This is a genomic window from Pseudarthrobacter adonitolis, from assembly GCF_055412845.1.
This window is the reverse complement of the sequence record NZ_JBVAYW010000008.1, coordinates 57672-155318: the sequence shown is the minus strand read 5'-3', so window position 1 is coordinate 155318 and position 97647 is coordinate 57672. Positions and strand designations below refer to the sequence as shown.

Genomic DNA, 97647 nt, shown 5'->3' with positions numbered 1-97647 from the left:
CCTAGGCCGAGGCCCAGGTCGATGTCGGCTTCGATGTCGGCGGTGGTGCTGTTGCCGTTGGTGTTGTCGAGGATGCCATCACCTAGGCCGAGGCCCAGGTCGATGTCGGCTTCGATGTCGGCGGTGGTGCTGTTGCCGTTGGTGTTGCCGAGGAGGTTGACTCCTGAGTTGACGTCGACTACTGCAGCGACGTCCGCAGTATCCGACTGCGTTGGGCCACCCAGCAGACCCAACGACGTCGTGTCCACGGATGCCGCCGCTGAGACCAGGGCGGACGCGGAAAGGTCCGGTCCGCTGTTTGTGTCCGCGGCGCTGGCTGCGGTGGCGCCGAAGGCCAGTAGCCCGCCGGCAAAGAGGGTGCTGAGCAGCCCCCTGCGAAGGTTGCAATTCATGATGATGTCTCCTGAGAAGTTGATTTGGGGCGCTGGTCAGCGCCTTGAGGCCGTGTTCTGCCCAAAAGGGCAGGAGGGCTCAACTAGTCAGGAGAGGAACCGGGGTCGAATGACACCGGGGAAGGGGCGTGTTCAGATGATCCGCTGATGGGGAAGGACCCCGTATGCGGCAGGTTGAAACCGAACTCGTCCAGCCAGGCAGCAGAGCCTGAGGGGCCGGAGGGCGAAGCGCCGCTCCCTGCCCCCGAAGCAGGTCCTGCCGGAGCCGGAGGCGTGGAAGGATCGGCTGTCCAGGGGCTTTCTGCCGGGGCTGCGCGCATTTCTGTGCTGGCCGGAACCGGAAGCGGCGACATTTCATTGACTGTAAGCAAGTTCTCGGAAATGCCGGGGGAGTGTGCGGTCGCGTGGGCTGTGAAGTGCCCTTCCGCAGCGGTTGCTGCAGCTGGGGCGTCCATGACGGTCGAGGTCTTGCCGACAGCGGCAATCTCGTCAAGCGGCAGCAGCCCGGGCCGTGTGATCGGTGAGGACGGAACAGTCGCATCTACCAGGTCCACTACGGGCTTCAGAACAGGCGCAAGTACTGGTGCGGCATCGGAGAGTGGCTGGGCAATGGTCTCAACCAGGTCATCTGCAGCGGTATCCACCACTGCGGCAACCGGGACAGCCACGGCCGTGACGGTGCCCGCCGGAATCACACTCTTCACCACAGGGACGGCGGCGATCAGCTGATCCGCCGTGCCGGCCACACTGCCCACCACGGGCTGCAGGAGTCCGGTAGGCGAAGGAGCCGGCGGCGCGGCCTCAAGAACGGGAGAGACAGGGACGGTCAACGGTGCTGTCAGGGATGAGTCCGATGAAGTGAGGCCGCCCAGAAGGGATCCTGAATCTCTTGAAGAGTCTGCCGTTGCGGCGGAAGCGGAGAGTGTCAGCCAAGTAGCGGTCACCGCACCTGCGAGCAGAAGCGGCCGGAGCGCACCCCACGGCGATCGAACTTTAGCCATGCGTACCACCCCCAAGTACCGTTGAGATCTACGATTTCATCAGCGTAAGACTCTCGCGTGGCGCAAGTCTAGGGAAATGGAAAATAGATCCAGCAAATTTACTAATTTGTCAATCACCCATCGATATCCGAAAGTGGAGTGTGAAGCCTGTTTACAAAAAAGTCACAGACCTGAATGGAAGAATTCTGCCCTTCAGTGGGCATCATTGGGGTAGCTGACGCCCAGCTGCCCGCGTACTCCGTCAAAGAGCCGCATGGTCTTAATGGAATCCTCCAGCGGCATGACGGGACTCTCGGTGAGACCCTGCTGGATGCAGCGGGTCACCTCGCGCAGTTCGTAGGTGTAGCCGATCCCGACGACGTCGAACGTCTCCGTGCGCGCCCCTTCCCGGCCGACGCCGATCACCAATTCCCGCGGATTGTTGATGGAACCCACACTCTGGAGGTAGCCCAGGCTGCCCGCCACGGTGGCAGTCCGTGGACCGTACGCCAGGAGCGAGGACGTCAGCTGGGCCTGGGCACCATGGTTGTAGCCGAGCGTCAGAGCATTCTGGGCGTCCACGCCGTCGTCATTAATGAAGCCCGTGGCACTGACGGTCTGCGGGAACCCCAGCGTTCCCACCGCCCACAGCAGCGGGTAGACCGAGATGTCCAGGAGTGCCCCGCCACCGTCCTGCCTGGCCCACAGCCTGGACGTCGGGGAATACGGCGCAGGAAAACCCAAGTCAGCGGTCACCCAGTGCACGTCCCCGAGCTCCCCGGACGCGGCAATCTCGAACGCCCGCTGCATGCCCGGGAGGAAGCGGCTCCACACAGCCTCCATGAGGAAGAGCTTCCGTTCCCGGGCAAGCGCGACGAGCTCGCTAGCTTCCCTAGCATTGATGGTGAACGCCTTTTCGCACAGGACGTGCTTGCCCGCATTGAGCGCAGCGAGCACAATCTGGTGGTGCTGTGCGTGCGGCGTGGCGACGTAGACAACGTCCACCGACTCATCGGCGAGCAGCCGCTGGTAGCCGGGCACGCCGTCGTCGTCCCCGTACGCCTTGGCGAAACCGTAGTCCGCCGCGAAAGTCTCCGCGGTGCCCTGCGCGCGGGAACTGACGGCGTAGAGCTCGGCGTCTGGAAGCAGTGCCAGATCCTGCGACACCGATCGCGCGATCCCGCCGGTGGCTATGACGCCCCACCGCAGCCGTTTACCGGTGGCAGACCGGGGATTCTGATCGGACTGACTGGACAGCCACGGCGTGGCAATGGGCGCACTCATGGTGCCCATCCTCTCACTCAGACCAGTGCGGACGGCAGACCAAGGCGCGCCGGTTCTTCCGGCAGTCTGCCCTGCTGAGCCTGAAGCGGCGGCCCGTCTTGTTGGCCAACGCCTTATCGTGCGTGACCACGAGGATGGTGGTGTTGTGGTCACGGCTGAGCGAGCTTAGCAGTTCGAAGATGTGATCGCCCGTCTGCTCATCAAGGTTGCCCGCTGCCGACGCTCCGCCCTGCGCACTCCACGGGCAGCATGACGTTGTCCAACGCGGAAAGGTTGGGGATCAGGTTGAACTGCTGGAAACCGACCCGATATCCCGCCGCCGGTACCCGGTCAGCTTGCCGGCCGGCATCCCGGCCAGGCTCACGCCGTTGACGACGACGTCTCCGCTGGTGGGTTTGTCCAGCGCACCCAGGAGGGACAACAGTGTGCTCTAGCCCCTGCCGCAGTTGCCGACGATGGAGGCCAGCGTGCCCTGTTCGAGAACGAAACTGACGTCGTTGACCGGCTTGATGGTGCGGTCACCGGAGTTGAAGTGCGGACGAGGTTCTTGACTTCAATCATGGCTATTCTCCTCGTAGGACTTCGATGGGACGGATGCGCTCCGTGAGCAGCGCAGGGACCAGGGCGCCGATGATGGCCGCGCCGACACCGCTGCAATGCCGGCGGCGATGACACAGGGGGAGGCGCTGGCGGTGACCGATGTCAGCAGCTGGGAAGCGCCGCCAAGGGGCCCTCCCTGGCCGCAGGGTAAGCCAGCACCGCCGCCCGGCATTCCGGCGGCGCCGGCAGCGCCGGCCATGGCGGCCCCGCGACCGGCGGTGGTGGCCGCCGTCGTACTCGTGTTGGTGCTGATCAGCGCGGAAGCGATGCAAGTCCAATCGCGACGGCCAGGACTGCCACCACCGCAGCTGTTCGGACCTTGTTTCTGAAGGCATTGCCAACACTACGGGCAAAGACGCTCACTGTACTCCTAGGATCTGGGGCCGGCGGAAGGCCAGCATCTGCTCCTACCCTCGCGGCCGGGCCTGTGCAGGAAGACGGCCGAAGCTGTGTTTGGGCTGTGAAACGCGGAATGCCCCGGCTCCCTGTGGGGAGCCGGGGCATTCTATGTAAACGGTGGTGTCCGGTGGACCGCGTTACTTAGACCGTGTTACTTGGTCAGCGGGCCCAGTACCGGATCGTCCACGTAGGCCGTCTTCACGTTGGCGGCGGTCACGATGACCGGCGGCAGGAGGAAGGCGGGTACGGTCTTCACCGTGTTGTTGTAGGACTTGTCGTCGTTGACCTCAGGTGTCTTGCCTGCCTGGAGATCCTTGACCATCACGATCGCGTGCTCAACGAGCTTGCGGGTGTCCTTGTTGATGGTTGAGTACTGCTCGCCGGCAAGGATGGACTTGACCGATTGCTCCTCCGAGTCCTGGCCGGTGATGACCGGAAGCGGCTTGCCGGCCGCCTTGACGGAGGTGATGACTGCACGGGCGAGGGTGTCGTTCGGTGACAGGACACCGTCCAGCGACGCCGTGCCGTAGGAGCCGGTCAGGAGGGTATCCATCCGGCGCTGGGCGTTCTCAGCCTTCCAGTCCTGCGTAACAGCCTTTTCAAACGTCGTCTGGCCGGAGAGCACCTTCAGGGTGCCGTCGTCGATCTTCGGCTTGAGGACCTTCATGGCGCCGTCGAAGAATACCTTCGCGTTGGCATCATCCGGTGAACCCGCCAGCAGTTCGATGTTGTACGGTCCGGAGGGCTTCTTGGCTTTCATGCCGTCCAGGAGGGCCTGGCCCTGGAGCTCGCCCACCTTGAAGTTGTCGTAAGCCACGTAGTAGTCCACGTTTGCCGTGTTCAGGAGGAGGCGGTCGTAGGCGATGATCGTGGCGCCTGCATCTTTGGCCTGCTGGAGCTGGGTCCCCAGCTGGGAGCCGTCGAGGGCACCCACGATGATCACCTTGGCACCCTTGGCGATCATGGCGCTGATCTGGTTCTGCTGCTCAGCCACGCCGTTGTTGGCGAACTGGACAGTCGGCTTGAAACCGGCGCTGTTGAGTCCGTCGTTGAACAGCTTCTCTGCCAGCACCCAGTTTTCGCTGGTCTTTTTGGGAAGCGCGACGCCGATGGCGGAGTCCTGTGCGAAGCCTCCGGTTGCACCAGTGGTGCCGCTGGAGGTGCCGGGTTCGGCCCGTCCGCAGGCCGTCAGCGCCAGTGCGGCGATCGCAGCTATCGCTGCTGCCTTTCCTGCTTTACCAATCATTCGCATTTCTTGGTCCACTTTCTTTTTGGGGTTTGGTTCCGGAACCTGAATTGCTCAGGCTTCCCTGGAAATGGTTTCTTTGGTGGAGGTGACTTCATCCGGCTGCAGCGGTGTGCCAGGTGCGCCGGACGGGCGGTTGAAGTTCTTCATCATGAGCCCGATGATCGATGCCCGGCCCTGTGACTTGTTGTAGACGTCGATGGCCACGGCCACCAGCAGCACCAGACCCTTGATCATGGACTGCCAGTCGGCACCGACACTGAGGAGCTGCAGGCCGTTGTTCAGGACAGCCATGACCAGGCCACCGATGATTGATCCGATGACGGTACCCACACCGCCCGTCACGGCGGCGCCGCCGATGAAGACAGCCGCGATGGCGTCCAACTCCCAGCCGGTACCGTCCGACGGTCCGGCAGAGGTTGAGCGGGCCACAAAGATCATTCCGGCGAGCCCGGCGATGATGGACATGTTCATCATGACCAGGAAGTTGATCTTCTTTGACTTCACACCGGACAGCTCGGCTGCGTGGCGGTTGCCGCCCACTGCGTAGACGTGGCGCCCCACCACCGTCTTGGAAGAGACGAAGCCGTAGATCAGAACCATCACGGCGAGGATCAGGCCGGGGATCGGGAAGGACGTGCCTGGGCGGCCGGTGGCAAACAGGTAGGTGGCGTAGAGAATCGCGCCGCAGATTAGGACGAGCCTGAGGACACTGACCCAGGTTTCCGAAACCTCGGCTCCGAGCGCCTTGGCGGAGCGGCGGCGCCGTACTTCGCTGTAGACCACGAACGCAACGGCGGCGAGTCCGAGGAGCAGCGTGAGATTGTTGAATCCGGTATTCGGTCCAATTTCGGGGAGATAGCCGGCACCGATGTACTGGAACTCCCGGGGGACAGGAATCGAGTTGGACTGGCCAACGAACTGCTGCGCCCCGCGGAAGATCAGCATGCCCGCCAGGGTCACGATGAACGCCGGAATTCCGACGTATGCCGTCCACCAGCCATGCCATGCGCCGATCAGGGCACCCAGACCCAGGCCGAGCAGGATCGCCAGGAACCAGGGGATGTTCCAGTCCCGCATGGCGATGGCCACCACCATGCCGACGAACGCCGCCACGGAACCCACCGACAGGTCAATGTGTCCGGCGATGATGACCAGCACCATGCCGATGGCGAGGATGAGGATGTAGGAGTTGCCGTTGAAGAGGTTGATGACGTTGCCCGGAGTGAGCGTGATGCCGCCTGTGAGCCACTGGAAGAGAACTATCAGAGCCACCAAGGCAAAGATCATGCCGAACTGGCGGGTGTCGCCACCGAAGAGTTTCTTAAGCGCGTTCATTGTTTTTCAGTCCTTGTATCTGGAAGGTTCTGGAAGGCTGCAGCGGATCAGGCGGCTTTTCGGGCGGAGGTCATCAGCTTCATCAGGCTTTCCTGGCTGGCTTCCTCCTTATCGAGAACCCCGGTGATGGCGCCCTCGAAGATCGTGTAGATGCGGTCAGAGAGCCCCAGCAGTTCAGGGAGCTCGGAAGAAATCACAATGACACCCTTTCCTTGGTTGGCGAGCTGCTGGATGATGCCGTAAATCTCGTACTTGGCTCCGACGTCGATACCGCGGGTGGGTTCATCCAGGATCAGCAGTTCAGGATCCGTGAACATCCACTTGGCCAGGACCACCTTCTGCTGGTTGCCGCCGGAGAGCTTGGCAACCCCTTCCTCAACCGACGGGGCCTTGGTCCGCAGGGACTTCCGGTACTGCTCGGCGACCGTGAACTCCTTGTTGGTGTCCACCACGCTGCGCTTGCTGATCTTCTCGAGGTTGGCCGAGACCGTGGTGGTCTTGATGTCGTCGAGGAGGTTCAGTCCCAGCGACTTCCGGTCCTCCGTTACGTAGCCGAGGCCGGCGTCGATGGCCTGGTGGACACTCTTGAGTGTCACTTCCCTGCCGTCCACGTAGACCTGGCCCGAGACGAAGTGGCCGTAGGACCGCCCGAAGACGGAACGGGCCAGTTCGGTGCGGCCGGCTCCCATGAGTCCGGCGAATCCCACAATCTCCCCGCGCCGCACAAAGAAGTTCGAGTTCTTGCAGACCATCCGGTCCTGGATCTGCGGGTGGGCCACGTTCCAGTTCTTGACCTCGAAGAACACGTCACCGATCTTGGGGGTGTGGTCGGGGAAGCGGGACTCCAGGGCCCGGCCCACCATGCCCTTGATGATGCGGTCCTCGTCGACGCCGTCGGCTTTGACATCGAGCGTTTCGATCGACTTGCCGTCCCGGATGATGGTGATGGAATCGGCGATCTGTTCGATCTCGTTGAGCTTATGGGAAATGATGATCGAGGTGATGCCTTTGCCCTTGAGGCCCAGCATCAGGTCCAGGAGGTGCTGGGAATCGGATTCGTTCAGCGCCGCGGTTGGCTCGTCCAGAATGAGGATCTTGACCGCCTTGTTCAGCGCCTTGGCGATTTCCACCAGCTGCTGCTTGCCGACGCCGATCTCCTTGATGGGGGTGTCCGGGTCTTCCCTGAGTCCCACCCGGGCCAGCAGTTCGGTGGACCGGAGGCGCGCCTCTGCCCAGTTGATGACGCCTCGCTTGGTCGGTTCGTTGCCTAGGAAGATGTTCTCCATGATGGAGAGCTCCGGGATCAGTGCCAGCTCCTGGTGGATGATCACGATGCCGGCCGCCTCGCTGGCCCGGATGTCCTTGAACTGCTGGACCTCGTGCTGGTACACAATGTCGCCGTCGTAGCTGCCGAACGGGTAAACGCCAGAGAGCACCTTCATCAGTGTGGATTTGCCGGCGCCGTTTTCGCCGCAAATCGCGTGGATCTCGCCGGCCTTGACCCGCAGGCTTACTTCCGACAATGCCTTGACGCCGGGAAATTCCTTGGTGATGGAGCGCATCTCCAGGATGACCGGGTCAGTGTGCGTGATGTGGGACGTCATTTGCCCTTACGCCTCCAATGCATGACTTCTTTGTCCGCCCAGCAAAGCGCAGGGTCGTCTGATGAAAAAGTAAACTGGATCACACCGGTTGTCGTCAAGTCTTTAACGCAATTTCCAAGATAACGAAATGGCTACGTACGCCGGATCCCGGCATGCTGGAACACCAGTGCGGCTGCTCCCAAAGCCTCCGCGCGGTCCCCCAGGGAGGACATCGTCAGTGTGGTGGTCTCGCCGATCACCGGCACTGCATGCCGGATAAGCCCCCGCCGAATGGGATCGAGCAGCAGGTCGCCCAGTCCCGCGAGGGGACCGCCCACCACGATGACTTCAGGGTTGATCAGGTTCGCTACGTTGCCCAGGGCACGCCCAACTGCCAGACCCGCATCGTCCACCACCCTGAGCGTTGCGGAGTCGCGCGCCAGGGCTTTGCACACTATGTCCGCAGGTGTCAAGGGCGGGTCTTCTCCGCGGCCCAGCAGCTCCATCATGGTGGTGGTGGAGGCAATGGTTTCCAGGCAGCCACGGTTGCCGCAGCGGCATACGAGTCCGTGCTCGTGGATAGTTGCATGGCCGATTTCACCGGTAATGCCAACGGTGCCGTAGTAGGGCGCACCGTTGAGGATGAGGCCCGCACCGATACCCGATCCGATTTTGAGGAACATCAGGTTGCTCACACCCGAATGCGGCCCCCAGGTAACCTCGGACCAAGCGCCCAGATTAGCGTCGTTGTCAACGAACACGGGAATTTTGAGCGTTTCCTCCAGATGGTGAAGGATGCTGATGCCCACCCATTCCGGTAGGATGGCGCCCTGCGCTACGGTGCCGGTCCGGCGGTCGATGGGGCCGGGAATTCCGACGCCGGCGCCCACCACCAGGGTCCGGTCCACGCCGCTTTGCTGCAGTAGTTTATCCAGCAGTGCGACGGCAGCCCGGATGCCTTCTTCCGCCTGATGGCCTAGGGGCAGCAGGACGGATTCCTCGGCGATCACGTGGTAGCTCAGGGATGCCAGGACCACGCGCAGGTGCCGTCGGCCGAAGTCGATTCCCACCGCCACTGCGCCGTTGCTGTTGAGTCTCACGTTGAGCGCCCGGCGTCCGGAACTGGTGATCGGTTCTGTGGACGCCAGGCCCGCGTCCTGCATGATTTTGACGATGTTGGACACCGTGGCAGTGGAGAGTCCGGTTTGGCGCGCAAGCTCGGCCTGGGTGGACGGGCCGCTCATGAGTGTCTCGATAATCCGTTGCTGGTTCAGTTGCCGGAGGGCGGACTGGGATCCCGGATTCTTTGGCTTGCTCTTCGTCGAGCGCGGTATGGCGGACATGAAAAGAAGACTGCCCTACTTTGACTATTGTAGTCAAGAAGTTAACGCAGGGAGTCTGCCGGATGAGACAAAATGATGGGATGATCCGTCCATCTTGAGGCCTTGACCGGTGCAATTGGCCCGGGATGCCGTTCGGGGCCGGTGGCTAGGCTGGAAAAAGCGGACGCATACTTCCTGCGGCCGTCCCGATCATGTGAGGTGGTAACGGTGCTGCTGGCCCTAATGCAGGCAAACGCCCGCGTACTGGACGTCGACGCAAACTGCGCTGCCCTGGATGCGGCTGCCCGGACGGCCGCCGCGGCGGGCGCCGCAGTCCTGGTCACCCCGGAGCTGTTTCCCGTGGGCTACGCGCCGCTGCGGCTCCGCGCGGAGCTGGACCCCACCGGTCTTCCCGCCATCAGGGAGACACTGTCGGGCATCGCGCGCCGCCACGGGATCGGACTGGTCTATAGCCTGCCGTCAGTCACGGACGGGGGCAGCTGGCACATCACCTCCACGCTGGTCGACGCCGCGGGGGCCGAGCTTCTCAGCTACGCAAAGGTGCACCTCTTTGGTGATGACGAACGCGCGGCGTTCAGCCCCGCGGAGGCGGGTCCCGCCGTCGTCGATTTCAACGGCCTGCGGACGTCAATGGTGATCTGCTACGACGTGGAATTTCCGGAAACGGTCAGGGCCGCCGCGCTGGGCGGAGCCGAGCTGCTCCTGGTGCCCACCGCACTGGCGCACGGCTTCGAGACCGTTCCCCAGGTCCTGCTCCGGGCCCGCGCGCTGGAAAGCCAACTGACCATCGCCTATGCCAACCACTCCGGAACCGAGGACGGCTGCGAATTCCTCGGCGGCAGTGTCATTGCCGGACCGGATGGTTCGCTGCTGGCCACGGCGGGACCGGGAGCCGAGCTCCTGTACGCCGAGGTGGATCCGAACGCCGCCCGAAAAGCCCGTGACGTGGTGCCCTACCTGCGGGAACGCCGCCCGGAGCTCTACCGGTCCTGGGGTATCTGAACGATCCCGTCCTCCTGGCCGTCCACGTACTGCAGGGCAATCCAAAGTTCCGCCCGCACCTGGGCGGAACCAAGGTCCATGGCCAGCAGCTCGGCCAGTGCATTGATCTGGCGCCGCACGCTGTTCCGGTGCATGCCCAGGACTTTGGCGGTGGCGTCCCAGTTGCCGTTTTCGCCCAGCCACGACTTCAGGACACTGAGCTGGGAGCTGATTCGGTCGGGCTCCTGCGCCAGGACCGGTTCCAGCAGTCGGGCGGCAAGCATGGTGCCGGCGCCGCGGCCCAACAGCCCCGTGACCGACCACGTCACGTCATCCACGCGCACGCTTTCTCCGCTGGCCTGGACGCGGGCCCGCAGCGACGCCGCGCGCTGGTACGCGGCAGGAAGTCCGGCCATTTCGGTCGGATCGCCCACCACCAGGCGCCAGCCCAGCTCCTCCACCTCATGCAGCAGTGCGTCGTCCACTTTCAGCCGGGTGACGGCGGCAAATCCGTAGTCCGTCAGCTCCACCATCTTCGTGTCGAACAGCCTGCGCCACTGCAGCAGTTCCCTGACAGGGCCATCAGCCGACGCAGGCGCCGAAGCGTCCGCCCGCACGCCCTGAACCACCCGGAGTGCACCGGACCGCGTTCCGGACACGCTTTGCGCCAGAAGGTCCCTGAGGACGTTCAGCTGCCGGGTTGAGCCGGCGGCCAGGCTCTCCGGATGCAGCAGCAGTGCCGTTGCCAGCTGGCTGGGGGCGAGCGAGCCGCTGGTGCGTTGTCGCACCAGCAGTTCCAGCAGCCCCACCACCGAGGACACCACACTGTTCTGCGCCGGGGTCAGCGCCCTGTCTGTGCCCAGGATCAGTGCCCCAAGGGTGGCGTCCTTGGTGCTTCGGAGCGGATGGCCAAAAACCAGGGCCGAACCGTTCGTCGGAAACGAGTCCGTCTCCACCCGCGGGCCGTTGCCAGCCAGCAGCCGCTTGAACATGGGCTGCAGGGCGGAAGGCTCGACGGCGGCGGCAGGGCCGGTCCCGCCGGTTCCGGCCGCTGCCGCCCGGGCGCGCACGCGGCCGTCCGCCCCGAAAAGCTGGGCCCACACCGGGACGCGCTGCGCCAGGGCGGAGAGGAGTTCGTGCTCGGGCCTGGCCGACAGCACCGCCCGCATCAGGTGTCGGTTGGTATCCGCCAGTTGACGGAAGACCCGGGCGTTGCCGGATTCCAGGAGCTGGGAGAACTCCAGGCCGATGGCGGCGAAGGGGACGCTGCTGGGGATCTGCACCAGCGTGAGTTGATGCGTTTGGCACGCCGACAGCACGTGGTCCGGGACGGCGTCGAAATACGGCTCCAGGCCAAATCCCAAGGCCGCGACGCTGGCGCCGACCAGCCGCCGGACGTAACCTTCCGCCCGCTCCTTCGTTCCGCCGTCGTCCAGGAACGGCAGTCCCGCCGTGAGGACGAACTCCCTGTCCAGCAGGTAGGGCGTGGGATCCTCCAGTTCGCTGGGCTCCACCCAGCGCAGTGGTGCGCCGGCGTTGCCGGCGTCGTGCAGGACGGTGAGGTCCCGGGGGAGTGCCGCCAGAAACTGGCCCAGGGTTACGGCATCGAGTTGCTCCGCGGCGTCAGGTTGCACGGAGGACCCCCGGTCGGCGTGTTCAGCACTGCCCGCGCTTGGTGCATTACGTCTCATGATTGACAACTATAGGGCACTTTGCACATCCCTGAGATGCGGCTCACAGGCCTACGCTGGGTGGGGGAAAACGACAACTACTCATGAACGGACGTCAACGATGACTGTGCCAACACTCTCCGGACCTGCCACGGGCCGGACTGCCGGCCGTCCCGGGCTGGGCGCGCAACTGCTGCGCCGCAAGCCGATCGGCCAGCTCGTCAACGAGGCCGAAACCGGCCACGGCGGCACCAAGCTGGTCCGCAGCTTCGGCGTGCTCCAGCTGACCATGATCAGCGTCGGTGCCACCCTCGGCACCGGAATCCTCGTGATTCTCGGCGAATCCGTGCCGCTGGCCGGGCCGGCAATCTGGATCTCCTTTGCGATCGCCGGATTCGCTGCCCTGCTTTCCGCCGTCTCCTACGCCGAAATGGCCGGCCTGGTGCCCGCTGCCGGTTCGAGCTACTCCTACACCTACGCGACCATGGGTGAGGGCATGGCCTGGATCTGCGGCTGGTGCCTGGTGCTGGAGTATGCGGTCTCGGTCGCGGCCGTTGCCGTCGGGGCGGGCCAGTACGTCAATGAAACCCTGGCCGTCTTCGGCCAGGTCCTGCCGGACGCTATTTCCCAGCCGCCAGGCGACGGCGGCGTGATGAACATTCCCGCCATGATCATCGTTGTGCTGGCCACCATCCTGCTCGTACGCGGCGCCAAGGAAAGCGCCTGGATCAACACCGCCATCGTGGTCGTAAAGGTCGGAATCCTGGTCTTCTTCTGCGCCGTCGCCTTCACCGCGTTCAACGCCGGCAACTTCGAGCCGCTCCTGCCCATGGGTGCCGCCGGTGTCTCCGCCGCCGCTTCCAGCGTTTTCTTCTCCTACATCGGCTTCGACGCCGCATCCACTGCCGGCGAGGAAGCCCGCAACCCCAAGCGGGACCTGCCCCGGGCCATCATGCTCTCCATGCTGATCGTCACCACCATCTACGTCCTGGTTGCCGTGGCCGCCGTCGGAGCCCGGCCCTGGGGCTGGTTCGATGGCAACGAAGCTGCACTCGTCAAAATCCTCGAAGAAACCACCGGGCAGCCCTGGGTGGCCCTGGTCTTCGCCGTGGGCGCCGTCCTTGCCATCGCTAGCATCGTGCTTACCGTCCTCTACGGACAAACCCGCATCCTGCTCTCCATGGCCCGGGACGGAATGATTCCCAAGATCTTCGGCCGCGTCTCCAAGCGGACCGGCACTCCGGTCGCCGGCACCCTGATCGTCGGCATCCTCGTCGCCGTCACCGCCGGCCTGGTGCCGCTCGGTTCCCTGGCCGACGCCACCAGCATCGGCACCCTTTTCGCTTTCGCCCTGGTCAACGTCGCCGTCATCTACCTGCGGCGCACCCGGCCGGAACTGAAGCGCAGTTTCCGCGTTCCGCTGTTCCCGCTCACCCCGATCCTCGGCGCCCTGATGTGCGCCTACCTGATGGTCAACCTCGGCGCCGAAACCTGGGCGGTCTTCGGAATCTGGATGCTGGTGGGCGTCGCTGCCTACTTCGGCTACAGCCGCAGGAACTCCAGGGTAGCGGCGCTCAGCTCCGAGGAATACCGTGAACTAACCGCTGGCGAAGCTACCGGCACCGCCAGCTCCAACCCCGAGCCGACGAAAGCAAGCCACTCATGACCACCGCCACCGAGCTCCCCGCCCCCCGGCCGGACACACCGCGCCGGGCCGCCGAGGCACCGATCACCATGCTGAACCCGGACTTCCCGTTCAGCTACGACCACTACCTGGCACACCCGGACGGGCTAGGCGCTGTTCCCGCGGAGCTGTACGGGACCGAGGTCGCCGTGGTGGGCGCGGGTCTCTCCGGGCTTGTCACGGCCTACGAGCTCATGAAGCTGGGCCTGCGCCCCGTGGTGTACGAGGCGGACCAGATCGGCGGCCGCCTGCGCACCGCCAGCTTCCCCGCAGCTCCTGGTGTGGTGGCGGACCTGGGCGGCATGCGCTTCCCCGTGTCCGGCAAGGCGTTCTACCACTACGTGGACCTTCTGGGCCTGGACACGCAGGACTTCCCCAACCCGCTGGCCCCCGTCACGTCCAGCACGGTGATCGAACTGGCCGGCCAGAAGCACTACGCCGAAACCCCCGGCGACCTGCCGCCGTTCTTCCGCGAAGTGGCGGAGGCGTGGAAGGCCGCCGTGAACGACGGCGCGAAGTTCCTTGAGATGCAGGAAGCCATCCGGGCCAGGGACACCGCCCGGATCAAGGAACTGTGGAACGAATTGCTGCCCCTCATGGACGAACAGACCTTCTATGGGTTCATCGCCGGAAGCGAGTCGTTCAAGGAAGCCGGCTTCGCCCATCGTGAAGCCTTCGGCCAGGTGGGCTTCGGCACCGGCGGCTGGGACACCGACTTCCCCAACTCGATCCTGGAAATCCTCCGGGTGGTGTACACCGACGCTGATGACCAGCACCGGCTCATCAGCGGCGGAGCCCAGCGGCTGCCCGAGGCACTCTGGCAGCACGCGCCGTCGGGCATGGCCCACTGGCCGGACGGCACGTCGCTCGCCTCCCTGCACTCCGGCTCACCCCGCGGCGCGGTGGGCAAGATCAGCCGCGATCCCGACGGCGACCTCCGGATCCGGGAGCGCTGGGGCCGCGAGGCCACCTACCCGGCCGTGGTGACCACGTGCCAGTCCTGGCTGCTGTCCACCCGCATCCACACCGAGGAAGCGCTGTTCCCAGCCGAGCTCTGGACCGCGATTGAGCGATCGCACTACATGCAGTCCTCCAAGACCTTTGTCATGGTGGACCGGCCGTTCTGGAAGGACATCGACCCCGCCACGGGGCGCGAGGCGATGTCCATGACGCTGACGGACCGGCTGAACCGAGCCACCTACCTGCTGGATAACGGCCCGGACGCACCCGCGGTGATCCTGCTGTCCTACACCTGGAACGACGACGCCCTCAAGTGGCTGGCCCTGGACGCGGACGAGCGCGTTGAGCTGATGCTGCACTCGCTGGAACAGATCTATCCGACCGTGGATATCGCGAGCCACATCGTGGGCCAGCCCATCACGGTCTCCTGGGAAGCGGACCCGAACTTCATGGGCGCCTTCAAGGCCAACCTGCCCGGGCACTACCGCTACCAGCAGCGGCTGTTCACGCACTTCAAGCAGGACAAGCTGCCGGAATACCAGCGCGGAATCTTCCTCGCCGGAGACGACGTGTCCTTCACCGCGGGCTGGGCCGAAGGCGCCGTGACCACGGGCCTGAACGCCGTGTGGGGCGTGGTGAACCACCTTGGCGGTTCGTCGGCGCCGGGCAACCCCGGTCCGGGCGAACTCCTGGACGCAATAGGCCCGATCAGCCTCGACTAGCCGTGCAGCTCCCGGTGCGCCCGGGCAAGTTCCACGTAGCGGACGGCGTTCTGCTTCACGCCGTCGAACTCCTCATCGGTGAGTTCCCGCCGTACCTTGGCGGGGACCCCGGCCACGAGTGACCGGGGCGGCACTACCGTGCCTTCCAGGACCACGGCACCGGCGGCCACGAGCGAGCCGGTGCCTATCACGGCGCCGTTGAGGACGGTGGCTCCCATGCCGATCAGGCAATCGTCCTCCACCGTGCAGCCATGAACGACCGCGGCATGCCCCACGCTGACCCCGGCGCCGACCGTGCAGGGAAAGCCCGGGTCCGCGTGCAGGACCACGTTGTCCTGCAGGTTGCTGCCGGCGCCGACGCTGATGGCCGCCGTGTCCGCCCGGACGGAGACGCCGTAGAACGCACTGGAGTCTTCGGCCAGGGATGCGTTGCCGATGATCGACGCCGTCGGGGCGATGAAGGCGGATGCGTGGACAGTCGGACTGTTGCCGGCGAAAGTGTGAAGAGGAACCATGGGCCAAGCCTAGGACATCCGCCCACCTATCTAACTCGCAATTAACGTCGTCATTCACGCGTTGGACGACGTTTTAATGCCAGCTACTTGGGGGAGGAGGGGGTGCGGAGGATCAGGAACTGGTAGTGCTGTGTCCAGTTCCCGGCGCCCGGACCGGATTCCTCGCCGGTGCCTTCCGGCCAGGTGACGAAGTCCTCGATGGCACCATGCCGACCAAAGACCTGCCGCACCGTCGCGTCGCTGCGCCGGCTGAAGAACCGGCGGGGCTCGACGTCGTCCTCGGGGTTCAGGACCTCTACATCCTCACCGGACCAGAGGCCGACGGCGATGGGCGCGTTGGGTGCCGTGACGCGCGCCAGTTCGCGCAGGACGCCGTCGATATCAGTGGCGGAGACGTGCAGCAGCGTGCTCATGGTCCAGACGGCCGGAAAGGTTCCGTCCGCGAAGGGCAGGTGCCGGGCGCTGGCCACGGAGACGTCGAGGCCCTTCGCCCGGGACCTGTGGACGTGCTCCTCAGAGAGGTCAACGCCTGTGTAGTGAATGCCGGCCCGGAGGAACTGCAGGCCATCGAGCCCCATGCCCGAGCCGATCTCCAGGACGTTGTGGCGGCGCTCGAACTTAAGCAGCGAAATGAACCGCTGACACTGTTCCACTCGCCGGGCCGCCAGCGGATGGTCCCAGCCGGACGCGGCGCGACGGTTGTAGAACTCGGCGAGATGCTGCTCGCTGCCGTGTTCCTCCATCCCAGCCTCAGCTGCGTCCATGGCCAACGTCCCTTACCAAAGACCGCTTAGTTAAAGACAACGGTCCGGTTGCCATCCAGCAGCACACGGTGTTCGGCATGCCATTGGACGGCCTGCGTCAAAGTGCGGCCTTCCACGTCCCGGCCCATTTGCACGAACTGCTCCGGAGTGCGGGCGTGGTCCACGCGGATGACTTCCTGCTCGATGATGGGGCCCTCGTCCAGGGCAGCGGTGACGTAGTGGGCAGTGGCGCCGATCAGCTTGACGCCGCGGGCGTGGGCCTGGTGGTAAGGTTTGGCGCCCTTGAAGGACGGTAGGAACGAGTGGTGGATGTTGATGGCCTTGCCGGTGAGCTCCGCGCACAGGTCATCCGAAATGATCTGCATGTAGCGGGCCAGGACGGTCAGCTCGATATCGTGCTCCGCCATGAGGGCACGCAGCTTGTCCTCGGCCTGGGCCTTGGTGTCAGGGGTGACGGGGATGTGGTGGAACGGGATGCCGTAGAACCCGGCCAGCCCGGCAAGGTCACGGTGGTTGGAGACGATGGCGGGGATCTCGATGGGCAGGGTGCCGGAGCGCTGCTGGAACAGGATGTCATTGAGGCAGTGCGCGGACGTGCTGGCCATCAGCAGGGTGCGCACCTTCTGGCCCACGGGGTTGAGGCTCCACTGCATTCCGAAGGAGTGGACCACCGGCTCAAGGGCGGCCTGGACCTCGGCCCGGGAGGCCGTCGTTGTTGCTTCCACCCGCATAAAGAAATTCCCTGTTGCGGGGCTGCCGTACTGCTGCGAGTCCAAAATATTACAGCCCGCCACCAGCAGTGCTCCAGCCACGGCGTGGACAATTCCCGGGCGATCCGGGCAGGACAAGGTCAATACGTAAGCTCGGTTCAGCTGCTCTTCAGTCACGACTACAAGCCTACCCGCGCGCCGCGCCCGCGTTTGGTAGTCTGGTGGGGTCGCAACTGGCGTTGGGTGGCTAACCACCAGGGAGCGGCAATCACGAAGACCACGGATCGTACGCCTGGGCCGAGGGTCATGTCTTACCGGAGGTGCGCCCTTTCAGGATGCGGCTCACATTCACACCCTGTCATCAAGGGGCGGTGATGTGCGCCAGCCGGTAGCCTGACCTTAGCAGTGCCCGTATCCCTAGCCAGGAGTTTTTCGTGACTACTACCGCCACCACAACAGCCGCCGTCAGCAACCAGTCGCTGGCCGAGCTCGACCCCGAAATCGCCGCAGTCCTCAACCAGGAACTTGGCCGCCAGCGCGGCACCCTGGAAATGATCGCCTCCGAAAACTTCGCCCCGCGCGCCGTGATGGAAGCTCAGGGCTCGGTCCTGACCAACAAGTACGCCGAGGGTTACCCGGGCCGCCGCTACTACGGTGGCTGCGAATACGTGGATATCGCCGAGCAACTGGCCATCGACCGCGTCAAGGCACTCTTCGGTGCCGAGTACGCCAACGTGCAGCCGCACTCCGGTGCACAGGCCAACGCCGCAGCACTGTCCGCCATGATCACCCCCGGTGACAAAATCCTGGGCCTGTCCCTGGCCCACGGCGGCCACCTGACCCACGGCATGAAGCTCAACTTTTCCGGCAAGCTCTACAACGTGGCTGCCTACCAGGTGGAGCCGGACAACTTCCGCGTTGACATGGACAAGCTCCGCGAGCAGGCCATCGCCCAGAAGCCCCAGGTCATCATCGCCGGCTGGTCCGCCTACCCGCGCCACCTGGACTTCGCGGCGTTCCGCTCCATCGCCGATGAAGTGGGCGCGCTGCTCTGGACCGACATGGCACACTTCGCCGGACTGGTGGCAGCCGGCCTGCACCCGAGCCCGGTGCCGTACTCCGACGTCGTCACCTCCACCGTGCACAAGACCCTCGCCGGCCCGCGTTCCGGTGTGATCCTGGCCAAGCAGGAGTGGGCCAAGAAGATCAACTCCAACGTCTTCCCGGGCCAGCAGGGCGGCCCGCTCATGCACGTCATCGCGGCCAAGGCCGTGGCCTTCAAGATCGCCGGCACCGAGGAATTCAAGGAGCGCCAGGAGCGCGTTCTTGAAGGCGCCAAGATCATTGCAGACCGCCTCAACCAGGCCGACGTCGCCGAAGCCGGCGTTTCTGTCCTGACCGGCGGCACCGACGTGCACCTGGTTTTGGTGGACCTGCGCAACTCCCAGCTGGACGGCCAGCAGGCCGAGGACCTCCTGCACTCGGTGGGCATCACCGTGAACCGCAACGCGGTTCCGTTCGATCCCCGCCCGCCGATGGTCACCTCCGGCCTGCGCATCGGTACCCCGGCCCTGGCCACCCGCGGCTTCGGCGCCGAGGAGTTCACCGAGGTGGCAGAGATCATCGCCACCGCGCTGAAGGCCGGCTCTGCCACGGACCTCGAGGCACTGCAGTCCCGCGTGGACAAGCTCGCCGCCGATTTCCCGCTGTACCCGCAGCACGAGCAGTGGTAATCCATGACCACTGAAACTGGAACTGCACAGATTCTTGACGGCAAGGCTACCGCCGCTGCAATCAAGGCCGAGCTGACCGAACGCGTGGCCGCACTGAAGGCCAATGGCATCACCCCCGGGCTGGGCACCGTTTTGGTGGGCTCGGACCCCGGGAGCACCTGGTATGTGGGCGGCAAGCACAAGGACTGCGCCGAGGTAGGCATCACGTCCATCCGCAGAGACCTCCCCGAGGAAACCACGCAGGACGAACTCTTGGCAGTGGTCCGCGAGCTGAACGGGAACCCGGAATGCACCGGCTACATAGTGCAGCTTCCCTTGCCCAAGCACATCAACCAGGACGTCATCCTGGAGGCCATGGATCCGGTTAAGGACGCCGACGGCCTGCACCCGATGAACCTGGGCCGCCTGGTGGCCAACGTCGGCGGACCCATGACCTCGCCGCTGCCGTGCACGCCCAAGGGCTGCGTGGAGCTGCTCACGCGGCACGGCATCAACCTCAAGGGCAAGCGCGTCCTTGTGGTGGGCCGCGGGGTCACCATCGGGCGTCCTGTCGGTCTGCTGCTGACCCGCAAGGACGTCAACGCCACGGTCATCCTGGCGCACACCGGGACCGTGGACCTGGCCGCCGAACTCCGCCAGGCCGACGTCGTGATCGCCGCTGCCGGGCAGCCGCACATGATCAAGGCGGCGGACCTCAAGCCGGGCGCAATAGTGCTCGACGTCGGCGTGAGCCGTGTGGACGACGGCAACGGCAAGGCAGTGGTCACCGGAGACGTGGACCCCGCTGCTGCCGATGTCGCCGCGTGGATCTCCCCGAACCCGGGCGGCGTGGGGCCGATGACCCGCGCCATGCTGCTCGCCAACGTGGTGGAAACCGCTGAGCGCCAGGCGGGAATCGCCTAGTCCCACCGAAGTACCAGGAACGCCCGACGGCGGCCCGCACCCTCAGTGAAAAGGTGCGGGCCGCCGTCGGGCGTTTTGCAGAGAAACCACAACCTACTTCAGCTGGCCGCGGATCTCCCCTGCAGGGAAGTCAGCGTTGTGCACATTGACGTAATAAGCGCCTGGGTTGGCTTCAATGGCGGCCAGTAGGTCCGAGTCAGCCGTAGTGCAGGAATCAACCGTCCAGTCGGTTCCGCTGACTACTTCCAGCAGAACGACTACCGGGCCGGCCACATTGCGTGCAGCGACGTGGATGTGGGCCGCCGTGGCAGGAACGGACAGATCGCGGGCCGTCAGCGTATAGCAGAGCTCGTCATCGTCGATGGTGTAACTGAAGGATCCACCTGCCCCGGTGTGGACTGCTCCGGCTTCCTGGCCGGTGTTAAGCGGAACGGCGGGAGCGCCGCCCGGTTTTGCCTCAGCAGGGGCGGTGATTCCCAAGAGGGAGACGATGGCCGTGGCCACCGCGGCTGTCCTGAACCCGTGACTTTTCATGTTGTGTCCTCAGATAGAAGATGAATTTCCACCCCTAGCTCGATTCACGCTACGCCGCGGCCTGATCAGGCACAATGGCTTCAAGGCACCTGTTCGCCGGGGGTGGAAGGTGCCATCGGGTGCCGCGGCGTTTGAGACAATGGACCCATGCGATCTCTGGGTAGTCCTCAATCTCCGTCCGGCCGGTCCAAGGGCGGTTTCTCCATGCTCCGGATAAGTGGCCCGGGAATGGTGGTCTTTGTCATCGCCTTCCTCGTTGCCGTGATCTTTGCCGCCAACCAGAACGACGTCGTGGGCTGGGTTGTGGCGATCATCGCCGCCTTCTGGCTGGCGCTCGCAGCGTTCGTGGTGTTCAGCATCCAGAAGGCCGCCAAAAAAGCCGGCGCCAAGCTGACGGAAGCCCAGAACGCCTTCAACAGCGCAGCCGGCCGCGCGCCGTCGTCGCCCTCGGCCGACCACGGCGGCACTCGGGTGGTGTACGAGCGGACCGAGGCGGACGAAGTCCGCGACCTCAAGCTGGACCACTCCTTCAAGATCGTCCAGGTCCAGATCCAGGTGGTGGAGAAGGAACGCGCCAAGGGTGATGCAGCGGACCAGGATACGATCCGCCGCGCGCTGGAGACCATCGAGATCACCGCCACGAACGCCCGCGACATGATCCGTGCCGGCGGCAGCACCGGGGACCCGGTCAGCGGAACCATCATCGACTAGAGTAGAGCGGGTGAGCTCGGCATTGAAGAAGGACCACCTTCGCATCGCATCAGTCAACGTTAACGGCCTCCGGGCTGCCTACAAGAACGGTATGGCGGCATGGCTGGAGCCCCGCGAGGTGGACATTCTCTGCCTCCAGGAAGTCAGGGCGCCTGACGCGATCGTGCGCCAGCTGCTCGGTGATGGCTGGCACATCCTGCACGCCGAAGCTGAGGCCAAAGGCCGCGCCGGCGTCGCCATTGCGTCCCGTGAAGAGCCGCTGGACACCCGAAACGGCATCGGCGACGACTACTTCGCCACCGCCGGCCGCTGGGTTGAGGCTGATTTCAGGGTGGCCGACGCCGGGGGCAACCCCGCGCAGCTGACCGTTGCCAGCGCCTACGTGCACTCGGGCGAGGTCGGAACCCCGAAGCAGGTGGACAAGTACCGTTTCCTGGATGTCATGACCACCAGGCTGCCGGAATTGACCAAGCACAGCGATCACGCACTCGTGGTGGGCGACCTGAACGTGGGCCACACTGAGCGGGACATCAGGAACTGGAAGGGCAACGTTAAGAAGGCCGGCTTCCTGCCCGAGGAGCGTGCCTATTTTGACCGCTTCTTCGGCGAGGAATTGGGTTGGAAGGATGTCCACAGGGGCCTGGCGGGTGACGTCGACGGACCCTACACGTGGTGGTCCCAGCGTGGCCAGGCTTTCGATAACGACACCGGTTGGCGCATCGACTACCACATGGCCACCCCGTCCCTCGCCGCAGCCGCGTTCTCGGCAGTGGTGGACCGGGCTCCCTCGTGGGACACCCGATTCTCTGATCATGCCCCGCTGGTAGTGGACTACCGGCTCTAGATTTAAGGCCACAACGAATGACCACCTCTTCAACAGTCACCGGCCCCGCTGCGTCCCCGGCAACTGACGCCGTGACCGCCCAGGCAAAAGCGGACCAGCCCGCCACCGGCGTCCGGCACCGCATCCTGTCCGGCATGCAGCCGTCGGCCGATTCGCTGCACCTCGGCAACTACCTGGGCGCCCTGGTGAACTGGGTCCGGATGCAGGATGAGTACGACGCCGTCTTCTTCATCCCTGACCTGCACGCGATCACCGTCCCCCAGGATCCCGCGGAGCTGGCCCGGCGCACACGGGTGACCGCAGCCCAGTACATCGCCGGCGGCGTGGACGTGCACAAGTGCACACTGTTCGTCCAATCCCAGGTGCCAGAGCACGCACAGCTCGCGTGGGTCCTGAACTGCATTACGGGCTTTGGTGAAGCGTCCCGCATGACCCAGTTCAAGGACAAGGCGCAGAAGCAGGGCACGGATTTCGCCAGTGTGGGCCTCTTTACCTACCCCATCCTGCAGGCGGCCGACATCCTCCTGTACCAGCCGCAGGGCGTCCCGGTGGGGGAGGACCAGCGCCAGCACGTGGAGCTGAGCCGCGACCTCGCCACCCGCTTCAACTCTCGCTTCGGCGAAACGTTCACGGTCCCGCAGCCCTTCATCCAGAAGGAATCCGCGAAAATCTACGACCTGCAGAACCCCACGGCGAAGATGTCCAAATCGGCAGAATCGCCGGCCGGTCTGATCAACCTCCTCGACGAACCCAAGGTCACGGCCAAGCGGATCAAGTCCGCTGTAACCGACACGGAAACGGAAATCCGCTTCGACCGCGAAACCAAGCCCGGTGTCTCCAACCTGCTCACCATCTTCTCCGGAGTGACCGGCCAGAGCGTGGAGCAGTTGGTGGAGGCTTACCAGGGCAAGATGTACGGGCACCTCAAGGTGGACCTGGCGGAGGCTGTGGTGGGCCATCTGACTCCCATCCGCGACCGCGCCAACGAGCTTTTGTCGGACCCTGCCGAGCTGGACAGGCTCCTGGCCCATGGGGCTGACAAGGCCCGGGAGATCGCGGCGGCCACACTCAGCGACGTCTATGCCAAGGTGGGGTTCCTTCCCTATGGCGGCGCCCCGGGAGCCCGCTAAGCCGATGTCGGTCTCGAGCAATGTCAGTGAAGGAATGAGCGTAGGCGTCATTCTGGGATTCCCCCCTGCCATCGCGGAAGAACTTCAACGGTGGCGCGCATCGTTCGGTGATCCCATGGCGGGCGCGATCCCTGCCCACATCACCCTGGTCACCACTACTCCCACCCTGGACTGGGACGCAACGTGGCAGCACGTCCGTGAAGTGGCCCGGCGTCAGGCGCCGTTTATGGTGACCATTGCGGGGACCGGCACCTTCCGGCCTGTTTCCCCAGTGGTGTACATCAACGTGGAGGACGGTTTCGACTCCTGCGTGGACCTGCACGAAAAGCTCCAGACCGGCCCGCTCCAGCGTGACCTGCCGTTCTCGTATCACCCGCACGTGACGATCGCCCACGATGTTGCTCCCGAAAGCCTCGACGAAGCCGAAACGGCGCTTAAGGACTATAGGGCGACGTTCCCTGTGGTTAGCATGGGACTTTACGAGCACGATGCTGACGGCATCTGGCAGCTACGGGAAGAGCTGGACTTTGGGACCGAAACTGACAACAACGCCGGGGCTTGGGCCGCGGACGCAGCCGCCAACTCCGGCGGACCCACCTCTTCCCGCTGAACACGGGCGGCTGAAGCTGGCCGTCATCCAGAAGCGGACGGAGTGGGGCAAAGCCAAGAGGTCCGACGGCGGCCCGGTGGCCAGCCTGCTGGCGATGTTCCAGTTGCTCCTCGCGCGGCTGAATGCCTTCCGGCCTATGCGTGCCTGGCATCACTACAACCTCCAGCACGGTCCGCTGATGAGCGCCGGCATCGGCTTCCGGATGTTCTTCTCCATCACCGGCCTGTTGGCTACGGGTTTTTCCATCGCCGGGTTGGTGCTGCGGGGCCAGCCCGTCCTGCTGGACACCATTATCGGCAGCGTGGCGCAGAGTGCTCCCGGGCTGCTGAAAGTGGATGGCGGGGAGGGCCTGGTGGATCCCCGGGACCTGCTCAACCCTGACGGTCTCGGCTGGACGGCAGTGATTGCGGCAGTAGTCACGATCGTAACGTCGCTGGGCTGGATCGCTGCCCTGCGGGACGGCCTTCGTGGCGTGATGCAGCTCCCGCCCCGGAAGATCAATCCGATTGTCCTGAAACTGCGCGACGCCGGCACACTCCTCCTCTTGGCCGTTGCTTTGGTGATCAGCGCCGGAGCCTCCCTCGTGTTTGGAACCGCCGCAGGCTGGGTCAAGGATTTTTTGCAGTTGGAAGAGTCAGTTGCAGGGCCGCTGACCACTGTCATCAAAATCGGTGTCCCCTTGACGCTCAACTGGGTTACGGCGTTCATCATGTTCCGCCTGGCCGGGGGCCTGAAGCTGTCCAGACAGGCGCTCCTGGAAGGCACCATCCTCGCCGGAGTCGGGACGGCTGCGCTGCAGGTCTTCAGTGCCGAACTGCTCGTCGGGGCGGGCCGGAATCCCATCCTGGCACCGTTTGCCATCATCATCGGCTTGCTGATTTGGTTCAACCTGGTCAGCCAGGTCTACCTCGTGTGCGCCAGCTGGTCCGCGATCCGTGAAGGGGACCTGCGCAGCGTTCCTGGGGGGCACGAGAAGGCCGGGTGGGGCTCACGCCAGATCCAGCCGGGCAAGGTACCGATGGAGGGGCGCGGCGACAAGGACCGGGCAGGCGCCGCGGCTACTGCCCGGCGTCGAGGTATTGGTCGGCCCAGGCAGAAATAATCCTGGCGGCCCGGGCTGCCTGGCCCTTGCCGGTCAGCAGGTGGTCGCTGCCTTCGAGTGAGACGAAGTTCCGCGGATGGCGGGCCGTCTGGAAGATGCTGCTGGCGTTCTCAATGCCCACAGTGTTGTCCGTGGGGGAGTGGAGCACTATCAGCGGCTTGTGCAGCTGCCGGATGCAGTCCGTGAGGTCCGCGTTCTGCAGGTCCTCCACAAAGTGTTTCCGGATCTCCACGCGTTTCCCGCCGAGGTCCACTTCCGCGCTGCCCTCGCTGAGGATCTTGTCCAGTGCAGTGTCGAAGACGTGGGCCACGTGTTTAGGTGAGAACGGGGCACCTACTGTTGCGACGGCGTCGAGCTCCGGGATCTGGCGGGCCGCGGACAGTACGGCGGCCCCGCCGAAGGAGTGGCCCACCAGCAGGGAGATGGGTTTGCCCTGGGCGCGCATGAACTCGGCGGCCTTCACGGTGTCGGCCACCTTGTGGCTGAAGGAGCCCTCCGACCAATAGCCCGCGGAGTCGCCGAGCCCCAGGTTGTCGAAGCGGAGCATGCCGATCCCGGTGTCAGCCAGAGCCTTGCACATCCGGGAGGCCGAGGGGCTGTCCTTGCCCAGGGTGAAGCCGTGGGAGAACACTCCCCAGCCACGTACCGGCCCCTCCGGGACGTCGATGATGCCTGACAGGAGCTCGCCGGTGGAACCTTCGAAGCTGACTTTTTCGGAGCGGGACATCGCGTGCTGCTTTCGTTGGTGCCGTCAGGTGTTAAACAACGACGGCGCCCATCCCACCTAAGGTGGGTGACGCCGTCGTAAGCAAGAACCTGAATTAGATCTTACGGGAGAGAATTGCCTGCTTGACTTCGGCAATTGCCTGGGTCACCTGGATGCCGCGGGGGCATGCTTCGGAGCAGTTGAAGGTAGTGCGGCAACGCCACACGCCTTCCTTGTCGTTCAGGATTTCCAGGCGCATGTCGCCGGCATCATCACGGGAATCGAAGATGAAGCGGTGCGCGTTGACGATCGCCGCCGGGCCGAAGTACTGGCCATCGGTCCAGAACACCGGGCAGGAGGACGTGCACGCCGCGCAGAGGATGCACTTGGTGGTGTCGTCGAAACGCTCACGGTCCTCGGCAGACTGCAGGCGTTCCTTGGTGGGCTCGTGGCCCTTGTTGATCAGGAACGGCATGACTTCGCGGAAGGACTGGAAGAACGGCTCCATGTCCACGATCAGGTCCTTCTCCACCGGCAGGCCCTTGATGGGCTCAACGGTGATGGGCTTGGTGGTGTCCAAGTCCTTCAGGAGCGTCTTGCAGGCAAGGCGGTTACGGCCGTTAATGCGCATGGCATCGGAACCGCAGACACCGTGGGCGCAGGAACGGCGGAACGAAACGCTGCCGTCAATTTCCCACTTGACCTTGTGCAGGGCGTCCAGCACGCGGTCGGTGCCGTACATGGTCACCTTGAAGTCGTCCCACGTGGCGTCCTCGGACACCTCAGGGTTGTAACGGCGGACGCGCAGGGTGACGTCGAACGTGGGGATCTCTCCGCCGCCTCCGATGTGTGCGGGCAGTTCGATCTTGGAGGCTGGCTCAGCAAGTTCAGCGGTCATCTTAGTACTTCCTCACCATCGGCTCGTAGCGAGTAAAGACAACCGGTTTGGTGCCCAGACGGATTCCGGCTGTTGTTTCCGCGGTCCCCGCGGTGCCGTCGGCCGGGGCGTGGTCATCCTTGTACGCCATGGAGTGCTTCATGAATTTTTCGTCGTCGCGTTCCGGGAAGTCCTCGCGGAAATGTCCGCCGCGGGATTCCTCACGGTGCAGGGCGGCCACGGTCATGACCTTGGCCAGTTCCAGCAGGAAGCCCAGCTCAACGGCCTCGAGCAGGTCCAGGTTGAAGCGCTTGCCCTTGTCCTGGACGCTGATGCGCTTGTACCGCTCCTCGAAGGACTCGATGTCCTTCAGGACCTGGTTCAGCGTGTCAGCGGTGCGGAAAACCTGCATGTTGGCGTCCATGGTGTCCTGGAGTTCCTTGCGGATCACAGCCACCTTCTCGTCGCCGTTGCCGTTGCGGGCAATGTCCAGCAGCTCGATGGTATAAGCCTCCGGGTCCTCCGGAAGGTCCACGAAGTCAGCAGACTTGGCGTACTCCGCGGCGGCGATGCCGGCGCGCTTGCCGAACACGTTGATGTCCAGCAGTGAGTTGGTGCCCAGGCGGTTGGAGCCGTGGACAGAAACGCAGGCGACCTCGCCGGCGGCGTAAAGGCCCGGGATGACGGTGTCGTTGTCCTGCAGGACTTCGGTGGTGATGTTGGTGGGGATGCCGCCCATGGCGTAGTGCGCCGTGGGGAACACCGGAACCGGTTCCGTGTACGGTTCCACACCCAGGTAGGTGCGGGCGAACTCGGTGATGTCCGGGAGCTTGGCATCGATGTGCGCCGGCTCCAGGTGGGTCAGGTCCAGGAGGACGTAGTCCTTATTCGGGCCGCAGCCGCGGCCTTCACGGACTTCGTTGGCCATGGAGCGGGCCACGATGTCACGCGGTGCGAGGTCCTTGATGGTGGGGGCGTAGCGCTCCATGAAGCGCTCACCCTCGGAGTTACGCAGGATGGCGCCCTCGCCGCGTGCGGCTTCGGAAAGCAGGATGCCCAGGCCGGCGAGGCCTGTTGGGTGGAACTGGAAGAACTCCATGTCTTCCAGTGGGATGCCACGGCGGAACGCGATGCCCATTCCGTCACCTGTCAGGGTGTGGGCGTTGGAGGTGGTCTTGAAGACCTTGCCGGCGCCGCCCGAAGCGAAGATCACGGACTTGGCCTGGAACACGTGCAGCTCACCGGAGGCGAGGTCATAGGACACGACGCCGGCAACACGCTTCTGCTTGTACGGCGTGCCGTCCTCGCGGACAGCGTCTTCCTCGACCGTCAGGAGGTCCAGGACGTAGTACTCGTTGTAGAACTCCACGTTGTGCTTTACGCAGTTTTGGTACAGGGTCTGCAGGATCATGTGGCCGGTGCGGTCTGCTGCGTAGCAGGCACGGCGGACGGGTGCCTTGCCGTGGTCGCGGGTGTGGCCACCGAAGCGTCGCTGGTCGATCCGGCCCTCGGGCGTGCGGTTGAACGGCAGGCCCATCTTCTCCAGGTCAAGCACGGCGTCGATGGCTTCCTTCGCCATGACCTCGGCGGCGTCCTGGTCAACCAGGTAGTCGCCGCCCTTGATGGTGTCGAACGTGTGCCATTCCCAGTTGTCTTCTTCGACATTGGCAAGGGCCGCACACATACCACCCTGCGCCGCACCGGTGTGCGAGCGGGTGGGGTAGAGCTTGGTCAGTACTGCTGTGCGCGCGCGCTGACCGGACTCGATCGCGGCGCGCATGCCAGCGCCACCGGCACCGACGATGACGACGTCGTACTTATGGACCTGCATACTTGGGCGCTCTTTCTCTCAAAATTCGCTATAAAACAAGGGGCGGGCGTTGCCTGCACCGCCAAATACAGCCTGCGGCTCACCGCGGGCAGCGGATGAACGGGCTACGCGGGGCAGAAGCCGCCGGGCAGCGGAACACCGTCAATCACGGGGCACGGGTTGAAGGTGAAGATCACCAGGGTGCCAAGGACGATGATCACGGTGGTGGCCGCGTAGAGGACGATCTTGAGCCAGAGACGGGTGGAATCCTTCTCGGCGTAGTCGTTGATGATGGTGCGTACGCCGTTGGTGCCGTGCAGCATGGCCAGCCACAGCATGGCGAGGTCCCAGATCTGCCAGAACGGGTCAGCCCACTTGCCGGCGACGAAGCCGAAGTCGATGGCGTGGATGCCTTCGCCCACCAGGAGGTTTACGAAGAGGTGCCCGAAGATGAGCACCACCAGCACTACGCCGGACAGGCGCATGAACAGCCAGGCGAGCATTTCGAAGTTGCCCCGGCTTGCGCCCGTGCGGCGGTACTGGGGGGAGATCTTGCCGCTACTGTTTTTCCCACTGCGTGGGCTTTCGATCGTTGCAGTCATGGCTTAGTGACCTCCAAAGGCGAGGGAAAGGTGGCGGATGGAGAAGCCGACCATAACAATTACCCACAGGGCCAGGACGGTCCACAGCATCTGGCGCTGGTACTTGGCGCCCTTCTTCCAGAAGTCGACGGCGATGATCCGCAGCCCGTTAAAGGCGTGGAAGACGATCGCGGCAACCAGGCCCGTTTCACCCAGGGCCATGAGGGGGTTCTTGTAGGCACCGATAACAGCCGTGTAGGCCTCGGGGGACACACGCACCAATGAGGTGTCCAGCACATGGACCAACAAGAAGAAAAAGATCACTACACCGGTAATCCGGTGTCCTACCCAGGACCACATGCCTTCACGGCCGCGGTACAAGGTGCCAGCTGGTTTTGTCGGCACTGATAAACCTCCCTGCAACACAGCGGCGCTGGCATGAGATCCACGCGGGGGGAACGCCTGCTGCGAGAGCAACTCGTAGCTCAGGCCTAAATCTAGGCTTCGCTCACAGCTTATTCAATTTAGGAACTCCTTGGTGACCCCGCAATGCCTGCGTTTTGCCTGCATATGAGACGAACACCACATCATGGCGCGCCCGCGGGAGTTGGCGGAGGGTTCCGAAAGGGCAGTTTACGGCTCGTCAGCTAAAGTAGCCGTGATGAGTACAGACAAAGTGACAAGCCCGGATTCACCCCTGAACCGCTTTATTGCGGTGATTCCGGCAGGCGGAGTGGGGACCCGCCTCTGGCCCCTGTCGCGCGCAGCAGCTCCCAAATTCCTTCATGACCTCACGGGGTCCGGCAGCACTTTGCTGCGCGCCACCTACGACCGCCTGGAGCCGCTGGCAGGCAGGCGGGTCCTTGTGGTGACCGGCACTGCACATCGGGCCGCCGTCTGCCGTCAGCTGCCCGAGGTCCAGGAGGCTGACTTGGTCCTGGAGAGCGAGCCCAAGGATTCCGGCGCCGCCATCGGCCTGGCTGCCGCCATCCTCTACGAGCGCGACCCGGACACCATCATGGGATCCTTCGCCGCTGACCAGGTCATCAGTCCGGACCATCTCTTCCAACAGGCTGTCCGCGAGGCCATCCACACGGCCGCCGCCGGCAAGATCGTGACCATCGGCATCAAGCCGACCCACCCGTCCACCGGCTTCGGCTACATCCGCGCCGGCGCGGAACTCCACATCGACGGTGCGCCCAGCGCCCAGGCCGTGGTGGAGTTCGTGGAGAAGCCGGACGAGGAAGTTGCCCAGCAGTATGTGGACAGCGGTGAGTATGTCTGGAACGCGGGAATGTTCGTGGCTCCCGTTGCCTTGATGCTGAGGCACCTTGAGGCCAACCAGCCGGAGCTGTTCAAGGGCCTGCGGGAGATCGCCCAGGCCTGGGACACTCCCGAACGCGATGCCGTCACAGCCCGCATCTGGCCCACACTGCCCAAGATCGCCATTGACTATGCGGTGGCCGAGCCTGCCGCCGCCGCTGGCGACGTGGCCGTTGTGCCAGGCACTTTCGGCTGGGACGACGTCGGGGACTTCGCTTCCGTGGGCCGGCTCAACAGTGCGCGGGAAGTCGATGACGTCACCGTTATCGGTGAAGGCGCCCGGGTTTTCACCGAAAACGCCAGCGGTGTGGTGGTTTCGGACACGAAGCGCGTTATCGCCCTGATCGGCATCAAGGACGTGGTAATCGTTGATACGGGCGATGCCCTGCTAGTGACCACCAAGCAGCATGCGCAGCGGGTCAAGGGAGCCGTTGACGCGCTCAAGGCCAGTGGCGACACTGACGTTCTGTAGCTCGTGGCGCGGCACACTCTGTAACGCGCCCGCCGTGATGACGCTATTCCGTGGACGCTCGCTAGAGTAAATGAGTGCGTAATTACACTACTGAAGCCGAGCCCACCGCATTAGTGCGGCCATGGTTGGAACCACTCCTGCCGGAGCTGATCGACTTCCGCCGGGATCTGCACGCGCACCCCGAGCTTTCCTTCAAGGAATTCCGCACCACGGACAAGCTGGTGGAGCGGCTCGAAGCCGCCGGGCTGACCCCTCGGCGGCTTGAAGGCACCGGCCTCACCGTCGATATCGGCGCCGGCCCGATCGCCTCTGCGCTCCGCGGCGATATTGACGCCCTGCCCATCATTGAGGAAACCGGCTTGCCGTTTGCCTCAAAGAACCATGGCGTCACGCATGCGTGCGGCCACGATGTCCATACCGCCACCATGCTCGGCGTTGCCCTGGTCCTGCAGGGCATGCACCAGGAGTCACCGCTGGGCGGGTCCGTCCGGATTATCTTCCAGCCGGCTGAGGAAACCATGCCCGGGGGCGCGCTTTCCTGCATCGAGCAGGGCGTCCTGGAGGGTGTGCCGCGCATCTTTGCGCTGCATTGTGACCCGAGGATCGACGTCGGACGCATCGGTACGCGCATCGGCGCAATTACGTCCGCTTCGGACACGATCAAGATCGAACTGAGCGGCCGCGGCGGCCACACGTCCCGGCCGCACCTCACTGAGGACCTGGTGTTCGCGCTGGCGCAGATCGCTGTCAACGTCCCCGCCGTGCTGTCCCGCAGGGTGGATGTCCGTAGCGGGGTATCCGTGGTTTGGGGACAGATCAATGCCGGATCGGCACCCAACGCCATTCCCGGCACGGGTTACATGGCCGGCACGATGCGCTGTCTTGACCGCGACGCCTGGCATGATGCCGGCGAGCTTTTGGACGAGGTGGTGCAGCAGGTGGCCGCGCCTTATGGTGTGGACGTCCATCTGGAACACACCAGGGGAGTGCCGCCGGTGGTCAACTCGGAGCACGAGACTGCGCTCATTGAGGCCGCAGCCCGCGCCGAAATTGGTGAGGGCGCCGTAGTGCTGACGCCGCAGTCCATGGGCGGCGAGGACTTCGCCTGGTTCCTGGCTGAGCGTCCCGGCGCGATGATGCGCCTGGGCACCAAGACCCCGGGCGGCGAAGAGTATGACCTGCACCGCGGTGACTACATCCTGGACGAACGCGCCCTTGGCCTGGGCATCCAGGTCCTCACGGCAGCAGCCCTGCGGACAATCCGCGACCTCTAGCACCCGCACCCCCGCGCGAACTGGCAGCTAATACCTTCAAATCCCGGTTTTGTGGGTATTAGCTGCCCGTTCGCGCGTCTCTTTGACCAGATAAGTTGTGGACAATTGAATTGTGGACTAGCGTATAAGGCATGACTGAAGCCCCCCGCCTCGACCGACAGGTGTGTTTTGCCCTGTACTCCGCCTCCCGCGCGGCAACGGCGGTCTACCGCCCCGTGTTGGACGACCTCGGCCTGACGTACCCGCAGTATCTGGTGATGCTGGTCCTCTGGGAATCCGAGCCGAAGGGAGTCAAGGAGCTCGGCGAGGAGCTGGGCCTTGACTCCGGCACGCTGTCGCCGCTGCTCAAGCGCCTTGAAGCCATGGGGCTCGTGGAGCGCCGCCGGTCCGGTGAGGATGAGCGCCGTGTTGCAGTCCACCTGACGCCGGCCGGACGCTCGCTCAGCAGCAAGGCCAGCGGGATTCCACGGCACCTTGCGGACGCCGCAGGGTTGTCAGCCGATGAGCTGGACCAGCTTCGCACCACTCTGGAAAGGCTCACCGAAGCACTTCACCGCGCGCACTGAGCCACCAAGATTTTCCGTTATCCACATCCAACAGGACGGACCACATATGAAGACTCTCTACACTGCCGAGGCCCTGGCTTCCGGCGAAGGCCGGGACGGCAACGCCCGCACCAACGACGGCAAGCTGGATGTCAGCCTGGCCAGCCCCGTGGAGCTGGGCGGTGATGGCCAGGGCACCAACCCGGAGCAGCTTTTTGCCGCCGGCTACGCGGCCTGCTTCCACTCGGCGCTCCGCCTCGTGGGGCGCAAGGAGCGTGCAGACCTGACCGATTCAGCCGTGGCGGCCAAGATCCACTTTGGCGCGCTGAACGACGGCGTGGGCTACGGCCTCGCGGCTGAACTGGAGGTCGCGGTTCCGGCCCTGGATTTCGCCACGGCCGAGTCCCTGGTGGCCAAAGCGCACCAGATCTGCCCCTATTCCAACGCCACCCGCGGAAACATGACCGTGGACATCAAGATCCTGGAGTTCGCAGCGTGAGCCTGACGACGGCGCTTCCAACATCCACCCGGGAAATCCGCCTGGTCTCACGTCCGGTAGGGCGTCCCGTTCCCGAAAACTTCCGGCTGGCAGAGTCACCGCTGCCGGAGCTTCAGGACGGCCAGATCCTCGTCCGCAACCTCTACATCTCCGTAGACCCCTACATGCGCGGCCGCATGAACGACGTCAAGTCGTACTCGGCGCCGTTCGCTCTGGATGCAGCGCTCGACGGCGGCGCTATCGGTGAGGTTATCGCGTCCAGGGCCGAGGGGCGGAAGGTGGGGGACGCCGTCGTCCATCAACTGGGCTGGCGGGAATATGCCGTACTGGACGCAGACGCAACCCGGGTTGCCCGCACGGACCTTGCGCCGGCGTCGGCGTTCCTTGGCGCATTGGGCATGACCGGCCTGACGGCCTACGCCGGCCTGCTGAAGGTTGCGGAATTCAAGCGCGGCGATGCCGTGTTCGTTTCCGGTGCCGCGGGCGCTGTGGGTTCACTTGTTGGCCAAGTCGCGAAGGCCATGGGCGCCTCCCGTGTCATCGGCAGCGCGGGGACCCCGGAGAAGGTAAAGCGGCTCCTGGAACTGGGCTTTGATGCCGCCTTCAACTACCGGGACGCTCCCGTCCGTGAACAGCTCAAGCAGGCCGCAGGACCCGCGGGTATTGACGTGTATTTCGATAACGTGGGCGGCGATCACCTGGAGGCCGCCCTGGCCGAACTCAACGTGGGCGGCCGCGTGGCCATGTGCGGCGCGATCGCCCAGTACAACTCCACGGAACCTACACCCGCTCCGCGTAACCTGGCACTCGCCATCGGTAAGCAGCTAACGCTCCGCGGGTTCCTGGTGAGCGGGCAGCGCCAGCACAACGCTGAATTCTTCGGGAAGATGTCAGCCTGGCTTGGGGACGGTTCGGTCCGGTATGACGAGACCGTGGTGGACGGGCTGGAAAATGCGCCCCAGGCCTTCATGGATCTGCTCGAAGGCGCGAACACCGGCAAGATGCTGGTGCACCTCTAACCGCTCCTTCCGGCGCGAACGGACACTTGAGAGCCCCCCGCCCGGCGGCCTCACGTGTCCGTTCGCGCTTAAGGGGAGGGCGGCCGCCTGTCGCCATCTACTGGTTGGTAACAAATTCTCAACAATCTTCAGGATCCGGCTCCAATGTGGTAGCCGATGTGCTGCAGGCCACTAATGTTGGTTCTATCAGCGCGCTTCGGCGCAGTGCTGCGGACCGTCAGTGAAAACAGAATTTCAGGGTTGAAACAGACACTCATTGCATTCACGTCGTAGCGCATCTCTCTTCATCCTGGAGGAATCTTGAAGACATCACTGCGTGCACACCTCAAGCGCGGTTCAGTTGCAAGCGTGGCCACCATGGGTGCTACTGCACTCCTGTTGACCAGTTGCGGTGCGCCTCCCGAAGCCGGCAGCCCCAGCGCGACGGCCACCGACTACACGGGCTGCATCGTCTCCGACTCCGGCGGATTCGATGACCAGTCGTTCAACCAGTCCTCGTACGAGGGCCTGAAGAAGGCCGAAGCTGACCTGGGCATCAAGGTCAACCAGGTCGAGTCCAAGACCAACAACGACTTCGAGCCGAACCTCCGTGCCATGGTTGCCGCCAACTGCGACCTCACCCTGACCATCGGCTTCCTGCTTGGTGACGCTACCAAGACCCAGGCCGCGGCAAACCCGGGCAGCCACTTCGCCATCGTCGACTTCGGCTACGACCCGCCCATCAGCAACGTCAAGCCCATCATCTACGACACCGCCCAGGCTGCCTTCCTGGCCGGTTACCTCGCTGCAGGCACCACCAAGACCGGAACCGTGGCCACCTTCGGCGGCATCAAGATCCCCACGGTCACCATCTTCATGGACGGCTACGCCGACGGCGTGAAGCACTACAACGAGAAGAAGGGCACCAGCGTCAAGGTCCTTGGCTGGGACAAGGCCGCACAGGACGGCTCCTTTACCGGTGACTTCGAAAAGCAGGACGTCGGCAAGCAGCTCACCCAGAACTTCCTGGACCAGGGTGCGGACATCGTGATGCCAGTCGCTGGTCCGGTGGGCAAGGGTGCCGGCGCAGCCCTGAACGAAGCAAAGGCGGCCGGCAAGGACGTCAAGATGATCTGGGTTGACTCCGACGGCTTCCTGACTGCACCGGAATACAAGGACATCATGCTGTCCTCGGTCATGAAGCTCATGGGCGAGGCCGTTGAGAGCGTGGTGAAGGAAGACAAAGAAGGCAAGTTCACCAACACACCCTACGTTGGCACGCTGTCGAACGAGGGCGTGCAGCTGGCACCGTTCCACAGCTTCGATTCCCAGGTTTCTGCCGATCTGAAGTCCGAGCTGGACCAGCTCAAGAAGGACATCGTCGACGGCAAGCTGAAGGTCGAGTCAGCGGCAAGTCCCAAGGCATAGTCATCCTCGCTCAGCGCCACCCCCGGATGGTCATCGACTGCCCGGGAGGTGGCGCTTTGCGTTGCAATGCATGCCTCTGCGCTACCGCCCACCCGGGGCCGCAGGCACTAGGCTGGTGCTGCAGCCTCATATCCCGTCCGGTTCATGTACGGACGCTTCGAGATTGGTCAGAGTTTTGAAACTTGAACTCAAAGGGATCACCAAACGCTTCGGCTCCCTGCTCGCCAACGATCACATTGACGTGGTGGTTGAACCCGGACAGATCCACTGTCTGCTGGGCGAGAACGGGGCCGGCAAGTCCACCCTGATGAATGTGCTGTATGGGCTCTACGAGCCCTCTGAGGGCGAGATCCTCATCGACGACAAACCGGTTTCCTTCCGCGGGCCCGGCGACGCCATGGCGGCCGGGATCGGCATGGTGCACCAGCACTTCATGCTGGTTCCTGTGTTCACCGTTGCCGAGAACGTGGCCCTTGGAGCCGAGACCACCAAGGCCGGCGGCTTCCTCAACCTGGAAGATACCAGGCGCAAGATCAAACAGATTTCTGACCGCTACGGGTTCGACGTCGATGCCGACGCCCTGGTGGAGGACCTCCCCGTGGGTGTCCAGCAGCGCGTGGAAATCATCAAAGCATTGGTCCGCGACGCCAGGGTACTGATCCTGGATGAGCCCACGGCAGTGCTGACGCCCCAGGAAACGGACGAACTGCTGGACATCATGCGCCAGCTCAAGTCCAACGGCACCTCGATTGTCTTCATCTCGCACAAGCTGCGTGAAGTGAAAGCTGTCTCGGACACCATCACCGTGATCCGGCGCGGCAAAGTTGTGGGCTCCGCCGATCCCGGCGACTCCACCGCGGAGCTGGCCTCCATGATGGTGGGCCGCGCCGTCAGCCTCACGCTCGACAAAGCCTCCGCCAGCCCCAAGGAGAAGACTTTCCAGGTCAAGGACCTCACAGTCATTGCTCCGAACGGGCAGCACACCGTGGACGGCATCAGCTTCGACATTGCGCGCGGAGAGATCCTGGCCGTCGCGGGAGTCCAAGGCAATGGCCAGACTGAACTGACCGAAGCCATCCTTGGTCTGCAGGAGCGCGTGCAGGGCTCCATTCTCCTGGACAACGTGGAGCTCGTGGGCCGCAGCGTGAAGGACGTCCTTAACGCCGGCGTCGGCTTCGTCCCGGAAGACCGGTCTGTTGATGGCCTCATCGGCACGTTCTCGATCGCCGAAAACCTGATCCTTGACCGTTACGATCAGCCGCCGTTTGCCAAGGGCATCAGTATGAGCCCGGCAAAGGTCCTGGAGAACGCGAAATCGCGGATCGATGAGTTCGACGTGCGGACGACGTCGGGCCTGCTGGCCGCCGGCACCCTGTCGGGAGGCAACCAGCAGAAGGTGGTCATGGCACGGGAGCTGTCCCGGCCGCTGCGCCTCTTCATCGCGTCGCAGCCCACCCGCGGCGTGGATGTGGGGTCCATTGAGTTCCTGCACAAGCGGATCGTCGCGGAACGGGACCAGGGCACGCCCGTCATGATCATCTCCACCGAACTGGATGAGGTCATGGAACTGGCCGACCGCATCGCCGTGCTCTACAAGGGCAAGCTGGTAGGAATCGTTCCCGCAGGAACCGGACGCGACGTCCTGGGCCTGATGATGGCCGGCATCTCACCGGAAGATGCTGCCAGCGCAGACAAGACGAGCGCATACAAGACCGGCCCTGACACGTCAGCCGCCGACAAGACTGACTCCACCGCCGCAGAAAGCCGCGGAACCGCCAGCGCCGAAGGAGGCGATCATGCCTGAAGAGCGTCTCCCTAAGCATGCGGACCAGCATGCGAAACCGCACGAGCCCAGCACGGCGGCGGAAGAAACCGCCGCAGTGGTGGCCGTGGACACGGCCGGTGGTGCCATCCGCCCTTCAGCCGTACCCGCCAGCGCCCAAAGCGGAAAGCTGCCCGGCGGGCCGGACACGCTGGTCCGGAAGATTTTCACCGGCAGCGGCATGGTCTCACTCCTGGCCGTGCTACTGGCACTCGTGATCGGCGGGCTGCTGATTGCAGCCACGGACGAGCGCGTCAGCGCCACCTCGGCATACCTTTTCGCCCGGCCCACCGATTTTCTCTCTGCCGTCTGGGATGCTGCCACCCGGTCCTATGTGGCGTTGTTCCAGGGATCCGTCTTCAACCCCAGAGGTTCCAGCCTGGCCGTCCAGTTCGCGCCGCTGATGGAGACTCTCACCATCGCCACGCCGCTCATCACGGCCGGCCTGGGCGTCGCCCTCGCGTTCCGGGCGGGCCTGTTCAACATTGGTGCCCAAGGGCAGATCATCATGGCCGGCATCCTGGCGGCCTGGGTCGGTTTTGCCCTGCACCTTCCCCTGGGCCTGCACCTGCTGCTGGTGCTGGTTGCAGGCATCGTAGGCGGTGCCCTCTGGGGCGGCCTGGTTGGCCTTCTCAAAGCCCGGACAGGTGCCCACGAAGTCATCCTGACCATCATGTTCAACTACATCGCGCTCTATTTCCTACGGTACCTGCTGAACACGCCGGCATTCCAACGCCCGGGGGAGTCCAACCCGATCTCGCCCATCCTGGATCCCACCGCGATCTACCCCCAGATTTTCGGCTCCCAGTACCGCCTGCACCTTGGCTTTGTCCTGGCCATAGCGGCCACCGTCCTGGTGTGGTGGCTGCTGAACCGCTCCACCGTCGGCTTTGAATTCCGGGCCGTCGGGGCCAACCCGAAGGCCGCGCTGACCGCGGGAATCAACGTCTCGCGGTCCACCATCCTGGTCATGGCAATAGCAGGCGCACTCGCCGGAATGTCGGGCGTTGCCCAGGTGGCGGGCACGGAAAAGGTCCTTACGGATGGGGTCGCGGCAACGTACGGGTTTGACGCCATCACGGTGGCCCTGCTGGGACGTTCGACGCCGTGGGGCACCTTCGCTGCCGGCCTGCTGTTCGGCGCCTTCCGCGCCGGTGCCGTGCAGATGCAAATCCAGACCGGAACCCCCATCGACATTGTCCTGGTGGTCCAGTCGCTGATTGTCCTCTTTATTGCGGCACCTCCGCTGGTGCGGGCAGTCTTCGGGTTGAACCCCCGCCGCAAGAAGCCGGCCAAGGCCGGAAAATCCCACCAGGCAGCAACCACCGGAGGCGCAGCATGAGCGCAACAGCAACATCGCCCCTGCCGGGACGCGGAACGCCCGGAACAGCGCCCGAGGCCGATGTTGCCCAAGCAACGTCGGGCAAACCGGTGCTCTGGAAAACCCCAGTCCTCCTATCGGCACTGGGACTCGTCGCATTTATTTTCTTTGGCCTGATGGGATCAGCGCAGACCGCAAGGTTCGGAATTTCCACCGGCGGAGATTTTTTCCAACTGCCCGCGCTTGAAGTTCCTGCGATGCCGGGCGGCATCGTCCTCTCGGTCTTCATGCTTGGACTGGCGGCCTATGCGGTCTATTTGAAGACCAAGGCCCGGCCGGCCCCGGCCTGGCTGACCATCACCTTTACTGTGCTGTTTGTGGCAGCCTTCCTCATCTGGGTGGTGGGAGGTGCCCGCACGCCCAGCATTTCGCTGGCCGGACTCATCGCCGGTTCGGTCACCCTGGCCGTCCCGCTGGTGTTCGGCTCCTTGTCCGGCGTGCTGTGCGAGCGGGTCGGGGTAGTCAACATCGCCATCGAAGGACAGCTCCTGGGCGGTGCCTTCACCGCGGCAATCGTGGCCAGCATTACGCAGAACCCCTTTGTGGGCCTGCTCGCGGCCGCTGTGGCCGGCGCGGCGGTGTCCATGGTGCTCGCGGTGTTCAGCATCAAGTACCTGGTCAACCAGATCATTGTCGGCGTGGTGCTCAACGTCCTGGTTTCCGGCGTCACGGGCTTCCTGTTCAGTACCGTTATGCAGGCGGACAAAGCCAAGTTCAACTCACCGCCCGGCCTGGACATCGTGGAGATTCCTATCCTGTCCGGAATCCCGATCCTCGGCCCTATCCTGTTCAAGCAGTCGGTGGTGGGCTACCTGATGTACGTTGCCGTCATCGTTGTCTGGGTTGGACTGTTCAAGACCAAGTGGGGCCTGCGGGTCCGCGCTGTGGGCGAACACCCGCAGGCCGCCGACACGATGGGCATTAAGGTCAACGCCACGCGCTTTTGGAACGTGACGCTGGGCGGTGCCATCGCCGGCATCGGCGGATCGTTCTTCACCTTGGTGGCCATCGACAGTTTCACGAAGGAGATCTCCGGCGGACGAGGCTTTATCGCACTTGCCGCGCTGATCTTCGGACGCTGGAATCCTATCGGGGCATTCTTCGCTGCTCTGCTGTTCGGCTTCGCAGACAACCTGCAGAGCATCGTGACCATCATCGGAACCCCGGTGCCGAGCCAGTTCATGGCCATGCTGCCCTACCTGGTCACCGTGCTGGCCGTGGCCGGGCTGGTGGGCCGGTCCAGGCCACCGGCCGCCAGCGGCATCCCTTACGTCAAGGGATGACGGCCATGGAACAGGACCGGGTTTTGCCGGGCTCAACCACCGGATCCGGCTCGGCCGGCGTCGATTGGCGGGCCCTCGAAGCCGCGGCCGTAGATGCCATGAAAAAGGCCTACGTCCCGTATTCGAAGTTCCCGGTGGGGGCCGCGGCCTTCACGGAGGACGGGCGGCTGGTCAGCGGCTGCAACGTGGAGAACGCCAGCTACGGGCTCACCCTGTGCGCTGAATGCGCACTGGTGGGAAACCTGCACATGACCGGCGGTGGGTTGCTGCGCGCCTTTTACTGTGTGGACTCCGCCGGAAACGTGCTGATGCCGTGTGGCCGCTGTCGACAGCTTCTCTATGAATTCCGCGCGCCGGACATGGAGCTTATGACCACCCAAGGCATCAAAACCATGGACCAGGTGCTGCCCGACGCATTTGGTCCCCAAAACCTGGAGGACCAAAGGTGACACAGGCAACTGAGGCATTCGACGCCGTCGACATCATCCGCACCAAGCGGGACCGGGGCGTCCTCAGCCCTGAGCAGATCGACTGGACCATTGACGCCTATACCCGCGGGGTCATCGCGGACGAACAGATGGCCGCGTTGAACATGGCCATTCTGCTCAACGGCATGGACCGCGTCGAAATTTCGCGCTGGACGGCCGCGATGATCGCCTCGGGGGAACGGATGGACTTCAGCGGCCTCCGGCGGCCCGACGGCGGCGTGAAGGCTACCAGCGACAAGCATTCCACCGGGGGAGTGGGAGATAAGATCACGCTGCCGCTCGCACCCTTGGTGGCAGTGTTCGGCGTGGCCGTGCCGCAGCTGTCCGGCCGCGGCCTTGGCCACACCGGCGGCACCCTGGACAAGCTGGAATCGATCCCCGGCTGGCGGGCGGCCCTGAGCAACGACGAAATGATGGCGCAGCTTCAGGACATCGGCGCCGTGATCTGCGCTGCAGGGGCGGGGCTGGCGCCGGCGGACAAGAAGCTCTACGCACTTCGAGATGTTACCGGCACGGTGGAGGCGATCCCGCTGATCGCGTCCTCGATCATGAGTAAGAAGATCGCTGAAGGCACAGGGTCCCTGGTCCTGGACGTCAAGGTGGGCAGCGGAGCCTTTATGAAGGACGAGGCCCGGGCACGCGAACTGGCCGAAACCATGGTGGCCCTCGGCAAGGACGCGGGCGTGAACACCGTGGCGCTGCTGACCAACATGAGCACCCCGCTCGGCCTCACCGCGGGCAACGCGATCGAAGTGGAGGAATCCGTGGAGGTCCTGGCTGGCGGCGGCCCGGAGGACGTCGTCGAACTCACCGTCCGGCTGGCCGAAGAGATGCTGGCCTGCGCGGGCGTCCACGACGCCGATCCGCGCGCCGCCTTGAAGGATGGCCGCGCCATGGACGTCTGGAACCGGATGATCGAAGCGCAGGGCGGAGATCCGCGCGCCAAGCTGCCGGTCGCCAAGGAATCCGAGGTTATTTATGCCCCGGCCGACGGTGTCCTGGTTGGGCTCGATGCCTTGGCAGTCGGCGTTGCGGCGTGGCGCCTCGGGGCGGGTCGGGCCCGTAAGGAAGACGCCGTCCAGGCCGGTGCCGGGATCCGCATGCACGCAAAGCCCGGTGCCATGGTCCGTGCCGGTGAGCCGCTCATGACGCTGCTCACGGACACGCCGGAGAAGTTCGCGCGGGCCAAGGAAGCCCTTGAACACGCCGTCACGATCGCCCCGGAAGGGGCACGCCCGGCGCAACAGCTCATCATCGACCGAATAGCATAGGGACCATGCAGGCCATCAATGAATTCATCCTCGCTGCCGCCGGGCAGCCGTGGGTGCTCCTCCTTGTGCTGGCCTGCTGCCTGATTGACGGGTTTTTCCCGCCTATCCCCAGCGAATCCGTGGTGGTGGGCCTGGCCGCAGTGGCCGCCACCGCGGACGTCCCCAATCCCTGGCTGCTGATGGCCGTTGCGGGCTTGGGCGCTTTCTCAGGCGACAACATCGCCTACCTCATCGGGCGCCGGGTGGGTACCCGGCGCTGGCACTGGATGCGCGGACCGCGTATGCAAGGTGCGTTCCGCTGGGCAGGAGACGAGCTCAGGAAACGGCCGGCGTCGCTCATCCTAGTGGCGCGGTTCATTCCTATCGGCAGGGTTGCCGTCAACCTCACCGCAGGCGTGACCCACTATCCGCACCTGCGTTTCGTTGGCCTGACGGTCCTCTCTGCCACACTCTGGGCCTCCTACTCCGTGGGTATCGGGCTGTTCTTCGGCCAGTGGTTTGAAAACAACCATCTGCTCGGCGCGACCATCGCCATCGTCTGCGCCGTGGGCCTTGGAATCGCGGTGGATCTGATCATTAACCGCATCCGGGGAAAGGTTCCTGTGGTGGAGCGGCTGAAGGATCCGGAAGCCTAGGGTTGCGGCGTCCGAGCGTAGCGGGCGAGGTCCAGGGCATGGGACACTGAAGAGCGATTTACGTCACTTCCGGCTGCATCATTTCGTCTAGGAGCAAGACACGCGTGGAGTTTATTAATGAGGCCGTGCTCCATGCAGCGGGCCAATGGTGGATCTACCCGGTCCTTCTTGTGTTCTTCTTCATTGACGGCTTCGCCATGGTGGTTCCCAGCGAGACGCTGATTGTGGCGCTGGCCGCGTTTTCCCGGCACAGCGGTGAACCAAACCTCTGGATCCTGGGCGCGACAGCACTGATCGGTGCCATCGCCGGTGACAACATGGCCTTTATGCTCGGCCGCAGGATCGGCCTTGACCGCTGGAAGTGGATGCGCCGGCCCAAAGTGCAGAAGGCCTTTGGCTGGGCACGGTATGAACTCGAAAAACGCGGCGCCGTCCTGATTTTCACCGCGCGCTACATTCCCTGGGGCCGGGTGGCGGTCAACTATGTGGCCGGCAGTACCGGCTTTGCGCACCGCCGGTTCTTCCTGCTGGACGCCTTCGCCTGCATCACCTGGGTGGGGTACTCCATCGGCATCGGGATCCTGGCCAGTTCCTTCCCCTGGCTCCACGACAACCCGCTCCTCAGCGCAGGCATTGCGGTGGTGTTCGCCATCGTGCTGGGCATCCTGATCGACCACCTCCTGCGCTGGTGGCACAAGCACCTGGCCCGCAACGACGCCGAAACCGTGGATGAATGGCTCGACGGCGGCCCGGAAGGTTCCCTGCCCGCGCACACCACGGCTTCGCCGCTGTTGGGGTCCTCCCCGGCTGAGGCGGAGCAGCGCGGAAAGTAGCGGCTGGCATAAGCCGCCTGCCGACCCTAAGGTTGGAAGGTGACTGAGCCTATTGTTGACGCTGCCCCTGCTATCGATTTCGACCTGAAGAGCCTGCCTAAGGTTTCGCTCCACGACCACCTGGACGGTGGTCTCCGTCCAGCCACCATCATCGAACTGGCCGAGGCCGTTGGCCACACTCTGCCCTCTACCGACCCGGTTGCCCTGGGCGAGTGGTTCCGCGAATCCGCCGACTCCGGCTCGCTGGTCCGCTACCTGGAGACGTTCGACCACACAGTCGCCGTGATGCAGACCAAGGAAGGCCTCATCCGCGTCGCCCAGGAATTCGTCGAGGACCTCGCTGACGACGGCGTGGTGTACGGCGAAGTGCGCTGGGCACCGGAGCAGCACCTCCAGAAGGGCCTGTCCCTGGACGAGGTTGTTGAAGCCGTCCAGGAAGGCCTCGAAGCCGGCGTGGACGCCGTGACCGCAAGCGGCCGCGAAATCCAGGTGGGTCAGCTGATCACCGCCATGCGCCACGCAGACCGTGGCCAGGAAATCGCCGAACTGGCTGTCCGCCACCGCAACAAGGGCGCTGTGGGCTTTGACATCGCCGGAGCTGAAGACGGCTTCCTCCCGTCCCGGTTCAAGGACGCCTTCACCTACCTCGCCCAGCACAACTTCCCCGCGACGGTGCACGCCGGCGAGGCCGCCGGACTCGAAAGCATCCAGTCCGCCCTCGTTGACGGCCGGGCGCTGCGCCTGGGCCACGGCGTCCGGATCGCCGAGGACATCATGGTGGAGTTCGACGACGAAGACGACGACAGCACGGTGAGCGACGAGGACAGCATCGGCCTGGTCACCCTGGGCGACCTGTCCAGCTGGATCCGCGACCGCGGCATCGCCCTGGAGATTTGCCCGTCGTCCAACCTCCAGACCGGAGCGATCGCCGGTTTCGGCGAAGGCATCGAGAGCCACCCGCTGGACATGCTGTACCAGCTGGGCTTCAACGTCACCATCAACACCGACAACCGGCTGATGAGCGGCGTCACCCTGACGGACGAGTTCGAGCTTCTCGTGGAAACCTTCGACTACGACCTCGACGATCTGCTGGAGTTGACGCTCAACGCTGCCGAGGCATCCTTCCTGCCGCTTGAAGAGAAGGAAGCGTTGGTGGAGTACATCAACGACGCCTACGACAACCTTGGCTGAGCAGGCTCCCATCGATCGGCTGGTCGCTGTCGTAGCCCAGCTGCGCGATCACTGCCCGTGGATGGGCGCCCTCACCCACGCCTCGCTGGTGGAGTACCTCCTGGAGGAGGCCTTCGAGGTTGCCGAGACCATTGAGACCGGCGCGGATGACGCCGAGCTCCGGGGCGAACTGGGCGATGTGCTGCTTCAGGTGGTGCTGCACGCCCGGCTCGCCGAGGAGCGCGGCACGTTCACGTTCAACGACGTGGCGCGCGGCCTTAGTGCCAAAATGGTCCGCCGCAATCCGCACGTCTTCCGGCCCGACGGCACGCTGCAGGACAGCTTCCCTGCCTCGGTGGCGGAGATTGTCCGGAAGTGGGACGCCGTGAAGACTGCGGAACGTCCGGAGCGAACGGGGCCCTTTGAAGGGATCCCGGACGCCCTGCCGGCCCTGGCGAAGGCGCAGAAGTTCCTTGACCGCGCGGAGCGCGCCGGATCTCGCACCCCAACCGCTCCCTATCCTCGCAAGCTCGGTCAGGGAACCCTGCGGTCGTGGGCCCAGGCTCGATCACCGGAGGCAGTCGAAACCGCAACGTCGGAGGAGGAGCTCGGCGACCTGCTGCTCGCCGTCGTCGGCTCTGCACGTGCCAAGGGATTCGACGCCGAACGGGCCCTTCGGGGCGCCATCCGGCGCCAGTTCGCGTCGCCATCATGACGTCCGGGTGATGGATAGGGTTCCGTAACCTGCACCACTCTCGACTACGCTTGGTCCTGACGAGGACGTCCGAGATTTAACGCTTTTTCCCGCTGTTCGTTCCCCAAAATCGCCCATAAGGAGCACATCCATGGCGCTTATCGATGCCATCCACGCCCGCGAAATCCTCGATTCCCGCGGAAACCCGACCGTAGAAGTTGAAGTACTGCTCTCCGATGGCCAGATCGGCCGCGCGGCAGTACCCTCAGGTGCCTCCACCGGTGAGCATGAGGCTGTAGAGCTCCGTGACGGAGACAAGGGACGTTACCTCGGCAAGGGTGTCCAGAAGGCCGTTGACGCTGTCATCGACCAGATCGCTCCGGCACTGACCGGCTTCGACGCCACCGACCAGCGCAGCGTCGACCAGGCCATGATTGACCTGGACGGCACCCCCAACAAGGCCAAGCTCGGCGCCAACGCCATCCTGGGCGTTTCCCTGGCCGTTGCCAACGCGGCTGCCGCCTCAGCAGACCTGCCGCTGTACAAGTACCTGGGCGGCCCCAACGCCCACGTCCTGCCGGTTCCGCTGATGAACATCCTCAACGGTGGCTCCCACGCCGACTCCGACGTGGACATCCAGGAATTCATGATCGTTCCGATCGGCGCCGAGACCTTCTCCGAGGGCCTCCGCTGGGGCGTCGAGGTCTACCACAACCTCAAGTCCGTCCTGCAGGCCAAGGGCCTGTCCACCGGCCTGGGCGACGAAGGTGGCTTCGCGCCGAACCTGCCGTCCAACCGTGCTGCGCTGGATCTGATCCAGGAAGCCATCACGAACGCCGGCTACACCCCGGGCAAGGACATCGCCTTGGCGCTGGACGTCGCCTCCTCCGAGTTCTTCAAGGACGGCGCCTACCAGTTCGAAGGCAAGGCACTGTCCGCCACCGAGATGAGCGCCTACTACGCCGAGCTGGTGGCCGACTACCCGCTGGTTTCCATCGAGGATCCCCTGGATGAGAACGACTGGGACGGCTGGAAGACCCTCACCGACAGCATCGGTGACAAGGTCCAGCTCGTGGGCGATGACCTCTTCGTCACCAACCCGGCCATCCTGCAGCGCGGCATCGACACCAAGACCGCCAACTCGCTGCTGGTCAAGGTCAACCAGATCGGTTCACTGACCGAAACGCTGGACGCCGTCAGCCTGGCCCAGCGCGCCGGTTTCACCACCATCACCTCGCACCGCTCCGGCGAGACCGAGGACACCACCATCGCCGACATCTCGGTGGCCACCAACGCCGGCCAGATCAAGACCGGTGCCCCGGCACGCTCCGAGCGCGTTGCCAAGTACAACCAGCTCCTGCGCATCGAAGAAGAACTCGACGACGCCGCACGCTATGCCGGCCGCAGCGCTTTCCCGCGTTTCAAGGGCTAGTAGCCGCGTAAACCTCTGACCGGTGGCTATGGTTGAAAGACCATAGCCACCGGTTTTTGTTTTAGTCGGCATTGATTGGGCCGGCATCAAGCGCAGAGTTGCGGCCAGAGGCAGGCCGCACGTTTCAGGAGTGTCATGGCTACCCGCCGTCCCAAAGTTCCCAAGGCCGCTTCGAGGCATCAGGCCACCACGGACCCAGCCACGAAAGACGCCGGCGTCATCCGCGCCGATTTTGGCGGTACGGCCGGCAGCGCAAAGGGCGGGACCAAAGGCACAACCGGCCCGGCATCCAGCGCCGGAACGTCCGCATCGGACACCAGGCTCCCGGCCACCAAACGGCAGGGGAGCGGACACAGCGTTCAGGCCGCGGGCAAGACGCCGAAGCCTGACACCACGCACGATGAAACCCAGCCGGTGCCCGCCAAGGCCTTCTCCGGCCGCATGCTGGCACTCGCCGTGGTCATGATTGCCATCACCATCATGCTGGCACCCACCGTGAAGATTTTCTTCGACAAACGCGCCGAACTCGCTGCCCTTAGCGCCGATATTGCCGCCCGCCAGGCCGAGCAGGACGGCCTGCGGCAGCAGATCTCGCGTTGGCAGGATCCGAACTACGTGAAACAGCAGGCCCGGGACCGCATTAACATGGTTATGCCGGGTGAATCCGGCTACTGGGTCTTCGGCAGCGAACTGCCGGCCGGAACGAGCAGTAGCCTGACCGCCACAGCAGCACAAGACCCCGCCGATCTGCCGTGGGTGGATTCCCTGTGGGAGTCCATCAGGCGTGCGGCCACAGACTGAACAGCTAGAGGAAGGATGGCCCGCGCCAGTGGAAAAAAACACGGCGACTGCGCCGGAGAAGTCCCGCCAGCCATCAGCACACGATCTTGAAGTACTTAGCAGGCAGTTGGGAAGGCCAGTGCGCGATGTGGTGGAAATCCCGGCGCGCTGCGTCTGTGGCAACCCCCTCGTCGCCGCCACGGCGCCGCGGCTGAGCAACGGGACACCGTTTCCCACCACGTTCTATCTGACGCACCCCGTGATCACCTCCGCCGTTTCCCGGCTGGAAGCTGCCGGGCTCATGAACGACATGAATGAACGCCTGAGCGCCGATGAGCCGCTCGCGGCCGCCTACCGTGCGGCGCATGAGGACTATCTCGGGGCCCGCGCGGCCATCGGCGAGCGTTCCGGCATCGGCGCTGTCCCGGAGATTGACGGCGTCTCGGCCGGCGGCATGCCCACCCGGGTCAAATGCCTCCACGTCCTGGTGGGCCACTCCCTCGCGGCCGGGCCCGGTGTGAATCCGCTGGGGGATGAGGCCATTGCCGGGATCAGCGAATGGTGGACCGCGGACCGTTGTTATTGCGACGGCGCCTGGGACACCGCGGGGGAGGCCCCGTCGAAGGATCTCAGCCGCCACGGACCCCAGGGCCTGCCGGGGATCGTGGGCCGGCCCGCTCCGGTCCGCAAGACCGCAGGCACTGATGGAGCAGGGGTATGACCCGCGTCGCCGCCATCGACTGCGGCACGAACTCGCTGCGCCTGCTCATTGCCGATATCGACCGCAGCAACGGGACAGCGAAGCTCACCGACGTGGTCCGGGAAATGCGGGTTGTCCGGCTGGGCGAGGGCGTGGATGCAACGGGCGAACTTGCCCCTGAGGCGCTGGAGCGCACCTTCGCGGCCACAGCGGATTACGCGGCAATGATCCGCAAGCACGGCGCGGAGTCCATCCGGTTTGTGGCAACGTCGGCCAGCCGGGACGCGCGCAACCGCCAGGTCTTTGTGGACGGGATCCGGGAACTGCTGGGCGTTGAGCCTGAGGTCATCTCGGGCGATGAAGAAGCCGCCCTGTCCTTCGCCGGGGCCAGCAGCGTCCTGCCCATCCTTGCCGGGGAGCAGGTGCTGGTAGTTGACCTCGGCGGCGGCAGCACGGAGTTCGTCCTCGGTACCACCGGCGGTGTCACGGCCGCCAAGTCCGTGAACGTTGGCTGCGTCCGACTGACCGAACGGCACCTACAGGACGATCCGCCCACGCCGGAGCAAATCGCCGCCGCGGAAGCCGACGTCGACGCCGCCATCACCCTGGCGGGACTGGACGTTCCCCTGGAACGCACCACCGCCGTCGTCGGGGTGGCCGGCTCGATCACCACCATCACCGCCCATGCCCTGCGGCTTCCGGAGTATTCACCGGCGGCGATCCACGGGACGGAGTTGCCCATCGGCACCATCACCGAAGCCGCCACCGACCTCCTCCACATGACCAGGGGAGAACGTGCCGAACTGGCGTACATGCACCCCGGCCGCGTCGACGTTATGGGCGCCGGCGGACTGGTGTGGCGGCGCATCCTCGAGCGGCTGAATGAACTCACCGCGGGCCGGATCGTGACGGCTACGGCCAGCGAACACGATATTCTTGACGGAATTGCCCTGTGCCTCCACTAACCAGGCCATCAGCCAACCAAGCATGGGAACCCACATGACCAGAGCAACCGCACGGTTCCGCCGGGCCGCGTCAGCTCTCCTGGCGATGACCCTTGCAGGCGTCAGCCTGGCCGCCGGACTGACCCTGGCGCCCGCGGCGTGGGCCGACGCTGAACGGGACAAACAGTACTGGCTTGGCGAATCCGGAATTACGAAAGCCTGGGAGGTTTCCAAGGGCGCCGGTGTCAAGGTCGCGGTGATCGACAGCGGCGTGGATGCCCAGCATCCTGACCTGAAGGGTGCCGTCGCCGGAGGCTTCGACGCGTCCGGGGCCGGCAGCCCCAACGGGCAGAAAAGCCTGGGGGTCAAGCCGGAACACGGGACCCTAGTAGCCACCATACTGGCCGGTCGCGGACACCAGCCGGCCGGCGCCACCGCCTCGCCCAGTCCCGGCCCGGCTGCTGCCAGCGGACCGGACGGCATGATTGGCGTGGCTCCTGAAGCTGAGATCCTGTCCGTGTCAACGTGGCTCGGATCGGCCAACCCCGCAGGCAAGAGCGACCAGGACCAGATCCCGGAAGCCGTCCGCTGGGCCGTGGACAACGGGGCCAAAGTCATCAACATTTCGCTGGGCAGCGCCACACCGCAGTGGCCCCAGAGCTGGGATGCCGCCTTCCTCTATGCCGAACAGAAGGATGTGGTGATCGTGGCCGCCGCCGGAAACCGGGTGGGCGGCAACCTCCAGGTCGGCGCGCCAGCCACCATCCCTGGCGTCCTCACTGTCGCCGGCCTGGACCGCAAGGGCACAGCGAGCGTCGACTCGTCCTCCCAGGGGATCAGCATCGGCGTGGCGGCCCCGGCTGAAAACCTGTTGGGCGGACTGCCCGGCGGCGGCTACGCAGAATGGGCGGGAACGTCCGGAGCTGCCCCGATCGTTGCCGGTGTGGCCGCACTCATCCGTTCCAAGTGGCCGGAGATGAGCGCCAAGCAGGTCATCAATAGGATCGTCAGCACGGCCAAGGACGCCGGTCCTGCCGGAAAAGACCCGCTGTACGGCTTTGGCGTGCTGAACGCCGAGGCTGCCCTGAAGGACTCCGTCCCGGAAGCCGCCGTCAACCCGCTCGGCTCCATCTCGGACTGGATCCGGGTGCACCGCCGCGGCAACCTTGGTGCGCCGGCACCGGTGCCCACCGACGAAGTGGCAAGTGCCGTTCCCACGCTGCCCGAGCCCACCGTGCCCGCGGCGGAGGCGCCCTCACAGCGTGACAGTGCCGTTGGCGCCGCCGTCGTGATCGGCTCAGTGGCCCTCTTTGTAGTGATCATCGCGGCAGCTGTCTTCCAGTTGCGCCGGGCGGCCCGCAACCCAGGAACGGCGCGCGAGGAACCCGATACCGGCGCGTTCCAAACCGTTGATTCAGGCGGCAAACGGAGTTAGTGAAGATTTTCACAAACTGTTGTATCCTTAAATCATGGCAACCACCCCAGAGCTCCAGGACCGTCCCAGGGTACTCGTCGTCGGCGGCGGGTACGTCGGCCTGTACGTAGCACTCAAACTGCAGAAGAAGATCGCGAATGCCGGTGGCATCGTCACCCTCGTGGATCCACTGCCCTACATGACTTACCAGCCCTTCCTGCCCGAAGTGGCCGGCGGCAACATCGAGGCCCGCCACGCAGTGGTCTCGCACCGCCAGCACCTGAAGCAGACTGAACTCATCCAGGGCAGCGTCACCTCGATCGACCACGCCAACCGCACCGCTGTCGTGGCGCCCGCGGACGGCGGAGAGCACATCGAGATCCCCTACTTCGACATCGTGGTGGCCGCAGGCGCCATCACCCGCACATTCCCCATCAAGGGTCTGGCGGACAAGGGCATCGGCCTGAAGACCATCGAAGAGGCTGTGGCCCTTCGTAACAAGGTGCTGGAGCGCCTCGAAGCCGCGTCCACCATCGCGGACCCCGCTGCCCGAGCCAAGGCACTGACCTTTGTGGTTGTCGGTGGCGGCTTCGCCGGTATCGAGTGCATCGCTGAAATGGAAGACCTGGCCCGCGCCGCGGTCAAGAACAACCCCCGCATCCGTCAGGAAGAAGTACGCTTCGTCCTGGTTGAAGCCATGGGCCGCATCATGCCCGAGGTCACGGCACCGCAGGCCGAATGGGTTGTGGAGCACCTCCGCAGCCGTGGCATCGAGGTCCTGCTGAACACCTCGCTGGACAGCGCTGAGGGCTCCCTGAAGCTCATCAACCTCCCGGACAAGTCCCTGGCCCAGGAATTCGAAGCCGACACGCTCGTCTGGACTGCCGGCGTGCAGGCAAACCCGATGATCCGCTCCTCCGACTTCCCGTTGGAACCGCGCGGCCGCGTCCGCGTTCTGCCGGACCTCCGCATCGCCGGCGACGAAGGCATCATCGACAACGCCTGGGCCGCCGGCGACATCGCCGCCGTGCCGGACGTCACGGGCAGCGGCCTGCCGGACGGCACCTGCGTCCCGAACGCCCAGCACGCACTGCGCCAGGCCAAGCGCCTCGCCAAGAACCTGTGGGCTTCGCGCTGGGACAAGCCGCTGAAGGACTACAAGCACAAGAACCTGGGGGCTGTAGCCGGCTTCGGCGAGTGGAAGGGTGTTGCCAACATCAACATCGTGGGCCGCATCGGACTCAAGGGCCCGCTCGCCTGGCTGGCACACCGTGGCTACCACGGCATGGCCATGCCCACCATGGAGCGCAAGGTCCGCGTCATCATGGGTTGGATCCTCGCGTTCTTTATGGGCCGCGACACCACGCAGCTGATCGACCTCGATAACCCGCGCGGTGCCTTCGTGGCCGCTGCCACACCGGCTCCCAAGCCGGCAGCGGCTGCTCCTGCCCCTGTGGCCAGCACGCCGGAGGCATCCGCCGGAGCGGCACAGCCGGGCTCGGCACAGGCCACCAGCGTGGACCCCAAGCAGCCGGTCACCGCGGACGCCAAGTAGCACTGGCATCCTGTCACAGCTTTTGTAACGCCCGACGGCGGCTGTCCCTTTAAGGGGGATGGCCGCCGTTTTGCGTATCCCGCCGGGTGTCCCTTCTAGACTGGCACCATGACTGGCGAAAAGAACCTCTTGACCCTGCTGGCAACACTGAAACCGGTACTGCGGGAAGGGGAGTACGTCTACGTCCTGTGGCCGCATGGCAGGCCGCTCGAGCCCGGCATCGAAGCTGCTGTGCGTGAGGCCGAGGGCCTGACAGTGGTCCTGCCTCGGGAAAGGGCAGACAGCATGGGGCTGCACTATGACTTTGTGGCCGCGTGGGTCACCTTGGAGGTGCACTCTGCGCTGGAAGCTGTTGGCCTGACCGCCGCCGTCGGGAAAGCCCTGACCGATGCCAGGATCAGCTGCAACGTGCTGGCCGGCTTCCACCATGACCACCTGCTGGTGCCGGTGGCGGACGCACCCCGCGCCGTCGAAGCCCTCGCTGAGCTGTCTGCCGCAAGCCAGCACCTGCCGCGGCCTGAGCTGCTGCTCCGGAACGAGACGGCTGCGGACAGGGACAAGATCCTCGCGTTGACGGCGGATGCGTTCGCGGTCTCCCCGGTCACAGGCCTGCCCGTGGACGGGGAGCCCGAGGAGGTAGAAGTGCTCCGCCAGCTCTTCGAATGCGAGGACTACCTGCCAGGGTTCAGCGTGGTGGCGGTGCTGGACGACGAAATAGTCGGCCATGTGATCAGCACACGGGGCTGGGTGGGCGACTACGGGTTGCTGGGACTCGGGCCCATCGGTGTGACACCCAGGCTTCAGCGCCATGGGATCGGCAGCGCGCTTATGAATGACACCATCGCCCGGGCCAACGCAGCGGGGGAGGGCGGGATTGCGTTGCTGGGCAGCACTGAATACTACCCGCGCTTCGGCTTTGTCCCGGCGACGTCCTTCGGCGTCCTGCCGCCCGACGAAGCCTGGGGTGACCACTTCCAGCTGCTCCCGCTGGCAGTCTGGCCCGGCGGGGTTCACGGGACGTTCCGGTATGCCGGACCCCTTGCGGGTGAATGACGGGATACCATAGACCGGGCGCCCCAGTAGCCCAATTGGCAGAGGCAGCGGACTTAAAATCCGCGTGTTGTGGGTTCGAGTCCCACCTGGGGTACAAATTTTCTCCCGCGGCTCCCTCCTGCGGCCTGCCATGCGTCCCGCTCGATTTCGGAAGCATCGCCTCCGTTGATTCCGCATATGCAACGACTGTTATAAGGATGTGACCTCAGTCACTTATATCCTCCGCAGATTTGCATTAGCTTGAAGTTAACTCAGGAACACCTGATCATCCGCGTCAAAGGCCGTTCGCACCTTTCGATCCAGGAGATTGTCAATGATTTCACTTTCCCCGGCGGCACCCCGTCTTGCCAAGCTCACAGCGCTTAGCGTCGGCGTCGCCTTTCTGGTTACTGCCTGTGGTGGTACCTCCACCCCGACGGCGACCACGACCACGACCACGAAACCCGCAGGCCTTTCCTGCCCTGCTCCTTCGGAAGGACTCAAGGCACCCGTGATCCCCGCGTCCGGGACCGTGCCGCCGTCCTCAACCACCACTGACACGCCCCTGAAGATCGGCACACTGCTGCCGACCACCGGGGCGTTGGCCTACCTCGGCCCGCCCGAGATTGCCGGCGTTGAGCTCGCGAAGAATGAAATCAATGCTGCAGGTGGCGTCCTTGGCAAACCCATCGAGGTGACCCACCGCGATTCCGGTGACACCACCACCGATGTCGCCACGCAGTCCGTGACCAACCTGCTGGGCCAGGGTGTCAGCGCCATCATCGGTGCCGCCTCCTCTGGCGTTTCCAAGACTGTGATCAACCAGATCACCGGCGCCGGTGTTGTCCAGTTCTCGCCTGCCAATACCTCCGTGGACTTCACCGCGTGGGACGACAAGGGCCTCTACTGGCGGACCGCGCCGTCCGATGTCCTGCAGGGTTCGGTGTTGGGTAACTACGCGGCCTCTTGTGGCGCTCAGACACTGGGCATGCTGGTGCTGAACGATTCCTACGGGACGGGCCTCAGCAAGAAGCTCAAGGAATCGTTTGAGAAGGCTGGCGGCAAGGTAGTCGCCGAAGAGCTGTTCAACGAAGGCGATTCCCAATTCAGCAGCCAGGTGGACAAGGTCATCGCCGCGAAGCCGGATGCCGTCGCTGTCATCTCCTTCGTGCAGGGCAAGAGCATCATCCCGCTGCTGACCGGCAAGGGCATCAAGGCCGAGCAGATCTTCCTGGTTGATGGCAACACCGTTGACTACAGCAAGGATTTCGAGGCAGGGACGCTCGCCAAGGCGCACGGCACGATTCCCGGAACGACTGCCGGTGAGGACTTCAGGAAGTCGTTGCTGGCTGTCGATCCTACGCTGAAGGATTTCATCTACGCCGGTGAGAGCTGGGACGCTGCCAACCTGATCGCGCTCGCTGCAGAAGCGGCGAAGAGCACCAAGGGTGTGGACATCGCCAAGCAGTTGCAGGCCGTGTCCAAGGATGGTGAGAAGTGCTTCAGCTTCGCCAGCTGCGTGACGCTGCTGCGCGAAGGCAAGAATATTGACTACGACGGCCAGTCCGGTCCGGTCAGTTTTGCCGACAGCGGCGATCCTTCGGAAGCGACCATCGGTGTCTACGAGTACAAGGAAGACAACAAGATCGCCCTCGTCAAGGAAGAGTTCGGCAAGCTGTAAGCCTGCTCCTCCGCTGACAGAGAAGACCCCCATCCGGTTCACACCGGGTGGGGGTCTTCTCTGTGGGGGACTACGTTGGTTGGGGCTGATCAGTCCTGGTCGGCCAGCGTACCCAGATAGAGCTGGATGACCTTCGGATCCTTCATCAGGTCCCGTCCGGTGCCAGTGTACGCGTCCTTGCCCTGGTCCAGAACGTAGCCGCGATCACAGATCTGCAGGCAGCGCCGGGCGTTTTGCTCCACCATGATCACCGAGACGCCGGCCCTGTTGATCTCGTGCACGCGGAGGAAGGTCTCGTCCTGCCTGACGGGGGAGAGACCTGCCGAGGGCTCATCAAGCAGCAGTACGGCGGGATCCATCATCAGAGCCCGGCCCATCGCCACCATCTGGCGTTCGCCGCCGGACAACGAACCCGCGCGCTGCGCGCGCCGTTTGCCAAGGTCGGGGAACAGGCCAGTCACGAAATCAAACCGCTCGGCAAAAGCCTTCGGCCTCTGGAACATCCCCATCTGCAGGTTCTCTTCGATGGTGAGCGCAGCGAACACGTTGTTCGTCTGCGGGACGAAACCCACGCCCTGGCTGACCAGCTTGTTAGCCTTGAGGCCGGTGATGTCCTTGCCACGGACCACCACGGTCCCTGAATGGACTTTTACCAATCCGAACATTGCCTTTAGCAGCGTGGACTTCCCCGCTCCATTGGGGCCAATGATGCCGATCAGTTCTCCTTTGCGGGCCTCAATGCTGCAGCCGTTGAGGATGTTGACGCCGGGGAGGTATCCGGCCACGAGGTTCTGGACCGAGACGACGGCGTCGTTGGGGTGCGCCGGACTTTCTACCTGGGCCGCTGCGCTGGCTGCGCTCATTTTCCGTCCTTCTTGTCGAGTCCCGACACCACTATTTCCGGGGCAATAATGCCGGCGTCTTCGGTGCCGACCACCGATTCCTCGTCTGCCTCAAGTTCGGCTTCAAGTTCCCTGATGCCCTCGGCGTCACCGAGATCCACATCGTGATGGGCGCCCAGGTAGGCGTCAATCACGGCAGGGTTCTTCATGACTTCGCCAGGAGGCCCTTCGGCCACGATCTTGCCTTCCGCCATGACCACCACCCAGTCGGCGATATGCCGCACCATGTTCATGTCGTGTTCGACGAACAATACGGTCATGCCCTCGGACTTGAGGTTTTTGATGTGGTCCAGCAGTGACTGGGTGAGCGCTGGATTCACGCCGGCCATGGGCTCATCCAGCATGACGAGCTTTGGCCGGACCATGAGGGAGCGTGCCATCTCGAGCAGCTTGCGTTGGCCGCCCGACAAGGACGCCGCATAGTCGTCCTTTTTTGCGTCCAGTTTGAATTTTTCCAGCAGGACATCGGCCTGCGCAGTGATTTCCTTCTCCCGGCTTCCCCAAAGTCCCTTGAAGAGGGCCTTGGAGAGGCGTTCGCCGGGCTGGCCGGAGGCACCAAGGCGCATGTTTTCCATAACGGTGAGCTTGCCCATGACCTTGGTCAGCTGGAAGGTCCTCACCATGCCCATGCGGGCAACTTTGTAGGAGGAGACCCCCGCTATGCTCTGGCCTTCAAACTGCCACTTGCCGGAATTGGGATTATCGAAACCGGTCAGGAGGTTGAACAAGGTGGTTTTACCGGCCCCGTTCGGTCCGATCAGGGCAGTGATCTTATGCCGCGGAATTTCGAGGTACTCGACGTCCACAGCGTTGATGCCGCCGAAACTTCGTGTGACGTTTTCTGCCACAACGATGGGATCACGCTTTTTGCAACCTGGATCATTGCCGCCCACCGCGATGGGGCGGGCGTCCGTCATGTAGTCGATGTTCTCTTCATGCTTTTCACTCATGCGAATGCCAGCTCCTTCTTATTTCCAAAGACGCCTTGGGGCCGGAAGATCATCAGGAGCATGAGGGCAACACCGACCAAGATGAACCGGAGCTGGCCCGCCTGGATGGTGGTCAGCCATGTGATGGTTCCGGACTCGATTAGCCCGCTCAGGACGCCCTGGGTGAGCGAGAGTACCACCCAGAACATCATGGCCCCGATGACCGGCCCGAGGACGGTGGCCATACCGCCCAACAGCAGGCAAGTCCAGAGGAAAAACGTCAGCTCGGTGCCGTAGTTGGCTGGCTGGATTGCGCCGCGGGGGAGCGTGAAGATCATCCCGGCCAGTGCGCCGAGCACACCGCCGATGATCAGGGCCTGCATCTTGTAGGCGTAGACGTTCTTGCCTAGCGAGCGGACGGCGTTTTCATCTTCGCGGATGCCCTTGAGTACCCTGCCCCATGGGCTGCGCATCAGCAGCCACACGAGGATGCCGGCCACGATGACCAGCGTCCAGCCGACGATCCGGATGAAGAAGTCCCGGTTGTTCATGCCCAGGGCGTACGAGCCGGGCGGGAATGGGTTCATGTCGAAGAAGCCGCCCTCGAAGGCTGCCAGGCCGTTGGCTGAGCCTGTGACCGCCGTCCAGCCGTTGGTGGTGACGAGGTACCGGACGATTTCGGCCGCGGCGATGGTGACGATCGCCAGGTAATCGGCGCGGAGCCGGAGTGTTGGAATACCGAGGATCAGCGCAAAAAGCGATGCGGCGACGACGGCGATGAGCAGGGCCACGAAAAATGGTGCCTGGAAGGTCAGTGTGGAGATGGCGAAGCCGTAGGCGCCCACGGCCATAAAACCAGCCTGGCCGAAGTTCAGCAGGCCTGAGTAGCCGAAGTGGACTGCCAGGCCCAGCGCCGCCAGGGCGTAGGCGGCAGTGGTGGGGCTGATGAGTTCGCCGAGGGCGTTGGAAAGAATTGCTGCGAAATCCATGATGGTCCTTCCTATCCCACGCGCTCGCGGCGGCCCAGGATACCCTGCGGCCGGATGAGCAGGACGATGATCATAACGCCCAGGGGTATGACGTACTTGAGGTCTGCCGGGACGCCGAAGACCGTGGTCAGTTCGGCGAACACGCCGACCACGACGGAGCCCACGAGGGCTCCGAAAACGGTCCCGAGACCGCCCAGGGTGACGCCTGCGAAGATAAGGAGCAGGATCTGCGAACCCATATTGAACGAAACGCCGGGGCGGTAGTACGCCCACAAGATGCCTCCGAGGGAAGCGAGGACGCCGCCGACAATCCACACAATGCGTATGACGCCGTCCACATCGATGCCGGAGGCTGCTGCCAGCGCAGGATTGTCAGCAACGGCACGTGTGGCCTTGCCGAGCCTGGTCTTCATCAGCACAAGCCCCACAATCAGGATGACCACGGCACTGATGACCAGGGACCACAGGTTATTCGGCGAGATGGAAATCGGACCGAGTTGAATCTCGGCACTCTGGGCGCCGGGAAGCTGCTCAGTAGCCCCGCCGAAGTAGAACTGGATGACATACCGCGCGGCCAATGCGAGGCCGATGCTGACGATCATCATGGGAACGAGCCCCGTGCCGCGTCGCCGCAGGGGCTTCCATAGCCAGGTGTCCTGCGCAAAACCCACCAAGCCACCGCCAATCAGGGCAACAACGATCGCCAGCCAGAAAGGCGCGCCAACCGCGTTGAGAACGAACACGAGGACGGCGCCCAGCGTGACCATCTCGCCGTGGGCAAAGTTGGTCAAGCCCGTGGTGCCGAAAATGAGTGAAAGGCCAACCGAAGCAAGTGCCAGCAGGAGGCCGAAGCTGAGGCCAGCAACGAGCCTGTTCGTCAGGTCCTGCGCGAAATTGCCCTGCTGGACGACGATCCCCTCGCCAAAGGCGAAGATGGTGGTCTGGTTGGAGGTCTGGCCGAACGTCAGCTGGCGGGGATTCTCCTGGCCGTCTGCCAATTTGATCCCCTCCGGAAGCGTTCCTTCATCCAGTTCGATTTCGTAGGTACCGGACTGCGGGACGCTGATTGCCCAGGATCCATTGGCCGCCGAGGTGGCGGAACCTTCGAACCCTTGGCCAGTGACACTGATTTTGACATCGGCCAGGGGGGCCCCGGCGTTGCGGAGGAATCCGCTGATGCTGAACGGCGAACTGGTAGCCGACGGGGATGGTGTCGGAGACGGCGAAGTGGCCTGTGATGCCGGGGCGACGACGAGCAGTATTGCCACGACAGAGGCAAAGACGGCCCCTATCACTTTCAGCAATCCGCCCGGCCGTCTGTGCGGCAAGCCTTTGGGTGTACTTCTCAAAATGAAAATCCTCCACTTGGGTGGGGTGGCCAGGGGGCGCCCTTGCAACCTCTGCAAACGTCACGGGACGGATGGCGGTGCTTTCTGCAGGTTGGGGCCTGACTGTGATATCCGTCACCGTGTGTGGTTTATGTTACCGCTCGTCAGGGGCAAAATTTAAGCTGGGGGGAGGCTGTCTGGTAGCGATCGCATAACAACTGCGTTACAGCCGTGGCGCATTGGCAAAGTGTTCGCAAAGAAACTTCTGTTGATCAGCGGTATTCCTTAGGGCCGGCCTGGCCCTACGCGCGGCCCAGCGGCGCTGGGGACCATCCACCCGCATGCATCACGGTTGGGTTTCGGCGCCATGGAAGGGGAACTTATTCGAGCGTGAGCGCGTAGATATTGGTAGCGTGGTTCATAAGTCACACGACTCAACCCTTTACTTGGAGGACACCAGCAATGGCACTTGGCGGAAACCCGATCTTCAACGGAAAGAATTTCCGTGGAGCAACGCAGGCACCGCGTGTCCCGCAGGCGCCTTACGGCCAGGCCCAGTACGGCCAGCAGCCTTACGGCCAGCGGGCTCCCGGCCAGGTCATGGATCCCCAGAACGGCTGGGGCACACAGCAGAACATGACCGATGAGCAGCTGCGCCAGATGTACAACCAGCCGGCCGCAGGTCCCGCGGATACCGGCCGGATGACGTACGACGACGTCATCGTCAAGACAGCGGCCTGCCTCGGAGTCCTGTTGGCAGGTGCCGCAGTGACGATGTTCGTCAGCATGGGGCTGGCCAGCATGCTGATGATCGTCGGTGCCCTGGGCGGCTTCGTCCTGGCACTGGTCAACACGTTCAAGAAGCAACCCTCACCGGCCCTCATCCTGGCATATGCCGGGCTCGAAGGTCTGTTCCTCGGCGGACTCACCCGCGTGCTCGACCTGATGTACCCGGGAGTCGGGCTGCAGGCTGTCATCGGCACGCTGTCCGTTTTCACCGTGACGCTGCTCCTGTTCAAGAGCGGCAAGGTGCGCGCCTCGCCCAAGGCCATGAAGTTCTTCATGATCGCCATGGTGGGTTACGGCCTGTTCTCCGTGGTCAACCTCGTGATGATGATGACGGGTCTGCAGACGGAACCCTTCGGCCTGCGCAGCGGCATTATTGGAGTTGTCATCGGCATCCTGGCCATCGGTCTGGCCGCGTTCTCCCTGGTCATGGACTTCACCAGCATCGAAGCCGGCGTGCAAAGCGGTGCACCGCAGCGCTTCTCCTGGACCGCAGCCTTCGGCCTCACGGTCACCCTGGTCTGGCTCTACGTGGAAATCATCCGCGTCCTGGCCATCCTCCGCGGCGAGGACTGACAACAAACCCGGCTCCCGCCGTCGTAATCCCAACGCAAGAAGAGGGCCCCGCCCGATGCATTTCGCATCAGGCGGGGCCCTCTTTCTTGCGGGTACCGCGCTACGAAATACGCATGGCTCCTGCTGCCGGGGTCACCGTGAAAATGTCAGGCGCCGCATAGCCGGCTTCCGCGAAGGCGCGCCCGACGGCGGCACGCACCTGCTGCTCAGACGTCACCGGGGTGAGCGCGATGGCTGCCCCGCCAAAGCCGCCGCCGGTCATCCGGGCGCCGATGGCCCCGTTGGCGCGGGAAGCAGCCACCGCCAGGTCGAGTTCCGGGCAGGAGATTTCGAAATCGTCCCGCATGGAGGCGTGGCTGGCATCCAGCAGGGCGCCGATGGAACCCGGGCCCTCGCTGGCCAGCAGCTCGACGGTCTGCAGCACACGCTCGTTTTCGCTCACCACATGGCGAACCCGCCGGTAGGTGACCTCGTCCAGGAGGCCGGCTGCTTCTGCCAGGTCCTCCAGCCGGACGTCACGTAAGGCCTTGACGCCCAGGACCTCGGCGCCCAGTTCGCAGGATGCGCGGCGGGAGGCGTAGCCGCCGTCGGCATGGGAGTGGGAGACCCTGGTATCGATCACCAGTATCACCAGCCCGGCGGGTTCTGCTTCGAAAGGAACCAGCTGAACGCTCTGGTCGCGGCAGTCCAGGAACACGGCATGGCCCTTGGATCCGCGCAGCGATGCTGACTGGTCCATGATGCCCGTCGGTGCGCCGACAAAGTCGTTCTCTGCGCGCTGGGTGACAAGGACCATCTCCTCGGGTTCAAGTCCAGCTCCCGTCAATTCATTCAGAGCCGTGATGACCGCACACTCGATGGCGTGCGATGAGGACAGACCGGCGCCCAGGGGAACGTTGGAATCAAGCAGCAGATCCACCCCCGGAACGGTGATGCCCTGCTGATGCAACGCCCACATCACACCGAGCGGATACTTCGTCCAGCCCTTGGCGGAAGCCGCGGCCAACGTGCCGAGGTCGGCGGTGACCAAGCCGTGGTCGCCGTAGGTGGACAGGAGCCTGACCACGGAGTCCGGACGGACTGCGACGGCCACCCGGGCGGACTTATCGATTGCGAACGGGAGGACAAAACCCTCGTTGTAGTCGGTGTGCTCGCCGATCAGGTTAACGCGTCCCGGTGCCTGCCAGACGCCGTCGGGAAGCGTGCCGAACTCCTGCTCGAAGCGGGCGGCCAGGTCCGCTGTGCCGGATGCCGCCGTGCCCAGGTCCTCCGCGCCAGATTTCGCCGGCCTGGTCAGCGGGGTCTGGGCAGTCAACGGGTCAGGGGAGGCGCTCACGCGTGTACTCCTTCAGGCAGGGCCCCCAGAGGGGCAGGGGAATGGCTGGACTCCGGCACCACCACGGCACGGAGCCGCTCCGCGACGCTTTCCGGGGTGGTGTCGTTGATAAATGCGCCCATGGCGGCCTCGGAGCCGGCCAGGAACTTGAGCTTGTCCGCTGCCCGGCGGGGTGACGTCAGCTGGAGGTGCAGGTAGCTGGCGGGGCGCAGGAGGTCATCGAGGGGGGCCTGGTGCCAGGCTGAAATGTAGGGTGTCGGCGTCGGATAAAGCGCATCGAGCCGTTTGAGCAGGTCAAGGTAAACATGCGCCAGTTCGTCCCTTTCCTCACCGCTCAAGGCGGCCAGGTCGGGTACCTGCCGGTGCGGCACCAGATGGATCTCCAGCGGCCAGCGGGCAGCGAACGGCACGTAGGCGCTGAAATTCTCGCCCTCCATCACCATTCGGCTCCCGTCCTCCCGTTCCGCCCGCAGCAGCGAGCCAGTGAGCGTCTGCCGCCCGTCGGACCCATCATAGAACTTTCGTGCTGCAGCTCCGATGACGCCTGCCCGGGGCGTGACGTAGGGGTACGCATAGATCTGGCCGTGCGGGTGGTGGAGCGTGACGCCGATGTCGGCCCCCCGGTTTTCGAACGGGAAGACCTGCTTGATTCCCGGCAGTTTGCTGAGGACATCGGTGCGGTGCGCCCACGCCTCAACAACAGTCCGGGCGCGGGCCTCACCCAGGTCACTGAACGATCCCGTGTGCTCAGGCGTGAACGCTACTACTTCGCAGCGTCCGTACGCCGGTCCCGTGGTGCCCCAGGCCGGAGAGGACGGCACGGGCCCCACGGCCGGGCCCAGCGACGGGAATCGGTTTTCAAACACCACAACGTCGTAGTCGGGCGCGGGGATTTCGGAGGGGTTGTTCGGGGTGGTGGGACAGATGGGGCACTGGTCGGCCGGCGGGAGGTGGGTGCGGGACTGCCGGTGGGCCGCGACGGCCACCCACTCGTCGGTGAGGGCATCGAACCGGACTTCGCCAGGCTCGCCGCGCTCGGGTAAGGGCCGGTGATCGGTGGTGGTGGCCGCCGTGCGGGGCTTGGCGGTTGCTCCGTCGTCGAAATAGATCAGCTCCCGGCCATCGGCGAGCGTGGTGGTGGTGATCCCTGTCATGGCGGGGGTCCTTTGCGTGGTGCCGGCAGGTGCCGGGCGTCTGTTGCCTCGATCATCCCATATTTCGCTCAAAAAAGAATAGTTTCACACAAAAGATAACATTTCGCGGTGATGGCAGGCAGTCTTTGGCCCCTGTTACGGTGGTGCTCATGACTTCGAGCGCAACCCCGGACGCGAGCATTCCCGCCGGATTCCAGACCTACGCCACCGGCCGGCAGTACGAACTCCGCAGGGGTGACGCGTTCGCAGTTGTGACTGAGTTGGCGGCCGGCCTGCGGCTGTACAGCCGTGCAGGTGTCCAGCTCACCGAAACCTACGGGGACGCCGAGATTTCCCCCGGCGCCGCCGGAATCACTCTCGCCCCCTGGGCAAACAGGGTGGAGGACGGGGTCTGGTACCTGGACGGCAAGAAGCAGCAGCTGGACATCACGGAGGTTTCACGGAACAACGCCAGCCATGGGCTGCTCCGCAACTCCGCTTACAGCCTGGTTGATGAATCGCAATATTCCGTGACCCTCGAGGCGACGGTGTTCCCGCAGCATGGCTACCCCTTCCTGGTGCGGCACCGGGTCCAGTACCTTCTCGCTGAGGACCTTGGCCTGGAAGTCCGCCAGACACTGATCAACGACTCCAACGCCCCGGCGCCGTTCGTCCTGGGCGCCCACCCATACCTGCGGCTGGGCGACGCGGATGTGGACCACCTGACCCTGACCGTTGCTGCCGGCACGCGCCTGGTGGCGGACGCGCGCCTGATCCCGCGCAGCTCGGAGCCCGTCAGCGGGGATAGTGACTTCCGCGGCGGCCAAAGCGTGGGGGACCTTGAGATTGATGTCGCCCTGACTGACCTGACGTACGACGGCGGTGCGGCCCGCCATGTGCTCAGCGCCCCTGACGGCCGCAGCGTCACGTTGTGGCAGGACGAATCCTGCGGCTACGTCCACATCTTTGTGACAACTGAGCTGCCCGGCAGGCCCAAAGCGGTGGCCATCGAACCCATGACCGGTCCGGCCAACGCCTTCAACTCGGGTGACGGGCTGCGGTGGCTCCCGGCCGGGGAAGCGTTCACGATGGCCTGGGGGATCGATGCTGTGCTGGGCGGGGCCGGGTAGCCGTTTCGCATAAGGGCCGGTGCTGGGGAAGTATTAGGCTATGACGCCAGCCGAGGACGCCACCCCATCCGATTCAACGCCCACAGGCACGGCACCGGACACGGTCCGGCCGGTGGAAACTGTCCGCCCGGCCCGGGTGCGCGCGGACCGGGAGCTTGAGCAGGACATTCCCTACGGTGTCCGGATCGCTGCGTCGTGGGCCTGGCGGCTCGGCCTGATCCTTCTGATGGCCGGCGCCCTGGTCTGGCTGCTCAGCCGGATCAGCTTCCTGATTATCCCCGTCATGGTGGCCGCACTGTTGGCCGGGCTGCTGAGCCCAGTGGTGCGTTGGCTGCGGAGCAGGCGCTTGCCGAACGGCGCCGCGGTGGCCATCACGGTGGTGGGGTTCATCGGTGTGATTGCTGGTGCACTTGCCTTGGTGGGACGCCAGCTGGCTTCAGGTTTTGGCGAATTGTGGTCCCAGGCGCTGACGGGCGTGAAGCAGATCCAGGACTGGCTGGCAGACGGACCCTTGCACCTCACCGCCGACCAGATCGACCAGTACCTCAAGGAAGCATCCGCCGCACTCCAGGAGAACAGCAGCAGCATCCTCAGCGGTGCGTTGTCCTTCGGCAGCACCGCGGGCCACTTTGCCGCGGGAATGGTGCTGGCCCTGTTCATCCTGATCTTCTTCCTGCTCGAAGGCGACAGGATCTGGGCCTTCCTGGTCCGCCTCCTCCCGAAGAAAGCACGCGCGGCAACGTTCGGTGCCGGACGCAAAGGCTGGGCTTCCATGGTCAGCTACGCACGGATCCAGATGTTTGTTGCGTTTGTTGACGCGGTAGGCATCGGCGCCGGCGCGGCCATTATCGGAGTGCCACTGGCCCTGCCCCTCAGCGTGCTCGTCTTCATCGGCTCCTTTATCCCGGTGGTCGGCGCACTGGTGACCGGGGCCGTCGCCGTCCTCCTGGCCCTGGTGGCCAACGGGCCGGTCAACGCCCTGATCATGTTGGCTATCGTCCTGCTGGTGCAGCAGCTGGAGAGCCACATCCTGCAACCCCTCGTGATGGGCAAGGCCGTGTCCCTGCATCCGGTGGCGGTGATCCTCTCGGTGGCGGCGGGTTCGTACCTCGCGGGTATCCCCGGCGCGCTGTTCTCAGTGCCCATCCTCGCCGTAGCAAACTCCGCGATTCGCTACATCGCCGCCAGAACGTGGGAACATGAACAGGTGCTGGCAACCCCGGAGGGCCAGTGACGCCAGGCCCGGACCATAACGACTCGATCAGGGAGGTCCGGTTGTCGGGCGGCAGGCCCAAGCGCGGCAAGGACGCCGCAGCCAGCACAGATGCATCCAATCCGGACGCCCAGGCCTGACCCAGCGGCCAAGCACCGGAGCCGTATCCACCCAAGGAGAATAAGTCCGTGAACACCCTCGAAACCCTTCCCGTCACGCTGGACGATGTCCTGGAGGCGCAGAAGCTGCTCGAGGGGATTATTATGCGGACCCCGGTGGAATCGTCGCGGGCCTTGGGCGGGATGGTGGGCGGCGACGTCTTCTTCAAGTGTGAAAACCTGCAGCGGGCCGGCTCCTTCAAGGTCCGCGGTGCGTACGTCCGCATGGCCAAGCTCTCGGCTGAGGAGAAAAAACGCGGTGTTGTGGCCGCGTCAGCCGGAAACCACGCACAGGGCGTGGCTGTAGCCGCCAAAAGCCTGGGCATCAAAGCCCGCATCTACATGCCGCTGGGTGTAGCCCTCCCGAAACTGGCGGCCACCCGCAGCCATGGTGCGGAGGTGATCCTCCACGGCCACAACGTGGATGAGGCCCTCGCCGAGGCGCAGCGCTACGCCGACGAGTCCGGCATGGTCTTTGTGCACCCCTTCGACAATGTTGATGTGGTATCCGGTCAGGGAACCATAGGCCTGGAAATTCTCGAGCAGATCCCCAACGTGGACACCATCCTGATGGGCGTGGGCGGCGGTGGGTTGCTGGCCGGAGTCGCCGTAGCCATCAAGGCCCGGGCCAGACAACTTGGGCGGGAAATCCGCATCATCGGGGTCCAGGCCGAAAACGCCGCGGCGTATCCGCCGTCCCTGGCCGCCGACGCCCTGGTTCCGCTGAAGAAAGTGTCCACCATGGCTGACGGCATCGCCGTGGGCCGGCCCGGACAGCTGCCCTTCAGCATCATCCGCGAGCTCGTGGACGACGTTGTCACCGTCAGCGAGGATTCCCTGGCGCGTGCCCTGATTTTCCTGCTGGAGCGGGCCAAGATGGTGGTGGAACCCGCGGGGGCGGTGGGAGTTGCCGCCTTGATGGACGGCAAGATCGAAAACCCCGGCACCACGGCCGTGATCCTGTCCGGCGGTAATATCGATCCGATGCTGATGCTCAAAGTCATCCAGCGGGGCCTGTCTGCCGCCGGGCGCTACATGACAGTTCGGATGATGCTGGATGACCGGCCGGGTTCGCTGGCCACCATCGCCCGCATCATCGCCGAAAACGATGCGAACGTCACGGGCCTGGACCACACCCGTGTTGGCGGCTCCATCAGCATGGGCGACGTTTCCATCACCGTGAACCTCGAAACTAAGGGCCACGAACATTGCGAGCAGGTCCTCGGCGCCCTCCGTGCCGAGGGCTTCCAGCCCATTGTGGTGCATTAGGAGCAGCCATGCTTGACGCGACGGGGGACGGAAAGCCGCGGAACCGGGAAACCACAGCCTCGCGGGCGAAGGGCGGACTGTTCGTGGCCGGCGGCTTTGTGGCCCTGCTCTTTGTGATCGAACTGTTCAACATGCTGACCCTGCACGCCCTGAACCGGACGTTCGGGCTCCGGCCGCGGTCCGCAGATGGGCTTCTGGACATCCTGACGTTCCCGCTGCTGCACGCCAATCTGAACCATCTGGTGTCCAATGCCCTGCCACTGATCGTCTTTGGATTCCTGGTGTTCCTCTCCGGCTTGCGGGTTTTCCTGACGGCCCTCGGGTTCAGCTGGCTGGGCTCCGGACTGACAGTGTGGCTGATTGGCGACGGCGGCATCACAGTTGGCGCCTCCGGCCTGGTTTTCGGGTTGTTCGGCTTCCTCCTGGTGCGGGGTTTCTTCAACCACAGCTGGCGGCAAATCCTGCTCGCCGTGGTGCTTTTTATGGTCTACGGCGGCATCCTGCTGGGGGTGTTGCCTATCATGGGAAGCTTCATCTCCTGGCAGGCGCACCTCGGCGGAGCGGCAGGCGGAGTTGTCGCTGCCCTGTTGCTGCGCCCCAAGCAGGCAAGAACGCCGGCCCCCTGACGGGGACCGGCGTTGGCTTGACCTGGTTGGCCTGAAGCGAGCAGGGGGAAGCGTCAGCCTGCGTAAGGCTTGGCGGAGAGGATTTCCACCGTGATGTCCTTGCCGTTCGGAGCCGTGTAGCTGAGCTTCGCGCCCTCTTTGTGGCCGACGATTGCGGCGCCGAGGGGTGACTTCTCACTGAACACGTCCAGGTCTGAATCACCGGCGATTTCGCGGGACCCCAGCAGGAATGTCTCTTCGTCGCCGGCGATCAGGGCAACAACGAGCATGCCGGGCTCGACGATGCCGTCGTCAGCGGGGGACTCGCCCACGTGGGCATCGCGCAGAAGGGCCGTCAGCTGGCGGATCCGGGCTTCGATCTTGCCCTGCTCTTCTTTGGCTGCGTGGTAGCCGCCGTTTTCCTTCAGGTCACCCTCCTGCCGGGCAGCTTCAATCTTCTGGACAATCTCCGCACGGCCAGGGCCGGAAAGGTGGTCCAGCTCTGCCTTCAGGCGGTCAAAAGCTTCCTGGGTGAGCCAGGCTGCAGGCGCGCTGTTGGTGGTAGACACGGACTTCTCCTAATGGTCATACATGCAAAAGACCCCGCAACGGTGGCCACTTGTGGAACTCAGCAACCAGCTCAGCGGGGTAAAGGTATTGATCCATTGTAGTCAATACTCTGGACTTACCCAACCGGGATGGGGCACAGGTCACATGGTGCTACGTCCCGGCACCCGGAATCCAGCAGTCGTCCACTACACCGGAAACGGACAGGGACTCCGTCCGCAGTGTCACGCGCTGCGAAACTGTCCTCCCGCCGTCGGCCGTTCCGTCAGCTGCTCCGGGCGGGATGTCCACGACTTTCCAACCCACCACCGCGAACTTGGAGTCAAGGGCCTTGACGGCGCACTTGACGGCCGTTCCTGGTTCCCTGGTGACCTGGAAATCAACCTCGGCCGCAGTGGCGTCGATGGTGCTGAATCCGATGTCCTTGAACGTCACGTCGGAGACGGCTGAGGACGTGGAGACCCAAGCCATAAACCCTACTCCGGCCGCCAGGGCCGCTACGGCGATGCCGCGTTTGACCGCACGCGGGAGAGGCTGCTTTTTAGTGCCATAACGATTGGCTAGGCTAGTGTCTGCAGGCGGGAACACGGCGGGCTGATCCTGGGTAGTCACCAGTCCAGTTTAGTTCGGTTCCGGTCCATGGCTGTCCGGGCCGGATCCGCACCCCATCTCCGGCACGGCTATGCCATCTGTCCCGTCATGCAGTCCATTCAGTCCAGTGGCCGTCACAGCAGCCGCAGAAGAATAAGGAGCCGTCCTTCGATGACAGCGTCCACGCATCCCCCGGCACCGCTGAGGCTGCTAGCCGTTCATGCGCACCCGGACGACGAGTCCAGCAAGGGCGCGGCGACCATGGCCATGTACGCCGCCGCCGGGGTGGAAGTTATGGTGGCCACCTGCACCGACGGATCCCGCGGCGATATCCAGAACCCTGCCGTGGAAGGTGAACCGCATCCCAAACGGGACATGGCAGGGGCGCGCCGGCTGGAGATGGACCAGGCGGCCAAGGTACTTGGCATCCAGCAGCGCTGGCTGGGATTCACGGACTCCGGGCTGCCCGAGGGTGATCCGCTGCCGCCGCTGCCGGCCGGATCCTTCGCCGTCCAGCCGCTGGAGCGCGCCGCGGCGCCGCTGGTGCGGCTGGTCCGGGACTTCAAGCCGCAGGTAATCGTCAGCTATGACGAAAACGGGGGATACCCGCACCCGGACCACATCATGGCGCACCGGGTGGCAGTGGAGGCATTTGCGGCTGCGGGGGACCCGGACAGGTATCCGGACGCCGGAACGGCTTGGGAACCCAGCAAGCTCTACTACGACAGGGCCTTCAGTCCGGACCGGTTCCGCGCATTGCATTTTGCCCTGGAGGAAGCAGGCCTGCAGTCCCCATACGCCCAGCGGCTTGCCGCATGGCTGGAAACGGACGCGGAGGGCCATACCCCGCCGCGGGGTGCCCATGCCACCACCACGCAGATCGACTGCGGGGACTTTTTTGAGGCCCGCGACGACGCCCTCCGCGCGCACCGCACGCAGGTGGATCCATTGGGGTTCTTCTTTGCCGTGTCGGCTGAGATGCAGCGCCGCGTGTGGCCGTGGGAAGACTACTCCCTGATCGAGTCCAGGGTCCCCGCAGAATTGCCCGAAAAGGACCTTTTCGCCGGGCTAAGATAGAGGCGGCAGCATATTCTATGCCGTGTAGAAAAGCAGTGGGCTGGTCCGGGTCCCTCGGACCCGCCTCCGGAATCCCCGGCCGGCTGCCCATCAGTTTCCACAGAAGGTTTGAACCGTGCATCACTTTCTCCTCGCCCTGACCACTACCCCCTCGCCGCTGCCGACGCCCGGCCTGCGTGAGGGCATCTCCGAGGACCAGATCACCCCGGGCCTGTGGGGCTTCATCATGACGGCCTTCTTTGTGCTGGCCACCACGCTGCTGATTGTGGACATGGTCCGCCGCATCCGCCGCGTCCGCTACCGCGCGCAGGTGGAAGAGGAACGCCAGGCAGCGGCCGAAGCCGCGGACATTGAAGCTGCCGACGACCACGACGGACTCGGTGCTGACGGGGACACGGATGCTGCCGGGGAGCCGGCAGGCCTCGAAGACAACGGGCAGGGCCAGGCCGCCGACCGGTCCCAGCCGCGCGACTAAAGCGGACCGAACTCCCGCGTGCCTACCGGTTCCCGCCAGTTCAACTGAGGACTGCGATGGCGATCGCCGTAAAGTGTGCCGCGAATGCCAGGACCGTCAGGGCGTGGAAGAGTTCGTGGAAGCCGAAGTGCTCGTAGCTCAAGTTGGGCTTCTTGAGCGCATAAAACACGGCGCCGGTGATGTACAGAACCCCGCCCACACAGATCAGGACGGCAGCGGGGACGCTGGCCGCGAAGAATTCGGGCAGGTAGAACAGCGACCCGCAGCCAAGTGCAATGTAGATCGGCACGTACAGCCAGCGCGGGGCGTCCGTCCACAGCAGCCTGAACAGCACGCCGAGGATGGCCCCGGACCAGATGACCCAGAGCAGCAGGACCGCCTTGGGTTGCTCCAGCAGCGACCAGGCCAGAGGCGTATAGCTGCCGGCGATGACCAGCATGATGTTGGTGTGGTCCAGGCGCTTGAGGACGATCTTGACGCCGGAGGACCAGTTGCCCCGGTGGTAGATGGCACTGATGCCAAAAAGCAGGACGCCGGTGGCGGCATAGATGGCCGAGGTGATCTTGCGGTCCGTGGTGGGGGCGAGGACTACCAGGACGATGCCCGCTGCCAAGGCCAACGGTGCCGTGACGGTGTGGATCCAGCCGCGCCACTTGGGCTTGATCATCAGGAGTTCGGCCAGCCGGACGGCGGCGTCGTCCAGGGGGCTGTGGCCGTGGTCCGCGGAGGGGGCGCGGGGGCCGTCAGGAGTCTGGCTGTTCATGGCTTCAGAATATCCTCTCTTTGGATATGTTACTCATGGGTAACAATCATGACAGGACGTCCGGGAACACCCTGGCACACCCGTCCCGGTCCCGGACGGTAGCCTAGGATGTGCAATGCCGTCGAACAGCAACGGAAGTCAGGTGAGTCTCCTCGTGGAATTGCGCGGGTTCCTTTATGGCTTCTACGAGAGGCGGCTGCTCAGCGAGCTTGCCGGCGGCCGCATTCCCAAGCACATCGGCGTGATGGTGGACGGCAACCGCCGCTGGGCCAAGCAGTTCAATGCACCCACCAGCCAGGGCCACCAGGCCGGCGCGGACAAGATCCATGAATTCCTCGGCTGGTGCCAGGAGCTTGGGGTTAAGGTGGTCACGCTGTACATGCTGTCCACGGACAACATGAGCCGGTCCAGCGAGGAGCTGGATCTTCTGATGGGGATCATTGCCAACACCCTGGACCGCCTGGACGAAGACGCCAACATCTCGGTCAACGCCATGGGCGCCCCCGAGCTCCTGCCCGACTACCTGGCGGAGCGGCTCAACAAGCTCACGGCCCGCACGCCGGTACGCGAGAAGATCCACGTCAACGTTGCGGTGGGCTACGGCGGACGCCGCGAGATCGTCGACGCCGTGCGGGAGCTGCTTCACGATGCCGTCGCCAAGGGCTCTGACATTTCGGCGCTCGCTGACACGCTGTCCGTGGACGATATTTCCCGTTTCCTGTACACGCGCGGCCAGCCGGATCCGGACCTGGTGATCAGGACCTCCGGGGAGCAGCGCCTGTCCGGCTTCCTGATGTGGCAGAGCGCCTACAGCGAGTTCTACTTCTGCGAGGCCTTGTGGCCCGCCTTCCGTAAAGTGGACTTCCTCCGCGCCCTTCGCGACTACGCAGGCAGACAGCGGCGCTTCGGCACCTGATCGCCGCCGTTCACGCGGAATTCACACAGCGGCAACAGGAATCGCCGACGGATGAAACTGGAAATTAGTTGCTGTGGATTTACGTTGTAGCTATCAGCAGGCAAAACCGCCGGCTGATCGGGGAGGCCAGTACATGGAGCGATGTTTCGCACCGGTTGTATGGGAGGCCGAGCCCGGCCTCCAGGCCGAGCCGCCTCACCAATAACAATTCCGGGCTTGCCCGGGGCTGGAGTCGATGTGGCTATTTCTGAGCAACTGCCCGAGGCCATTTTTAACCAGGGACAGAAAGCTACCTCTCGCACCACGCGAGCTACCTCAAAAACCGGTGCAGCAGACGAAAATTCTGCGGCCGGTTTTGCTGTCTCCGGAAGGGACGCCACCATCAGCAGCTTCGTCATTGACACCTCCGTCTTGCTCTCGGATCCACAGGCGCTGCTGCGCTTCGCCGAGCACGAAGTCATTGTTCCCATCGTCGTCATCACCGAACTTGAGGGGAAACGGCACGACCCCGAGCTGGGCTACTTTGCCCGCAAGGCGCTCCGGCTGCTCGATGACCTCCGGGTGAAACACGGCGGCCTGAGCCGGCCTATCCCCATCGGCGACGAGGGCGGCACCCTACTGGTGGAGTTGAACCACATTTCCGCCGAGGTGCTTCCGCTAGGTTTCCGCAGCGGCGACAACGACAGCCGCATCCTTGCCGTGGCCAAGAACCTAGCCAATGAAGGCCGGAACGTCACGGTGGTTTCGAAGGATCTCCCCATGCGGGTTAAGGCCTCCGCCATGGGACTTACTGCCGACGAATACCGCAACGAGCTCGTGAAGGATTCGGGCTGGACCGGCGTCGCCGAGGTTGAAGCCAGCGAGGCCGAAATTTCCACCCTGTACGGCCACGAGCCTGTCTTCATCCCCGCAGCCGCGGAAATGCCCGTCAACACCGGGCTGGTGATCCTCTCCAATCGGGGCTCAGCCCTGGGCCGGGTGGGCGCCGACAAGCAGGTGCGGCTGGTCAAGGGGGACCGGGACGTGTTCGGGCTCCACGGACGGTCGGCGGAACAGCGCCTCGCCATCGACATGCTGATGGACCCCGCCGTCGGAATCGTTTCGGTCGGCGGACGGGCCGGTACCGGCAAATCCGCGCTGGCCCTGTGTGCCGGCCTGGAAGCGGTGCTGGAACGCCGCGAGCACCGCAAGGTGATCGTCTTCCGCCCGCTATACGCGGTGGGTGGACAGGAACTTGGCTATCTGCCCGGCTCCGAGTCGGAAAAGATGAACCCCTGGGCCCAGGCGGTCTTTGACACGCTCGGCGCCCTGGTCAGCCAGGAAGTCGTGGAAGAAGTCATGGACCGCGGCATGCTCGAGGTCATGCCGCTGACCCACATCCGCGGCCGCTCCCTGCACGACGCCTTCGTGATCGTTGATGAGGCCCAGTCACTCGAGAAGAACGTCCTCCTCACCGTGATGAGCCGCATCGGCCAGAACTCCAAGATCGTCCTGACCCACGACGTCGCCCAGCGCGACAACCTGCGCGTCGGCCGGCACGACGGTATCGCCGCCGTCGTCGAAACCCTGAAAGGACACCCCCTCTTCGGCCACATCACCCTCACCCGCTCCGAAAGGTCCCCCATCGCAGCCCTGGTAACAGAGCTCCTCGAGGGCGCCGAAATCTAGCCGATACGGTGTGTGCGCCGGTCACCCTTCCTCTGCGTGCTGGCTCCTACGTCGCCTCTGGCGCACGCTGCCGGAAGGCTGACCGAGGCACATGTCGGGCCGCGGTCCTTCTCGTAGGAGTCGCGTCTAGGCGACGGAGAAGGGCCGGGACCCGGCGGGCCTAGCCACGAGCTACGGAGCGCCGAGGAACTTGGCTGCTGCTTCGTGGCCTTCTACATCCAGGGTCCAGTCGGGACGCTTGAAGGTTGCGGGGGTGAGGCGCACTTTTTGGACTTCCAGGGCCTCGCCGCCCCAGGACTGCCTGTTCGTGCCGTTGAGTTCGTAGCCGAGGGAGCGGGACACGCCCAGGGAGGCGGCGTTCCAAGCGGCGGCTTCGGATTCGGCCACCTCGGCGCCGAGCCAGTCGAACGCGTAAAGCGCGACGGCGGCTCGCATCTCAGTGCCGAGCCCTTGGCCGTGGTGGGACTGCTTGAGCCATGAGCCGGTACTGACGGTTTTGAGGGTGGCAAAGTCCTTGGCCCCGATGTCCTGGCAGCCGATGAATTCGTCCTGGTACCAGATGCCCAGGAGCAGGGTCCAGTCCTCAGGTGTGGCCTGACCACGGCAGCGCCAGTACCATTGCGCCATGTTGTGCCCTAAAGTTTCCGCCGGCAGTTCCGTCCAAGGGGTGCTGAAGGGGTTCCGGCCGGGTTCGTGGACTCCGCCCGCGGCCGCTGCAACTGCGGCGGGAATGTCAGCGTCGGCGATGGGACGCAGCACCAGGCGGGGTGTGGTCAGCTCGAGGCCGAAGAGAGGCCAGATGGAAGTCAGCGCGGTCATCAGGGAAGCCTAGCCCAAGGCGGGCCACGGCGCCTGTCAACCGCCTGTGATGGCCGTTGGAGGACCGGTGATCAGGCGCGGATGTCCCAGCTGATGTGGCGGCGGACGTCCGTGAGGTTCATGGACTCGGCCACGAACAGGTCGTCCAGCATGTATTCGTCCACCGCGAGGATCCGGATCCAGTGCCCATTATCCGGGGTTGCCTTTTCCAGTGACTGGCTGGCGACGCAGACGCCGGTTTCCAGGTCGATCCGCATCCGGCTGCTGCCCGGCAGGCAGAGCGGAGCGGCAGTATCCGTTGGATGGTAGGACGCGGTAGGCGTCACGGTTGCCTCCAGCGCCGGCCGGCCATTGTGATCCACGCGGCGAACGGCGTCGACCTCCACGGCATTGGTGCCCGGGAACTCGATGGGGACCGGGGCACTCCCGGCGAGCTCCACGGGATCAAGGGCAGCCGAGAAGCGGCCGTTCCCGAAACCCGGCTCGCCGTAAGCTGCCTCCGGCCGGCGCCTGACCAGGCCGCCGTCGTCGTAAACGGGCGCCACCAGATGGGGCGGCAGCAGCCAGGACTTCCGGGTGGCGCTGACATACAGACCGTCCTTGGAATCGTTGATTCCGGTGGTGCTGTGGAGGACAAGCCGGTCAGTGGTTTCCAGGCGGAGCGCACCGGGTCGGCGCAGCCAGGCGCGGACCAGGGGAACAGACGGGTCCGGTACGTCGGTGAATGGTTCATCCCAGTATTCAAAGCGCAGGGACTGCCACTTCCAGGGGGAAGACCGGCAAAGGTTCCGGAACATGGTGCTCAGGTCTGCAGCGGCGGCGCTGCCCTCCGGATCCGGCCGGCGCCTGGTGTCCCATGTCGACATATCCACAGTTTACGCGTGGGCTCTGCGGTGCGGCGCGCGAATCCAGTAGCATCCGAGGGGTGATCCGACGACTCGATGGACTGTGGGATGCCACCCCGCTGGCGTTCTGGCTGGTGCTGGCCGCATGTGCCTACTTTTTTGTTATGGCAGTCCGCCTGACGGTTATTGACGTGCGCCATCATCTGCTGCCCAACCGGATTGTTTTCCCCTCCTACGGCGTGGCCGGGGTCCTGTTGCTGGCGGCGGCCTTGGTGCACGTGATTGCCGGTCCTGCCGCGCTCCTGGGGTCACCTGACGGTGCTGCCGAGCTCCTGGGGATCCCGGCGCTGCGCATCCTGGCCGGGGGAGCGGTTCTGTGGGCCTTCTATTTTGTCCTGCGGATGGTTTACCCGCCCGGCATGGGTTTTGGCGACGTGAAGCTGGCCGGCGTCCTGGGGATGTACCTTGGCTATCTTGGCTGGGAGCACGTCTTTGCGGGGACCTTCGCGGCTTTCCTGCTGGGTGGCCTCTGGTCCATGGCCCTGCTGGCCGCCCGCCGCGGCACCTTAAAATCCTCCATCCCCTTCGGCCCGTTTATGCTCGCCGGCGCCGCTGCCGCCATGCTGCTGCCGGCTTAGCGCGAGCGGACGCTTGCGGCCCCGGTCCGCAGGCGCCACGAAACAACAGGGGGCGCCGCACCCCCAAGATCGCGGCGTGGTCTACGAAGAATCCGCCGAGCAGCGGGCCGGCCACGGCGGAGAGACCGAAGATGGCGTCCGGGGCGCCACGTACGACGGCGGCCGGCGCCTTCCGGGGGGAAGGTGCCGGCCGCCGTCGTACTGTGTCGTTGAGTGCGTTGGTGCTGGGGGCTATGCCTTGTGCGGCGGGCGCGTCATGGACATAACGTCCAGCGCGGTATCCAGCTGCTCTTCGGTGACCTCGCCGCGTTCCAGGAAGCCCATGGCCACGACGGTTTCACGGATGGTGAGGCCCTCGGCCACGGCCTTTTTGGCGATCTTTGCCGCGTTTTCGTAGCCGATGTACTTGTTCAGCGGCGTCACGATCGAGGGGGACGCCTCGGCCAGGAAGCGGGCGCGCTCCACGTTCGCAGTGATGCCGTCGATCATCTTGTCCGCCATGACCCGGCTGGTGTTCGCCAGCAGGCGGATGGACTCGAGCAGGTTGGCGGCCATCACGGGGATGCCGACGTTGAGCTCGAAGGCGCCGTTGGTGCCGGACCAGGCGATGGCGGTGTCGTTGCCGATGACCTGGGCGCAGACCATGATGGACGCCTCGCAGATGACGGGGTTGACCTTGCCCGGCATGATCGAGGAGCCCGGCTGCAGGTCCGGGATGGCGATTTCGCCGAGGCCGGTGTTGGGGCCGGAGCCCATCCAGCGGAGGTCGTTGTTGATCTTCATGAAGGAGATCGCGATGTTGCGCAGCTGGCTGGAGCCTTCGATGAGGCCGTCGCGGTTGGCTTGGGCCTCGAAGTGGTTGCGGGCCTCGGTCAGCGGCAGGCCGGTGTCCGTGGCGAGCAGTTCGATGACACGCTCCGGGAAGCCTGCAGGGGTGTTGATGCCGGTGCCCACCGCGGTGCCGCCGAGAGGAACTTCGGCGACGCGGGGGAGGGCGGCGTTGATGCGTTCGATGCCGTAACGGACCTGGGCTGCGTAGCCGCCGAACTCCTGGCCGAGGGTCACCGGGGTGGCGTCCATAAGGTGGGTGCGGCCGGACTTGACGACGTCCTTGAACTCCACGGCCTTGCGCTCCAGCGACTCGGCCAGGTAGCCGAGCGCCGGGATCAGGTCGTTGATCAGGGCCGAGGTGGCGGCAACGTGGACCGAGGTGGGGAAGACGTCGTTGGAGGACTGCGATGCGTTGACGTGGTCGTTCGGGTGGACCACCTTGTCGCTGCCGGCGGCCTTGAGGGCGCGGGTGGCCAGCTCGGCGATGACCTCGTTGGTGTTCATGTTCGAGGACGTGCCGGAGCCGGTCTGGAAAACGTCGATGGGGAAGTCGCCGTCGTACTTGCCAGCAGCAACCTCATCGGCAGCCGCTGCAATCGCCTTGGCCAGCTCGCCGTCGAGCACTCCGAGTTCTGCGTTGGCCTGGGCGGCCGCCTTCTTGACCCGGGCGAGCGCCTCGATGTGCGCGCGTTCCAGGGTCTTGCCGGAGATGGGGAAGTTTTCAACTGCACGCTGCGTCTGTGCACGGTACAGGGCGTTCACAGGGACGCGGACTTCGCCCATCGTGTCGTGTTCAATGCGGAATTCTTCAGTGGAAGTCATGGGGCTAGCTTAGGGCGATCGGGGGCCCGGACTAAAACCGTGAACCGCATGCTACGGGCACTGATTCGGGCTGGGCCTAGACGTTACCGATCCCGGAAACCACGTTGACGCGGCCCTCGGCGAGGCTGTAGGAGAGGCCGATCACCGCGGCGCGGCCGTTCTCGATTGCGGCGGAAATCACACGGGAGCTGTCCACAAGGCGCTGGGACGTCTGCTTGACGTGCTCCACGACCATGTCGTTGATCTCGTGCTCGCCGTTCCGCATGGACGTCAGCACCGAGGGCGTGATGCGCTCCACCAGGTCCCGCATAAAGCCCACCGGCATGTTGCCGGTGTCCACTGCGGACTTGGTGGCACTGACGGCACCGCAGCTGTCATGCCCCAGCACCACGATCAGGGGCACCCCCAGCACACTGATGCTGTACTCGAGGGAGCCCAATACGGCGTCGTCAATCACCTGGCCGGCGGTGCGCACCACAAAGGCGTCCCCCAGGCCAAGGTCGAAGATGATCTCCGCGGCGAGCCGGGAGTCCGAGCAGCCGAAGATCACGGCAAACGGGTGCTGGTTTTCCACCAGCGACGACCGGCGGGACGCGTCCTGGTTCGGGTGCGACGATTCGCCGGCAACAAAGCGTTCGTTGCCTTCGCGCATGCGGCGCCAGGCAAGGGCAGGGGTCAGGTAAGTAGCCACGGGCTTACTTTACGGGGCGGTGCTGGCTGACGGCGAAACTGTGACGGCCGGATTGGCTTCCATGGACTGCACGACGGCGGCGGCGAGTTCGGCGAATTCGTCCAGCTGCGCGCTTCCGGTCAGGACAACGGTGGTTCCGCGGTAATTCAGCACCATGCTCTTCTCGCCTTTGCCGGTGTCACGCAGCTCCCACTCCTGGCCGCCCGCCGCGCGCGTTCCCGTTACGGGAGCGCTCTTGGTCTGCTGGACGAGCCAGGTCGGGTTGGGCTGGCGGGTCTGGACCAGGCCGATGAAGGACTCGTTCGGGGTCAAGTAGCCAACTTCCCAGGTGGGAACGCCGCTGCCGCTGCCCGACTCCCATCGTGCGTAGTTGGACGTGAATGACTTGCCGGCGTCCGGTGTTACGGGTGTGAATCCCGCCACATCCGCGGCGTGCCGGGCCACGTCGCTGACATCGATGTCCGGGCGGAATCCGTCGCTCTTGGGGAGGGGATTCATCAGGATGATGGGCAGGAAGGCCGCGATGCTGACCACCAAGGCAATGATCATGCCGACCACTGAGGCATTGGCGCGTTTTGCCGCGGCGGCCGGGATCACCGGGCGGACGGGGGCTGGTTCGGCCGGCCCTGCGCTGCCGCCTTTGGCTCCGGAGTCGGAGGGGTCGGGCCCAGGGCTGGTCTTTTCCTGCATTTCACTCACCTCTCTATAGTCGCCCATGTTTGGGCGCAACTCACAGTCGGGGGAGTGCGGGAGGCTCAAGGTCCATGTTGCGGGACTGCGTCATGCCACGCCGCGAGGGCGCCGCCACGACTATGATCAATACCAGAGGAATCACCGCACCGGCTGAATCCGGCCGAGCGGGTCCAATGATCGTCACTCGAAGAAGAGGTTCACGTGTCACCAGCGCCTATGACCCAGCAGTACTCCACGATTTCCCCCTCCCTGGCCGTGGGCATCGACGAGCCAGACCGCAACCTCGCCCTCGAGCTTGTCCGCGTCACCGAGGCCGCGGCCATCGCCGGCGGCCACTGGGTTGGTTTCGGCGACAAGAACAAGGCCGACGGCGCGGCCGTCGACGCCATGCGCTCCTTCCTTCACACGGTCCACTTCAACGGCGTTGTGGTCATCGGCGAAGGCGAAAAAGACGAAGCCCCCATGCTGTTCAACGGCGAACATGTTGGCGACGGGACCGGACCCGAGTGCGACGTTGCCGTGGACCCGATCGACGGCACCCGCCTGACCGCTCTCGGCATCAACAACGCCCTGGCAGTCCTCGCCGTGGCTGAGCGCGGCTCCATGTTCGATCCGTCCGCCGTGTTCTACATGGAGAAGCTCGTCACCGGCCCGGAAGCAGCCGACATGGTAGACCTCCGCCTGCCGGTCAAGCAGAACCTGCACCTGATCGCCAAGGCGAAGGGCGTGAAGGTCAACCAGCTCAACGTCATGATCCTTGACCGCGACCGCCACCGCCCCCTGGTCGAAGAGATCCGCGAGGCCGGTGCGCGCACCAAATTCATCATGGACGGCGACGTTGCCGGCGCGATTGCCGCAGCCCGCTCCGGCACCGGCGTTGACGCCCTCATGGGCATCGGCGGCACGCCGGAAGGCATCGTCGCAGCCTGCGCCATCAAGTCCCTCGGCGGCGTCATTCAGGGCCGGCTGTGGCCCACGAGCGACGACGAGAAGCAGAAGGCCATCGACGCCGGCCACGACCTGGACCGAGTGCTGTCCACCAATGACCTCGTGTCCAGCGACAACTGCTACTTCGCCGCTACCGGCATCACCGACGGCGACCTCCTGAAGGGCGTCCGCTACTCCAAGGACAAGGTCCTCACCCAGTCCATCGTGATGCGGTCCAAGTCCGGCACCATCCGCTTTGTTGACGGCGAGCACCAGGCCAGCAAGTGGGAAGGCTACGCCCGTAAGAACTAGCAGGTTCTTCACCCGCGTACTCCTGCGCGAACTGGCAGCTATTGACCCCGAATCCCTGATTTGGCGTCATCAGCTGCCAGTTCGCGTTTCAGCTCGTAACTCAGCCTGTGGATAACGAAAACCGCAGGCTGAAATCGGTCCACAATGGAGCATGTCCCGGACGCCAATGCCTCCTCAGCTCCCGCACGGATCATTTCTTGTTGCCGATGCAGAGGCCCTGGGCCTCACTCGGAGACAGCTGAGCAGGGAGGGTATATTCACGCCCTCGCGCGGCATCAGACTGCCGCTGGGCAGCACCGGAAGTGTCGCAGAAACATCCGCGCCTACAAGCCGCGCAGGAGGAACGTTGTGGGTCACAACTGCCGTTCAAGTCCGGCGAGGTCATATCGTTCGACGGCGTTCGGCTCACGTCACCTGCTCGTACCTGGCTCGACCTGGCCACAATGCTGAACCTCAACGACCTTGTCGCGGCCAGCGACTCCATTGTCGTCAGCCATGGAGATGACTTCCCGATGCCACGGAAGCCGCTGGCAACTGTTGCCGACCTGAGGCACATGGTGGGTCAGCATCCGGGAATGCGCGGGGTGAAAACGGCGCGGTTAGCCTGGATCTGATCCGGGTTGGAGCGGACTCGGCACCCGAAAGCCTGATGCGGCTGGCACTGGTGCAGGCGGGACTTGCCGAACCGACATCGAATGTTGTCCTCCGCAACGGGCTGGGTCACCCTGTGGTCTGGCCGGACGCTGCCTATCCAGATTATCGGATCGCTCTGCAATATGACGGCGCGCATCACAGTGATCGTGATCAGTACCGCCGCGATATCAAGCGGCAGGGCCTGACTGAAAGTCTGGGCTGGCGTGAAAGCCGTGTCCAGAAGAGTGACCTGGAGGGGGAACGGCCCTTCGTCGTCGAGAAGGTGCGGGCGGTCCTGAGCGGTTCGTCGGCCAGGACGGGGCGGGAACGAGTGGGCAGCTGATGACCCCAAACAGCGAATTTTAGCGTATTAGCTGCCCGTTCGCACGGGGGTGAGGGGGCTTAACTGTCCGTTTGCGCCGGGGGTGTGGAGGGGGAGCGGAGGGCACGGAGCCTGTCGCGCAGCTTGCGGGCCAGCTGGTAGGCGTTGTACCGGAGCTTCTTCACGGGGAGGTCCCAGGTGCCGGGGTACGCCACCTCGTGGCCGCCGAAGGACTTCTTGAACGCGGTGAAACCTGCCCATTTATGGTCGGGCTGGTCCGCGGGCGCAACACCCCACAGGTCCACGTGTTTGAGGCCCCGGTCCTTGGCGTCCGCCATGAGCGACACCAGGAGGGGGATGCCGGCGCTGAGCTTGCGGTGTGTGTCATCCAGGGCTGCGTGGGCGTAGGTCCGGGTGTCTGCGGAATCGTAGGCCAGGGCCGCAGCGATGGGACCGCCGTGGAGTTCGGCGATGAACAGTGTCGCGGCTCCCGCTGGCATAAGGGAGGCTGCCACCTGGGTCAGGTACTCGTCGCTCTGCGGCTTGAATCCGTTCCGCCGGGCCGTCATGTGCAGGAAGTCCAGCAGGATACCGATGTCGTCCGGATCCTGCGACGCCCGGAAGGTGACGCCCTTCTTGTGGATGTTCCGGTAGAGGTTCCGGTTCACGGGTTTCATCGCGGCCAGGACGTCCTTGAAGTCGCCGTCGAGGTCCACGATCCAGCTGAGTTCAGGCTGCTGGTTCACCGGCGCCGGCTGCAGGCCGCGCCTGCTGAGCTCCGCGGCGGCCGGCATCGCCAGGCCGGCGGACACCGGCTCGATCCGGACAAACACAGCCCCGCACGACCGGGCAGTGGCCACCAGGGCGGCCAGGGCGGCGTCGAACGCGGCCGCGGACGATGCCACCGGTCCATAGGGGGCGTAGAGGACCTTGCCGGCCGGGTTTTTCTCCTCCACGGCCAGGAAACTCCAGCCCGGGCCGGACTGCTGATGGACGGTGCGGCCCAGGGACGACTGGACGTCCGCCCAGGCGGGCGTCTGCAGGAAGTAGTGCACGGCTCAGGCCTTCAGGGACGTGGTCACGGCGAAGGCAACAGCCGGTTCGCTGGCACCGGCCACCGGGTGGACGTTGACCGGGGCTTCGGCGGCGGGCAAAAAAGCGCTGCCGCCGCGGGCCAGGTGCAGGTCGCCCTTGGGCGAATCGAGATACACCGATCCGGCAACGACAATGACGACGACGGCGCCTGCCTGGGCCAGCGGGACTGGCTCCGCGCCGGGTGCCAGTTCGATCCGTTGAAGCTGGAACTCCCGGAAGGGCGGCTGGTAGAGCTCCTGGCCAAGGCCGGAGAATTCCGGCGTGAGCATCGGCACCGTCACCGGCTGGAACTCGATGGTCCGCAGCAGCTCCGGCACATCGACGTATTTCGGAGTCAGCCCGCCGCGGAGCACGTTGTCCGAGGACGCCATGACTTCGACACCCATGCCGTGCAGGTACGCGTGCACGTTGCCGGCGGGGAGGTAGACAGCTTCGCCGGGGGCCAGCGAAATCCTGTTCAGGAGCAGCGAAATCAGAACGCCCGGATCGCCCGGGTACTTCTCGTTGAGGCTGATGACTGTGGACAGTTCCGCCTGGAACGGTGCCAGCGGAGCGCCGGAGATCAGGGCGGCCGCCACCATCGCTGTGGTGTGGGAGACGTCTTCGCCGCCCTTGATCAGCCGCTCGAAGGCGCTCCTGAGTCCCGCGCCCTCGTCTTGGTTTTCCAGGACCTTGAGCAGCTCCACCAGCAGGGGCGGGATCCCGGTTTCCACCAGGCCGAAGCAGGCGGCGAGGTGGAGCAGAATCTTCCGGGTTGCAGCCGGCGCCCGGAACCCGCACAAGGCTTCGAAGGGCGTCAGCGCGAAGATCATTTCTGGCTTGTGGTTGTCATCGCGGTAGTGGCGGTGGTCGGCGTCGGGCGCAATGAATCCAGCATTTTCCCGGGCGAATCCTGCTTTGGCCTGTTCGATGCTGGGATGGACCTGGAGCGACAACGGCAGGGCGGCAGCAAGGATCTTGGCCAGGAACGGGAGCCGCGGGCCAAACTCGGCCACAGATTCGCTGCCCAGGAAATGCTCCGGATCTTCGGCAATCAGGGCATCCAGCGCTGCCACGGAGCCGTCCGCCCGGCGGGCCATTGACGGGGCGCCCGGGTGGGCGCCGATCCAGAGTTCGGCTTCCGGACGGCCGGACTCGGGGCGTCCCAGCAGCCCGGCGATGGCCGTTGTGGATCCCCAGGCGTAGTCGCGGAGGACGTTTTCAATTTCGTACACAGCCGGTGTCCATTCTTGGTCTTCAGGTCTACGTAGTCGTGCAGTCAGGTGCTGCGGCCGGGTTTTCCGGCCGACGGCGCAGCGGGCCTAGAGCGGCGCGCATTGGCCGTTAGTGGCTACCAATTCACGCAGCGCCTGCTCGTTACCTTCGCTCTTGAGCTGGTTCAGCATCGCTTCGGTGATCGGCTCGCCGTCGGGCGTTGTGGTCACCGGAGTGAAGTCCGACGACGGCGGGGCAGTCTGCGCGCCGGTTCCACCGGCTGCCAGGAACGCAGCCATGGGCGCCTGTGCGGACGCCTGCAGCCGTCCGCCGGCCGTGGCGGGCTCAACGGGGCCGTCGACGGGCGCGGCAGCCTGCGGTGCCGATGCTGAGGCCAGCAGCTGGTCCACCTTGTCGTGGATGGCGTCAAAGTCGGGCACGGTGGAGAAGGAAGCGTCAAAATCGGGCGGCCCGATGGTCAGCCGTTTGACCTCCTGGCCCTTGGCCTTCATGGCGAGATCCACGAAACTGCCCAGCTGGGAGGAAGAGATGTTTGAGTCCACAACCTTGGTACCCGCACTGGCGATGTCCTCAAACTTTGCGAGCAGGGTTGCCGGGTCCAGCTGCTTGAGCATGGCCTGCTGGACGCACTGCTGCCGCTGGATCCGGGCGTAGTCGTCGACGAATTCGCGGGAGCGTCCATACCAGAGCGCGTGATAGCCATCGAGGTGCTGGTCACCGGCGGCGATCCACCCAAGCGGCATGCCGTGGATGCCGTTGGCTTCGTCGATCATCTCCCCGCTCATGGGCACCCAGCCGCCGGCCTTGATCCGGATTCCACCCATGGCATCGATCAGTTTGGCGAAGCCGTCCATGTCCACCAGCACGTAGGCCTGGACCGTGATCCCGAGGGTTCCCGACACTGCTTCAAGGGTGGCCTGGGCGCCGGGGTCGGCGACACCAGGGTACAGGTCCGCGTGTTCGTTGGTCACTTCGGTGTTGATGGCGTTGATGAGACACGCGTCGCCGCAATCGTAGCCGTCCGGGTAGAGCTGGCGCATGGGCGAACCTTCGCTGAACTGGGCGTTCTGCAGGTTGCGGGGCACGGAGATGATGGCTGTCTGGCCGGTCTTGGCGTCCACGCTGAGTACGGACAGGCTGTCCGGGCGCCTGCCAGTGCGGTCGTCGCCGGCGTCACCGCCCATCATCAGGAAGTTGTAGCGGCCGTCCACGGGATCGATCGATGGTCCCGCCGCGAAGATGCTGCCTATGGCGTTGCGGCCCACGTTCAGCAGGTACGCGGCATACCCAAGGGTGCCGCTGCTCAGCACCAGGGCAAGGACCAAGGCGATGCCGACGGCAGGACGCGCCGCCGGTGCCAGCAGGACGGGGCGGATCAGCCGGAGCGTGTTGATGAACAGGAACGCCCACCCCAGCGCCAGAGCCACCAGGACCAGGATGATCACCAGCGATGCAAACTGATTGGTGATGATGTTGATCAGGAGCGACCGGTTCAGGGCCAGCAGCAGCAGGGTGACCGCCAGCAAAGCCCAGGCGCTCAGGGTGACGCGCAGGGCAATACGGCCGAGCTTGCGGTCGCCGGCCACAATTTGGGCGCTGCCGGGCACCAGAAGGGTCATCAGGACCAGGGCAAAGCCCCGTTTGGTCCGGACGGGTGCGGAGGCGCTGGACGGATACCGGACTGGATCAGTCATGACCGTGCCGGTTGCTGGCTGCTGCGGTTCGCTTCTGGACATGTCCGGTTCCTTAACGGCTGCCCCGGAGAACACCATTGCCGTCGGCGAAGACTTCGCTGACTTTCTGCCTGAGGTTGGCTCCCTTGCGGGTGGCGACGTCGTTGAGTTCCTGGGCGAAGTCCAGGAGATCGGCGCGAAGCGCGGCTGCCAGCTCGTCCGTACCCGACGCGAGGATCCGGACTGCAAGCAGGCCTGCGTTCCGGGCGCCGGCAATGGACACGGTGGCTACGGGAACGCCGGCCGGCATTTGCACGATGGAGAGGAGGGAATCCATGCCGTCCAGGGTCTTCAGCGGGACGGGGACGCCAATGACGGGCAGGGGCGTCACGCTCGCCAGCATGCCGGGAAGGTGGGCAGCTCCGCCGGCGCCCGCGATGATGACCCGCAGCCCGCGCTCGTGGGCGGTCTGGCCGTACCGGATCATTTCGGTGGGCATCCGGTGAGCGGAGACCACATCGGCTTCAAAGGGGATGCCGAACTCAGCCAATGCATCCGCGGCGGCCTCCATGACCGGCCAATCCGAGTCTGAGCCCATGACCAGCCCAACGATGGGACGGGGGCCGGCACTGCCGGTGGTGGTTTCGGTGGTCATGCGTTCTCCTCGGAAATCCGTGCTGATTCTTCGGTGGGAACCCGGCCGTCGCGGATGATGGCCGCTACCCGGGTTGCGCGTTGGCGGACCGAGTCCACGTCATCCGTGGAGGTCCCTACCAGGTTGACATGGCCAATCTTGCGTCCGGGACGCACTGACTTGCCGTAGCAGTGGATCTTGGCGGCCGGCTCGCTGGCTAGGGCGGCCGGGTAGGCGGAAAACAGATCCTGGTTGTCGCCGCCGAGGAAGTTCTTCATGACCACCACTGGGCCCAGGATGTCGGTGGCACCCAGCGGCAGGTCCAGGACTGCCCGCAGGTGCTGCTCAAACTGGCTGGTAACCGAACCGTCTTGGGTCCAGTGGCCGGTGTTGTGGGGACGCATGGCGAGTTCGTTGATAAGGAAGCCGACGCCGGAGCCCGGCGTTTCAAAGAGTTCCGCCGCCATCACTCCGGTGACGCCCAGTTCCGTGGCGACGCGCAGTGCCGCGTCTTCCGCGGCCGCGGCGACCTCGAGGGGGATGTCCAGGGCAGGGGCAATGACTTCGTCGCAGACGCCGTCCACCTGGATGGTGTGCACTACCGGCCAGGCCCTTGCTTCGCCGCCCGGGGTCCGCGCCACCAGCGCGGACAGTTCGCGGCTGAACTCAACTTTGGCTTCGGCGAGGAGCGGGCTCATGGCCTCGAACCACGGAGCAGCCTCTTCGGCACCGTCGGCGGAGTCGATGATCCGGACGCCCTTGCCGTCGTAGCCGCCGCGGGGCATCTTGAGGACAACGGGCCAGCCGGTTTCTTCGCCGAACCTGACGAGCGCTGCGACGTCAGCGACGGCAGCCCAGGTGGGGTTTGGCAGCCCCAGGCTGTCAATGGCCGCCCTCATCACCAGTTTGTCCTGGGCATTGATCATGGCGTCCGGACCGGGCTGGACATTCACACCGGCGGCCAAAAGCGCGCGGAGGTGGTCCGTGGGGACGTGTTCGTGGTCGAAGGTCATGACATCCAGGCCGTCCGCGAAGTCGAGGAGTGTCTGGAGGTCCTTGTAGTCACCCACAGGTGAAGTGGATACAGCCGACACGGCTGAAACGTCCGCCGCCTCAGCCAGGACACGGAGTTCAAAGCCAAGGGCGGTAGCGGCCGGGGCCATCATGCGCGCGAGTTGGCCGCCGCCAACCACGCCGATTACTGGAAAAGTCACATGTGCCAGCCTACAGAAAAGCTCACCGGATCCGGGCTTTGGGACGCCGAGGGGCCAGCTTTTCGGGTATTTTCCCCACCACTCTGGTACTCCGCGTGGGCCGGTACACCGATTTCGGGTCTAAAATAGACCTCTGGCCGTGTGGCCCATTGAACGGACGGCCATGGAGGGTCATGTTTAGCGCACTTGCAGATCGTATCCGGGGGCTCGCCTCGCTATTTTGGCGTGAAGTGGCCAAGTTCGGAGCCGTGGGCGGTGTGGCCTTCGTCATTGACTCGGCAGTCTTCATCTGGCTGTTCACCGGACCGATGCACGGCAGCGAGGTCTGGGCCAAGGCCTTGGCAACCATCGTGGCAAGCATCTTCTCGTGGGTTGCCAACCGTTACTGGACGTTCCGTCACCGCAAGCAGGCCAATGTGGCCCGCGAGGCCGCTCTCTTCGCCGTTATGAACCTGGTGGGACTCCTGATCGCCTCAGGTTGCGTCTGGTTCGCGAAGTACGTCCTGGACCTGAACGACAAACCCTCACTCTTTATTGCAGGCAGCGTGGTGGGACTGGTCCTGGGCACCATCTTCCGCTTCTTCGCCTACCGGTTCTGGGTCTTCAACGAAGAGCTGGACCAGGAGCCGGAGTTCTCACACGACCACGAGCTCATCGAGCGGCACCATCATGAGAAGGCGTCTGCTGCTGCTCCTGCCGTCCGGAGCGGGGAACAGCCGGACGTCGACCCAACGGACAGTCGCCGGCATCTCTAACCGGCGGCAGCCCTAACGCAGGAGCGTTACTTGCCGTGGATGCGTTCCGCGGCCAACAGCTTGTCCGTCAGTTCCACATCGGGGTGCGCCAGCACCACTGAACCACCGTTGTGCCACGCCCCGAGAGAGTTCGCCAGCGCCGGGGCCAGCCCTTCCGCGGCCGGGACCAGGAGCCTGACCCCTTCCTCGTGCGACGCAGCGAAACCAGTGATCAGGCTTTCGTGGGCGTGCTGCTGGCCGTCTCCGGCCCGAACGGCACAGCCGACCGACGAAGGGTCCGTGTGCGCCATAAAGACGTCACCATGGGAGCGCACCTCGGCGGCGTAGTCGACGATTCCGGCAGGCAGGTCACCGGGCCACCGCATCGCCAGGGCCGGCAGCGCGACGGCGATAACGGCGTCGTACTTTCCCTCAACGGTTCCGGGCCGGTCGGTGACGAGGAGCTCCGCCTCCCCGCCGTCGAGGACTGTTTCCATGCCCAGCTGCCAGGCGGCCAGTGCCCAGATCATTGACTTCCAGTGGGCAGGCAGGTCAAGGTTCAGCCGCATGCCGGGCTCGGCGTCGAGTTCGTCCTGCAGCAGGTTGCTGGTTTTTGCCACCCAGTTGTCCAGCACGCGACCGGAGAGTTCCACGCGCTCGGAGTCCGGGCCGTACCAGGTCAGGCGGGGCGACGTGGCCTGGCCGGAACGCAGGGTGGTCATCAGATTTATCGCCGGGATACTCATGGCTTTATCTTGTCACGGACCCGGTGGAGCGTCCTTGGGGAAGCCTTCCGGGGAGTCCCTCAAAGGGCCCAGCTGGGCCCGGGCGGTGCTGTGATGTTACTCACAGGAGTTTGTCATCTTATTTGTCTTATTCGGGCTGCGCCTGTATTTATGGCCGGTATTTAGCGGAAACGGGATTTTTTGGACGCCGATGCGGACCGCTGGACGTCCGGCGCGGCGAGCCTTCGGGAAACTCCCGGGCGTGGCGTGCCAGCGATTGGCCCGGAAAGTTGATTATTATCCCGTCGCCGGCTTGACTCCCCACTAGTTACACACGTGTAATTAGATATTGAAAGTCGCTGCATAAATTCAGGCACACAACCGAGTGTCCAAGGATCCAGGCAGGGACTGCAACTTTCAGGAGGGTCGCCGTGGGGCAAGCAGAGCGTATCCATGAAGATGCCGTCGTCGCCGGCCAGGCAACGGCTAAATACCGCGCACGGGGGGTACCGAGCGACTGGTATGTGGATCCTGCCGATCCTGACGCCGCGGACCGCTATAACCGCAGTACCAAAGACTCCCTCCAGGACCAGGCCACAGCCTTCCTGGCGGCGCACGAAGCACTCCTTGACGGCGGACACGACCAGGACGATGATGACCTGGATCCGCCCATGGAACTGCGCACCCCGGTGCAGGGGACAAGCACCCAGCCGGTGTGGATCGGACTGCCGTTCCGGCAGGACTTCGACGACGAAGGCGAACTCGGCTGGCAGACTGATGCATTGTGCGCGCAAACGGATCCGGAAGCTTTCTTTCCGGAGAAGGGCGGATCCACGCGCGACGCCAAGAAGGTCTGCGGTGCATGCAATGTGCGGTCGCAGTGCCTGGAATACGCGTTGGCAAACGACGAACGGTTCGGCATTTGGGGTGGCCTTTCCGAGCGCGAGCGCCGGCGGCTAAGGAAGCGAGCAATCTAATTCTTCAGGAAGTACACGTCACTGCCGTTGTGGTGTCCCACAACGGCAGTGCCTATCTCCCCAGAACCCTGGCTGCCCTCGCGGACCAGACCCGGCCCGCGGACTCCCTCATCGGAGTGGACACTGGATCGCGCGATGACTCCGCCGTCCTCCTGGAACGGGCCTTCGGCGCAACCAATGTGAGCACCTTCCCGCAAGGCAAGAGCGGCATGGGCGGCGCCGTACGCGCCGGGCTCAAATCTCACGCACCCTGGGGAGGGCAGTCCCAGCACGCCGCCACAGAGTGGGTCTGGCTGCTGCACGACGATGCGGCCCCGGCCCCGGAGGCCCTGGCCGAACTCCTGAGCGCCGTGGAACGAGCACCATCCGTGACGGTGGCCGGCTGCAAGCAACTGGACTGGCACACCGAACGCCGGCTGGTCGACGTCGGACTCTCCACCAGCCGCTGGGCCGAGCGGCTTACCCTGATCGATGCCGACGAACTGGACCAGGGTCAGTACAACGGCCGCACTGACACTTTTGCGGTGAACTCGGCCGGCATGCTGGTCCGCCGGGATATCTGGGAGCTCCTGGAGGGGTTCGACCCCGCGCTGCCGGGCACCGGGGACGACGTCGACTTCTGCTGGCGCAACCGCCTCGCCGGGCACCGTGTGGTGGTAGTTCCCACTGCGCGGATGTTCCACGTAGCCCACCGGCCCCATGCCCAGGGAAATGCCTCCGCGGCGCGGAAAGCCCAGGTCCATCTGCGCCTCAAGCACGCCCCGCTCTGGAAGGTGCCTTTCCATGCAGCCGGTGCGCTGCTGGGCAGCATCTTCAAACTCGTGCTCAGCATTGCAGTCAAGGATCCCGGGCACGGTTTCTCCCAGCTTGTCGCGACGTTCGCTGCCCTGGCCCGGCCCGGTGCCGTGGCAAAGGCCCGCCGGACGGCGGTAAACAGCCGGCGGATCCGGCGTTCCGTCATCAAGAAGCTGCAGACGCCCCGGCGTGAAGTCTGGAACCACCGCCGTTCCCTGATGGAGGCCCTGGGCGCCGATACTTCCACGGCCGACGGCCTGGTCCATGACCCACTGGCGGACCAGCCCACGGGGGACTCATCAGATGACTTCGCTGCGCTGACCACCAGCGAACGGGGTTGGGTGGGGACAGGCGCCCTCGCGGCCGTCATCATCGCGTCCGTGGCTTCCTTCACGGCGCTCAGCGGCCTGTTCCGGGCCGAAGCTGTTTCCGGCGGAGGCCTTATTCCGGTGTCCTCCACCCTTGGTGAAATCTGGCACCACGCCTCCAGCTGGTGGATCAGCCTGGGGGCAGGGCTTCCGGGCAGGGGAGACCCCTTCGGCTATGTGCTGTGGATCCTTGGCCTGCTCGGCGGGGGAGATGCCAACGCGGCCATGGCCTGGCTCCTGCTGCTCGCCGCTCCGATGTCCGGCCTGACGGCGTGGTTTGCGGCCGGGGGCCTGACCATCCGGCGCCGCTTCCGCCTCGTTGCCGCGCTCTTCTGGGCGGCCGCTCCAGCCTTGCAGATAGCACTGAACCAAGGCCGAGCGGGTGCCTTGGTGGCCCACGTCATGATTCCGCTGCTGGTCCTGGCCCTCTTGCGCGCCACCGGATCCGCTGTAGGCCACGGGCGGTTCATTGTCCCGTCCCCGGGTGACCGGCGTTTCACCGAAAAGCCGCCCGTACGGCCCGGGATCAACGGCATGCCGTCCTGGACCGCTGCCGCCGCCGCAGGGTTGACGCTGGGGGTTGTGACCGCGTCGGCGCCTTCACTGCTCGTCCCGGCCGTTGTGGTTATCGTGCTGTGCGGGCTGATGCTTGGCCGTCGTGGCCGCACGGTGTGGTGGGCTCTGTTGCCCAGCGCCGCACTCTTTCTTCCCTTCGGCCTGTCCGTTATCGACAGGCCGCGGGCATTGCTGGCAGACCCGGGTGTTCCCCTGGGATTCGAGGCGGCCCCGCTGTGGCAACAGTTCCTGGGACAGCCGCTGCTGTTCTCCGCCGAGGGTGGCCTTTCCGGCCTTCCGTTCTTCAGCGGCCAGGTCATCCCGTGGGCACTCGTGCTCGCATTGCTGGTGGCCGTTCCCGTCCTGCTGCTTGCCGTTGCCGCCTTGTTCCTCCCGGGTAAGCGCAGCAGGACGGCACGTGTTCTCTGGGTGGCGGCACTGGTGGTCTTCGCCGGTGGCTGGCTGGCAGGCCACGTTGCCACCGGAGCGACTGCGGACACCCTGGTGACACCGTTCACCGGTCCGGCAGTCTCCGCCGCCGGGTTTGCCCTGCTCGGGGCTGCCCTGATTGGTGCCGAGCGGGTGCTTGATGCCGCGGACCGGGCAGCCTCGCCGAGCATTCGGCGCAACGTGGCCCTTCGCTCCGCGACGGCCCTTGCCATGGTGGTGCTGCTGGCCGGTCCGCTGGCCGGCATGGCGGTGTGGTCGGCGCAGAACCTGCTCCGGTCCACAGCCACAGCCCTCCCCGCCGAGGTGCCGGCCGGTCCTGCGCTGGGAACGCCGCGGCTGGTGGAGGCAGACAGTGCACGGACGCTCCCCGCCACCGCAATAGACAGGGGCACCGGGCCGGAGCAGACGCGCACGCTGCTGATCAGCACGCAGGAGAACGGTGCCTTTGACGCGGCCCTGATGCGCGGCGCCGGGACCACCCTGGACAGCATGTCAGCGATTGCCTCCGCCCGGAACATTTTGGGCGCTCCCGGCCAGGAGACGGTCAGGGACGACGACGACGTCACGGCGTCGATCCGCAGCGTGGTGGCCACGCTGGTGGCCGGACAGGGCGTGGATCCCAGGCCCGAGCTTGAGCGCCTCGGCGCCGGGTTCGTGGTGCTGCGCTCGGCAGACACCGCCGCCCAGCTCACGGCCAGCAGGATGGACGCCGTGCCGGGGCTCGTTGCCGTCGGACAAACGGATGTCGGCTGGCTTTGGCGGATTACGCCGCTGAACCAGCCTGTGCTGCAGCCCGCCGACGTTGCCCATCGTGTCAGGATTGTGGACGGTGCCGGCGCCACGGTGGCACTGGTGCCCTCCAAAAACGACGACGTCGACACCGCCGTCGCCGAGGGACCGGAAGGGCGGCTGGTGGTGCTCGCCGAACGGGCGGATCCGGGATGGAGCGCCTGGTTCGACGGGCGGAACCTCACTGCAACGACGTCCGGCTCGGCCCAGGCCTTCACCTTGCCGGCCTCTGCCGGACACCTGACCATCCGCTACGACGCCCCCTGGGCCCTGTGGTCCGGAATCGCACAGATCACGGTGATCGGACTCACTGTTATGCTCGCCATTCCCATGCCCGCGCGCCGGCCCAACACTGGACTGTCGAGGGACGAGGGATCTTTGCGTAAGGAACACCAGAATGCATAAGGACGCAGCCCGCAGGACCCCGCGCAAGCAGATGCTGGCGGGCCTGGTCTCGGCCGTGGCGATTGTGGCCGCGGCCGGTGCGGTACTCGCTGCCGCGTCGGTCGCTCCGCAGTCGGCGGGAAGCCGCAGCATCCCGGCCGTGCTGGCTGCTGTTCCCGCTGGCGCCAGCGCAGGGGTATGTCCTGGCCCGGCCCGCCTGCTCGAAGGGACTGAGGCGGGCACTGATCCCCAGTTCAGCCCCGAGTCCGCGACGGCGAAGAGCACTGTCACGGGCGCCGTCCTGAGCGCCCCCGGCGGTGTCCTTCCCGGCAGCAGGCTCGCCGCCCTTAACGGGACGCCCGCCGTCGAGATCGCCAAGGACGCCAACCAGCCCGGCCAGGGGTCAGGTCCACAGGACCTGACCGCCGGTGTCCTCGCCGGGCACAGCGTGGATAACGCCACCCTCCTGAGCGCCGACGCCGAGGCAGGCCAAAAGCCCTCAGCCGCCGGTGTTATGAAATTCACTGCCACGGACGGTGACCTGCAGGGCTCGGCGGCCGCCAATTGCCAGCCGCCCGCCAACGACTTCTGGCTCTCCGGTGCCAGCACCACAGTGGGCCGCACCTCCGTCCTTGTCCTCAGCAACGCCTCAAGCACACCTGCCACCGTCAGCCTGGAGCTCTTCGGTAGCAAGGGTCAGATCCAGGCCCCGGGCAGCAGGGGTCTGCTGGTCGCACCGGGAGGTACCCGCTCAATCGTCCTGGCCGGCCTGGCCCCTGGTGAAGCTCAGCTCACGGTCCATGTCCGGAGCGCGGGCGGTCCCGTGGCCGCGGCCATCCAGCAGAGTGTCCTGAGGGGACTGACGCCCGGCGGCGTCGACTTCATTGCTCCGGGGGCCGCTCCTGCCGCACGGCAGGTCATGACCGGCGTAGACATCCAGGACGCCGGCGCGATCTCCGCCCTCACGGGAAACAGCGGCTTCAACGACGCCGGCCCTGCGCTGGCCATCACGGTTCCGGGACCGTCGGACGCGGTAGTGGAGATCAAGCTCTTCGGCCGGGACGGCCAGAAAGCCCTCCCCGGCGGCGGCGTTGTCACGGCAAAAGCCGGGTCCGTCACCGAGATTTCGCTGGCTGGCGTCCCCGCCGGCCACTACACGGTGTCCACCAGTTCGGACGTGTCCTTTGTAGCTGCAACCCGGGTCACCCGGGGCGTCACGAACGAGAAGGCCTCGGACGTCGCCTGGGCTGCCTCCGGTGTTCGGCTGGGAAGCCAGCACGTGGTGACCGTGCCCCAGGGCGGTGACCGAATCCTCGTGTTCGGCGTCCTCGAGAACCGGGCCACAGTCTCCTACGCTGCCATTACCGCGGACGGCAAGATCCGCGCGGCCGCCACTGCCGACGTCGCCGGCGGCACCACAACATCCATCAAGGTCCCTGAGAAGGTGGAGGAGTCGGAGGTGGTGGCGTATGTTGTCTCCGCTTCTGGTGACGCTGCCTACGGAGCGCTGCTCCTGCAGCAGGAAGGCCGGGACGACGTCTCCACCGTGGCCTTCACGCCGGCCGCTTCAGGGCAGGAAAAGGTAGCGGTTTCGCTGGGATACTGAGCGGTCAGTACCGGCGGCGGTAGACCGGATCCAGGGTTTCCGGTGCTACGCCGAGCATTTCGGCGGTGTGTTCCACCACGACGTCGTGCACCAGGTCCTGGAGTTCCTCCCGGCTGCCGCAACCCTGCTCAACCACCCGGCGGTACAGGGTGATCACCGGGCCCTCCTCAGCTGTGGCGGGAGTGTAGACGCCCATGGGAGGCGGCGCGGCGTCGGCAACCAGTTGCTCCAGCTGCGGGGGTATTTCGTCAACGGCAAACCGTACGCCGTCGAGCGTTTTGCCCCAGATGTCGTGGAGCCGCTGCGCGGAATCGAGCACCATCTCATCAAAGCGGTCCGAGCGCGTCCGATAACCGGGGAGTGTGGGCAACATCAGTTCCCCACGCAGGCCGCGGCCGTGGCGGTTCCGGCGGCGCATCGCAAAGCTTCGGCCGGGCGAACCCGAACCCGTTTCTGCGGCGCGGACATCCGGGTCAGCCAAACGGACCGTAAAAGCTGAATCTTGGTTCGATGACTGCATACCTTGACTGTAAACCCGGGCGCAGAATTACGCGACATAACCCCGGTTTGCGTGCCAGGGCACGGCGGTCGTGTCGGCTAATACTCCGAACAAGCAGGGATACGGAGTAGTCTGTGATGTCGTGGGAGCTATCCGTCAATGTTCAAGGTCAGCCTGCCGTCAGTCGGCGGTGGCAACTTTGACGTATGTCTATGCCGACTCCACCGCCGTCCTGGGTCCGCTTGCCACCTACGCCGAGCCGCATTGTTACGATTTGTGCGAGCAGCACGCCGGGTCCCTGACGGTGCCCCGGGGCTGGGAAGTGCTTCGACTGGCGATGCCGACAAGCCCGCAGCAGCCGGGACCCGACGACCTTTTGGCCCTCGCCAACGCGGTCCGCGAAGCGGCGGCCCTGCCGCCCAACTCGCAGACCACGCCGGGCCAGCGTGCCTCGCATTCAGCGCTGGAGGCCCCGGCCGGCATGGAAGGCGTCCGCCGGGGGCATCTGCGCGTCCTGCGCGAACCTTCCTGAGGCGGATCTGGCGGTAGGCTGGAACCTGCTAATCAGTCAGCCAACGGCGCGAACGCGCCCCTGTCGGGAGCACCAATCATGCCAAAGATCAGTCCTGAACTGTTGTCCGTCCTCCGCTGCCCCGTGACCGGTTCGCCCCTGGTCCAGGAAGGCGAAGAGCTGGTGTCGACGGCGGCCGGAGCTTCGGGCGTGAAGCTGCGCTACCCGATCGAGGACGGAATCCCGCTGCTGCTGCCGCCGGAACTTCTCCAGGCCGCTACCGCTGCCGGCTCGGACCAGCACGATCCCGCTGTCCGGCGGGCCACGGACCAAAGCCCGGCAGGTACTGCCTAGGCAACGCCTGGACAACCCGCACCACCACCAGCAGTCGACTTTCGCGCAGACGCTTCAACGCCGTCGCCGCCATCGGACAAAGCAAAGGAACCCCATGACATTTGATTACAAGGTAGCCGACATCTCGCTGGCCGAAGCCGGCCGTCACCAGATCCGTCTGGCCGAGCACGAGATGCCAGGCCTAATGTCGCTCCGTAAGGAGTTCGGACCCGCCCAGCCCCTGAAAGGCGCCCGGATCGCAGGATCCCTGCACATGACGGTGCAGACTGCCGTCCTGATCGAAACCCTCACAGCCCTCGGCGCCGAGGTCCGCTGGGCCTCCTGCAACATCTTCTCCACCCAGGACGACGCCGCCGCAGCGGTCGTAGTGGGCAAGGGAACAGTCGAGGACCCGCAGGGCGTCCCGGTGTTCGCCTGGAAGGGCGAGACGCTGGAGGAATACTGGTGGACTGCCCAGCAGATCCTGGCCTGGCCCGGCGCGGACACCAATCCGGAGCTTGGCCCGAACATGATCCTGGACGACGGCGGCGACGCCACCATGCTGGTCCACAAGGGAGTTGAGTTCGAGGCTGCCGGCGCTGTGCCGGCGGCAGGCGACGACGAGTCCGAGGAAGGCCGGATCTTCCTGGACGTGCTTCGCGCCTCGCTGCAGGAAGATCCGCAGCGGTGGACCCGGATCGGGGCCGGCCTGCGCGGCGTCACCGAGGAAACCACCACCGGCGTACACCGCCTCTACCAGCTGGCTGAACAGGGCAAGCTGCTGTTCCCGGCCATCAACGTCAACGACTCGGTCACCAAGAGCAAGTTCGACAACAAGTACGGCATCCGCCACTCGCTGCCTGACGGCATCAACCGCGCCACCGACGTCCTGATGGGCGGCAAGGTGGCCGTCGTCTGCGGTTATGGCGACGTCGGCAAGGGAGCCGCAGAGGCATTCCGCGGCCAGGGTTCGAGGGTCATCGTCACCGAGATCGACCCCATCTGCGCCCTCCAGGCAGCCATGGACGGCTACCAGGTGGCCAAGCTTGAGTCAGTGCTGAGCCAGGGCCACATCTTCATCACCACCACCGGCAACAAGGACGTCATCCTGGCCGAACACATGGCCGGCATGCGTGACAAAGCCATCGTGGGCAACATCGGCCACTTCGACAACGAGATCGACATGGCTGGCCTGGCGCGGATCCCTGGCATCAAGAAGGTGGAGATCAAGCCCCAGGTGCACGAGTGGGTGCTCGACGCCGGGACCGCGGAAGAGCGCTCCATCATCGTCCTGTCCGAGGGGCGCCTGCTGAACCTGGGCAACGCCACCGGCCACCCGTCCTTCGTGATGAGCAACTCGTTCGCCAACCAGACCATCGCCCAGATCGAGCTGTGGACCAAGCGGGACCAGCCCGAAGGTGAACGCGAATACAACAACCAGGTCTATGTCCTGCCCAAGATCCTGGACGAAAAGGTTGCCCGACTGCACCTCGATGCCCTCGACGTGGAGCTCACAGAACTCTCCAAGGAACAGGCCGACTACCTGGACCTGGACATCGCCGGACCGTACAAGCCCGAGCACTATCGTTACTGACGCGTAACGCCCCGGGTGCTGACCGCGCCCGGGGCTGTTACGTCTAAGCAATAAGATCGGACTATGGAACCTGTTGTTAAGCCACGCCGGCGGGGGACCGCCAAGAAGATTCTCTTGGTGGCAGCCGTTTGTGTCCTTGCCGGAACGGGCGGAGTATTCGCTGCCGTCGCGCCGGGCTTTGCTCGCGGTGGCCTGGAGTCCGAAGCCAGCTCCGCGGTCCGGTCCGCACCGGGAGTCGCATCGCCCGTGGTTGCGCCGGTCAAGGTGGACGTCATACCGGCCAACGCCGCAAAGCAGGTGAACCCGGCCACGCCGGTGTCGCTCAAGGTGGGCAACGGCCGGATCGAGAGCGTCACTCTGACCAGCACCGTCGGCGAAGCAGTCCACGGCAGCTTCGCAGGGGATGGCAGCAGTTGGACTGCGACCGACCCCCTGAAATTCAACACCAAATATAGCTACACATACGCGGTCACAGACGGTGCGGGCCGCGAAACCAGCACCACAAACTCCTTCAGCACGGTTTCCAGCACCCATGAGGCGGACGCCGCCATCTACCCCCTGGACGGGATGAAGGTTGGCGTGGGCCAGCCACTGCAGGTCATCTTCAGCGAACCGGTGGTCAATCGGGATGCCGTGGAGAAGGCCATCAAAATCACCTCCAGCGCGGGGCAGGCCGGAGCCTTCCACTGGTTCAGCGACACCATGGTCCGGTACCGCCCCGAGGCCTTCTGGGCGGCGAACTCCACTGTCACCATGGACATGCAGCTCTTCGGCGTGGACCTCGGCAACGGCCAGATTGCCAACTTCAACAAAAAGGTCACCGTCAATTTCGGTGACAAGCGGGTGGCTATCGCCGACGCCGCCGCACACACCTTCACCCTCAGCGTCAACGACCAGGTAGTGAAAGCCCTCCCGGTCAGTATGGGCGATCAGCGCTTCCCGTCAGCGCGTGGCTACGCGGTCCTGATGGAAAAGAACCGCTATGACCACTTCCGGGCGGCCAGCATCGGACTGAAGCCCGGCGATCCGGCCTACTACGGCGAAGTGGACGTGGAGTATGCCATCCGCCTCACCCTGAGCGGGGCCTACATCCACCAGGCGCTGGAGTCCGCCTACCCGTTCATCGGCAACACGAACGTCTCGCACGGCTGCATCGGGTTCGCTCCCGACGGCGCCGCCTGGGTTT

At 64.8% G+C, this 97647-nt stretch carries 90 protein-coding genes, 1 tRNA gene, 4 pseudogenes and 1 riboswitch (1 of these 96 cut by a window edge); of the genes and pseudogenes, 55 read left to right on the top strand and 40 right to left on the bottom strand.

What is annotated here, in order from left to right; translation table 11 throughout:
* The 9 genes and pseudogenes from ACZYZ4_RS11150 to ACZYZ4_RS11110 form a co-directional block, all read right to left on the bottom strand.
* Nucleotides 1-392: pseudogene (locus tag ACZYZ4_RS11150) on the bottom strand (hypothetical protein); the annotation flags it as partial.
* Between the two features lie 83 nt (nt 393-475).
* Nucleotides 476-1393, bottom strand: a complete 918-nt coding sequence (locus tag ACZYZ4_RS11145; protein ID WP_463860824.1) for a hypothetical protein — start codon at nt 1391-1393, stop codon at nt 476-478.
* A 192-nt stretch (nt 1394-1585) separates the two neighbouring features.
* Entirely contained in the window at nt 1586-2656 is a 1071-nt protein-coding gene (locus ACZYZ4_RS11140) for a Gfo/Idh/MocA family protein (RefSeq protein ID WP_463860822.1), read from the bottom strand.
* Between the two features lie 17 nt (nt 2657-2673).
* Nucleotides 2674-3217: pseudogene (locus ACZYZ4_RS11135) on the bottom strand (ABC transporter ATP-binding protein).
* Between the two features lie 2 nt (nt 3218-3219).
* Nucleotides 3220-3524 (bottom strand): annotated as a pseudogene (locus ACZYZ4_RS11130) (ABC transporter permease); the annotation flags it as partial.
* A gap of 282 nt (nt 3525-3806) precedes the next feature.
* The gene (locus ACZYZ4_RS11125) at nt 3807-4907 is read right to left on the bottom strand and encodes a substrate-binding domain-containing protein (RefSeq protein ID WP_111906225.1); all 1101 of its coding nucleotides are present in this window, start codon (nt 4905-4907) and stop codon (nt 3807-3809) included.
* 48 nt (nt 4908-4955) lie between these two features.
* Nucleotides 4956-6239, bottom strand: coding sequence for a multiple monosaccharide ABC transporter permease (gene mmsB, locus ACZYZ4_RS11120; RefSeq protein ID WP_463860819.1), 1284 nt, complete (start codon nt 6237-6239; stop codon nt 4956-4958).
* Nucleotides 6240-6286: 47 nt separating this feature from the next.
* Nucleotides 6287-7843: a multiple monosaccharide ABC transporter ATP-binding protein gene (mmsA, locus tag ACZYZ4_RS11115; RefSeq protein ID WP_463860817.1), complete on the bottom strand. Its 1557-nt coding sequence runs from the start codon at nt 7841-7843 to the stop codon at nt 6287-6289.
* 131 nt (nt 7844-7974) lie between these two features.
* Nucleotides 7975-9165, bottom strand: coding sequence for an ROK family transcriptional regulator (locus ACZYZ4_RS11110; protein WP_463860816.1), 1191 nt, complete (start codon nt 9163-9165; stop codon nt 7975-7977).
* A gap of 207 nt (nt 9166-9372) precedes the next feature.
* Here ACZYZ4_RS11110 and ACZYZ4_RS11105 point away from each other — a divergent pair, with 207 nt between their 5' ends.
* On the top strand, nt 9373-10167 hold the full coding sequence (locus tag ACZYZ4_RS11105) for a carbon-nitrogen hydrolase family protein (RefSeq protein ID WP_463860814.1): 795 nt from the start codon (nt 9373-9375) through the stop codon (nt 10165-10167).
* Here ACZYZ4_RS11105 and ACZYZ4_RS11100 read toward each other — a convergent pair.
* Complete coding sequence (locus ACZYZ4_RS11100) at nt 10146-11837, bottom strand: PucR family transcriptional regulator (RefSeq protein WP_463860812.1); 1692 nt, start codon at nt 11835-11837, stop codon at nt 10146-10148. The genes ACZYZ4_RS11105 and ACZYZ4_RS11100 overlap by 22 nt on opposite strands.
* Nucleotides 11838-11937: 100 nt before the next feature.
* Between ACZYZ4_RS11100 and ACZYZ4_RS11095 the strand changes: the two genes are divergently transcribed.
* The gene (locus tag ACZYZ4_RS11095) at nt 11938-13482 is read left to right on the top strand and encodes an amino acid permease (RefSeq protein WP_463860810.1); all 1545 of its coding nucleotides are present in this window, start codon (nt 11938-11940) and stop codon (nt 13480-13482) included.
* Entirely contained in the window at nt 13479-15182 is a 1704-nt protein-coding gene (locus ACZYZ4_RS11090; RefSeq protein ID WP_463860808.1) for a flavin monoamine oxidase family protein, read from the top strand. Before ACZYZ4_RS11095 ends, ACZYZ4_RS11090 begins: the two co-directional genes overlap by 4 nt.
* Here ACZYZ4_RS11090 and ACZYZ4_RS11085 read toward each other — a convergent pair.
* The 3 genes from ACZYZ4_RS11085 to purU form a co-directional block, all read right to left on the bottom strand.
* Nucleotides 15179-15697: a gamma carbonic anhydrase family protein gene (locus tag ACZYZ4_RS11085; protein WP_463860806.1), complete on the bottom strand. Its 519-nt coding sequence runs from the start codon at nt 15695-15697 to the stop codon at nt 15179-15181. The two genes, ACZYZ4_RS11090 and ACZYZ4_RS11085, sit on opposite strands and share 4 nt — an antisense overlap.
* An 83-nt stretch (nt 15698-15780) precedes the next feature.
* Nucleotides 15781-16461 carry a class I SAM-dependent methyltransferase gene (locus ACZYZ4_RS11080; RefSeq protein WP_463860804.1) on the bottom strand — a complete coding sequence of 227 codons (681 nt, stop codon included), beginning with the start codon at nt 16459-16461 and terminating at the stop codon, nt 15781-15783.
* 26 nt (nt 16462-16487) lie between these two features.
* Nucleotides 16488-17348 carry a formyltetrahydrofolate deformylase gene (gene purU / locus ACZYZ4_RS11075; RefSeq protein WP_463860802.1) on the bottom strand — a complete coding sequence of 287 codons (861 nt, stop codon included), beginning with the start codon at nt 17346-17348 and terminating at the stop codon, nt 16488-16490.
* 42 nt (nt 17349-17390) lie between these two features.
* Nucleotides 17391-17476: riboswitch (ZMP/ZTP riboswitch) on the top strand.
* A gap of 129 nt (nt 17477-17605) precedes the next feature.
* On the opposite strand from purU, the gene glyA reads away from it, so the two are divergent.
* Nucleotides 17606-18904, top strand: coding sequence for a serine hydroxymethyltransferase (gene glyA, locus ACZYZ4_RS11070; RefSeq protein ID WP_463860800.1), 1299 nt, complete (start codon nt 17606-17608; stop codon nt 18902-18904).
* 3 nt (nt 18905-18907) lie between these two features.
* Complete coding sequence (locus ACZYZ4_RS11065) at nt 18908-19807, top strand: bifunctional methylenetetrahydrofolate dehydrogenase/methenyltetrahydrofolate cyclohydrolase (protein ID WP_463860798.1); 900 nt, start codon at nt 18908-18910, stop codon at nt 19805-19807.
* A 93-nt stretch (nt 19808-19900) separates the two neighbouring features.
* Here ACZYZ4_RS11065 and ACZYZ4_RS11060 read toward each other — a convergent pair whose 3' ends face one another.
* Nucleotides 19901-20341 carry a CHRD domain-containing protein gene (locus tag ACZYZ4_RS11060; protein ID WP_463860796.1) on the bottom strand — a complete coding sequence of 147 codons (441 nt, stop codon included), beginning with the start codon at nt 20339-20341 and terminating at the stop codon, nt 19901-19903.
* A 147-nt stretch (nt 20342-20488) separates the two neighbouring features.
* On the opposite strand from ACZYZ4_RS11060, the gene ACZYZ4_RS11055 reads away from it, so the two are divergent.
* The 5 genes from ACZYZ4_RS11055 to ACZYZ4_RS11035 all read left to right on the top strand — a co-directional run bounded on the left by ACZYZ4_RS11055 (nt 20489) and on the right by ACZYZ4_RS11035 (nt 24738).
* Nucleotides 20489-21052 (top strand): hypothetical protein, encoded by a 564-nt coding sequence (locus ACZYZ4_RS11055; protein ID WP_463860794.1) that lies wholly within the window; start codon nt 20489-20491, stop codon nt 21050-21052.
* A gap of 10 nt (nt 21053-21062) precedes the next feature.
* Nucleotides 21063-21896 carry an exodeoxyribonuclease III gene (locus tag ACZYZ4_RS11050; protein WP_463860793.1) on the top strand — a complete coding sequence of 278 codons (834 nt, stop codon included), beginning with the start codon at nt 21063-21065 and terminating at the stop codon, nt 21894-21896.
* A 17-nt stretch (nt 21897-21913) separates the two neighbouring features.
* Nucleotides 21914-23026 carry a tryptophan--tRNA ligase gene (trpS, locus tag ACZYZ4_RS11045; RefSeq protein WP_463860791.1) on the top strand — a complete coding sequence of 371 codons (1113 nt, stop codon included), beginning with the start codon at nt 21914-21916 and terminating at the stop codon, nt 23024-23026.
* 4 nt (nt 23027-23030) lie between these two features.
* A complete protein-coding gene (locus tag ACZYZ4_RS11040) occupies nt 23031-23636 on the top strand; it encodes a 2'-5' RNA ligase family protein (RefSeq protein WP_463860789.1) in 606 nt (201 codons plus the stop codon).
* Between the two features lie 94 nt (nt 23637-23730).
* Nucleotides 23731-24738: a YihY/virulence factor BrkB family protein gene (locus ACZYZ4_RS11035; RefSeq protein ID WP_463860841.1), complete on the top strand. Its 1008-nt coding sequence runs from the start codon at nt 23731-23733 to the stop codon at nt 24736-24738.
* Here the strand turns inward: ACZYZ4_RS11035 and ACZYZ4_RS11030 are convergent.
* The 5 genes from ACZYZ4_RS11030 to sdhC form a co-directional block, all read right to left on the bottom strand.
* The gene (locus ACZYZ4_RS11030) at nt 24695-25465 is read right to left on the bottom strand and encodes an alpha/beta hydrolase family protein (protein WP_463860787.1); all 771 of its coding nucleotides are present in this window, start codon (nt 25463-25465) and stop codon (nt 24695-24697) included. The two genes, ACZYZ4_RS11035 and ACZYZ4_RS11030, sit on opposite strands and share 44 nt — an antisense overlap.
* Before the next feature lie 94 nt (nt 25466-25559).
* Nucleotides 25560-26342, bottom strand: a complete 783-nt coding sequence (locus ACZYZ4_RS11025; RefSeq protein WP_058929685.1) for a succinate dehydrogenase iron-sulfur subunit — start codon at nt 26340-26342, stop codon at nt 25560-25562.
* 1 nt (nt 26343) lies between these two features.
* Nucleotides 26344-28152 (bottom strand): succinate dehydrogenase flavoprotein subunit, encoded by a 1809-nt coding sequence (gene sdhA, locus ACZYZ4_RS11020; RefSeq protein ID WP_463860784.1) that lies wholly within the window; start codon nt 28150-28152, stop codon nt 26344-26346.
* A gap of 104 nt (nt 28153-28256) precedes the next feature.
* Nucleotides 28257-28733, bottom strand: coding sequence for a succinate dehydrogenase hydrophobic membrane anchor subunit (locus ACZYZ4_RS11015; protein WP_463860782.1), 477 nt, complete (start codon nt 28731-28733; stop codon nt 28257-28259).
* A 3-nt stretch (nt 28734-28736) separates the two neighbouring features.
* Complete coding sequence (gene sdhC / locus ACZYZ4_RS11010) at nt 28737-29117, bottom strand: succinate dehydrogenase, cytochrome b556 subunit (protein WP_463860780.1); 381 nt, start codon at nt 29115-29117, stop codon at nt 28737-28739.
* A gap of 256 nt (nt 29118-29373) precedes the next feature.
* Here sdhC and ACZYZ4_RS11005 point away from each other — a divergent pair, with 256 nt between their 5' ends.
* The 24 genes from ACZYZ4_RS11005 (at nt 29374) to ACZYZ4_RS10890 (ending at nt 54366) form a co-directional block, all read left to right on the top strand.
* Entirely contained in the window at nt 29374-30507 is a 1134-nt protein-coding gene (locus ACZYZ4_RS11005) for a mannose-1-phosphate guanylyltransferase (protein WP_463860778.1), read from the top strand.
* Between the two features lie 74 nt (nt 30508-30581).
* On the top strand, nt 30582-31781 hold the full coding sequence (locus ACZYZ4_RS11000; protein ID WP_463860776.1) for an amidohydrolase: 1200 nt from the start codon (nt 30582-30584) through the stop codon (nt 31779-31781).
* Between the two features lie 131 nt (nt 31782-31912).
* Nucleotides 31913-32347 carry a MarR family winged helix-turn-helix transcriptional regulator gene (locus tag ACZYZ4_RS10995; protein ID WP_463860775.1) on the top strand — a complete coding sequence of 145 codons (435 nt, stop codon included), beginning with the start codon at nt 31913-31915 and terminating at the stop codon, nt 32345-32347.
* 46 nt (nt 32348-32393) lie between these two features.
* A complete protein-coding gene (locus ACZYZ4_RS10990; RefSeq protein ID WP_463860773.1) occupies nt 32394-32825 on the top strand; it encodes an organic hydroperoxide resistance protein in 432 nt (143 codons plus the stop codon).
* 2 nt (nt 32826-32827) lie between these two features.
* Nucleotides 32828-33844: an NADP-dependent oxidoreductase gene (locus tag ACZYZ4_RS10985; protein WP_463860839.1), complete on the top strand. Its 1017-nt coding sequence runs from the start codon at nt 32828-32830 to the stop codon at nt 33842-33844.
* A 300-nt stretch (nt 33845-34144) separates the two neighbouring features.
* Entirely contained in the window at nt 34145-35251 is a 1107-nt protein-coding gene (locus ACZYZ4_RS10980; RefSeq protein ID WP_463860771.1) for a BMP family lipoprotein, read from the top strand.
* Nucleotides 35252-35426: 175 nt separating this feature from the next.
* Nucleotides 35427-37055 (top strand): ABC transporter ATP-binding protein, encoded by a 1629-nt coding sequence (locus ACZYZ4_RS10975; RefSeq protein WP_463860769.1) that lies wholly within the window; start codon nt 35427-35429, stop codon nt 37053-37055.
* A complete protein-coding gene (locus ACZYZ4_RS10970) occupies nt 37048-38415 on the top strand; it encodes an ABC transporter permease (RefSeq protein WP_463860767.1) in 1368 nt (455 codons plus the stop codon). The genes ACZYZ4_RS10975 and ACZYZ4_RS10970 overlap by 8 nt, the downstream gene beginning before the upstream one ends.
* Nucleotides 38412-39737 carry an ABC transporter permease gene (locus ACZYZ4_RS10965; protein WP_463860765.1) on the top strand — a complete coding sequence of 442 codons (1326 nt, stop codon included), beginning with the start codon at nt 38412-38414 and terminating at the stop codon, nt 39735-39737. Before ACZYZ4_RS10970 ends, ACZYZ4_RS10965 begins: the two co-directional genes overlap by 4 nt.
* Nucleotides 39738-39742: 5 nt before the next feature.
* Nucleotides 39743-40186, top strand: a complete 444-nt coding sequence (locus ACZYZ4_RS10960; protein ID WP_463860837.1) for a cytidine deaminase — start codon at nt 39743-39745, stop codon at nt 40184-40186.
* Nucleotides 40183-41496 carry a thymidine phosphorylase gene (locus ACZYZ4_RS10955; RefSeq protein WP_463860763.1) on the top strand — a complete coding sequence of 438 codons (1314 nt, stop codon included), beginning with the start codon at nt 40183-40185 and terminating at the stop codon, nt 41494-41496. Before ACZYZ4_RS10960 ends, ACZYZ4_RS10955 begins: the two co-directional genes overlap by 4 nt.
* Before the next feature lie 5 nt (nt 41497-41501).
* Entirely contained in the window at nt 41502-42131 is a 630-nt protein-coding gene (locus tag ACZYZ4_RS10950; RefSeq protein WP_463860761.1) for a DedA family protein, read from the top strand.
* A gap of 104 nt (nt 42132-42235) precedes the next feature.
* Nucleotides 42236-42964 carry a DedA family protein gene (locus ACZYZ4_RS10945; RefSeq protein ID WP_463860759.1) on the top strand — a complete coding sequence of 243 codons (729 nt, stop codon included), beginning with the start codon at nt 42236-42238 and terminating at the stop codon, nt 42962-42964.
* 39 nt (nt 42965-43003) lie between these two features.
* Nucleotides 43004-44155 (top strand): adenosine deaminase, encoded by a 1152-nt coding sequence (locus ACZYZ4_RS10940; RefSeq protein ID WP_463860758.1) that lies wholly within the window; start codon nt 43004-43006, stop codon nt 44153-44155.
* Nucleotides 44156-44216: 61 nt separating this feature from the next.
* Nucleotides 44217-44849: a MazG nucleotide pyrophosphohydrolase domain-containing protein gene (locus tag ACZYZ4_RS10935; RefSeq protein WP_463860835.1), complete on the top strand. Its 633-nt coding sequence runs from the start codon at nt 44217-44219 to the stop codon at nt 44847-44849.
* Nucleotides 44850-44979: 130 nt separating this feature from the next.
* Nucleotides 44980-46260 (top strand): phosphopyruvate hydratase, encoded by a 1281-nt coding sequence (eno, locus tag ACZYZ4_RS10930; protein ID WP_463860756.1) that lies wholly within the window; start codon nt 44980-44982, stop codon nt 46258-46260.
* Nucleotides 46261-46395: 135 nt separating this feature from the next.
* Nucleotides 46396-47061, top strand: a complete 666-nt coding sequence (locus tag ACZYZ4_RS10925; RefSeq protein ID WP_463860754.1) for an FtsB family cell division protein — start codon at nt 46396-46398, stop codon at nt 47059-47061.
* A 28-nt stretch (nt 47062-47089) separates the two neighbouring features.
* Complete coding sequence (locus tag ACZYZ4_RS10920; protein ID WP_463860752.1) at nt 47090-47761, top strand: DUF501 domain-containing protein; 672 nt, start codon at nt 47090-47092, stop codon at nt 47759-47761.
* Nucleotides 47758-48705, top strand: coding sequence for a Ppx/GppA phosphatase family protein (locus tag ACZYZ4_RS10915; protein ID WP_463860750.1), 948 nt, complete (start codon nt 47758-47760; stop codon nt 48703-48705). Before ACZYZ4_RS10920 ends, ACZYZ4_RS10915 begins: the two co-directional genes overlap by 4 nt.
* Before the next feature lie 34 nt (nt 48706-48739).
* Entirely contained in the window at nt 48740-50119 is a 1380-nt protein-coding gene (locus ACZYZ4_RS10910) for a S8 family serine peptidase (RefSeq protein ID WP_463860748.1), read from the top strand.
* Between the two features lie 34 nt (nt 50120-50153).
* Nucleotides 50154-51653: an NAD(P)/FAD-dependent oxidoreductase gene (locus tag ACZYZ4_RS10905; protein ID WP_463860746.1), complete on the top strand. Its 1500-nt coding sequence runs from the start codon at nt 50154-50156 to the stop codon at nt 51651-51653.
* Between the two features lie 108 nt (nt 51654-51761).
* Nucleotides 51762-52706, top strand: coding sequence for an N-acetyltransferase (locus tag ACZYZ4_RS10900; protein WP_463860744.1), 945 nt, complete (start codon nt 51762-51764; stop codon nt 52704-52706).
* Between the two features lie 20 nt (nt 52707-52726).
* Nucleotides 52727-52800, top strand: a tRNA-Leu gene (locus ACZYZ4_RS10895).
* Between the two features lie 219 nt (nt 52801-53019).
* Complete coding sequence (locus ACZYZ4_RS10890) at nt 53020-54366, top strand: ABC transporter substrate-binding protein (protein WP_463860742.1); 1347 nt, start codon at nt 53020-53022, stop codon at nt 54364-54366.
* A gap of 89 nt (nt 54367-54455) precedes the next feature.
* Here the strand turns inward: ACZYZ4_RS10890 and ACZYZ4_RS10885 are convergent, their stop codons facing one another.
* From ACZYZ4_RS10885 to ACZYZ4_RS10870, 4 genes are read right to left on the bottom strand one after another with little or no spacing between them, the layout of a single operon-like run.
* Nucleotides 54456-55229: an ABC transporter ATP-binding protein gene (locus tag ACZYZ4_RS10885; protein ID WP_463860740.1), complete on the bottom strand. Its 774-nt coding sequence runs from the start codon at nt 55227-55229 to the stop codon at nt 54456-54458.
* On the bottom strand, nt 55226-56218 hold the full coding sequence (locus tag ACZYZ4_RS10880; protein ID WP_463860738.1) for an ABC transporter ATP-binding protein: 993 nt from the start codon (nt 56216-56218) through the stop codon (nt 55226-55228). Before ACZYZ4_RS10880 ends, ACZYZ4_RS10885 begins: the two co-directional genes overlap by 4 nt.
* On the bottom strand, nt 56215-57186 hold the full coding sequence (locus ACZYZ4_RS10875; RefSeq protein ID WP_463860736.1) for a branched-chain amino acid ABC transporter permease: 972 nt from the start codon (nt 57184-57186) through the stop codon (nt 56215-56217). Before ACZYZ4_RS10875 ends, ACZYZ4_RS10880 begins: the two co-directional genes overlap by 4 nt.
* Nucleotides 57187-57197: 11 nt before the next feature.
* The gene (locus ACZYZ4_RS10870) at nt 57198-58478 is read right to left on the bottom strand and encodes a branched-chain amino acid ABC transporter permease (protein ID WP_463860833.1); all 1281 of its coding nucleotides are present in this window, start codon (nt 58476-58478) and stop codon (nt 57198-57200) included.
* Nucleotides 58479-58976: 498 nt separating this feature from the next.
* Between ACZYZ4_RS10870 and ACZYZ4_RS10865 the strand changes: the two genes are divergently transcribed.
* Nucleotides 58977-59876, top strand: a complete 900-nt coding sequence (locus tag ACZYZ4_RS10865) for a Bax inhibitor-1/YccA family protein (RefSeq protein ID WP_463860734.1) — start codon at nt 58977-58979, stop codon at nt 59874-59876.
* 100 nt (nt 59877-59976) lie between these two features.
* Here ACZYZ4_RS10865 and galK read toward each other — a convergent pair whose 3' ends face one another.
* Nucleotides 59977-61140 carry a galactokinase gene (gene galK / locus ACZYZ4_RS10860; protein ID WP_463860831.1) on the bottom strand — a complete coding sequence of 388 codons (1164 nt, stop codon included), beginning with the start codon at nt 61138-61140 and terminating at the stop codon, nt 59977-59979.
* Between the two features lie 68 nt (nt 61141-61208).
* Nucleotides 61209-62366 (bottom strand): galactose-1-phosphate uridylyltransferase, encoded by a 1158-nt coding sequence (gene galT / locus ACZYZ4_RS10855; RefSeq protein ID WP_463860732.1) that lies wholly within the window; start codon nt 62364-62366, stop codon nt 61209-61211.
* Between the two features lie 149 nt (nt 62367-62515).
* On the opposite strand from galT, the gene ACZYZ4_RS10850 reads away from it, so the two are divergent.
* The 4 genes and pseudogenes from ACZYZ4_RS10850 (at nt 62516) to ACZYZ4_RS10835 (ending at nt 66741) form a co-directional block, all read left to right on the top strand.
* Nucleotides 62516-63475, top strand: a complete 960-nt coding sequence (locus ACZYZ4_RS10850) for an aldose 1-epimerase family protein (RefSeq protein WP_463860731.1) — start codon at nt 62516-62518, stop codon at nt 63473-63475.
* Nucleotides 63476-63515: 40 nt separating this feature from the next.
* A pseudogene (locus tag ACZYZ4_RS10845) lies at nt 63516-64828 on the top strand (AI-2E family transporter).
* Nucleotides 64829-64876: 48 nt separating this feature from the next.
* Complete coding sequence (gene ilvA, locus ACZYZ4_RS10840; RefSeq protein WP_463860729.1) at nt 64877-66115, top strand: threonine ammonia-lyase; 1239 nt, start codon at nt 64877-64879, stop codon at nt 66113-66115.
* Nucleotides 66116-66123: 8 nt separating this feature from the next.
* On the top strand, nt 66124-66741 hold the full coding sequence (locus tag ACZYZ4_RS10835; protein WP_463860727.1) for a rhomboid family intramembrane serine protease: 618 nt from the start codon (nt 66124-66126) through the stop codon (nt 66739-66741).
* 53 nt (nt 66742-66794) lie between these two features.
* On the opposite strand, the gene greA is transcribed toward ACZYZ4_RS10835, so the two are convergent.
* Nucleotides 66795-67289, bottom strand: a complete 495-nt coding sequence (greA, locus tag ACZYZ4_RS10830; protein WP_463860725.1) for a transcription elongation factor GreA — start codon at nt 67287-67289, stop codon at nt 66795-66797.
* A gap of 151 nt (nt 67290-67440) precedes the next feature.
* Complete coding sequence (locus ACZYZ4_RS10825) at nt 67441-67899, bottom strand: DUF4307 domain-containing protein (RefSeq protein WP_463860723.1); 459 nt, start codon at nt 67897-67899, stop codon at nt 67441-67443.
* A gap of 150 nt (nt 67900-68049) precedes the next feature.
* On the opposite strand from ACZYZ4_RS10825, the gene mca reads away from it, so the two are divergent.
* Together mca and ACZYZ4_RS10815 are read left to right on the top strand one after the other, a co-directional pair.
* Nucleotides 68050-68955, top strand: coding sequence for a mycothiol conjugate amidase Mca (gene mca, locus ACZYZ4_RS10820; RefSeq protein ID WP_463860722.1), 906 nt, complete (start codon nt 68050-68052; stop codon nt 68953-68955).
* Between the two features lie 115 nt (nt 68956-69070).
* Nucleotides 69071-69430 (top strand): hypothetical protein, encoded by a 360-nt coding sequence (locus tag ACZYZ4_RS10815; RefSeq protein WP_463860720.1) that lies wholly within the window; start codon nt 69071-69073, stop codon nt 69428-69430.
* 40 nt (nt 69431-69470) lie between these two features.
* Here the strand turns inward: ACZYZ4_RS10815 and trhA are convergent, their stop codons facing one another.
* Nucleotides 69471-70193, bottom strand: a complete 723-nt coding sequence (gene trhA / locus ACZYZ4_RS10810; RefSeq protein ID WP_463860718.1) for a PAQR family membrane homeostasis protein TrhA — start codon at nt 70191-70193, stop codon at nt 69471-69473.
* A 154-nt stretch (nt 70194-70347) separates the two neighbouring features.
* Here trhA and ACZYZ4_RS10805 point away from each other — a divergent pair, with 154 nt between their 5' ends.
* Nucleotides 70348-71109, top strand: coding sequence for an isoprenyl transferase (locus ACZYZ4_RS10805; protein ID WP_111906528.1), 762 nt, complete (start codon nt 70348-70350; stop codon nt 71107-71109).
* Nucleotides 71110-71346: 237 nt separating this feature from the next.
* Nucleotides 71347-72777, top strand: coding sequence for an RNA 5'-3' helicase PhoH2 (gene phoH2 / locus ACZYZ4_RS10800; protein ID WP_463860716.1), 1431 nt, complete (start codon nt 71347-71349; stop codon nt 72775-72777).
* Nucleotides 72778-72948: 171 nt separating this feature from the next.
* Here phoH2 and ACZYZ4_RS10795 read toward each other — a convergent pair whose 3' ends face one another.
* Together ACZYZ4_RS10795 and ACZYZ4_RS10790 are read right to left on the bottom strand one after the other, a co-directional pair.
* On the bottom strand, nt 72949-73596 hold the full coding sequence (locus tag ACZYZ4_RS10795; protein WP_463860714.1) for a GNAT family N-acetyltransferase: 648 nt from the start codon (nt 73594-73596) through the stop codon (nt 72949-72951).
* A 71-nt stretch (nt 73597-73667) separates the two neighbouring features.
* Entirely contained in the window at nt 73668-74462 is a 795-nt protein-coding gene (locus ACZYZ4_RS10790; protein ID WP_463860712.1) for a hypothetical protein, read from the bottom strand.
* 59 nt (nt 74463-74521) lie between these two features.
* Here ACZYZ4_RS10790 and ACZYZ4_RS10785 point away from each other — a divergent pair, with 59 nt between their 5' ends.
* On the top strand, nt 74522-75079 hold the full coding sequence (locus ACZYZ4_RS10785; protein WP_463860710.1) for a prepilin peptidase: 558 nt from the start codon (nt 74522-74524) through the stop codon (nt 75077-75079).
* 231 nt (nt 75080-75310) lie between these two features.
* Here the strand turns inward: ACZYZ4_RS10785 and ACZYZ4_RS10780 are convergent, their stop codons facing one another.
* From ACZYZ4_RS10780 to ACZYZ4_RS10770, 3 genes are all read right to left on the bottom strand, one after another.
* Entirely contained in the window at nt 75311-76732 is a 1422-nt protein-coding gene (locus ACZYZ4_RS10780; protein WP_463860708.1) for a class II fumarate hydratase, read from the bottom strand.
* 76 nt (nt 76733-76808) lie between these two features.
* On the bottom strand, nt 76809-77423 hold the full coding sequence (locus tag ACZYZ4_RS10775) for a carbonic anhydrase (RefSeq protein WP_463860706.1): 615 nt from the start codon (nt 77421-77423) through the stop codon (nt 76809-76811).
* A 9-nt stretch (nt 77424-77432) separates the two neighbouring features.
* A complete protein-coding gene (locus ACZYZ4_RS10770; RefSeq protein ID WP_463860704.1) occupies nt 77433-78113 on the bottom strand; it encodes a DUF4245 domain-containing protein in 681 nt (226 codons plus the stop codon).
* Between the two features lie 219 nt (nt 78114-78332).
* Between ACZYZ4_RS10770 and glpX the strand changes: the two genes are divergently transcribed.
* The 3 genes from glpX to ACZYZ4_RS10755 all read left to right on the top strand — a co-directional run bounded on the left by glpX (nt 78333) and on the right by ACZYZ4_RS10755 (nt 80331).
* On the top strand, nt 78333-79355 hold the full coding sequence (gene glpX, locus ACZYZ4_RS10765) for a class II fructose-bisphosphatase (RefSeq protein ID WP_181037131.1): 1023 nt from the start codon (nt 78333-78335) through the stop codon (nt 79353-79355).
* Between the two features lie 302 nt (nt 79356-79657).
* On the top strand, nt 79658-79969 hold the full coding sequence (locus ACZYZ4_RS10760; RefSeq protein ID WP_463860702.1) for a hypothetical protein: 312 nt from the start codon (nt 79658-79660) through the stop codon (nt 79967-79969).
* 35 nt (nt 79970-80004) lie between these two features.
* A complete protein-coding gene (locus tag ACZYZ4_RS10755; protein WP_463860700.1) occupies nt 80005-80331 on the top strand; it encodes a putative endonuclease domain-containing protein in 327 nt (108 codons plus the stop codon).
* A gap of 59 nt (nt 80332-80390) precedes the next feature.
* On the opposite strand, the gene ACZYZ4_RS10750 is transcribed toward ACZYZ4_RS10755, so the two are convergent.
* From ACZYZ4_RS10750 to ACZYZ4_RS10730, 5 genes are all read right to left on the bottom strand, one after another.
* Nucleotides 80391-81365 (bottom strand): lipid II:glycine glycyltransferase FemX, encoded by a 975-nt coding sequence (locus ACZYZ4_RS10750; protein ID WP_463860698.1) that lies wholly within the window; start codon nt 81363-81365, stop codon nt 80391-80393.
* A gap of 3 nt (nt 81366-81368) precedes the next feature.
* Complete coding sequence (manA, locus tag ACZYZ4_RS10745; protein ID WP_463860696.1) at nt 81369-82619, bottom strand: mannose-6-phosphate isomerase, class I; 1251 nt, start codon at nt 82617-82619, stop codon at nt 81369-81371.
* Nucleotides 82620-82706: 87 nt separating this feature from the next.
* The gene (locus ACZYZ4_RS10740) at nt 82707-84356 is read right to left on the bottom strand and encodes an LCP family protein (RefSeq protein WP_463860694.1); all 1650 of its coding nucleotides are present in this window, start codon (nt 84354-84356) and stop codon (nt 82707-82709) included.
* Between the two features lie 10 nt (nt 84357-84366).
* Nucleotides 84367-84948, bottom strand: coding sequence for a 5-(carboxyamino)imidazole ribonucleotide mutase (gene purE, locus ACZYZ4_RS10735; protein WP_463860692.1), 582 nt, complete (start codon nt 84946-84948; stop codon nt 84367-84369).
* Nucleotides 84945-86141, bottom strand: a complete 1197-nt coding sequence (locus ACZYZ4_RS10730) for a 5-(carboxyamino)imidazole ribonucleotide synthase (protein WP_463860690.1) — start codon at nt 86139-86141, stop codon at nt 84945-84947. Before ACZYZ4_RS10730 ends, purE begins: the two co-directional genes overlap by 4 nt.
* 173 nt (nt 86142-86314) lie before the next feature.
* Between ACZYZ4_RS10730 and ACZYZ4_RS10725 the strand changes: the two genes are divergently transcribed.
* Nucleotides 86315-86896, top strand: a complete 582-nt coding sequence (locus ACZYZ4_RS10725; protein WP_463860688.1) for a GtrA family protein — start codon at nt 86315-86317, stop codon at nt 86894-86896.
* Between the two features lie 26 nt (nt 86897-86922).
* Here ACZYZ4_RS10725 and ACZYZ4_RS10720 read toward each other — a convergent pair whose 3' ends face one another.
* Complete coding sequence (locus ACZYZ4_RS10720; protein WP_463860686.1) at nt 86923-87621, bottom strand: TIGR03089 family protein; 699 nt, start codon at nt 87619-87621, stop codon at nt 86923-86925.
* A 410-nt stretch (nt 87622-88031) separates the two neighbouring features.
* On the opposite strand from ACZYZ4_RS10720, the gene ACZYZ4_RS10715 reads away from it, so the two are divergent.
* From ACZYZ4_RS10715 to ACZYZ4_RS10705, 3 genes are read left to right on the top strand one after another with little or no spacing between them, the layout of a single operon-like run.
* The gene (locus ACZYZ4_RS10715) at nt 88032-88577 is read left to right on the top strand and encodes a WhiB family transcriptional regulator (protein ID WP_463860684.1); all 546 of its coding nucleotides are present in this window, start codon (nt 88032-88034) and stop codon (nt 88575-88577) included.
* Between the two features lie 29 nt (nt 88578-88606).
* On the top strand, nt 88607-91939 hold the full coding sequence (locus tag ACZYZ4_RS10710) for a glycosyltransferase family 2 protein (RefSeq protein WP_463860682.1): 3333 nt from the start codon (nt 88607-88609) through the stop codon (nt 91937-91939).
* Nucleotides 91932-93524, top strand: a complete 1593-nt coding sequence (locus tag ACZYZ4_RS10705; protein ID WP_463860681.1) for a DUF5719 family protein — start codon at nt 91932-91934, stop codon at nt 93522-93524. Before ACZYZ4_RS10710 ends, ACZYZ4_RS10705 begins: the two co-directional genes overlap by 8 nt.
* A gap of 4 nt (nt 93525-93528) precedes the next feature.
* On the opposite strand, the gene ACZYZ4_RS10700 is transcribed toward ACZYZ4_RS10705, so the two are convergent.
* Nucleotides 93529-94044 (bottom strand): metallopeptidase family protein, encoded by a 516-nt coding sequence (locus ACZYZ4_RS10700; protein ID WP_463860679.1) that lies wholly within the window; start codon nt 94042-94044, stop codon nt 93529-93531.
* A 121-nt stretch (nt 94045-94165) separates the two neighbouring features.
* On the opposite strand from ACZYZ4_RS10700, the gene ACZYZ4_RS10695 reads away from it, so the two are divergent.
* The 4 genes from ACZYZ4_RS10695 to ACZYZ4_RS10680 form a co-directional block, all read left to right on the top strand.
* Nucleotides 94166-94555 (top strand): DUF3499 domain-containing protein, encoded by a 390-nt coding sequence (locus ACZYZ4_RS10695; protein ID WP_463860677.1) that lies wholly within the window; start codon nt 94166-94168, stop codon nt 94553-94555.
* A 78-nt stretch (nt 94556-94633) separates the two neighbouring features.
* Nucleotides 94634-94888 (top strand): Trm112 family protein, encoded by a 255-nt coding sequence (locus ACZYZ4_RS10690; protein WP_463860675.1) that lies wholly within the window; start codon nt 94634-94636, stop codon nt 94886-94888.
* Nucleotides 94889-94982: 94 nt separating this feature from the next.
* Nucleotides 94983-96461, top strand: a complete 1479-nt coding sequence (gene ahcY, locus ACZYZ4_RS10685) for an adenosylhomocysteinase (protein WP_463860673.1) — start codon at nt 94983-94985, stop codon at nt 96459-96461.
* 63 nt (nt 96462-96524) lie between these two features.
* Nucleotides 96525-97647 carry the 5' portion of a L,D-transpeptidase gene (locus tag ACZYZ4_RS10680; RefSeq protein WP_463860671.1) on the top strand. Its footprint extends 116 nt past the window's final position, so the window shows 1123 of its 1239 coding nt (coding positions 1-1123); its start codon is at nt 96525-96527; its stop codon lies off the right edge, out of view.

What these genes read in the sequence shown, in the direction of transcription:
- ACZYZ4_RS10725 (WP_463860688.1), top strand. Translation starts at nt 86,315, where the DNA reads ATGTTTAGCGCACTTGCAGATCGTATCCGGGGGCTCGCCTCGCTATTT.
- ACZYZ4_RS10865 (WP_463860734.1), top strand. Translation starts at nt 58,977, where the DNA reads ATGGCACTTGGCGGAAACCCGATCTTCAACGGAAAGAATTTCCGTGGA.
- ACZYZ4_RS11040 (WP_463860789.1), top strand. Translation starts at nt 23,031, where the DNA reads ATGTCGGTCTCGAGCAATGTCAGTGAAGGAATGAGCGTAGGCGTCATT.
- mca (WP_463860722.1), top strand. Translation starts at nt 68,050, where the DNA reads ATGACAGCGTCCACGCATCCCCCGGCACCGCTGAGGCTGCTAGCCGTT.
- ACZYZ4_RS10795 (WP_463860714.1), bottom strand. Translation starts at nt 73,596, where the DNA reads ATGACCGCGCTGACTTCCATCTGGCCTCTCTTCGGCCTCGAGCTGACC.
- trhA (WP_463860718.1), bottom strand. Translation starts at nt 70,193, where the DNA reads ATGAACAGCCAGACTCCTGACGGCCCCCGCGCCCCCTCCGCGGACCAC.
- eno (WP_463860756.1), top strand. Translation starts at nt 44,980, where the DNA reads ATGGCGCTTATCGATGCCATCCACGCCCGCGAAATCCTCGATTCCCGC.
- ACZYZ4_RS11025 (WP_058929685.1), bottom strand. Translation starts at nt 26,342, where the DNA reads ATGACCGCTGAACTTGCTGAGCCAGCCTCCAAGATCGAACTGCCCGCA.
- ACZYZ4_RS11065 (WP_463860798.1), top strand. Translation starts at nt 18,908, where the DNA reads ATGACCACTGAAACTGGAACTGCACAGATTCTTGACGGCAAGGCTACC.
- ACZYZ4_RS10885 (WP_463860740.1), bottom strand. Translation starts at nt 55,229, where the DNA reads ATGAGCGCAGCCAGCGCAGCGGCCCAGGTAGAAAGTCCGGCGCACCCC.
- ACZYZ4_RS10910 (WP_463860748.1), top strand. Translation starts at nt 48,740, where the DNA reads ATGACCAGAGCAACCGCACGGTTCCGCCGGGCCGCGTCAGCTCTCCTG.
- ACZYZ4_RS10960 (WP_463860837.1), top strand. Translation starts at nt 39,743, where the DNA reads ATGGAACAGGACCGGGTTTTGCCGGGCTCAACCACCGGATCCGGCTCG.
- ACZYZ4_RS10880 (WP_463860738.1), bottom strand. Translation starts at nt 56,218, where the DNA reads ATGAGTGAAAAGCATGAAGAGAACATCGACTACATGACGGACGCCCGC.
- ACZYZ4_RS10875 (WP_463860736.1), bottom strand. Translation starts at nt 57,186, where the DNA reads ATGGATTTCGCAGCAATTCTTTCCAACGCCCTCGGCGAACTCATCAGC.
- ACZYZ4_RS10835 (WP_463860727.1), top strand. Translation starts at nt 66,124, where the DNA reads ATGCTTGACGCGACGGGGGACGGAAAGCCGCGGAACCGGGAAACCACA.
- ACZYZ4_RS10990 (WP_463860773.1), top strand. Translation starts at nt 32,394, where the DNA reads ATGAAGACTCTCTACACTGCCGAGGCCCTGGCTTCCGGCGAAGGCCGG.
- ACZYZ4_RS11080 (WP_463860804.1), bottom strand. Translation starts at nt 16,461, where the DNA reads ATGGACGCAGCTGAGGCTGGGATGGAGGAACACGGCAGCGAGCAGCAT.
- sdhA (WP_463860784.1), bottom strand. Translation starts at nt 28,152, where the DNA reads ATGCAGGTCCATAAGTACGACGTCGTCATCGTCGGTGCCGGTGGCGCT.
- ACZYZ4_RS10850 (WP_463860731.1), top strand. Translation starts at nt 62,516, where the DNA reads ATGACTTCGAGCGCAACCCCGGACGCGAGCATTCCCGCCGGATTCCAG.
- ACZYZ4_RS11125 (WP_111906225.1), bottom strand. Translation starts at nt 4,907, where the DNA reads ATGCGAATGATTGGTAAAGCAGGAAAGGCAGCAGCGATAGCTGCGATC.
- mmsA (WP_463860817.1), bottom strand. Translation starts at nt 7,843, where the DNA reads ATGACGTCCCACATCACGCACACTGACCCGGTCATCCTGGAGATGCGC.
- ACZYZ4_RS11140 (WP_463860822.1), bottom strand. Translation starts at nt 2,656, where the DNA reads ATGAGTGCGCCCATTGCCACGCCGTGGCTGTCCAGTCAGTCCGATCAG.
- ACZYZ4_RS10720 (WP_463860686.1), bottom strand. Translation starts at nt 87,621, where the DNA reads ATGAGTATCCCGGCGATAAATCTGATGACCACCCTGCGTTCCGGCCAG.
- ACZYZ4_RS11015 (WP_463860782.1), bottom strand. Translation starts at nt 28,733, where the DNA reads ATGACTGCAACGATCGAAAGCCCACGCAGTGGGAAAAACAGTAGCGGC.
- ACZYZ4_RS10970 (WP_463860767.1), top strand. Translation starts at nt 37,048, where the DNA reads ATGCCTGAAGAGCGTCTCCCTAAGCATGCGGACCAGCATGCGAAACCG.
- ACZYZ4_RS10925 (WP_463860754.1), top strand. Translation starts at nt 46,396, where the DNA reads ATGGCTACCCGCCGTCCCAAAGTTCCCAAGGCCGCTTCGAGGCATCAG.
- mmsB (WP_463860819.1), bottom strand. Translation starts at nt 6,239, where the DNA reads ATGAACGCGCTTAAGAAACTCTTCGGTGGCGACACCCGCCAGTTCGGC.
- ACZYZ4_RS11035 (WP_463860841.1), top strand. Translation starts at nt 23,731, where the DNA reads ATGTTCCAGTTGCTCCTCGCGCGGCTGAATGCCTTCCGGCCTATGCGT.
- glpX (WP_181037131.1), top strand. Translation starts at nt 78,333, where the DNA reads ATGACCCAGCAGTACTCCACGATTTCCCCCTCCCTGGCCGTGGGCATC.
- ACZYZ4_RS10690 (WP_463860675.1), top strand. Translation starts at nt 94,634, where the DNA reads ATGCCAAAGATCAGTCCTGAACTGTTGTCCGTCCTCCGCTGCCCCGTG.
- ACZYZ4_RS11085 (WP_463860806.1), bottom strand. Translation starts at nt 15,697, where the DNA reads ATGGTTCCTCTTCACACTTTCGCCGGCAACAGTCCGACTGTCCACGCA.
- ACZYZ4_RS10900 (WP_463860744.1), top strand. Translation starts at nt 51,762, where the DNA reads ATGACTGGCGAAAAGAACCTCTTGACCCTGCTGGCAACACTGAAACCG.
- ACZYZ4_RS10700 (WP_463860679.1), bottom strand. Translation starts at nt 94,044, where the DNA reads ATGCAGTCATCGAACCAAGATTCAGCTTTTACGGTCCGTTTGGCTGAC.
- ACZYZ4_RS10950 (WP_463860761.1), top strand. Translation starts at nt 41,502, where the DNA reads ATGCAGGCCATCAATGAATTCATCCTCGCTGCCGCCGGGCAGCCGTGG.
- ACZYZ4_RS11030 (WP_463860787.1), bottom strand. Translation starts at nt 25,465, where the DNA reads ATGTCCCGCTCCGAAAAAGTCAGCTTCGAAGGTTCCACCGGCGAGCTC.
- ACZYZ4_RS11145 (WP_463860824.1), bottom strand. Translation starts at nt 1,393, where the DNA reads ATGGCTAAAGTTCGATCGCCGTGGGGTGCGCTCCGGCCGCTTCTGCTC.
- ACZYZ4_RS10995 (WP_463860775.1), top strand. Translation starts at nt 31,913, where the DNA reads ATGACTGAAGCCCCCCGCCTCGACCGACAGGTGTGTTTTGCCCTGTAC.
- ACZYZ4_RS11090 (WP_463860808.1), top strand. Translation starts at nt 13,479, where the DNA reads ATGACCACCGCCACCGAGCTCCCCGCCCCCCGGCCGGACACACCGCGC.
- ACZYZ4_RS10755 (WP_463860700.1), top strand. Translation starts at nt 80,005, where the DNA reads ATGCGGCTGGCACTGGTGCAGGCGGGACTTGCCGAACCGACATCGAAT.
- ACZYZ4_RS11110 (WP_463860816.1), bottom strand. Translation starts at nt 9,165, where the DNA reads ATGTCCGCCATACCGCGCTCGACGAAGAGCAAGCCAAAGAATCCGGGA.
- ACZYZ4_RS10935 (WP_463860835.1), top strand. Translation starts at nt 44,217, where the DNA reads ATGGGCGCCCTCACCCACGCCTCGCTGGTGGAGTACCTCCTGGAGGAG.
- ahcY (WP_463860673.1), top strand. Translation starts at nt 94,983, where the DNA reads ATGACATTTGATTACAAGGTAGCCGACATCTCGCTGGCCGAAGCCGGC.
- ACZYZ4_RS10770 (WP_463860704.1), bottom strand. Translation starts at nt 78,113, where the DNA reads ATGCAGGAAAAGACCAGCCCTGGGCCCGACCCCTCCGACTCCGGAGCC.
- ACZYZ4_RS11100 (WP_463860812.1), bottom strand. Translation starts at nt 11,837, where the DNA reads ATGAGACGTAATGCACCAAGCGCGGGCAGTGCTGAACACGCCGACCGG.
- ACZYZ4_RS10905 (WP_463860746.1), top strand. Translation starts at nt 50,154, where the DNA reads ATGGCAACCACCCCAGAGCTCCAGGACCGTCCCAGGGTACTCGTCGTC.
- ACZYZ4_RS10890 (WP_463860742.1), top strand. Translation starts at nt 53,020, where the DNA reads ATGATTTCACTTTCCCCGGCGGCACCCCGTCTTGCCAAGCTCACAGCG.
- ACZYZ4_RS10780 (WP_463860708.1), bottom strand. Translation starts at nt 76,732, where the DNA reads ATGACTTCCACTGAAGAATTCCGCATTGAACACGACACGATGGGCGAA.
- ACZYZ4_RS10740 (WP_463860694.1), bottom strand. Translation starts at nt 84,356, where the DNA reads ATGTCCAGAAGCGAACCGCAGCAGCCAGCAACCGGCACGGTCATGACT.
- ACZYZ4_RS10705 (WP_463860681.1), top strand. Translation starts at nt 91,932, where the DNA reads ATGCATAAGGACGCAGCCCGCAGGACCCCGCGCAAGCAGATGCTGGCG.
- ACZYZ4_RS11005 (WP_463860778.1), top strand. Translation starts at nt 29,374, where the DNA reads ATGAGTACAGACAAAGTGACAAGCCCGGATTCACCCCTGAACCGCTTT.
- ACZYZ4_RS11060 (WP_463860796.1), bottom strand. Translation starts at nt 20,341, where the DNA reads ATGAAAAGTCACGGGTTCAGGACAGCCGCGGTGGCCACGGCCATCGTC.
- ACZYZ4_RS11095 (WP_463860810.1), top strand. Translation starts at nt 11,938, where the DNA reads ATGACTGTGCCAACACTCTCCGGACCTGCCACGGGCCGGACTGCCGGC.
- galT (WP_463860732.1), bottom strand. Translation starts at nt 62,366, where the DNA reads ATGACAGGGATCACCACCACCACGCTCGCCGATGGCCGGGAGCTGATC.
- ACZYZ4_RS10965 (WP_463860765.1), top strand. Translation starts at nt 38,412, where the DNA reads ATGAGCGCAACAGCAACATCGCCCCTGCCGGGACGCGGAACGCCCGGA.
- ACZYZ4_RS11055 (WP_463860794.1), top strand. Translation starts at nt 20,489, where the DNA reads ATGCGATCTCTGGGTAGTCCTCAATCTCCGTCCGGCCGGTCCAAGGGC.
- trpS (WP_463860791.1), top strand. Translation starts at nt 21,914, where the DNA reads ATGACCACCTCTTCAACAGTCACCGGCCCCGCTGCGTCCCCGGCAACT.
- ACZYZ4_RS10790 (WP_463860712.1), bottom strand. Translation starts at nt 74,462, where the DNA reads ATGTCGACATGGGACACCAGGCGCCGGCCGGATCCGGAGGGCAGCGCC.
- ACZYZ4_RS10915 (WP_463860750.1), top strand. Translation starts at nt 47,758, where the DNA reads ATGACCCGCGTCGCCGCCATCGACTGCGGCACGAACTCGCTGCGCCTG.
- purE (WP_463860692.1), bottom strand. Translation starts at nt 84,948, where the DNA reads ATGACCACCGAAACCACCACCGGCAGTGCCGGCCCCCGTCCCATCGTT.